Here is an 81694-nt window from a genome sequence, read left to right on the forward strand (position 1 = left end):
ACGAACAGCGGCGCTGACCAGTCGCCGGGTCACCCGCTCGATTATACCGCCCCAAACTGCCGCCCAGCATCCGCGTCTACGTATGTGCCGTTGACCGTCGGTGCGGAACCTTAGAGCGGAGTTATGGTCAGTCAAGTTCACTTCCAGGTTGTCCTTCTCGATGCCCGGAAGCTCGGCTTTCACGACGATATCGTCTTTCTCCTCATAGAGGTCGACCGCCGGCGCGCGTAGCTCCATATCCGCCCCCTCGAACCAGCGCTCCGGCCGCCACGATCTCATCCGGCGGCCGAAGAAGTCCTCCATCATTCGGTCCATATCTCTTTCCCAACGTGCCAAATCCATTGCTGGACGCCACGGTGTTACCGCCTTGTTTTCTTTTTCTTTCGCTTTGTCCGCCATTGCCGGTTCCTCCTTTGTGTGAAAATTGTTTTAACTTTCCATAGACGAGAAACCGCAAGCAACGTGCCATCCCAATCGCTATGATTTTCAACGCAACACCAAGCCCTCTTTGCAAAGTTGCAAAAGATCGGCGCGGGTTTTTTCAACATTGCGATTTCCGAAAGGCGCACGCGAAGAAATACTTCGGCACTGTAATTGCACAATTTTCAATGAGCGGAGGCGCTATGAAAGCATACGCAGCAGTCGGGGCGGCCTTGCTGGTTGTTATTGCGGTCGGCGTGTCGACCGTGCAGCGGGCATGGAGCCAAGAAATGGAAGTTATCGGAGCGGGTGAGCTGGAGTATCAACGCAACTGCGCCGTGTGCCACGGCATCGACGGCAAAGGGCAAGGATTGATGAAGCGATTCTTGACCGTGGCGCCCACCGACCTAACGACCCTGGCGAAAAAAAACTCCGGGCGCTTTCCGTTCTGGCAAACCTATCGGATTATCGACGGCCGTGAAGAAGTGCGCGGCCACGGCGCCAGAGAGATGCCGGTTTGGGGCGCGCGCTTTCGCGCCGACGCCGGCGGCGAAGACAGCCCGGCGCGGGCGCAGGCGGCGGGGCGGATTCTCAGCTTGGTTTTCTACTTACAGCACATTCAGGAGTAGGGACACTATCGGTTGGGGAAAGAATCTGAGCCCTTCGACTGAGCTCAGGGCGAACGGACCGAGGGTGCAATCGTTCAGATAAATCCGTTCATGCTGAGCCCGTCGAAGCATTCTTGATTTTTTTCCTATTTCCTGAGGGCTTTTTCGATCTCGCTGGTGATGCGCTTGTCCTCGGGCTCCACACCGCTTTCGAACGAAGCGACCGGTTGCCCTTTACGGTCAAGTAGATACTTGTAAAAGTTCCATTGCGGCGCTTTGCCGGTCTTGGCCGCAAGCTCACGAAAGAACGGACTAGCTTTAGCTCCGACCACTGAGCTCTTGGCGAAAACCGGGAAACTGATGTTGTAATTGACCTGGCAAAACTGCGCGATCTCTCGGTTGCTGCCAGGCTCCTGGCCGCCAAAATCGTTGGCGGGAAAACTCAGGACGACAAAACCCCTATCCCGATAACGTCGGTAAATTTTCTCCAGGCCGTCGTACTGCGGCGTGTAGCCGCATTCGCTGGCGGTGTTGACTATCAGCACCACTTTGCCTTGAAACTGGCACAGCGACACCGGCTCGTCCATCAGGTTGAATGCTTTGTGGTTAAGCGTCGGCGTGCACGAAGCCTCTGCCGCAAAGCTTGGCAGCGATGTTCCCAGCATGAGAACAACGGTGCTTAACCGGACAACCGCTCGCATATGCATGAATTTTGTTCCCGTAGGGTGGGCCGTGCGCACCGATCCGAATGGTGCGCTACAGATACTCCGATACCTCGACAAGATTTCGATCCGGATCGCGAAAATAAACTGAGCTCATCTGCCCCATCGCACCGCGCCGGCCGACCGGACCGATGATAGCGACCTGCTCGGCGCGCAAATGCGCGACGATCTGGTCGAGCGGCGCGCTCGCCACCATGCAAAAATCCGCCGAGCCCAAGGTCGGCACCTGCGCCTTGTTGGCGGTGTCGGTGGCCAGAGTTTGCAGATTGATCTTGCTGTTGCCAAAACGCAGCGCGTAGCGCGGCTTGCCGTCCGACCCGGGAAACTCTTCTTTTTCGAAACCAAGCACGCGCGCGTAAAATTGCACGGTGGCGTCGATGTCCGCCACCGTGAGGACGATATGATCGAAGCGGTCGGCGAGGGGTTTCATGTCATGATCCGTTCAAACCGTTCCCCCTCGTTTTAGTGCGCCCGCCGCGCCGGCGGCTCTAGTCCGACAATGAAGGACGGATTGACCGTGCACATCGAATAGATCTCGTCGTCAGTGCAGCCAAAGGCCGACATGTGGCCGCGCAGCAAACGCAGCGATTCTACTGAATTCGGGAATAGCGGCTCGCCGGCATCGGACGACAATGTGCAATGCTCCGGACCGACGGTGCGAATCGCTTTGTACATATTGCCGGGATCGATGCCGAGCAGCGGCGACAATTCATCATAGGTAAAATTCAACCACAGCCCGGCCTCACCCGCTTCTTTCATTTCGTCGATGGTCAGACTGACAAACGGGCTAAACGGGTGATCGACGACACCGCGCTTGAAGCCGATTTTTTGGCAATACTCGACCATGGCGCGAAACTCCGGTTTGGTCGGATGACCGAAAAACACCGCGACGTTGTGGTCGTGGGCAATGCGAAAGATCTCTTCGATTTCCGGCAAGAGTTTGCCTTTGTCATTGAGTAGATAGTGACCGTACTTGAGCGAGTCTTCCCATGACAGCGGGTCGGTGTGCGCTTTCGGATCGGCGTTCTTGTCCCACGCGCTCGGCTTGCCGCCGACGATGTTTAAGGTATTCGCCGACGTGTTGTTCGGCATCCACAAACCGACGCAGCCGGCTTTGATATTCTTTAGACACCAGGACGGCTCAAGCTTCGAGAGAAAACCTTGCGTCACCGAACAACCTGGCCAGACATGCACCGGTGTGTAGCCCTTCTCTCCGCACCAAGCTTCAAGCGCCTGGCGCACACCGGCCACCGTGCCGGCGGGATTGCTGCGCCCGACGATGGTCTTGTAGAGAATGCCTTTCATGTGGCTTTTCGACGCCAGCTTGGCAACGCCGAGGGCATCCTGCTGTCCTTCGTGGGCATGGCAATGGATGTCGATGGAATCGTCGACGCCGATCACATAGTCGAGCGACGGATCGACGGGCCCCTGCTTAAAACCGCGGCGCGCCGGATAGGAAGTCACAGAACGGACGGCGCTTGGCGTGGAATAGTTCGGTCTGGTGTCGGCCATGGAAAGCCTCCTGATTGGCAAATTTGATCGGACCATAGCGCGTCAGTGCGCAGCGAGCAAACGGGCAGAAGCTCACCACGAAAGCACGAAGGACGCGAAGTTTAGAGAAGGATTAGTTGGGTTAACTCCTTTTCCGAACTTCGTGCCCTTCGTGCCTTCGTGGTGAGAACTTTTCTGGTGAATCTCAAGTTGACAATTTCCACTGCCAGGTGGTATCGCGGAACTCTCACAGGAGGCTTCCATGTCCCAACTGCCAAGAATCATCGACGGCGACGGCCACATCTTCGAAGACGGCGATGCCATTGCCAAACATTTCCCTTACAGCTCGGTCGGTGGCCGGCTGCGCAGCGGCGTTTTTCCACTCAACAGCCACATCCAATATTCGTTGACGCGCACACCGCCCGGCGCCTTTGCCACCGATTCCGCAGGCCGTTTCAAAAACCCCGGCCCGGAGGGCTGGATGAAATTCCTCGACGAAGTGCAGATCGACAGCACTGTGCTATTCCCAACTGCCGGCCAACGCATCGGCCGCATTGTCGACCGCGACTATGCCATCGGCGCGGCGCGCGCCTACAACGACTGGCTGGCCGAAACTTACGTGCGGCGCGATGCGCGCTTCAAAGGCGTCGCGATCATACCGATGCACGATGCCGAAGCCGCCGTTGAAGAACTGCAGCGCGCCGATACCAAACTCGGCCTGAGTGCGGTGCTCTTCCCTGCCACCGGTGTGCATTTGAATCTCGGCGCCAAACATTACTGGCCGGTCTACGCCGAAGCGGCACGCCTGGGCTGCCCCGTCGTCGTGCATGGCGGCGGCCATTGGGACTTGGGCATGGAAACGATGAACATCTCCACCGGCGCCAACGCCATCGGCCATCCGATGTCGCTCGCCATCGCGCTGGCGGAAATGGTGCTGAACAATTTATTCGAGCGCTTCGCCGGCCTGCGCGTCGCCTATCTCGAAGGCGGGCCGCTGTGGTTCTTGATGGCGCTCGAACGCCTGTCGCGTTCCTATGAAGCCGGCACGCCGGTCAACCCGCGCGGCGAGCTGCTGCAATTGCCCAAAGGACAAAGCGTCGCCGATTACATTCGCGGTCTGATCAAAGCCGGCCGCATGGTGATCGGCATCGAGGGCGGCGAATCGGACTTGGCCTACGCCATCAAAGTCGCCGGTGAAGAAGCGTTTATGTTCTCGTCGGATTTCCCCCACGAGGTCAACGTGCAGACCGTGACCCAAGAAATCCACGAGCTAAGTGAGCGCGAAGAAATCAGCGCCACCGCCAAGCAAGCGATCCTGCGCGGCAACGCCGCGCGGTTTTATCGGTTGGCAGCGAACTGAGCCTTCTCTCGATACGAACGCCGACTTGGTAAAGCGCTCAATTCGCCGGTGGCGGCCCGCTGGAGTGAGTTGTTATTCAGTGCTGCTTTCACTCTTAACGGCACTCATCAACCTTCACCGCACTTACGGGCTGGCTGTCGTTGGCGCGTAAACTGAAGTTCCAAACGAGTTGTGGCTGCTTAATGTCCTCACGAAGTCGAACAATAATTCCAGCCACCGTGATCTTTACACGAGCGTCTTCCACTGGAAACGGTCCACGATCGTCAACGGTCACCGAGATAGTTTGCCCGCCCGCGATCCTGAGTTGCATAGTTTTCGCGGGCTGCGCAAAAGACGTGGTGGTCAAGATCCTGCGGCGCAGAAGCATACGGTTATTAACGATGAGCACGAAGCCTCCTCGTCGCGACTGACGTTAGGACGAGCGGCGGCACAAAGGCGAAGCCTTTGGGACGTCCGCTCGATGGTTAAGCGGCACTGTTGGAAGAAAAGTTCGACTTCCACGCATGCACAACCTCGCTGACTTTGAACCCGTGCTGAGTCTCAGGCACTCGCCTGCTAAATGCGGCGCAGAAGACGCGCCCATTTAACGCGGTGAGTGTCGCGTGCAGGGGATCTGGCTCTCCCATCTGCACTCCGACACGGATAAGCAGCGCTTCCTCTTGCTTTGACTTCAGCAGCTGCGAAACCGGAAGCGGTGCCATTGAGAACAGACCCACTTTGTAGAAATTCAAAGCTCGGCCATCAACCTCGCGTTGGACAAGGTTGTACTCGGCAAACTGGGCTTCCGCAACAGCGCGCAGATGCGGCGGAAGCTCTGCCACCAACAAGGCTAGCACCTGCTGTTCCCCCGCGGACAACATCACGCCACCACGCAGCAGACGAAGCAACCATGAGCCGTAGCTTCGCTTCACGCTCCGTGCCGCCTCAACGTCAGAATGAGCGACGCGTCTTTCGCGCTCGCCCCATCCTTTTGTTAGGCTTTTTGTCGACTCTGAACGGCTGTCGCTCATCGCCGGGTATCGGCGGAACATCTGGTACGACAGCCAATATGCGATCAAATGCCGCAGGGTCCGCCCGACGTGCTCGCTCCTCCAGGTATTCTTCCGTTAACAGGGCGGCCATCTTCTCCGCAACAGCCGTAGAGATGAATTGGTTGATGGATATGGACTCTTTTGCAGCCAGATCGCGCACTTTATTATGCACCGACTCTGGCAGCCGCAAACTCAACATGCTCATGGCGATTCCTCCAACTGTCGTAAGAATTGACCTGGTCGTAGGACCTTGACGCCAAAACGTTCCGCGCCCACAAAGTCGCGGACATTGTGCGTCATGACATATTGACAGCGAGCCGCTACGGCCACTTCGAGTACGAACTCATCGTTCGGATCACGCAGAAGCGGACGCCACAAAAAGTGAATAGCTTGGCGCTTACCGCATTAGCAGGTTCAAGGGCAATCGGCGCGTCGCCGCACAGAACAGTCCAAACCTCTACGCAGTACTCGACCTGCCTATCGCTGAGACCAGCGCGATTGCGTCCTGCCGTGAGCATCATCGAGAATATACCGCTTCGAACGAGTTGGAGTTTATCATAGAGGCGCCGTTTTCACAGCAGGGGATGCGAGCGTGAGAAAATCCCGCATTGAGTGAACTGATCTCGGCTACTAATTATACGAGCATGACCAAAGAGAATTTGCGCCTGAAATCAACAACCTGTCAATTCGCGCTCGCGCTCGTATACCCAATATCCGTGGCCTCGTATATTAATATACCTGCAGAGGTCCCCGTCTTTCGGGAGTCGTCAATGCGGAACGAGCGTAGCCTTCAGGCCTACTCTGATCGGGCCTGCCGGCGTAGCACTTCGTTCGCTCACACAAAGCCGTGCAGCCGCGCGGGATTGTCTACTAAGATCTTTTTCAGCAACGCGGCGTCGTTGTCGACGTAGCGATACAACAATTCGACTTCTTCGGCGTCGTTCATCATGCGCTTTTTCCATTGCGGGTGGGGCCAGTCGGTGCCCCAGATGATGCGGTCCGGGGCGGCTTCGATGAACGCTTTGCCGTAGGGAATCGCATCGTCCCAGCCGGCGTCCATTTTGGAATCGCGGTTGCCGTTGGAGATCATCACCCACCAGTTCTCGCGCTTGAGCGATTCGAGCACCCACTTGATCACCGGGCGCTCCATGCCGCCTTCGAAGCCCACGTGGCCAAAGTGGTCCATGACCATCGGCACGTCTTTGATCGAGCGCAGGAGGGCGGAATTCTCCAACAGGTCTTCGCCGTTGACGTGGAGCCGCGCGTGCCAACCCAGCTCGCGCAGGCGCGCCATGTTGCGGCGCACCTCCGCCTCGCGCTGTTCCATGGCGAAGAAACGGACAAAGTTAAAGCGCGCGCCGCGCACGCCGGCGGCATGCAGCCGCGCCGCTTCGCTCTCAGAAACTCTATCGTCGAGAATGCCAATGGCGCGGTAGTGCGCCGGATCGTTTAGCGCTTCGAGCTCGTGCAGTAACGATCGATGGTCGCTGCCATAGATTGCGCTGTGCACGATCACACCGCGCTCGAAGCCGATCGCTTTGTGCATGCGCCGCGCTTCGGCGAATGTCGCGCTCTCGATCGGCGGATAGGGCGCATTGGCGCGCGGTGAAAATTTCACCGGATCGGCATAGATGTGAAACTGGCAATCGCAGCTTTCCGCGGGCGGCGCCGGCACCGGCATGCGCGGATTGCGATGCCATTCGTAGATTTTTTCTCCTGCGGCTGTGCGGGTAGCCATCGGCATTCTCCCATTGCGGCGTGAATTGAACGCGAGCGCGTCATCGAGATTCTTCTATACACGAACGGGCGGGAAAATGCGCAGCGGCGCGGCTACCACCTCTCAAGCCCGCGCCGTGTCGAAGAACGTTGCGTTAGGCTGCTCTATGGTATTTCGACCGGGGCAAGATATTCGATGCGCACAAAGCCTGGCGCATTGCCGTTGAGCGTCACTCTTGCCCAGGAATTCTTTACGTCGAGCACCGCTACGACCGCCCCTTCGGCAAGCGTCTCCACGGTGGGCGCGGCGTATTTCGCCGCTTGCCTAACCGCGATGGGCCGCCGGGCGCGGTAAAAGTGAGTGCTGATTCGAGTGGCAGCGCCACCAATGAGTTTTTTGTTTTCGGCGACTTCCTGAGACTCCTGCCGCACGGCTAGCGGAGCCGTTTTCGCAACCGGCTCAGGGTGGCGCGGCGCTTTTGCGGCTTTTTTCAATTCTTTGACAGGCGCCTTTACTGCAGGTGGTAAAGTCTTAAGCGCAGCCGTTTCCGCAGACTCGCGGAGCGCCGAACTGCCTTGGTCCTCTGCCTTCGGCGCGTTGCCAGCCGGCGCGGCCGCGCTGACTGACGGCTGGGCCGGCAGTAGGCTCGCCGCCGGCGCGACCGGCGGTTTGGTAACAGAGGAGACAGCGACAACGTTCGCCCGTACTTGCTGATTGCTCATGTCGCCGCTTCTTAGAAGTCCAACCGTCACAGTAACCACTGCCAACAGGCTCACAGCGGAAACTGCCGTCAGCGGCAGCGGCCCGTGCCGCAAACGCTGACTCAGACCGCGTGGCTCACTGGATAAACGGATGCGCTGAGCGGTACTCGCTCGTGCTTGCTGCTTCTGGATCGTGCGAATCGCTCGCAACCGCTGCATCTGCAAAACTATGCAGTCCTTGATGCCCCCCATCCACAGCATCGCCCGGCGAGGACGCCACTGGATGGCGTTACGGTAGAGCGCATCCCAGCCAATATGTCGCGGTTGGACCAAGGCTGAGCAAAAGGAGAGAACTTTGCGTTTCGATGATCGCAGCGATGGGAGCTCAGCTAGCTGACGGCGCAGGACCACAATCCGCGCCACCAGCAAGCGGCACAAATAGGCGTCGCGATCCTGCGGATTTTTGGCAATCGCTTCATTGAGCAACTTCAGGCTCTCGTCGTAGCGCTGCTGTGTAACGAGTAGTTCGAGTTGAGTGAACTGAGCCGCATCGCGTAGCAAACCATCCATGTTGTGACCCTCCACAAAGCTGTTGAGCCGTGCCTGGCCTTATGGGCCCGACATCCCTGCCAAATCTTGGCACAAAGGGGCCGCCCTAAATCCGGGCTTAACCCAATAGCAGAGGTGGAAGCCGGAAGTCAAACAGGAATAAAACTATTTTATGGCTGTTAGATCGGAGATCGAGCCGTCATTTGGCACCCAGATTAGCGCCATTGGCTGCCTTACCGATGGCTGGGCTCCTCGGCTGCAAGCGGAAGTCTCCTGCGGCAGGGTTGACAAAGAGGGGGTCCTCATTTGAGCAGGTTTCCTGATGTGAGTGGGGGTTTAGAACCATGTTCATTGTAGATTTCCGATCCGGCCGGTTTGCTGCGGATGAGATTGTTTCTAACGACATTCGGTGTCGCCCCTGTAGATTGGTTGTAAATACCGTAGCGAAATCCATCAACAATATTGCTTTCGTGCACGGAATCGCCGGAGCTAGATTGCAAAAAGATTCCGTAACTATTGACGCCTGTTTTCGTGAAGTCGTTGCGCGGGCCAGCCACGATAGTGTTATTGCGGATAGAGTGACCTTTGCCTCGGACATTATGGATTTGATAAGCCCCATTGTTAGAAAAAACATTGTTCTCGATTGTCCAGTTATCACCCCCGCTGATGTAAATCCCTTGCACGGCGTTATCGTGAATGTACGAATTGCGCACGACGATGTTGTTACCGTCCGGGCTCAACCCCGTACCCGCATGGTTGTATGACTCAGAGTCAATGAATCGGGCGCCACCGGCGTGCAAGTACCAACCATGCCAGAAGCGCGCATGGCCATTTTTGCGCGCCAACACGCCATTCACCTTGTTGGTGTCGAAGGGCACGCCGCAGCTGTGAATCTTGGTTCTAATAAACTGAAGATCGAAGTCTCGATTGCTCTTTTTGGCCCACTGTGTGATGCAGCTGCCGATGCCGTAGCGAATTTCCAAATTTTGGAACCGAATATGATCAGCGAAATCGCTCAGCCCCACTGGGTTGGGCACAATACCCTTAGCATCGAGGTCAATACCGTCAATGATTAGAAAACGCACCGGCACCCGAATGTTGTAGAAATCTAACACATAGTGGGGGACGAACCCTTTCGGCGCCTGCCAAAATAAGCCGCCCGCCGGTTGATTGTTGCCGCTGCCTTGCCAACACGAATGAGGGAAATCCTTGACCAACCCATAGCTCGCAAACCTGGCGCACTCCTCATACGTCGATAGGTGCACGGAGTTACGGACTTCTTCTTCGCTATGAGGGTGGCCCGGCGGCAGGTAGCGGCGAAACACCGGCCTCTCACCCGGATAGGCTTTAATCGTCACCGGATTATCCCACGAGGTGCCGGATGGAATAATAGATGCGCCACCGTGCGAGAGACCGCCAGAAAGCCCCAGGCCAGTGTCGTACTCACCGGCGCGCACGATCAAGGTTTCTCCCGGCCTGAGCCGAGGAACGGCTCTTTGCAGCGTTTTGAATGGCTGTGTCAGGGTGCCGGGGTTGTTGTCACTCCCGTTGGGGGCGACATAGTAAGATCCGCCCGGCGCGGCCATGGGTTGCGAGGGCAAAGGCTGAGCACCGACTGAGCCGCCGCTTTTGCTTTGCAACGTGGCACAGGCCAACAGCGCGAACAACATCAAGACCATCATTATCGCAACTGAAACGGGAAACTTTTGCATGGGGTTTACCTACTGGCGCACCCAAACTTCGCCGGGGCGCAGCCCCATTTCGCGAATCCTGTGCGGCAGGTCGAACGGTTTCTCGATATCAAAGCCCTGGGGGAAATCGCGGCTGCGGGTGTGGTTGGCCAAAAGCTCTAGGACCAGAGATCTCGGCAGGTTAAAGCCGTTGACTTCGGCCGACTGCAGCCGAAACTGACCGCGGCCATTTTGGCCGACGACGTCACCGCGCACCAGCACCGGAACTTTGCCGGAAAGAAAATTTAGCGGTCCGCTGTTACGCTTACGGTTGCGCTTGAACTCATCGACGTCGACCAGCACCCGCGCAACCAGGCGCGACTCGCTGACGATTGTGACCTGCGGCTCACCGATGGCCTGGGGAGCGTTTTCCTTGAGGTAGCGCGCCACTAGCAGATTCACTTCATCTTCGGCAAAGGCAAGATTTTTCGGCGGCACCGGCGTGCGCCCGCCATTTTCCGCCAATTCGTCGAGCTTTTCTTGCAGCCGCGTGGCCGGGTCTTTGGGCAGTTGCACCGGCGGTGTGGTAGTCGTGCAGCCCCACAAAAGAACCGCGCACAGGAGCGCCAACACGCTGGCGCTGCCGCCGTTTCTTTTTGCCCAATGGTGAGTTGGTTGCATGGTCGGGTGAATTACGCTTTGGTTAATATAGAAATTCGTTTCATAGTGAGCAAGGAGGCGCGCTTTTAATGATTATTAGCTCGGGAGTCGACTTGATCGAAGTGGCGCGCATTCAGCAGGCACTCGACGACCAACGTATCGGCAGGCGCTTTCGCCAGCGCGTCTACACCGAGGCGGAAATCGCCTATTGCGAAAGCAAAAACCGCGGCAAATACGAAAGCTACGCCGGCCGCTTCGCCGCCAAGGAAGCGGTCATGAAAGCGCTCGGCCGCGGCTGGGGCTCGAAAGTCGCGTGGAATGAGATCGAAGTGGCGCGCGCCCGCAGCGGCAAACCATCGATCGTCCTGCATCACAAGACCGCCGAGTGGGCCGCTCACCTGGGCGTGCGCAGTTGGGTGCTGTCGATTACCCACACCAAGGATCACGGCCTAGCCTACGTCATCGCACAGGATGTGGAGTAGTCGTCGAAATAATAATTCGAGAAGGGGGCATTCTATTCTCTATCTTCAATCATCTTTGTCTGAACCTTCGCCGGCAGCAGAAAAATCGCCGCCAACGCCCAAATGCCAAACACCAAGCCCGCCAGGGTCCAGAGAACTTTCGAGCGGCCGGATTGACTGGCCACCACCAGGCAAAGAGTCGCGTCGAGCACATGCACCATCGCTCCGGTGCGCAGCAATGTGACGGCATCCATGTCGGGTTTGATGAAGAGCAAACCGGAGAGATAACCGAAGAGATGATAGAAATCCACGAGTCGCCCTTGACGCTTCCTTTGGTGAGCTAATATACTCGCTCTTCGCGAAAATAGGAACGACGTTATGGCGGTAAAAACCATCGAGTGGAAAAACGATCGGGTCATCATGATCGATCAGCGTTTACTGCCACAACGCGAGGTCTACCGGGTTTGCCGCAATTATTTAGAGGTTGCCGACGCGATCCGTTCCATGGTCATCCGCGGTGCGCCGGCCATCGGCGTGGCGGCGGCCATGGGCACCGCGCTCGGAGCCATGGCGGCCAAAGAGAAAAACTTCGATTGCGACTTCGAAAACATCGTCACCGCCCTGGCCCAGACTCGGCCCACTGCGGTCAATCTGTTTTGGGCGCTCGAGCGCATGCGCAAGGTTTATAATGAAAATCGCCGGCGCGGCGTGGCCTTTGTCAAAAAGGCCCTCAAAGCCGAAGCGCAAAAGGTGTATAAGGAAGATATTGAAGCCAACAAACGGCTTGGCCAATACGGCGCGCAGCTTTTGGGCAATGCCAAACAGCTCATGACCCATTGCAATGCTGGCGCCTTGGCCACCGCAGGATATGGCACCGCCCTCGGGGTCATGCGCGCTTTCAAAGAGCGCGGCAAAGAGTTCGAAGTTTGGGTCAACGAGACGCGGCCGTTTCTCCAAGGCGCGCGATTGACCGCGTGGGAGCTGCAGAAAGAGAAAATTCCCGCGACGTTGGTGACCGACAACATGGCCGGCTATCTGATGCAGCAAGGCAAAGTAGACGCCGTGGTCGTTGGCTGCGACCGCGTTGCCGCCAATGGCGATGTCGCCAATAAGATCGGCACGTATACCGTGGCCGTGCTCGCCAAACGCCATGGTATTCCTTTTTATGTGGCGGGGCCGACCTCATCGATCGATATCGATTGCCCGACCGGAAAAGATATCCCGATCGAGCAGCGCGACCCGAAAGAGGTCTCGCATATTTTCGGCAAGGAGTTGGCGCCCAAGGGGATGAAAATATTCAATCCCGCTTTTGACGTGACCGCGCAGGAGCTCATCTCTGCGATCATTACGGAAAAAGGCGTGATCCAACCGCCGTACCGGCAGAATATTCGCAGCCATGTCAGCCACTGAACACGTCATCGAAAAACACGACGAGCTGGAAGCCTACTTCCACAACGCCGGCAAGACCAAAGATCGCTGGCGCGTCGGCACCGAGTACGAAAAAGTCGGCATCGACCGGCACACCGGCCAGGCGATCCCCTACTTTGGCAAGCGCGGCGTCGATCGCATCCTGCGTGAGCTGATCGACCGTTTTCGCTGGGAGCCGGAAGAACAAGACGGCAACATCATTGCTCTGTCGCGCGACAGAGCGCAGATCACCCTAGAACCCGGCGGCCAGATCGAGCTGAGCGGCGAGCCCTGCGAAACCATCCACTGCACCAACGCCGAATTCACCCAGCACATCCGCGAGTTGATCGAAGTCTGCAAGCCGATGGACATCGTTTTTCTCGGCCTGGGCATGCAGCCTTTCAGCAAGCTCGACCAGATCGAATGGGTACCGAAAAAGCGCTATCGCATCATGGGCCCCTACATGCCGACGGTGGGCAAGCTCGGCCAGCGCATGATGAAGCAGACCGCCACCGTGCAAGCCAACATCGATTTTCTCGACGAGAAAGACGCGATCATGAAATTTCGCACCGGCATGGGCTTGGCGCCGGTCTTGATCGCCATGTTCGCCAACTCGCCGATTTGCGCCGGCGAGTTAAACGGCTACCGCAGCTTCCGCGAGCACATCTGGACCGACACCGACAAGAGTCGGCAGGGCTTATTGAAATTCGCCTTCGAAGCCGACGCCTCGTTTGCTCATTACGTCGAATACGCCCTCGACGTGCCGATGTATTTCATCATCCGCAACCACGACTACATTAACATGACCGGCCGGACGTTCCGCCAATACATGCAATATGGCCACAACGGCCAGCGCGCCACGCTGGAAGATTGGTCCGATCATTTGACCACACTGTTTCCAGAAACCCGCATCAAGCGCTACATCGAAATCCGCTCCGTCGACAGCCAACCGCCCGAGTTGATGCCGGCCCTGTCGGCGCTGATCAAAGGGGCGTTTTACGATTCTGATTGCCTGCAAGCGGCATGGGATCTGGTGAAGGGCTGGAGTTGGGACGAACGCAACGAAGTCTATCTCGACTCGCACGTCAACGCGCTGGCCACCAGATTTCGTCGCTACTCGCTACTGGACTTGGCCAAAGAGCTGACCGAAATCGCCTGGACCGGCCTATCGCGCCAGAACGCCGTCAACGACCTCGGCGACAACGAGACCATCTATCTCCGCCCCCTGAAAGACTTAATCGACAAAGGCAAATGCCCCGCAGACCTGTTGATCGAAAAATGGGAGGGCGAGCTAAAGCAAGACGTCCGCAAGCTGATCGCCTACAGCGCTTATAAGCTGCCGTAGATTTCATCGACAATTCGTTGGTGATCAAGCTGCGCCAGACAGAGATCCAACTCCGTGCCCCCAACTCCGGTGAATTCTTTTAGATATCTTTCCTTGAGATGCATCACGCGTGTGTAGCTCCGCTCGATCTGGGCGCGCAGTTGGGCGTCGTTCTCGGCAGCGTCCGCGAGATATTCGAAGCAGCGCACCGGTTTTTCTAGACCGTCGCAGTAGAGCAAGACATCGACGCCGGCGTTGACACACAGCGCCGCCGATTGCTCGACGCCGTAGTGATCGGCGATCGCCTTCATCTCCAGGGCGTCACTGAAGACCACGCCTTCGTAGCCCAGCTGGTGGCGCAATAGGCCGGTGATGATTTTTTCTGACAGCGTCGCGGGGAATTGTCGATCAAGGGCTTGGTAGACCACGTGGGCGGTCATCAGCGCTTCGATATGAGTCTTACAAGCGTGCGCGAATGGCGCGAGCTCGATTTGCTTCAGCTCTTCCAAAGGCCGCGCCACCACCGGCAAATCGCGGTGCGAGTCTTTGTCGGTATCGCCGTGGCCGGGAAAGTGTTTGCCAACGGGGATGATGCCGCCGCTACGCAGCCCGGCGATCCACCGTTCGCTGTAGCGAATCACGTCCGCTGGGTTATTCGCGAAGGCGCGCTCGCCGATGACCGGATTGTTGGGGTTGGAATTGACATCGAGCACCGGCGCAAAATTCATATTGATGCCGGCAAGCACGAGCTCATCGGCGGTGGCGCGCCCAGCGCTAAAGGCCAGTTCCGGTTTGCCGGTGCGGCCCAATTTTTCCGGTGCTGGAAAGTGGGTAAATGGCTCGGGCAATCGATGGGCGCTGCCGCCCTCCTGATCGGCGGCGATAAACGGCGGCGCTAAGGCGCCGCTTTCCCAGAGCGAGCGGCACAACTCGACGACGCGGGCAGCGTCTCGACAGTTGTTTTTGAAAAGCACCACACCGCCGAAGCCGTACTCTTCAATCGTCAACCGTTCGTCGGCGCTGAGATCTTCACCGCGCAGCCCGATCATGAATAACTGGCCCAGTTTTTCTTGCAGCGCAATCATCGGATGCGAGGATAGCGCGTCCATCAAGCGGCTTCAAAGATTACGCTCGGCGACCGGCTCTTCCTTTCTGTAGACCGCGATGCGCACAATCCGCGGCTTTGTCAACCTGAGCGCCAGCAAAGGATCTGCTTTTCCGTGCGGTCATACGGGCAGACCCTCCGCCTTCAGAACGCCAATTACCACATAAATTTAGTAGAACGTGGGCGGCTTGACGAATAAGTAAGTAAATGCTAACTAATAACCATGAAACGCAGCCCGAGATTACACTCAGATGAACGCCGGCAGGCGATCGTTGGCGCGGTACGCACACTGTTTGCCGAAAAGGGATTTGACGGGACCAAGACGCGCGAGCTGGCCAAAGCGGCCGGGGTTTCCGAGGCGCTGATTTACAAACATTTTCCCAGCAAAGAATCGCTCTATGCGGCGATGCTCGAAGCGTCGGCGAAGGGGCCGCTGTTTGCTGAGTTCAACCGGATTTTGGCGCTCGATCCGTCAGTGGCAACGCTGGCGGTGATGGTGCACTTTACGATCTCCTATTACGCCCACAACCATCAACCCGAAAAGGCCGCCACCAATGCACTGATGGTGCGCAGTCTTCTCGCCGACGGCGGCTACGCGCGCCTGACGTATCAAAAATATGCGGATGCTTGGACGCGCAAATTTGAAGCCTGTATCAAGCAGGCCGTCAAAGCCAATGCGCTGCAAACCAACGATCGGCGCGGCGATCTGTCCATGTGGTTCGTCCAGCACATTGGTTTTTCGCTGATGCTGCACCGCCACCCGGCGGTGCCGGCGATTCAGTACAAAGCCAGCGAGGAGACTTTAGTGGAGCAGGCGACGCTGTTCGCGTTGCGCGGACTGGGGCTCAAAGAGGAAGTCATCGAACGGCACTATAACCCCAAAGTGATGGCCTTACTCGCCGGCTGATTTGGCTTGGTAAGTAAATGGCCACTTGTAGTGGAGGAGGAATTTATGTTCGAGAGCAAAAAAACTAACAACCATCAGGAATCCAGCAGCGGCGCCGAGGAGCGGATCGGCGCGTTGTTTCAGCCCGACACTCTGGCCAACCATCAATTTACCGACACCTACCGCCGCCAGCTGCCTTTGGAGCCGGAACAACGCCTGGTGATCGCGGTTTTGGAAGACGGCATCAACACGTTTCAAGACAATTGCGGTGCACAACATCCGCGCAAGCGGCGGCTCTTTGAAGAAGCCGAAGCTTGGATTTTTGCCGATGAGCAAGATTGGATTTTTTCGTTCAGCTCGGTTTGTGCGCTGCTCGATCTCAACCCGGACTATCTGCGCCGGGGATTGCGCCAATGGCAAGCACAGGGCGGCTGCGGCACGAAAAGAAAAACCGAGAGCTCGGGCTCGGCGCCACGGCGCCGGGCGGCTTAGCAAGACTAGGGTTCAGGTTCAACGCTCATAGGTCGCGAGGTATTTTCTTTAAAGCCAAGCACCTTACTGACGGCGTTGCGCGACGTCGAAACCGCGCTGGTGAATTATGCCAACGAACAGAACCGCAACGCAGCGCTCATCGACGCAGTAGCCGCCAACCGGCGCGCCTTCACGCTGGCCAACGAACTTTATCTGCGCGGCTTGAACAGCTTCTTAAACGTCCTCGACGCGCAGCGCTCGCTTTTCACTGCGGAGAACGATCTCACCCAAAGCGATGCGGCCATGGCGAACAATTTGGTCGCGCTTTACAAAGCTTTGGGCGGCGGTTGGACTCCGTAGCGGCCCAGAGCCACGTTGCAGCCTGCTATCGTCGCTTGCCGTCGCGTCGCGCCAGGAAGAAGTGCATGATCAACGTCAAGAGGACTAGCATGACCAAATAAAAGAGTTCAGTTTCATTTGCCATAAATCACCTCCGCCGATCGGTCTATAAAGAATCAGCAGCAATGGCCATGCCACAGCCGCGGTGCCGCCGCAGCAAGAATACCTTGATCTTGTCACAGCTTTGTGCTCGGTAGGGACCGCCAAACCACAAAAACATTCGCAAAGCCGCGACTCAATTCGTAAGCTTAGGAAAAAGCGTAGCGCGCCTGAGCGCTGGCCTTCTATTTGCGGTGTTGGAAAATCGAAGACGTATACGCGGCGATTCACGCGACTTTTTTGCAACCATGCGAATTTTCCCGAGAGTATTTTCATCTATGCGAAATGTGAGAGGTCCACACCAATGCCGGGAACCATACTAGTTGTCGAAGACGAAGAGCTAGCTCGCGAGAGCCTTTGCGAATTGTTGCGCGGCGATGGCTACGAAGTCTTCGACGCCGGCAACGGCAACCAAGCCAAAGAGATCATCCAGCAGCAGGATCTCGACTTGGTGCTTACCGATTTGATGATCCCTGGACCGGACGGCCTGGCGCTGCTTGAATACACGCGGGAAATCTCGCCGCAAACCCTGGTGATGTTGATGACCGCCCATGCTTCCGTGGAGACCGCCGTACAGGCGATCCGCAAGGGCGCGCAGGACTATCTCCTCAAGCCGCTGATCTTCGAAGATGTCGCCCGCAAGATCGAAAATCTTATGTCGCACCGCAAGCTCGCCTGGGAGAATCAACTACTCAAGCGCGAAGTCGACGGCCACTTCAACCCTGAACGGCCCCTCGGCCGGAGCCCGGCAATGCAGGAAATTGTCGCCATGATCAGAAAAGTCGCGCCGACGCCGACCACCGTATTGATCAGCGGCGAAAGCGGCGTCGGCAAGGAAGTCGTCGCACGGCTGATTCACGCCCAAAGCCCTTCGAAAGATAACGTATTCTTGCCGGTCAATTGCAGCGCGATTCCGGAAAACCTTCTGGAGAGCCAACTTTTCGGCCATGTCAAAGGCTCTTTCACCGGCGCGGTCAACTCCCAGGAGGGCCTGTTCCAGCGCGCCCGAGGTGGCACCATCTTCTTGGACGAGATTGGTGAGATGCCGCTGAGCCTGCAGCCCAAACTGCTGCGCGTGTTGGAGGAAAAAACCGTCCTGCCGGTGGGCTCGACGACGCCGGTGCGGGTCAACGTGCGTATCTTGGCCGCCTCCAATCGCGACCTGAAGGCCGAGGTCGAGGCTGGCCGCTTTCGCGAAGACCTGTACTATCGTTTGAACGTTTTTGAGATCACCATACCGCCGCTGCGCAAGCGGCTCGAGGATTTGCCCAGTCTGGTCGAGCATCTGATTCGGCGCCACAACATCGAGATGAAAACCAACTACAAAGGCGTCGACAGCGCGACCATGCGCGTGCTCATGTCGCTGCCCTGGAAGGGCAATATCCGCGAACTCGACAACGTGCTCGAACGGGCGATGATCCTCGGCAACGGTGAATGGATCTCGCCTGCCGATCTGCCCGGGCAACAAGCCGACGACGACGGCCCGTACGGCATGGAGGACAATCTCACCAAAGCGGTAGAGCTCTACGAAAAGAGCCACATCGAGCGTACCCTGGGCAAGACCGCCGGCGATAAGATCCGCGCCGCCGAACTTCTCGGCCTCAGCCTATCGACGCTCTATCGCAAGATTGAAAAACTCGGGGTGCAGGAGTAGCGGAGGGGAAAAAACCACAAAACACACGAAAGGAGGAGCGGGTTTAAAACCCGCCCCTCGAAATTCTTTTTTGCGCCTTTTGCGTTTTTTGCGGCTATGCTTTTCTCTGGTTGCGGCTACGCCCCACGCTGTGGGTTTCGTGGTTTCTTCTTCTTGACTAATTAAGATCGACTACTGCCACCGCCGTGCGGCGGCGGCGCGGGTTGCGCAAGATCTGCAGCGACTTTTGCTCGATCTGGCGAATGCGCTCGCGCGTGACCGCGAACATATTGCCCAACTCCTCAAGCGTGTAATCGCGCTTTTCTTGAATGCCGAAGCGTTTGCGCAGGACGGCCTCCTGGCGCGGCGTCAACACCGCCAGCGCTTTGCGCACTTCCATGCACAGATTGGACTCGGCGGCTTGCTGCTCCGGTTGCGCGTGGATGCGGTCCTCGACAAAGTCTTCCAACTCATCGCCGTCTTCCCACACCGGCGTTTGCAACGACACCGGCTCGACCTGGGTCTGGGTCATTTTGAGCAGCTCTTCGACCGATACCCGCATCTCTTTGGCGAGTTCCTCGGGGCGCGGGTCACGGCCCAGCTGCTTCTGTAAATACTGTGCGCTGTGCAGAACCTTGTTACGGGTCTCGACCCGATGCACCGGCACACGGATGGTGCGACCGGTGTCGATCAAGCCGCGGGTGATCCCCTGGCGGATCCACCAACTCGCGTAGGTGGAGAAACGAAAGCCGAGGCGGTAGTCAAATTTCTCCACGGCACGCATCAATCCCAGGTTGCCCTCTTGAATCAGGTCCAAAAACGCCAAGCCGCGATTCATGTAGCGCTTGGCAATGCTCACCACCAGCCGCAGGTTGGCCTCGGTGAACTCTTTTTTCGCGACTCGCACCACGGCCTCGCCACGCTCGATCGCTTTGACCACCTGGTCCAGCTCCTGAACCGAAATGCCGCACGATTCTTCGATGGCAGCAGTCTCACGCGCGATCGCTTCGCGCCCCGCGCGTGTGGCCGTGCTCCTCTGCGCCTGCAAGCGCACCACCCTCTCGGCCAGCCCCTTCACGCGGCTCACCAGCCTATCGTGCTGTTCGCCGGCAAGTCGGAGCGAGCGAATCGCTTCATAAGTCGACGCCGTGGCCTTGCTTGCGCTTCGTTCCAGCAGCTGCCGACGGGGCTGCGACACCCGCGCCTTGTGCAACTCCCGGCGAATCTCCTGGCGTTGCATTTCGAACCGGCGCAGCTTCGCAATCAGTTTGAGAAAAGGCTTGGGGTCGACCAGACTGACGCCTTCCTCCTCACCCTCCTCTGACCGTTCGAGAATGGCGCGTAGTTCGAGACTGCCATCGGCCACCGCTTCTCCCAGTGCCAGGACATGGCGCACCGCCATTGGCACGGAATAAAGCGCCTGGAAGATTTCGATTTGACCGCTCTCGATCGCCATTGCCAGCTCGATCTCGCGCTCGCGACTGAGCAAAGGCACCGCGCCGATGTCCTGCAAGTATTGTTGGATCAGGCTCAGCTCGCCGCTGACAGAGGTCTTTTCGCTGGACTCTTCATCGCCCTCTTCAGCCGCCGCTTCGCCCTCGGCCACCGCTTCGGCGACGTTCTCGTCGAACTCATCGTTGGCCGGAAATTCTTCCCTGGATCTGATAGTTTCCATAGCTTTTCACCCGACCTGATTGCCATTCAGCAAAATACGCGCCGTTGCGGCTACAACGACTTCCCCAATCTTACTCTACGATATTTGCGGCCAGTTGGATTCCTTCATTCTTTAGACGTGGCAACCAACCTGCCAGTTTCCCAGAAACCTTAACTAGTCTTAGACGCTGACCCTGGCCGTTTGTTCGCGGCCGGTAGATTTTTTATGCAACTTCGGAAGGTTCGAGCCGTTGGAGAATAAAATAGTCATTAAAAATAAGCATCTCGCTGCGGCGCGTCAAGGGGGTTAGCAGAAATGAGGATTTCGTAGATTCGACGACAACGCACGACGCGTTTCGCGGCCCTGCGAACACGCAAACAGCGGAGTTTGAGCCAAATCGCTGAAATTGCCCGGTTGCGTAGGTTTCAGGCAGACGGCATAGGCTTTGCCGCATAAACAGGCAGCACAAACAACCTTTCGGCAGACCAGGTCACCAACGGCCGCTGATCTCATTTCGCCTCGCGTCGCCCTGTAGTTCGCTCGCCAAGTGGTGTAGAACTAGCAGGCTGCGGGAAACGCTTCGGGACCTTTCGACTGAGCTCAGGCCAGGCTTGTCCAAGCATTCTTACGAGTCTTTTAACAACCGCGGATGACCACTAAACATCGGAGTGTTGCAATGAATCTTTGGGCTCTCCACCGGTATACTTTATGTGCCGCCATCGGCTTTTGCCCGCTCCTCGACACCGTGGCTGCCGCCGACAAGATCAACGCCAGTTACGGCGCCATCTCCGGCTCAATGGCGCCCATCTGGGTGGCCAAAGAAGGGCGGCTGTTCGATAAATCAACGAGTTGGAAGCCGGCGGCTTTTTCGATGAGATGAACAAAATCCACGGCAAATAACACGTTAAGAAATACGGAGGAGTCTGTGAAATCTGTAAAACGCTACTTGCTCAGCGCAGTTTTTCTCTTTTGGTCTCTGAACGGGCTCGCAGGAGCCGCCGACACCGACCCCCGCGCGGAGGATCGCAAGCAACTGCTACACCTGATGCACGAAGTCGAAGCCGCGATCAACGAGCAAAACATCGACCGCATGCTGACCCAGTTTGCCGACAACGCAACCGTCACCTGGCTCAACGCCGAAGTGTCGCGCGGCAAAGGCGAGATCAAAGCCTATTACCAACGCATGGTCGGCGCCGAAGGTACCATTCTCAAAAAGTATCTGACCAAAGCCTCCCTCGGCGCGCCGGCGAGATTTTACGGCGACATCGCGGTCGCCGACGGCAGCACCGCCGACGAATTCTTTCCCTGGAAGCGCGACGTGTTTAAATTTGACTCGCGCTGGTCCGGCACCATGGCGAAGATAGATGGCCAATGGAAGCTGGTCGCGCTGCACCTATCGACCAACGTATTCACCAATCCGCTAATTGCGGAGTACGAGCAGATGCTGCGCTACGTCGGCATCGGCGCCTTCCTCGCCGGCCTGCTGTTGACCTATTTGCTCATGCGCTTTCTGCGCCGTGGAGCCCGATAAAGACTCTCACCACGAAGACGCGAAGTTCACGAAGGTAAGCCGCAAAGGGCGCGATGAATCGCGCCCCTACATCCGGATTCTTTTTTGCGTCCTTTGCGTTCTTTGCGGTTAAATTCTCCCAGTTCCGAATCCGGGCGCGCAGCGCCTTTTGTGTTTCTTTGTGCTCTTTGTACTCTTTTTGGTTCAACTCTCTTATCCGCGGTCGGTTGCGGCTTCCCGCGCTGGGTCTTCGTGGCGAATCATTTCTTACCCATCACGCAAGCTTCACCGCCTCGGCAATCGCGCTCACGTGGGCCGGCGACCAGGTGACGCCGCGGCGCAATTCGGCCAGCTGACTCAAGGCTGCGTCCGCGCTGGCAGCGCGTCTGGAACAGACCAGCCACGCCGCGACCACGGTCGCGCTGCGCGACAGGCCGAGCGCGCAATGCACGTACACCGGTCCGGTATGCGCATGTTTTTCGATGAACTCCACCGCGGCGCGCAGCGCCGACGGCTCCGGCGTGGTCAAATCGAGGATCGGCACGTTTTGATAACTTTGCGCCCGGCCTTTCCTTGTCGCAGAGAATTCGGCCGTCAGGTCCAAGACCGCCCCTGGCGAGCAGCCGCTGAGATCATCGGCGCGCGGCCAGCGACCGAAGAAAACTCCGGGGACGACGGCATGCATCGCCGGCAGCGATCGCGTGTACATGCGGTAGGAGATCCACGCACCGACTAAATAGGGCGCAAGCAGGATGCGCGCCGGCCAACTTTGCTGCCCGGCGTTTTTCTGAAAAACTGCCACGCCAAGGCCGAAATAGGCCAGGGCAACGAGCAACAGCGCGATGGCCGGCCACAGCAGCCACCAGCCCCAGCCGCCCACGAGAACCGCGCCAAACGCGCAGGCCAACGAACCGCCGAGATAACGGCAGCCCAGCCGCCGCCGCTGCGGATCGTAACTAAGTTGACATTTATCCCAGCGCCGCGGCGCCTGCGGCAGCACATAGAGGCAAACCGCCCCCACCAGCAGGCCGGTCCAGATATCGATAAAATGATGCTGCTGGACGAGCAACACCGACGCACCGATCACCACGCACCAACCGTGCAGCAACCAGCGCCAGCCGCCGACCGTATGGCGCGCGAAGCAGGCCCAAAGCACGATTAGCAGACTCATATGCAGCGACGGCGCTTGGTTGTACCACTCGCCGATGCTGAACAAGGCGCTGAAAAAAAAGCCGTAGAAGCTGTCGACCACCGGACGCTCGAAGGCATATCGCAAGGGAAAAAGAATGAAACCCGCGGCCGAGATCAAGATCGCCGCGATGATCCGCCAGGCGTGAATGTTGAGCTCGCGCCGATCGCGGCACAAAAACACCGAAACAGCGTAGAGAATATCGATGGTGAAATAGGGCACGATGGCCGCCGGCACGAACGGAATCCATTTCTCCCACTCGTAGAAATAGGCCGGCACCGAAGGCAGACTCGCCGCGTACCAGTCGCAGAAACCGTAGACGACGAAAAAGAATGGCCCCAAGAAAAGCAACCAAAGCGCCGCCGCCTTGGTTGGCCGGGGCTCAACGCTGGGCGCGGCCATCACGGGCTGCCCTTGCGCGCCACGGACACTGAAAACATGCCCCACTGATCGATGAATTGCTCGGCCTTGACGAAACCGACGGCTTCGACCAGTTGGTCCATCTCCAGTTGCGTGCGCCGGCGCATGATCCACCGCGCGCCGCCGCGATGGCTGGTGAGCGTGCGCGCGATTAATTCAAGCTGTGGATGCCACGGTTGATTGGTGTAGATAAGAAAACCGCCCGGTTCCATCGCCTCGGCGATGCCCGCCAAAGAATTCTGCACCGGCGGGTTATCAGGGAACAACTCGTACAACCCGGAAACGATGACAAGGGTCGGCCGCGGCGTGACCCGCGCTAGAGACGCGCGATCGAAGGCGTCCGCCACTTCAAAGCGCACGCGGTTGGCAAAGCCGTTGTGCGCGGCGAGCTTGCGCCCCTGCTCGACATTGGCCGGGTCAAAATCGCGCAGCAGCGCTTCGTAACTCGCGCCATTGAACGACTGCAACACGTTCAACAGATAGCGCCCTTGCCCGGCGGCGACATCCAAAAATCTGAGCGGCGCGCCGGCCTGCTCGACCTTCTGAGCGGTCTCGCGAATCGCTCGCTCCAGATGCGCTTTGCGCTGGCGAATGCCGCGCCAGCCGGCGCTGTTCAAGTAAGAGCCATCGATCAGTCTGCCGATCGGCGTGTGACCGGAAACCTGATTTTTGTAGACGTAATCGAGGGCGGCACCGGAGTCGAAGCCGCTTTTCAGACTGCCGCGAATACCGTCGGAAAGCCTGCCCAGGGTACGCATCGACAGCCGTGTCGTCGCGAAGCCCAGCGCTTTCGCCGAGAGCGGCGCCAGCGGGCGCGTCAACAGATCGTATTCTTTTTTGGTATGACCCGATCGATCGGCAGCGCAGAGATCGGGCAGCATCAACGGCTTTGCGAATTGCCGTAGGATAAATTCCCGCGCTTTGCCGATGGCGAGATGACTGTCTTTTTCATTCAGCGTGTCGTGATAGAAGCCGGCAAACTCGTGTTTTTCTTTAACCGCGCTGCCGAGCCGTTGAAAAAACTCGCGCTGCGGCTCTTGGTGCACCACCCAATCGGCGCCGGAGATCAGCATTTGCGTCGGCGTGTAGATGGCCGCGGCGTCGGCGATTAGGCGTTGAGACGTATCGAAGAGATCGAGCAAGATATTGACGGCAATCGAGCGCGAGATCAGCGGGTCATTTTCATAGGATGCGATCTGCGCCGCGTCGTGTGTCAGAAACTTCGCCTTGACGTAGGATTTCACGAACGCGGGCTTCTTGATTCTTTGCAGCAAACGCAGCCCAGGGATCGCCAGCGGCACGTAAAGTTTCACTTTTAGCGCCGGCGCCGCCAGCACCATGCAGCGTATCTTCGGCGCAAAGTCGTGCACCCAGGCAGCGATCAGCACGCTGCCGACGCTTTGGGCAATGATGGCGATATCGTCTATCGAGATGCCGTGCGTGCAGGCGACATGCCGCACGAAACAGTCGGCGTCTTTTTCCAATACGCCGAAGTTCTCCGCGTAGCCGCGCAAGCCCGGCGAGCGGCCGTGACCGCGCGCATCCCAGGCAAACATGTGAAAGTCGGGTAGATCGAGCTTGTCGACCACATGCTGTAATCGCCCCGAGTGTTCGTGGCCGCGGTGGAACAGGAGAATCCCATTGCCACCGCCGCCGCCGCGCGCGGGCCAATGACGATAGAAGATCTTCTCGCCGTCGGAAGCCTCGAAAGAATTTTCTGTTGCGATGCGCGTCATAAGAGTCATGCGTTGGTTGTAGGATAGCGAGAACTCCCCCCACGCCGCAACGCCTGCGTACATGTTTGAAAACAGCTACACACTCATTGTACGGCTGCGCCTACAATTGCGCCGGCCTCGCTCTGCGGCGCCACGGCATTCCCCGAGAAGCGCCCATCCAATTCAAAGAATATCTGGCGAGAGATGACGTTCCTTGTACATCGTTCGCGGTCGTGAATCTTACATCACTCGGTCATACACCGTTGCGCATTTCGCTAGATCTTTTTTTCTGGTCTCACAATTGCGACCGGCGCACGCAGAGAATCGCAACGCAAACTTCCTTCGCCAGAATGTTCGCACCTCGTCGACCCGGATCCGTATTGCGCCGATCTCGAATGGCTAAGGCAAGCCGACTTTCTGCGCGCGCGGCTTCCTGAAGCAGTGGCGGACAGCCGCTGCTCGGGAGAAAGCTCGCCGGAAAATTCCGCTGAAACGAAAGGAACCCGTTCCATGAAATACCGTCGTCAATTGCGTTCGCCATCGCGAAGAAGATTTCTTAGCGCCCTCGGCACGGGCGCTGCGGGGCTTTGCTTGCCGAGCGTCTTGCGCGCCGACGAGCGCGCGGCCGCGAGCGCCGACGCTGGCCGGCGTTTCGTCCTGCGCGAAGACCGCTTTGGCCGCATGTTTCCGGAGCTGCCGCCGTTCGCTGCACCGAGCGACCGCCTGGCGGCGGCCTTGTTGGAGATCGGCAAGCCGGGCGGCATTCTCGACGCCAAGGACAACTTAGCGGCGGGCCCGGCGGCGCTGATCGTCGATCCGGCCTTGAATACCAACAACCCCAACAACGACCAACACACCGCCGGCGCCACGTTTGTTGGCCAATTCATCGATCATGACCTAACCTTCGACCTCACCTCACGCCTCGGCGTACCGACCGCGCCGGAGTCGACGCCCAACGTGCGCGACCCCGCCCTCGATTTAGATTCGGTTTACGGCGACGGACCGCGCGCCAATCCAGAACTCTACGAAGCGCCCGGACGAGGCCGCCATCCGACCAAGTTTAGAATCGAAAGCGGCGGCCTATTTGAAGACCTGCCGCGCTCGGGCAACACCGCGATCATCGCCGACCCGCGCAATGACGAGAATTTGATCGTCGCCGGGTTACAGGCGGCTTTTCTACTCTTTCACAACAAGGTCGTTGATCTGCTCGCCGGCCATAGCGTCGACCCCGCGGACAATCGCGGCGATCGCAACGATCCGGCGCTGCTCTTTCGGCGCGCGCGGCAGCTGACGACTTGGCATTATCAATGGATCGTGCTGCATGAAATCTTGCCGCAGTTCATCGGTCAGAGCAGGGTGGATGACATCCTGCGCAACCGCCGGAAATTTTTTCGGCCGCGCAGAACACAGATTCCCGTCGAGTTTCAAGGCGCGGCCTACCGTTTTGGCCACTCGATGGTCCGGCCTTCCTATCGCGCCAACTTCACTAGCCTGCCCGGCAATCAGCCCTTCTTTGGCATCATTTTCGACTCAGCGCAGATCAACAGACCCGATCCCGACGACCTGCGCGGCGGGTTTCGCGCGCCGCGTCGCTTCATCGGCTGGCCGACCTTCTTCGATTTTGGCGACGGCAACGTGCGGCCCAACAAACTGATCGATATTAAGCTCTCGACGCCGCTCTTCGACTTGCCACTGGCGGCCATTGCATCGGGCGATCCGCCGACGTCCCTACCACAACGCAACTTGCTGCGCCATGTGACATGGCTCATACCTTCCGGTCAGGCCATCGCCAAAGCGATGAACGTGCCGGCGCTCAGCGGCGACGACTTGGCCGAACTGAAAGATTTTGGCAACGATCTGCATCTGTCGACGCCGCTCTGGTACTACGTTCTTAAAGAAGCGCAGCTAGTCGAGCAAGGTCTGCGCCTAGGTCCGGTCGGCGGCCGCATCGTCGGCGAGGTCTTTATCGGTCTCTTGCAGCTTGATCGCGATTCTTTCTTGGCCGACGAGCCGCGTTGGCGGCCGACGCTGCCCACCCGCAGCGGCAAAGTTACCGGCGACTTCAAGATGGTCGACTTCCTCACCTTGGCCGGCGTCGCCGCGCTGCGTTCGTTTACGATTCTCTCTCCTTCTGGGAGGGGTTCGAGCTTCGCACCCCTCCCCTTCTACGATTTCTCCAATACTTTGAATCGGGTTTACACTTTCCCGGAACAGGGGAAGCGGGCATAATGGCCGCGCTTTCGAACTCTCGCTGTAAGGTGCAATTAATGGCATTGAAACTATCCATGACCTGCGGCCCCTACGACCGCGCCCGCGCGCTGATCGACGGCAAGGAATTCGACGCCGACCCGCGAGGTCCGCGATTTGCAGAGGCTTTTTAACGAATACTAGCGACCGATGATTGTTATCTCGTTGGTTTCATACTACATGTAGAGGACTTCATCAGAGCGAGCAGCATGCATCCACCTTAGGTTGAATCTGCCTTTTTTCTTCCACGCTTCTGCGCAAGGCTGACGCATGGTTTGACAACAGGAGTCGCTGCGACGTGTACCACATCCTACAGAACTTTTGGCTCGCCTACCTTTTCGACGCCGTGATCGGCGCCATGGCTGGATGGCTATTTTACAAATTGTTTTCGGAGTACGGCAAAGCCAGCAACAGCCCCAAACGTGCTCAGTGTTCCAACGAAGAAATACCGCAAGCTCAGACCACAACAGTGGCATTGCCGCTAACTTTGGCGGCGGAGCTCGAAAAATATCGCTCCGCCTATCAACAACTGTCGGACGAGCGCATCGCCCTCGACGAAGAGTGGCAGAAGCGCTACCGTCTTTACAAAGAGTTCTGCGACGATCGCATCGCCACACTGGAGGCCGAAGTAGAGCTGCTGCGCAGCAAGCCCACCGATGAAGAGCGGGCGCAGCTCTACGAGCAGCTCAATCGAGCGTCGGCCGACAAAGAGCATTGGCACGCCTTGTATCAAGAAAGCGAGAATCAACTCGCGGCTGTCGATCAAGAAGCCGCCGCGCTGCGCTCAAGAGTCACAGTCATCGATGCCCTGGAAAAAGACCGAGCTCAGCTAAAGTTGCAAATAACCGAGTGGGCGTCGTGCTACGCCGAGCAAGGCCGCGAGTTGGCCGAGTGTCATCGGCAGATCGAGAAACTTAGCGGTAACGCGCTGCCGCCGGAGCCGCAGATCGCCGCCGACTGGTCTTACCAATCGGACGAGACGATAAGGATGAAGCTCGCGGCGGCACAGGCTGAAATCGCGCAACTGAGGTCCCATCTATCGACGGCAAGCTTCCTACAGGACCAATGGCGCCGCCGGTGGCATGAGTCAGAGCGCCAACTAAAGCAAGTACAACAACAAGTCGCTCAATGCCCGGACCAAGCGCTGCCCGACAAAGCGCTACAAACCGAGCTGCTCAACCGCAACGGTGCCTGCAATCGGACGGCGCCGCGCCAGACAGACGAGCGCCGCGCCATCGCGTAAACCAGCTTCCCCTTCTTACAGAGCACGGCGACCGCAGAGAACGTTCCTTTGCCAGCCGAGCGCGCCGCACGCCGCCTCTTCAACGGCTCGATCATTTCACGCGCGAATTGTCTTGACAGCCTCGCTCCCGTTTAGGTAGAGCAACGGTCGAGGATAAAATCGAATTATGATCACTCGCTTCGTCGTGCAAAAGCGCGAACTGTTCGCCAACGGCCACGAGTTTCCCGTCACCGGCGCCTACGAGAAACTGGTCGGCAAACTCTATGGTGAAGTCGATCCGAGAAATCGTCTGAACAAAATCATCGTCCTGCTCGACAAAGCGCCACGCAACGAACGCAGCCGGGTCGAATACTCCGCTGATTTCTGCATTCTCAAACCGCTCGACATGGCGCGCGGCAACCGCAAGATCATCTACGATGCGCCCAACCGCGGCGGCAAACGCGTCGTCGCGTTTTTGAACGACGCGCCGCAGCGCGAAGACCCAAGCACTTTGGACGACGCGGGCAACGGCTTTCTCATGCGTCAAGGCTACACCGTCGTCTGGTCCGGCTGGCAGGGCGACATCATGCCCGGGAAAAATTCGATGGCGCTCACCGTGCCGGTGGCGACGAATAAGGGCCAACCGATTGTGCGCCAGGTGCGCACCGAGATCGTCGTGGACGAGAAAGGCGTTAAGTCGCGCCCGCTGAGCGACGACGACCGAGTGCAGAGCTACGAAGCGGCTTGGTTCGACAAAAGCACCGCATCGTTGACGGTGCGCGAGAAGTCCTACGGCCAAAGAATCCCTGTGCCGGCGAGCGAGTGGGAGTTCGCCGCCTGCGCTAAAGAACCGCGCGGCGGCCAAGAAACCGTCGCACCGAGCACAAAGCACTTGTTTCTGCGCCGGGGCTTCAAGCCAGGACATATTTATGAGTTCATCTACGAGGCCAAGAATCCACTCCTCCTCGGCCTAGGCTTCGCCGTCGTGCGCGATTTGGTTTCATTTCTACGTTACGAGCAAAAGGATCGCGCCGGCAAACTAAACCCGCTAGGCGCCAACGTCCCCAAGTCTCGTATCCCGTCACCACATGTCCCCCGCCCCGAGGGCGTGACGTATTCTTTCTTCCCCCGCCTCGGGGGGAGACAAAGAGGGGGGCCACTCCGCCCCATCACCCACGCCTATGCTTGGGGCCGCTCGCAAAGCGGCCGCTTCCTGCGCGACCTGGTCTACCACGGCTTCAACGAAGACGAATCCCATCGCAAAGTCTTTGACGCCGTCGCGCCCCACGTCGCCGGCGGCGGCAGGCTATTTTTGAACTATGAATTTGCTAGGCCAGTGACATCGTCGCAGCAGCACACCAACCAACTCGACCCCGAGCTTTTCCCCCACGCTTACAACACTATCAAGGACGCCCAGAGCGGCCGGCGCGACGGCATTCTCAAGCGGCCGAAAACCGACCCGCTGGTGTTTCATACGCAGACATCGACTGAATATTGGCAAAAACGCGGCTGCCTAGCGCACACCGACGGCAAGGGCAACGATTTGAAATTGCCCGACAACGTCCGCCTCTACGTCATCGCCAGCGCCCAACACAACAGCCCCTTCGGCTCGGAGCCGGAAAAAGACGACAGCCAATTTTTCATCAACCCGCTGCCGGCGGGCGACCTGCTACGCGCGCTGATCGTCGCTCTCGATCAATGGGCGAGCCAAGGCATCGAGCCGCCGCCGAGCTGCTACCCAACGGTCAAAGACGGCACACTGGTGGCGCCGCGCCAGGACAACGGTTTCCCGAAGATTCCCGGAGTCAGTTACCAGGCGCTGCACAATCGCCAGCTTTTTCTCAACTACGGGCCAAACATCTGGCGCGGACGCATAGAGATCCATCCTCCGAAAGCGGTGCGCGGCGCTGCTTACAAAATTCTTGTTCCCAAAGTGGATCGCGATGGCAACGACAGCGCCGGCATTCGCCAGCCGGCGCTGCAGGCGCCGCTCGGCACGCATACCGGCTGGAACCTGCGGCCGCGCGGCTTAGCCGAGGGCGAGCTGTCGGGATTGTTGGGGTCATATATTCCGTTTCCCAAGACCAAGGCTGAGCGGCGCATGAGCGGTGACCCGCGCTTGTCAATCCAGGAGCGCTACCAAAGCCGTGACGACTACGTGCGCCTGGTCGGCCAGGCTGCGCGCGCCTTGGTTGCGCAACGCTACTTGCTGGCGGAAGATGCCGAGAGGATCATCGCCGAAGCGAAGAAGGCAAAATTCTAAGGATAAACCATGGCCGATTCGCCACCACCCTCTTCGTATCCATTCAGCGCGCTGCCTGACCGCAAGCCGCTGCGCTTTCCAGACGGCGCGCGTCTGGCGGTTATCCTGACCATCAATTTAGAATACTGGGAGAAGTCTCGCCCCGGCCAGAAAGAACCGCTGTTCACCGGCGGGCCAATGACGATACCACACGCGCTACCGGGCGATGTCTGGGACACCGCCAACTGGACCTGGCGCGAGTACGGTCAGCGCGTCGGTGTCTGGCGCTTGATCGATGTGTTCGACCAAGCCGGCGTCAAGCCATCGTGCACGGTCAATGGCATGATCATGACCGAGCGCCGCCCCATCGTCGATGCCGTGAACCAACGCGGCTGGGAGCTGGTGCCGCACAACTGGGCGCAAAACGATTTGCTGACCTACCATGCCGACAATCCGCAAGCTGAGCGATCCGTCATTGAACGCACGCTCGCAGAATATCAACGCGCGGTCGGACACCCGGCTAAAGCTTGGCTGTCCTCGGCGATTCGCGGCACGGTGCATACGCCGGCGTTCTTGAAGGAATTTGGCCTGATTGCCTACTGCGACTATCTCAACGATGACCAACCCTACTTGATCGATACGATCCACGGCCCGATCGTCTGTGTGCCCTACTCCAACGACATCAACGACTTTAACCTGTTCGCCCGCGGCGGCCTCTCACCTGCCGCAGGTTTGGAAACGCTCCAGGCCTGCTTCGATCAACTCTACGAAGAAAGCGCCGCCAGCGGCCGGATCATGAACTTTGGCATGCACCCGCACGTCATGGGCCAAGCGCACCGCGTTGGCGCGTTGCGCCGCTTTATCGAATACGCCCAAGGCCACACCGGCGTGTGGTTCGCCAGCCGCGAAGAAATCGCCGAGTGGCACCTAAGCCAGCAGCGCCGGTGAGTCATTTCCCGAACTCAGCCCAATGGAGAACGTCGCGAACATAAAACGCATTTGCGTTGCCTGCAATGAAGATGGGTTTGGACCATCGGTGTTTGCCTACTACATCGTTCGAGGTTTGCTTGACTCTTGGCTGCAAACGAGTGAAGGGAAATCAAGCATCACGATTTTGAATCGTGCTGCGGAAAGCTTTAACCGCAAGCTCTACGAAGGCCACGCCGTTGATATCGCGCCCGTCGCCAGCCTCATCCGCTTGGCAAAACCGAAAGGCGAAGTTCACGTTCAACAAACGCTGAATCTGTTGGAACCCTATGCCTCGCTCAGGAAGTCTTACGCCAAAGCCGTTCGGGAACTACTTGAAGGATGCGACGTCGCCATCGATATCGGCGTGCCTCTGTTTGTCCGCGCTGCGGCTCAACTCGGGGTGCCGCACAGGCTGACGGTTGTCGATCATAGCTGGGCAGCTACATTGCGTTTGATTACCTCCGAGGCTTGGCAGGATATCTACCGCGAGAATCCCAAGCCCGGTGCGCCAGAGCGGTTGCTTGCGCAGCGCATTGCCAGTCACGTCGAGGAGGACGAAGCTCTTGCCACCGAAGTATTTCTTTTCCAGACCTATATCACTCCAGATGAGTTTGTGACTCATTGGAAAACTCTCGGATTCACGCCGAAAATTCTCAATGGCGTGCTCGGCACAAGGGTGAGTCAGGCTGACGCCTATGCCAAGCTCGACACGACCCTGGCGGAGTACGGTGGGCAGACTCCTGTGCCGCGCAATCGACCTTTGATCTTACTCAGTCCCGGAGGCACGCCCGTTTGGGATGACCAGCTGCCGAGTTTGCTTGAACAGATGCTAGCCGCGCCCGAGCAGGGCTATGTCGCGGTCTTGTCCAAAGACCTTGAAACTCTGCTTGATAGACGCGCCGACTTAAAAAAGCGTATCTTCGCATCGGATCGCATTCGTTACTTTGGGCCCATTAGCGGAGCCACCCAGCAGGCGATTCTCCCAGCATTCCGGCGCGTCATCACTCGAGCTGGCGGCGGCACGGTAAATGATGCCATAGCCGCAGGTGTCCCGATGACTTTCATCGAAGAACCGCAGGCGCAGGTGAAGCTCATTGAACGTGAATGTATACGGCTGGGTCTCAGTGGTCCCGCAGCCACATTGGAAGAGTTTCGCGCCGATCCAAAACGATGTATAGACCGGCTCGTAGGGATGACGCTACCGTTGCCAAAAGTTGCGCCGGCGCCGAACGCCGAGCAAATGGTCGTTCAACGCGTGCAGTCTTTAATCCGGTGAATCAGGAGGTCCCATGTCATTCGTTCAGGTCAACACCGCTGTAATTGACGCCGACGCTCATGTGGTTGAAAACGAGCATACCTGGGACTACCTCGAAGGCAGTGACAAGAAATTTCGCCCGACGCTTGTGCCCAATCCGAAAAACCCCGAGCGTTTCTTCTGGGTGCTCGACGGCGAGAACATCGGCCCCAAGTTTCCATCGCCCAACGAAAAAGAATCGGCCGAGCATGTCCAACGCTGCGGCCGCGAAGTGGGCACGCCGGTGCAGGCGCGCGAAGTAAGCGATGTCGCCCAACGCTTAAAACATATGGACGCGTTGGGCATCGACGTCCAGGTACTCTACAACTCACTGTGGCTGCGACCGCTCACGCGCCGGGCCGAAGTCGAGATCGCTTTGTGTTGGAGCTGGAACCGCTGGCTGGCGGACGTCTGGAAGGCGGGCGCAAATCGGCTGCGCTGGAGCTGTGTCGTGCCGGTGCTGACTCCGACAGCCGCCGCCGAACAGCTGCGCTTCGCCAAGGAACATGGCGCGGTCGGCGTCTGCATGCGGCCGTTTGAGCGCGACCGCTTGATGACCGATCCGTTTTACTATCCGATCTACGATGAAGCGCAGCGCCTCGATATACCCGTCACCGTGCATATCGCCAACGGCAACCCGGAACTGTTCAACTTGTTAGACAACGAAATTGCCGGCGGCTTTACCACTTTTCGTGTGCCCACCGTTACGGCTTGCTATGCCCTCATCATGAGCGAGCTGCCGCGTGTGTTCGCCAAATTGCGCTGGGGTTTCATCGAGTCGTCGAGTCAATGGGTGCCTTGGGTTGCCCATGAGGCAGTGAGACGCTCTTTAGGTAGCCAACGGCCGGTATCCATGAACTGCTTTCGCGACTACGGCATTTATGTGTCGACTCAGACCGACGACGATTTTTCTTACATCATGTCCTACACGGGCGAGGAAAATCTTGTCATCGGCACCGACTACGGCCACAACGACACGTCGAGCGAGCTCAACGCGATTGCCCGCTTCAAAGCCATGAAGCTCAGCCCGCAGGTAAAAAGAAAAATCTTGTCTGACAATCCCCGGCGGTTTTACGGTATTTGAAGAGGCCGGCCGCTACCCGACGGGCTATTTCCCTTCGTACAGCTTCTTGATAAACCCGCTCTTGTCGAGCTCCGCGATGAAGCTCGCGTCGACAAACTCTTCGGGTTTGTGATTGCGGATGTCAGGACGAGTCTGGGCGACGTAATCGTAAGTAGGCTCGAGACCTTTGGTGATTGGGTACGGTGCGGCGATGAAGTCCTGCTTGAACAGATTGTAGGAGCCTTCGAGAAACTCCGGTTCGCTGGTCCGGACGTACTTACTGAGGACCTTGATCGAGAACTCTTTGTTCAGTTTGTGAAAGGCGATGCCTTCGACGTGGGCGCGCACCAGCCGCATCACTGTGTCGCGGTCCTCCCGGATGTTTCGCCGGGTTGTCACCACCGATGTCGTCGGAAAAACCATCTCCTTGCGCGCGTCGATTAAGACGCGGTAGCCTTTGCGCTCGGCTTGGATGTCGGCCGGATAGGTCACGTCGGCGCCGTCGATGACGCCGGTCAACAGCGCTTGCAGCCGTTCGGAGTTGGTGCCGATGGAGAGCCAGGTCACTTCTCGGTCGGGATTGAGCCCCTGCTTGCGCAGCGCGTAGCGAAAAATAAAATCTCCCAGCGAACCGATGCTCGAAGTCGCGACTTTTTTACCGCGCAAATCCGCCGGCGTTTTGATCTCCGGCCGAACCAGCAGTTTGCTCATCGCCGATGCAACCGTGTGCGCCACGTTAACGAAATCAGCGCCGTTCAGGTTAGCCAGCATCAACTGCGGCAGTGCCACCGGCGCGGCAAAAAGGCTCCCACCCAAGAGCGCCTGCGAGCTCTGGCCTGAACCACGGAGCAAAACAATCTCCACGTCTAAACCGTGCTTCTCGTAGATCTTGGCTTCCTTCGCCAGCCACGGGATCCACATCGCCGCCGACAACGACGTCGTGCCCCAATTGAGCTTCTTGAGGGGTTTGCTCTGGGCATGACTCTCCCCAGCTACGCATGATAGCAGCAAACCCACGAACGCGGTCAGAAACCAAACACGCTTCGAAATCAACATCCGGTACCCTTTCATCTTCAATTTTCCATTTTCATTTGGCTTCGTAGAGCTTCTTAATAAATCCGCTCTTCTCCAACTCAGCGATAAAACTCGTGTCGACAAACTCCTCCGGTTTCCGGCTGCGCACTTCCGGCCGAGTCTGCGCGATGAAATCATACGTCGCTTCGAGCCCTTTGGTGATCGGGTATGGAACGGAAATAAAATCTTGCTTGTAGGTCTCGTAGGAGGTTTCCAGCATCTCGCGGTCGGTGATCTTCAACGCCTTGCCCAACACGCGCATGCTGACTTCTTTGTTCTGCTTGAAATAGGCAATGCCTTCGACGTGGGCGCGGATCATGCGCGCTACGGTATCGCGGTCTTCGACGATCGTTTTGCGCCGCGTTACCACCGACATCGATGGGTAGGAGACTTCCTTGCGTAGGTCGAGCAACACGCGGTAGCCTTTTTTCTCGCCCTGTGCATCGATCGGATAGGAAGCTTCGGACGCGTCCACAGTCCCAGAGATCAGCGCCTGCAGGCGCTCCGGCGGTGTGCCGATCATCAGCCAAGTCACATCCCGGTTGGGATCGAGGCCGTACTTGCGGAAAGTATGTTTAAGCAGGAAATCACTGAGCGAGCCGAGGCTCGTGATGCCGACGCGCTTGCCTTTGAGGTCTTCAACCCGCTTGATCTCGGGCCGCACCAGCAGCTTGGTGTTCACCGCCGCCACGGTATGAGCGATGTTGACGAAATCGGCGCCGCTCAAATCCGCCATGATCATTGTAGTTAAAGTCACCGGCGAGGCAAAAATACTGCCGCCGAGCATGGCGGCAGAGGTCTGCCCCGAGCCGCGCAGCAAAATGAGCTGCACGTCGAGCCCATGTTTTTCGTAGATCTTGGCTTCTTTAGCGATCCACGGAATCCAATTACCGGCGGAGAGCGAGGTCACTCCCCAATTGATTTTCTTGAGCTGCTTGTCCTGGGCCGCAACCTCCGGCTTGCTTGCCAATACAAGTGCAAGCGTCACAACCAGGGGAAACCAGCGCTTCGACACGGAAACCTCCGAGTCTCACTCTTGCCTATTGCCTGCTGCCTATTGCCTACTTTGCACCGTAAAGCTTTTTGATAAACCCGCTCTTCTCCAGCTCGGCGATGAAGCTAGGGTCGGTGAACTCCTCGGCCTTGTGGTTGTAAATTTCCGGACGTCGCTGAGCGACGTACTCGTAGGTCGTTTGCAGCCCCTGCGTGATCGGATAGGGCACCGCAATGAAATCTTCCTTGTAAATCTCGTAGGAGCCGTCGATGATCTCCTTGTCGTTGGTTTTAAGATATTTGGCGAGAATTTTCTGGCTCGCCTCTTTTTGGGTCTTGAGAAAATGAATTCCTTCGACATGGGAGCGGATCATGCGCATCACGGTATCGCGATCGTCTTGGATGGTCTTCCTGCGCGTCACCACCGACATGGACGGATAGGGAACCTCGGTGCGCGCATCCCAGAGCGTCTTGAAGCCTTTCTTCTCGGCTCGAATGTCGAAAGGATGGGATAGGTCGGCCGCGTCGACGAGTTTGTTTTCAAGGGCCTGCAGACGATCGGGCGGAGCACCGATGGAGAGCCAGGTCACGTCGCGTTCCGGATTGATGCCGTACCTCTTGATCACGACCCGATGGAGAAAATCGCCGAGCGAACCCAAGCCTGAGCTGGCGATGCGCTTGCCCTTGATATCCTCCGGTCGTTTGAGATCGGGTCTGGAAATAATTTTGCTCTGCACTGCCTTGGTTGTGTGGGCAATGGTGGTCAGGTCGGCGCCGCTGAGATTGGCCGTCATCAAGGTCGCCGTGGTCACCGGTGCGGCAAAGATACTCCCGGCGATCATCGCCTTGGAGGTATCCCCCGAGCCACCGCGCAAATAGACAATATCGACATCGAGGCCGTTTTTCTCGTACAGCTTGGCATCCTTGGCGATCCACGGAATCCACTGTGACGAGGAAATCGAGGTCTGCCCCCAGATGATCTTCTTGAGCGGCTTATCCTGTGCCGCTGCCATCCCATAAGCGAGCACAACCGCCAACCCGATCACCGTGTTTGAAACGCGCATTCTCATGACACTCTCCAAACTCTTACTGCTGCCTGCTGCCTGTTGCCTCATGCCTATTGCCTATTTGCGAATCGCAAACGGCTTGGCAAAGCCGCTGTCTTCGATCTTTTTCAAATAACTGTGGTCGTAGAAATCTTCCGGGTTGGCGGTGGCCGCTTTCGGCTGGGTTGGGGCGAGGAACTGCAAAACTGCTTTGACGCCGGGCACTGTGGCATACGGTATGACTGGCATCTGATCGACGTAATACTCGTAGCCGTCTTCGGCACGCGCGCGGTCGTTCATTTTCATGAACTTCATGATACCGGCAAGGGTCTTTTCCTTTTGCGTGCGGAAAAAATGCAGCGATTCGATGTATCCCTTCAGAACGTTCTCCACTAACTGTGGGTGGCTCTTCATATAGCCCACCATACCGGCGATCGATGAGCCAGCGTATTCGAGATCGGTCTTGCGCATATCGATCAGCTCGCGAAAGCCCAACTGGCGCGCCATGCCGCTAAAAGGCGGCGTCAATGCCGTCGCCGCCACCGAGCCGCGCTGCAACGCGTTCATACGCCCCTGCTGGCTATCGCCCACCGAAATGAAAATCACGTCTTTGCCGGGCTCCATCCCCCAGCGGCGGATCATCAGGCGCAACGCGCTATCGGCTGCCGCACCGGGCCGCGTCCCGGTGACAATCTTTCCTTTCAAGTCCTGCGGAGTTTTGATCTCCGGTGCCGCGAAAATGCTGTACTCGAGATTACTCGACTGCACGCTGAGTATGGTGATATCAACCCCGCCGAGACGCGCACTGATGGTCGCGGTGGAACCGGCGGCAAGAAACTGCACGGAGTTCGATGTCACCGCGGCCAAGGAATTCATCCCGCCGCCCATGTAAATCGGCTCGAGGTCAACGCCATGCTTGGCGAAGAGCCCGTTTTGGGTCCCGATGGGAATCACCGATGTATTGACCGAGATCGCCCCCAACGCAACGCGAACTTTATCGCGCGTCTGGGCCAGCCCAGCCGCCGGCAACAGCGCCACCCACACGCCAAGCAACAGCCAACGTTTCTTAATTATTGTGCTACTACTGCTCAAGTGAGATACCCCCAAACCATTTTGGATTTTCGATTTTGGATTGAACCCTCTAGTCTGGACCACGACGCTGCTTAACTCACACGCCACTCAGATCTCCGGAACTATTGCCCATTGCCTCTTGCCTATTGCCTGATCTTCTCAATCTTCCTCATACTGCTCTTTCAACTTCGCCACCACAGTCGGATCGGCCAAAGTCGTAGTGTCACCCAGCGCGCGTCCGTCGGCGATGTCGCGCAGCAGGCGGCGCATGATTTTGCCGCTGCGCGTCTTGGGCAATTCGGCGGCGAAGAGAATTTCATCGGGGCGCGCGATCGGGCCGATCTTTTTGGCGACGTGCGCTTTAAGTTCGTCGATCAACGCCGCCGTGCCTTCGATGCCCATTTTGAGCGACACGAAGGCACAGATCGCCTGGCCTTTGACTTCGTGTTCTTTGCCGATCACCGCCGATTCGGCAACTTTTTGATGATCGACCAGCGCGCTTTCCACCTCCATGGTGCTGATGCGGTGGCCGGCGACGTTCATGACGTCGTCGACCCGGCCGAGCAGCCAATAGTAGCCGTCTTTGTCGCGCTTGCAGCCGTCGCCGGCGAAATATTTACCGGGGAAGCGGCTCCAGTAGGTCGACACGAAGCGATCGGGATCGCCGAAAATCGTCCGCATCATCGCCGGCCACGGCTTGGTCAAAACCAAGTAACCGCCGCCGCCCTTGGGAACCGAATTGCCGTTCTCGTCGACGACATCAGCTTCCACGCCGGGCAGCGGCATGGTCGCCGAGCCTGGTTTTAACTTCGTCAGACCCGGCAGCGGCGAGATCAATGGGTGGCCCGTTTCAGTTTGCCACCACGTGTCCATCACCGGGCATTTCCCGCCGCCGATCACTTTGTGATACCAAACCCACGCCTCAGGATTGATCGGCTCGCCCACCGAGCCGAGCAGGCGCAGCGATTTCAAGTTGTGCTTGCCGGGAAATTCCGTGCCCCAACGCATAAACGTGCGGATCGCTGTCGGCGCCGTGTGAAAAATCGTCACGCCGTACTTGGCGATGATTTTCCACAGGCGATCTTTGTCCGGCCAATCGGGCGAGCCCTCGTACATGACTTGAGTCACGCCGTTGGCCATGGGCCCGTAGACGATGTGCGTGTGGCCGGTGACCCAGCCGATGTCGGCGGCACACCAGAAGACGTCGTCTTCCTTCAGGTCGAAAACCCATTTGTTGATCAGGTGCACGCCGGTCAAGTAGCCGCCGGTGGTGTGCACGATGCCCTTCGGTTTGCCCGTGGTGCCGCTGGTATAAAGGATGAACAGCATGTCCTCGCTGTCCATCTTCTCCGGCTCGCACCAAAGCGGCGCGTCGACCATCGCTTCATCCCACCACAAATCGCGCCACGGTTTCATCTGCGCCGCCGCTTCGGCGCCGATGCGTTTCACGACCACGCAATGGGTGATCGACGGCGTGTCGGTCATCGCCTCATCGGCGTTTTTCTTGAGCGGCACAATCGCGCCGCGCCGCCAACCGCCGTCGGCGGTAACCAGCACTTTGGCTTGCGCGTCGTTAATACGATCGCGCAGCGCCTCGGCGCTAAAGCCGCCGAAGACCACAGAATGCGGCGCACCGATGCGGTTGCAGGCATGCATGGCGATCAACAATTCCGGCACCATGCCCATGTAGAGGCAAACCCGGTCGCCCTTTTTCACGCCCAATTTTTTCAAAACATTGGCGAACTTGTTGACCTCGCGCCAAACGTCGCGATAGGTCAGCACGCGCTCATCGCCCGGCTCGCCTTCCCAAACAATCGCGGCTTTATTCTTGCGCCCGCTGTTCACATGGCGGTCAAGACAATTATAAGAAGCATTGAGCTTGCCGCCGATGAACCACTTGGCCCAGCACGGCGCTTTCCATTCATGGACTTTTTTCCACGGTTTGAACCAGTGCAGCTCCTTGGCAGCTTTGGCCCAGAAGTCCTGCGGATTCTTGCGCGCACTGTTGTAGACGCTGGCGCTCTTAGCGTTGGCTTTGAGTTTGAATTCCTTTGGCGGCGGGAAATTTCTCTTCTCGTCGAGCAAAACTTCGATGGCCTTGTCTGCCATAACCCATCCCCTCCCGTGAAAAAATCGCGCGAATAAATTGGCCGAATTCTATGTGAGGCACTCTGCCTTGGCAAGAGCTGGCGCGCGCAAGCGCGCGCCCGTTTGGCGTCTGCGGTCTAGCGTCTGGCGTTTTCCGATCCGGCGCCAAACTATAGACGCTAGACCCTAACCGGATCTCGGTTGACGCTAGCGCCCACTTTCAGATAGTGAAACGAAAGAACACAGAAAGGCGAATCAACATGGCTAAAATCGCAGTGGTCACCGGCGGCGCGGGCGATATTGGAAAAGCGGTCGTCGCGCGGCTCGCAAAAGACGGCTACCAGATCGTCATTTTGGATATGAATCAAGAAACCGGCAAACAAACCGTCGCCGACTTCGCCAAGCGCAATCTTGCGCTGGATTTTCATTGCGCCAATCTTGCCGACGAAGCGGCGGTGAAGAATGTGTTCTCGGCTATTTTCAACAAGCCGGGCCGCGTCGATCTCTTGGTCAACGTCGCCGGCGGCAGCTTTTACCGCCACAAGTTCGAAGACTTTCCCCTCGACCACTGGCGCACCATCATCGATGCGAATCTGACCTCGACGTTTTTGTGCTGCCGCGCGGTGACGCCGTCCATGAAAGCGCAAAAATCCGGCGTCATCATCAACACGTCGTCGGACATCGCCTACAGCGGCGGCGAGAATCGTTCGGCCTACGCCGCGGCAAAGGCCGGCATCTTGGGTTTGACGCGAACTCTCGCCTTAGAGCTGGCGCCCAACGTCCGCGTCAACGCCGTCGCCCCGGGGCGCATCGAGACGCCGCGCGTGCGCAGCCACTACACTGAGGAAGAATGGAATAAATCCAACGAGCGGATTCCGCTCGGCCACCCGGGCGCGGTGCAAGACGTCGCCGAAACCGTCGCCTACTTAGCCAGCGACGCGGCGAAACACATGACGGGGCAAACCATTCACGTCAACGGCGGGCGGATTATGCACTAAGGAATCGGAAAAAGAAAAACCACGAAAGTTACGAAACACACGAAAGGAAAAACCGAAATCCCCTTTTCGTGACTTTCGTGTGTTTCGTGGTTCGCTTCTAATCCTATGTGTCTCAGGCGCTTTAGCGCGCCGCCCGCCGCGCCGCGATCACTTCCAGCATTTTGTCGTCGCTGGTGTACTTAAAATCCCAGGTCTTGCGCGCCTTGGCTTGTTCCTGTTCCGCGCCTTCTAGGAGCTCGACATCGGGCTTGGTGACAACGTTCACGCCTTTGCGCTTCAACGTGGTCATCAAACCCTCGATTTTCTCTTCCATCTCCCCGGCGGAAAGCCCTGGCTTGGCGGCAAGGTAGTCGTTGACGACCTTCATGCCGCGCTCGGCATCTTGTTTGGCGACGCCGACCAAACCGACGCTGGCGTTGCGCGACCAGCCGGCAACAAACACACCGTCAAGAATTTTTTTCGTCTCGGGATCGTAAGGTTGATAGTCCGATGGATTGGGATCTCCCGCTGCCTTCTCCGGATTCGTCACGAAGGCGCCGCGCGAGAACGGCAAACCGAGCGCGGCGTCCACCTGATCGCCAATGGCATAAATCACGCAATCGACTTCGATCTTGCGGGCCTTGCCAGTGCCCTTCGCAACCGTCTTGCCGTTTTCCAGCACCATGACATTTTCTTCAGCTTCTAACACGGCAACGCGGCCTTGGGCGTTGGCCACGAATTTGTTGGGTGAACACAGATAGCGGAAGGTCAATTTGCGCCCTTCGAGCGGCTCACCTTCTTTGATGAACTTCTTTTTAATCGCTTCAACATCTTGGCCGATGGCCGTGAGCGACGGGCTGATGCGCTCAATCTCTTGCTTCATGTCGGCGTTGTCGAGGTACATGTCGATGTATTCAAACTCGCTGTCATCGTAGGCCTTTTCCAGCGGGCCCCGGCGTGCGACGACGACCACTTGATCGATCTTTTTCAAATTCAACAGCCAATTGGCAATGTCGACCATGACGTTGCCCATGCCGATGATGGCGACGCGCCGACCGACTTCAAAGGTCTTCTCGGCGAAGGGCGGCAACGAGTTGAAATGGTAGACCACGTCTTTTGCGTGGTACACGCCAATCGCTTCTTCCCCCGCGATGCCCAATTTCTTGGTGCCTTGCGCTCCCGCCGTGACGACCACGGCGCCAAAGCCAACGGCCTGCAGGTCTTGGAGCGAGAGCGGCTGGTCTTTGCCAACTGTAACGTGGCCCATATAAAAGACTTTTGGATCGCTGAGAATTTTTTTGAATTGCTTGCGCAAGCCGGTCTTCATCTTTTCTTTTTCGACGAAGATGCCGTACTCGGCCAAGCCGCCAGGCTTGATATCGCGATTGATCAGCACGACGCGATGACCGCCTTCACATAGTTTGCGCGCACCGTAGATACCCGCAGGCCCGGCGCCGACAACGGCGACCAAGTGTTGTTTAGACATTCGGCTTCCCTCTATGAGATTTTACTATAACCAATCAGAAAAACCTGGAATAACAAGGATTGAAAGGGCGTGGCAGGCGCTACTGGAGCTCCCGTTTACCTTCGTACTCCAACTCCGTGCCGCGCGAATCCTTGTGGGTAAAAGAAACCATCTCCCAGCTGCCGTCTTCGAGCGGACCTTTGAGGATGTAGGAGTTCTCGTCGCTGCCCATCACACGGTAGTAGCAGGCCTGCTCGCCGTACCAGCGGTCCACCACCGATCCGATCTCGATGGTGCGCGTGCCCAGCTGGAAACGGGACGGGCACTCTTGGCCCTTGGAATCGCTTGAGGATTCAACTTTCACTTTCACCTTCGATTCCTCTTTCCCCGGTAATCGGAACGACGTAATATAGCTCAATTCAGCTCCAATTCAAAGAACCGAAAGAAATTGCCATGGCCAATCTCGATCAATTAAAATCCGACGTCATCAGCGCTTGTCGCATCCTTTCCGAACAGAAGCTGGTGGAGGGCTTCGGCCACGTCAGCGCGCGCATTCCCGACAGCGATCGCTTCATCATGACGCCAAGAATCAGCTTGGAGCTGGTGCAAGCCGACGAGCTGCTGGTCATGAATCTCGAGGGCGAAATCGTCGAGGGCAGCGCCACCCCGCCCTTCGAGGCCTGGTTGCACACGGCGATCATGAAAACCAAGCCGCGGCTGAATGCCATCACGCGCATCCACGCGCGCAAAGCCAATATATTTTCCGTCACCGACCGCAGACTCGAACCGGTGCACAACCATGGCAGCTTTTTTGCCGGCGGCGTGCCGGTGTTTCACACGCCGGATTTGATTTCCAATGAAAAGTTAGGAACCGCAGCGGCGGATGCGCTCGGCGATCGGCCGGCACTATTGTTGCGCGGCAACGGTCAGGTCACGGTCGGCAGAACCATTCCTGAAGCGGTGATGATGGCGATCTACCTCGAGGAAGCGGCCGATGTCTTGTTCGGCGCGCTGCAGATCGGCACACCGATGCCGCTCAGCATCGATGAATCGAAACAGCGCCAGGTCGAAGCCCTGCCGCCGGTGGACATGGAACGGGCCTGGAGGTTCTTCAAGAACAAAATCGCCGGGAAGTGACTCCAGATGCCAAATCACAGATGCCAAATTGACGTGTCTCCGAGTGATCAGGATCTGTAATTTGAAATCTGGAATCTGAAATTCCGAGCGCGGCGAGGACAAGCGAGGACCCATGGAAAGCCGAGTCCAACAGATCGCCAACGTTGTGATTGTCTCCATCGAAGGACGCATCGATCACGGCACCGCGCCCGCCTTCGGCAGCGCGCTGCTCCCCCATGTCGAGAGTTGCGCGGGCGAGGACAAGAAGCTCGTCGTCGATTTAGCGAAAGTGAACTACATGAGCAGCGCCGGCCTGCGGGTGCTGATGATCGCTGCCAAAGGCTGCCGCAAGCAGAACAGCAAGATCGTGCTCGCTGCCTTGCAGCCCACGGTGCACGAAGTCTTTCGCATCGGCCGCTTCGATATGGTGCTCGAAACTTTTCCCACGGTGCGCGATGCTTTGAATGCGATTTCGCCCGCCGCGGCGGCACTCTACGTCGAACGCTGATGGCCAATATTGGCAACCCGATGCGAACCGTTGCGTCAACGCTCGATGCCGTGGCTCACTGTACCGGGTTTGCCGCCGCCCAGGCGAGGGCTATGGGTTTTTCGCCGGCACGCACGCGCGAAGTAGAGCTTGCGGTCGAGGAGGTGGTTGCGAATATTTGCCGCTATGGCTTCGTCGATGCACTAGGCGAGGTCGAGCTCGGCTGCCGGCGCATCGACAACGATAAGTTAGAGTTTGAGTTTATCGATCAAGGCCAACCCTTTGACATGTTAGCGGCGCCCGATCCCATGCTCACGTCAGACCTAGAAAAGCGCGACCTTGGCGGCCTCGGCATCCGTATGCTGCGTGCGTTGGTCGATGATGCTACCTATCGCCGCGAGGATGGCCGAAACGTGTTGCGGCTGATCGTCCACGCGCCCTGCCGCTTGGGCCCAGACCATTCAAAGACTTGAGACGCAAGGGAGTAACCATGCGGGTTCGTTTCTGGGGAACGCGAGGATCGCTGCCGGTGGCCACGGAGGCTCAAACGATCCGGGACAAAATCAAGATGGCCCTGCGCCAGGCCAATGGGCGCCGGCTCGATAGCGAAGCCGCGCTCGATCAGTTCATCGATAACGAGCTTACTTTCCCCGTGCGCGGCGGCTACGGCGGCAATTCATCCTGTGTCGAAATCATTGGCGGCGCGCGCTATACGCTTTGCGACATGGGCTCCGGCCTGCGCCGCTTCGGTCAGAAAGTTCTGCGCGAGCGCGGGCCAGGTCAACCGCTGCACTACAATTTTTTCATGTCCCACGTGCATTGGGACCATATTATGGGATTTCCCTTTTTTCCCCCGGCGTACATTCCAGGCAATACGATTCGCATTTACGGCGCGCACGATCTTGCCGTCATGAAAGATGCCTTTCACCGGCAACATGCCGACCCGTGTTTTCCCGTGCGCTGGGATCAACTGCGAGCGACGATTGAATTCGTCCATCTCGACTGCGACCGCTGGTACGATATCGATGGCCTGCGCGTCAAAGCCAAACTGCAACCCCACCCGAGCGACTCATTTGGCTTCCGCTTCGAGCAGAACGGCAAATCGGTGGTCTACTCCACCGACGGTGAGCATCGTTTGGAATCCGACGCTGATACCGAAGCGATGGTCGAGTTTTATCGCGACGCCGACCTGGTGATCTTCGACGCGATGTACTCGCTCAGCGAGATGATCGCCAGCAAGCGCGACTGGGGCCACTCCAGCAACACCATCGGCGCCGACCTGTGTTTGCGCGCGCGGGTGAAACATTATTGCATGTTCCATCACGAGCCGGCCTACGAGGATGACACCATCGAAGCGGTTCTGGGCGAAACCCGGCGCTACGCCGAGATCGTCGGCGAAGGCTACCCACTCCAAGTCTCGACCGCCTACGACGGCTTAGAGCTCGAAGTTCGATTCGTGGCGGCGGCTGATTTTCCATCCACCAGCGCGGATCATCCTTGGGTGATGCGGCTGTGCGCCGGCAACGGCCGCGTGTTGGCGAGTGTCATCCTTGCCCTCACGGCAGTGAGCTATTTTGTTTACGGCGAAAGCTTCTGGCGCGCGCCGCGCGATTTCTTGTTCGATAACTACCAGCGCTGGAAGCCGCGCGCGGTAGAACGATTTCCGGTCGCCATCGTCGACATCGACGACCAGAGTCTCGCGGAATTCGGCCGCTGGCCTTGGCCGCGCCACCGCCTGGCGCAATTGGTCGAAGCGACCCACAAGCTCGGGCCGTTGGCCGTTGGGCTCGACATCGTCATGCCGGACCCAGACGGCCAATCGCCGTAAACATTGTTGGCGCAGCGGCGCGTCATCGATGCGTCGCTGCGCCACGCATTGGCGGCGGTTCCTTCCAATGACCAGCTGTTGGCCGAGGCGCTACGCCAGGGCCCCTCGGTGGTGGCACGCGCAGGCTTGGACACTGCCAATAAATCAACGGCAGCGATCCAACAAACCGCGATGATCGTTGCGGGTGAGCCGCCCAATGGCTTCCTGGAGGGCTATGCCGGTCAGCTCGTCAATATTGGCGAAATCGAAGCGGCGGCTCAGGGCTATGGCTACGTTAATGACACGCGCGACAGCGACGGCGTGATCCGCACGACACCACTGCTCTTCAACATCGCCGGCACCTTGGCGCCGGCCTTGGCCCTTGAACTGCTGCGGGTCGCCACCGGGCAGCAACAATTGTTGATTCGCGCCGACCGTAACGGCATGCGCGGCGTGCAGATTGGCTCATCGTTTGTTGCCACCGAGCACGATGGCCGTGTGCGCATCTATTATTCGCCGGCATACGCGGAGCGGCGGATCTCCGCCGCGGCGATTCTGCGCGGTGTGGTCTCGGCGGGAGCGTTGAAGAACCGGGTTGTCCTCATCGGCGCCACCGCGTTGGGCATCGGCGAGATCGTCGCTACGCCCGTCGTCGAGCGCATGGCCGGCGTCGAAGTTCACGCTCAACTCATCGAAAACATTCTCGCCGGGAACCGCCTGCGGCGGCCGGCGCAAACAAAGCTCTGGGAACTCATGTGTTTGCTCGTGGTGAGCGGACTTTTGATCGCTCTTGTACCGCGGCTTTCACCGAGTAGCGCAATTGGCCTGTTCGTCGCAACTAGCGCCTTCGTCGGCCTCGGCAGCTTCTGCTTGTTTTACCGGGGCCAATGGCTCGTCGATCCGAGCTTTAGCATCGCCGGCAGCGGCGTTGTGCTCGCGTGCTTGTTGAGCGCCGGTCACGTCATCGCAAATCGGCAACGCCGCGAATTGAGCGCTGCGCTGGGCATCGAAAGAGACCAGCGCGCGCGTCGCGATGGCGAACTCGACGCCGCCCGACACATTCAAATGGGCATGTTGCCCGATCCGAAACAGATCGACGGCTTGCCGCCGACGCTGGATTTTTTTGCGCTGGTTGAACCCGCTGAGGAAGTGGGCGGCGATTTTTATGAAGCGCTCATGCTCGACGAGCACCGGCTGTTTTTCATGATCGGCGATGTTTCCGGCAAGGGCGTGCCGGCGGCGCTATTCATGGCTTTGACCAAGACGCTGTGCAAGAGCACAGGACGGCGCGAGAACGAGCTGGGCCGGCTGCTCACTCTCGTTAACGGTGAAATGTCGCGGGAGAACCCCGCCTCATTGTTTGTCACGGCGATCGTCGGCATCGTCGACAGCCGCACGGGGTGGCTCCAGTGGTGCAATGCCGGCCACAACCCGGCGCTGTTGCTGCGCCGCGGCGAAGCACCTCGCGAGTTGGCCGGCGCCGACGGACCGCCACTGTGCGTCGATGAACACTTTACCTACCGCGGCCAGAAGTGCGAATTGTGAGCTGGCGATCTGGTGATCTTTATCACCGACGGCGTCACGGAAGCCGAGAACCAGCAGCACGAACAATACGGTGCGCGGCGCATGCGCGACTGTTTGGCCGAAAAGTCTTTGGCGGTTGCCGAACAAGCCTGCCAGACGCTGCACGCCGACGTTAAGCAGTTTGCCGCCGGCGCGGCGGCAGCCGACGACTTGTCAATTTTGGCGATCGGTTTTCGGTTGTGAGAGGCGCCACTGGGCGAAAAAAAAGGCGGCGCTCAGTTTCCCGAGCGCCGCGCTTCGTCTTAGTATGGTCTTCGTTAAGTTATTTGCCAGCTAACTCAAAGCTAGCTTTGGCGTCTTCCTTGGCCTTCACTGTAACTTTTTGGGTGCTCTTGCCCAGCTTTTCGTGCCAAACCTCGACGGTGTAGCTGCCCGCCGGCACGTTCTCCAGCTTGAAAGCACCAGAGCCATCGGTCACTGCGAAATAGGGGTTCGGCGTGGCCACGAGCCAGCCTTGCATCCAGCCGTGCACATCGCATTTCACTCCCACCGCCTCGGGCTTGTCGATTTTCACCTCCAAGCTCTTTTTGAACTTGGGCTGCGCCAGGTTAAAAGCGCTGTTCGCCTTGCTGTACGAATGCACGTTGTGGAGAATGCCGTCCGGGTTCAAAATCTCAACCGGCGACCCCGCCTGGAAGGCCAACACATGGGGCTTGTACTCGCAGCCATTCTGGTCGAGCACAACCTTTTTCAACTCTGCTTTCTTGCCGCTCTTGATGTCAGTGATGGTGACCACAGCGTTGGCGAGGTTGCCGTCTTTGACAACCAGCGATTGATCGAACTTGGGCGATTTGTCACACACCTCTTTGTCTTTGCCGACATCCAGCTTCTTTGGCGCGGGCGCGGTGCCTTTGAACTTTACGGTCCCAGAAATGGAGCCGCCGTCTTTGACGTCGCCACCCGTATACTGTGCCATTACACTCGCCGGCGCCGCCATCAAAGTCGCCGCGAGAAAAACCGAACCCAATTTAGTCATACTGCCTCCTGTAAGTTTACTGCTCGTATTTTTGACGCAACTGTTAACTAAACATTCATTGCTTTGCAGCCGCTGCCGGCGCCGGCTTCGGCCTCGCCGCGGCGACCACGGGCGCGGCGACGGCTGCTGCCGGCGCTGCCGCCGCTCCCCTGCCAAGCGACATCAGGTAGTCGCGCAACGCTTCGATCTGTAAGTCTTCCTTGCCACCGAGAATATTGTCAGGCCCACCCGGGTAGAAAGAAGGCATTTTGGTACCAGGTTGGACTTTTTGCGGATCTTTGAGCCACTTCAGAATCCAGCTTGGGCTCAGTCTTTGGCGCGACATCGCCAGGTCGGGCGCCCAGCCCTCCTTCGGACCATCGGGGTTTTTTCCACCCTGCACGTGGCAACTCCAGCAATTGAAATAGTCTTTCGAAACCAGCTGCTTGGCCGCATCGATCGTTTCGGGCCGGATTCTTCCGTCGTCAACATAATGGTACGGCTGCTCGACCTTGGACAAGCCGTTGAAGTAATTCACCAGTTGGGTCGTGTGCTGGTCGGAGAAGCCGAAGGTCGGCATGCGAATATCCAACCACGGCCGCAGCGTGATGGGCACTTTTAGAAAGTTATAGAACCACTGCGACTGCACCTTTTCGCCCTGACCGTTAAGCGGCGGCGGCGCGCTTGAGACGTTTTCGCCGTAGTACTTCTTAACGTACCCGCCTTGCTTTTCGATCTCGTGGCAGCCGATGCAATTATACTGCTGCATCAAACGCCGCCCTTCGTTAACCTGCTGCACCCGCAAGCCTTGATCCGCTTGATAACGCTGGCCGACTTTACGGTCGCGGAAACCGCCGAGCAGCACCCGCAGCGCTTTGATATCCTCGTCCGCCAAGTTGAACAGCGGCATAAGCTGCTCGACGCGGTCCGTGGCGTAGCCGCGCGGGCTCTTGATCTTGTGATAGGTCCAATCGTCCCAAGTCTTTTTGACATCGGTTCGATTGCCGAACGAGAGCTCTTCCACGGTCTTGGAGCCAAAGGTCGTCAACTCAGCGCCGATGCGCGACTCGTTTTCCATGCCTTTGATATCGTGGCAACCGGCGCAGCCCCATCTGCGAACCAAGGACTCGCCGCGCTTAATATTCTTGGCATCCGCCAGCTTTTCCTGAATGCCAGCCACCGGCTCGGGCCGGCCGCCCAGGGTCATCAAATAATTAGTGATAGCGAGAGCTTCGTCGTCGGTGAGACGCAAGCTTGGCATGGTTGTATCGTGCTGATAACCGCGCGGGTTCTTGATCCAGTGATAGATCCACTGCGGCCCGGTCACTTTGGCGGCAATATCTTTCAAGTTGGGCACCAGATCTTTTTCCTTGCCAAGCGGGGTTGAGAATTCCCCTTCGGCAAACCCATGACAACCTTTGCAGCCGATCGTCTCGACGAGTTTTTTACCCTTGGCGATGTCGTTGGGGTCGCCTTCACGGTAACCCGCCGGCATCGGGTTTTCTTGCAACCACTTTTCACTTTCCCCTTTCGCCTGGGACCAGATGTAAGCAGAGATCGCCAGCGAATCGTCGGCCTTCAAATCAAAGTGCGGCATGCGCGTGCGCGGCCTAAACTTAAACGGGTTTTCGATCCAGCGCGCCATCCAACCGGCATCGACTTTGGCGCCGATCTTCTTCAGGCTCGGGGCGATCTTAGGAATATTTTCGTAACCCTTCACAAGATGACAACCGGTGCAGCCGACTTGTTCAAACAGTCGTTGGCCTTCAGCCAGGAGCGGCACGTCCGCCGCGAACTTTTGCACGTCAAGATGGCAACTCGAGCAGCTCGACTGCACCTTGGTGCCGCGCAGTAGGGGAAATTCCCATAGATGAACTTCGCCGTGGCCTTGCTTGGCGCTGTTGACGGCCACGCCTTGACCCTCGTGGCAGCCAGTGCAGCCAAATTTTTCCGGCGGATGCGAAGCATCGCCTAAGTACAATTCGCGTTTGGGATGGGTCTTGAACGGATGCGGCTCATTCTCAAAACCGGCGCGATTGATCGCCAAGTGGCAGGTCTGACAGCGATCCACGCGCGCCACCGGTTGATCGAACTTGTTGCGGTCGAACTCGTCCATCGCAACTTGTTGGATCTTGGGAATCTTGTAGAACGCGAGCGGTCCCAGCTTGAGCGTCACGTTCTCCATCACACGCAACCACTTGTCACGCTCACCGGCAATTTTGCCGATCTCATCTTCCAGCGCCTTGACGCCGCCATGGACCTTTTTGATCTCTTCCTTGACCTGCTCCCGCTTGGCGCGCGCCGCATCGAGGCTCGGCAGCAGCTTGGTGCGCTCCTTAGCGAGCTCGTCGAGCCGCTCTTGGTAGGGCTTGATGTTGCGCTTTTGCTGCACCGCGTGGTCGAACTCGTAGCCCGCCTCTTCCTCTTCGCTCTTGATGAACTTGACTTCCTGGTCAATCTCTTGGAAGCGCACGGTGGCGCGCACCTCTTCGGCGTGCAGCGCTTTGAGTTTTTTCGCCAGCTCGCCGCCCTGCACGCTGGCGTGCTCATCGGCCAGCTTCTTCGACAATTCTTGATATTTGGCGTCGGCCTTTAGCTTTTTGTCTTCTTCATCGTAGGCCGCTTTGGCTTTGCTATAGTCGAGCCGATGGAACTGCGCCTGGATGCCCTTCCACGGACGGCGCGTGATGTTGTCATCCCAAATCGCCCACACCGACAACGCGGCCAGCAACGCGGCGCCCAAGACAAAGACACTGCCGTAGGATTTTTTCTCTTCCTTTTGGTCAATCCCTCGTTCAGCCATCCGAATTCCTCACGCGACCTTGCGTTCGAGCGCACGGCCCAAAGAAAAAACCCCGAGCCCGATCAGCGTTAATACGATCTCTTCCGCCATGGAAGAATTTTTCACGATGCCGACATAGAGCGCATAGCCAATATCGGCAAGCCCAAACGCTTGTAGGCCTTTGGCGACGTAAAACATACTAAATGTTGATCCAAGGAGTGACCAAAATGTACTTCACGTTGAATACCAAACGGAGAAACATCTTGGCGGGCAATGACAACATCAAGACAAAGAGCAAACCGGTAATCGCAAAGCGCACCATGCCCCAACGTTCAAGAAACTCTCTGCCTTTCACTTTCAGGACCCACACGTAGAAGGCGACCATGCCAAAAACAAAATAGGCCCCGACTACAACCAAACCAAAGGCAGCCGACCACCAGTAATCGCGAAAGCCCACCAGATACGGCAGGTCGACGTTGGTCAAAGCGACCACCTTGTGCGGGTCCCAATACTGCCAAGGCCAGAACAGGTTCCAGCCCGGACCGCGGAAGAACGTACCGATGATAATCGTCACGACCCAGAGAACATGGAAGCCGAGAAAGAAGGTGAAGATTTCATACTTGCGCTCTTTGAAGCAGTAGTAACCATTGCCCTTGGGATTGATGTCGATAAAAGGAATGACCACCAAACCAACGATGATCAAGGTGGGCAGCACCACCCCGGCATGCCAGGGATCGAAATAGACCAGCATCTCTTGCAAGCCAAGAAAGTACCACGGCGCCTTCGACGGGTTCGGCGTCTTGGTCGGATTGGCCGGCTCTTCCAGCGGCGCATCGATGGTGATCGACCAAATTGAGAGCCCGATCAGCACGAAGAGCGCGACTAGAAACTCCATCCGCACCAGATGCGGCCAGGTATGGATCTTGTCATCGACCGGAAGTCTTTTTTCTTGCGTGGCGTCAGCCATGTCTAGTCCTCGCAAAACAGACGGATCGGTTGCACCCTAAACTAAAGCGACGGTCCGGAGAAACCGTCACGGCGAATGCGCCAGAAGTGCACCGCCATCAAGATGCTCGCCACGAGCGGAATGAAGATGCAATGCAAGATGTAGAACCGTAGCAAAGTGTGCGGCCCGATTTCGCCGCCGCCGAAGAGAAACGCCCGGGCGTCGTAGATTGGGTTGGCGCCGACGAATTCGGCAAAGGGACCTTCGTAGCCCAGCAGCGGCGTCGCCCGCGCCATGTTCGAGCCGACGGTGACCGCCCAGATCGCCAGCTGATCCCACGGCAGCAGGTAGCCGGTGAAGCTCAGCAACAGCGTGAGAACCAACAGCAGCACGCCGACGATCCAGTTAAACTCGCGCGGTGGCTTATAAGACCCTGTGAGGAACACACGAAACATGTGCAGCCAAACAAAGACGATCATCGCGTGCGCCGCCCAGCGGTGCATGTTGCGCATGAGCATGCCGAAGGGCATGTCGAACTCAAGATATTTCATGTCGGCGTAGGCGTATTCGGCGACCGGACGGTAGTAAAACATCAGGTAGATGCCGGTCACCGCGGTGATCAGAAACATGAGAAAAGTCAGACCACCCATGCACCAGGTAAAGCGCATGCGCACCGCATGGCGGCGGACCTTTGCCGGATGCAAATGCAGAAACACGTTGGAGGTAACCATCATGACACGGTTACGCGGCGTGTCTTCGTAGCCGTGGCGAAAGATCGCCTTCCACACCTGGCTTTCGACGATATCGTTTTTGATCTTCTCTAAAACGCTCATGATTACTTTCCGTTAGACTTTCAGCACGCTATCGGTGTATTGCTCGTCGGGTTCGCCCGAGGGGCCCATCTTGAAAACCTTGCCCTTGTCGACCACCAGCTGACCGTCCTCGCCAATTGTGACTTTGAAACGATCGAGCGGCCGCGGTGCCGGTCCTTCGAAATGCATACCGGTCCGGAAAAAACCGCTGCCATGGCAGGGGCACTTAAACTTGTTTTCCGCGGTCAGCCAGCGCGGCGTGCAGCCCAGGTGTGTGCATTTGGCGAAGATTGCATAAATGCCGCGCTCCTCGCGCACGATCCAGACGCGCTGGTCTTGCTTGTATTTTTCACTGACTTCGTTGATCGCGTAGTCGGACGGCAGGCCAGCTTTGAAGGTAGAGGGCGGTTGAAAAAGCACCCGCGGGAAAGCCGAGCGCAAAAGCCCCAGCAGCCCCAGGCCGCCGAAAACGCCAAAGCCGCCCCAGCCTAGGCGGGTGAAGAAATCTCGCCGCGACCAAATGCCATGTTTTTCTTTCTTTGCTTCAGCCATGCGCGCTCTCTATTTTTTGAACCAACTGATCAGAGATCCCCAGATGACAAAGATCAGACCACCCGTCATCAACAGCAGTCCCACCGGCCCGAAAACAAACGACAACCCCGCGCCCAGAAAAAATATTAGCACTCCCGTTCCTAGGGGGTTGAAAGGGGCTGGAGTCGACCCCCTGCTCGTTGCTTGATCCTCCGGCTTGTGGAGGAACTCCTCGCGGATCAACGCGAAGGCTAACTCTTTCAGGTCTTGGCGTCGCTCAGGATCGGCGTCCTGAATCAGACGACCAAGTTGTTGAGCCAGTCGTTCGATCTCTTGTTCACGCGCTTCGGGCGCTAGAGTGGGAGGATCTGATGTCACCTAAGATTAGAGTAAGTCATTATTATAGAAATCTTTTCTTGTCAACATTCGCGGCCCAAAGCTGTCATTTTCGGCGTAGTAAAACCACCGCAAGCGCCGCCATTCCTTGGCCGCGGCCAATCCATCCCTGCTTTTCCGTGGTCGCGGCTTTAACATTGATTAGCCTTTCGGCCACCCGCATGTGCTCCGCGACGCTGTTTTTGATGCGATCGTAGTGCGGTGCCAACTTAGGTTCTTGAGCGATCAGCGAAACATCGGCGTTGACCAACGCCCAGCGCTGGCGGCGCATTATTTTCACTACCTCATCAAGAAATAGCACGCTCGATACACCCTTATAGCGCGGATCGCTATCGGGGAAATGGCTGCCGATGTCGCCCTCGCCCAGCGCGCCCAGCAGCGCGTTAACCAAGGCGTGAAGCACGACGTCGGCGTCCGAATGGCCCAGCAGCCCCTTGGAATGGGCGATTTCGACGCCGCCTAGTATCAATTTGCGTCCGCGCACCAGCCGATGCGCGTCGAAGCCTTGGCCGACGCGAAAGTCCTGCGCCATGTGTTAAAACCCCAGCTCCGCCTGCAATCTATTCCCGTCACCCAGCAAGATCACCGGCACCTTGGTGCCCTTCTTGATGAATGTCTCCTGCTCCCGTACCACGATCAGGCCCTGCGCCAACGACAGCGAGCGCAGCACCCCAGAACTTTGCGTACCGGTGCTGGCAACCAAGAGCGCGCCGTTTTGGCGGCGCAGCCGGCAACGAATAAATTCTTTGAGTCGATGTTTCTTCTCCAAGTCGTGCTCCAACGTTGCCTGCTCCACCGGCAGAAATAATTTTTTGTGTCCCATCATCCTGAGCAGCGCCGGCCGCGCGTAGAGCAGAAACGACATCACCGACGACACCGGATTGCCGGGCAGGCCAAACACCGGCTTGCGGCCAATCCAACCGAACGCCATCGGGTGGCCCGGCCGCTGCGCCACGCGCCAGAAATCCATGCGCATGCCGGCGTCGCGTAATACTTCTTTGACGAAATCGTAGTCGCCGACGGAAACCCCGCCCGAGGTCATGATCACATCGCAACGCAACGCTTTCCTGAGCGCCGCCGCCAGCCCTTTGCGGGTGTCGCGCGCGATGCCCAACAGCCGTGGCAGCGCGCCGGTTTCCTCGATCGCCGCGGCGAGCGTGTAACTATTACTATTAACGATCTTACCAGGGGCGGGAGGGTCGTCGACGTTCAACAATTCGTCCCCGGTGGAGATGATCGCCACAGTTGGCCGTCTAAACACCGCCACCCGTGCTCGGCCGACCGATGCTAGCAAACCCAAATCCGCCGGCGCCAGCGGCTTACTTTTGGCAAGTATCACTTGGCCTTTGCGGATATCTTCGCCGGCTTTGCGAATGTGACTGCCGCGCCCATCGGTTTTCTTGATGAGCACGCGATCGCCGCTGCATTCCGTATCTTCCACGCGCACAATCGCCTCTGCGCCGCGCGGCACCGGCGCACCGGTCATAATGCGCATGGCGCTGCGATCTTCGAATCGCTGCTTAGCCACATAGCCGGCCGCGATGGTCTCGATGACCCGCAGCGTAGCCGGCGTGTTGGCGACGTCGCGCCAACGCACCGCGAAGCCATCCATCGCTGAGTTGTCGAAAGGGGGAACACTCCGCCCGGCGCGAACATCGCGCGCCAGCACGCGGCCGCGCGCGGCAAGCAGCGGAACTTCTTCTGCCGGCAGCGCGCGTATTTGTTTTAGCACGAGCGCCACCGCGCGTTCGACGGAAATCACACTGGCATAATCGCTTTAAGCTCGCTAACAATCAACTCACCGGCGCCTTTACTCACCGTTTTTGATCGTTCTGGCTTTGCGCTTTTCGATTCGGTATAAATTGGCGAATGCGCATGCTTTTGTCATGTCTCGCGGTCCTGCTGATTCTTCCGCTTTATACGGTGGTGTCGGGCCAAGTGCCGCTCAACCGCGATTTCAGGACCGCGGACCGCTCCAGCGCGGGCATCGCACCGCGCGCCGAGAACACGCCCGAGGCGGTAGTCCAGGTTTATTGTGCCCGCGCGCTCAACTGGCGCGGCATCTTCGGCGTGCACTGCTGGATTGCCACGAAAAACGAAAACGCCGCCGAGTACATCGTGCACCATGTGATCGGCTGGCGCCTGTATCGCGGCTTGCCAGTGGTGGTTTCAGCGCCGGGCATTCCCGACGGCCGTTGGTTCGGCAACGAACCCACGTTAATCGGCGAATTGCGCGGCGATGCCGCCGCTCAAGCGATTCCCAAAATCGTCGCCGCAGCCGCAAGCTACCCCTATCAGAACGAGTATCGCGTCTGGCCCGGCCCCAACAGCAACACGTTTATGGCGCATATCGGCAGACAGGTTCCTGAACTAAAAATGGATCTGCCGGCGACGGCCATCGGCAAAGACTTTCCGATTAACGGGTCGATCGTCGACCGCACCCCCAGCGGCACCGGCTATCAGGTTTCTATGCTGGGATTGCTAGGCGTCACGATGGCGCGCGAAGAAGGCCTGGAATTGAACTTGCTCGGTCTCAATTTCGGCATCGACTTCGATCGGCCAGCACTCAAACTCCCTTTCGTCGGCCGCATCGGCGTCGGCGAACGCTAGTACCCGCTTGCACGCGCCCGGTAGGTTGGGTTCGCGAAGCGTAACCCAACATGGCGCTTCACCGCATTTCCTTCGACACCCGCACCGCGCTGATGACCGCCCCGACGCAACAGAGCGCCGCGGCTGTCCAATAGGCATAGTGAAAGCCGCGCATAAACGCATCGAGCCCTGCAGCGCCGTTGCCCGCCGTCATCTGCAATTTGAGATCGTTGAGAGCGATGCCGCCAAGCTGCGCGCTGACGACCGTCGCCGCCAGCGCCGCGCCAACGGAATAGCCCAGGCTGCGCACGATCGACAAAAACGACGAGCCGACACCCAAGCGTGAGCGCGGCAGCGAGCTCATCAGCAAGTTATTATTCGGCGTCTGAAACAGCCCCATGCCAAAACCCAGGAAGAACAAACAAACGACAATCGGCAGCGCCGCAGTCGTGGGCGAAACAAATCCTAAGAACACAAACGCAATCGCGGTGACCGTCATGCCGAGCGCGCAAAGATTCTCGGCGCGAAAGCGCTCCGACATCCAACCGGTCAGCGGTGCCAAGAGCGCCATGGCAAACGGCATCGGCGCGATCAGCACGCCGGCACGGAGCGGATCGAGCCCCATCGCCAGCTGCAGAAAAAACGGCATGAGCAAAATATTGACGCTCATGGCGATAAAGCTGATCAAACGCGCCGCGTTTCCCAATGTAAATGCCGGAATGCGGAACAGGCTCAAATCGAGCAGCGGCGCTTGGACGCGCTTCTCCCAAGCAATAAAGAAAGCCAGCGCCGCGCTCCCTGCCGCAAGCGGGAGCAGCACCGGCAGCGTCGACCAACCGCCCTTCTGCGCGCTCGTCAAGCCGTAGAGCAAAAGCGAAATCGCCAACGCGAAAGCGATGGCGCCGGCAACATCGAAGGCACTCTTTCTTTCACCCGATCCCTTGAAACTATCAGCCGGCAGCAGCACACGCGCGGCGCAGAAACCCACGCAGGCCAGCGCCGCCGAAATAAAAAAATTCGAGCGCCAGCCGAAACCATGGGTCAGCAAACCGCCCAGCACCGGCCCCAGCGTGTAGCCCATGGCCGATATGGTCCCGCCGGCGATGCCCATGGCGCGGCCGCGCTCCTCAGGCGGAAACAACGCGGTCACCAATGCGAAATTATTCGCCATGATCAGAGCGCTGCCGGCCGCTTGCAAAGAGCGGAAAAAAATAAGCTGTCCGGCGCCCTGTGCCAGCCCCGCCGCTAGCGAGCTCAGCGCGTAAAAAATGAAGCCGACCAGAAAGAGTTTGCCAACGCCGACGAGATCGGACATGCGGCCGCAGGGTAAATAGAGCGAAGCCGTGATCAACGCATAGACCAGCGCAATCCAACTCGCCAAGGTCAAATCGGCGTTGAACTCCGTGATAATCACCGGCAGCGCCACGCTCAACTGCCCGGTGTCCGAAGTAACGATTAAAGTGGCGATCGAGGCCACCGAAAGCGACCACCAGCGGCGGCGTTTGGCGTCGGCAGAATGCTTCGACAAGCTCAGCATGAACGGATTCCTCGAATCAAATGAACTCTTATTCCGTTCGTCCTGAGCTTGTCGAAGGACTCCGAACAAGACGGCGGTGCCGTAGCGCGATCACCGTAAAATAGGCCAGAATCGCCCTCTTTTCTCAATTAGCTTTAGCGGCACGCCGTAGATCTCTTTCAGCAAATTGGGCTTCATCACCTGCGCGGTGTCGCCCGCGTGCAAGACTTTGCCACCCTTCAGCACCAAGGCTTTCTTGAACAGCGGCAAAACTTCTTCGATATGATGCGTGACATAAATCAGCGCGGGAATATTTTTGCGCTTGGCAAAATCGCTCAAGCTCATAAGAAACTGCTCGCGCGCGCCCGGGTCCATGCCGGCGCAGGGCTCGTCGAGAATAATCAGGTAGGGCTTGGTCATGCGCGCCCGCGCGATCAGCACGCGTTGCTGCTCGCCCTGTGACAATGTGCCAAACTCGCGCTTGGCCAAGTGCGCGCAACCCAATTCTTTCAAATTGCGCTGCGCCAGTGCCAACTCGCTCTTGCTCGCCTGTCCCCAGAAACCGCCGAGATACCCGATCTGCGCGAACCGGCCAGAGACGACCGTGTGGATGACGAGCTCTTGAGATGGAATTTCGAACGCTAGTGTCGCGGTCACCCAGCCGATGCTTTTGCGCAACTCGGGCAAATAAGTTAGCGCTTCACCCCTGCGCAAGATGTCGCCGCCGGCATTGGGCCAGAGATAACCGCTGGCAAGCCTGAGCAACGTCGTCTTCCCCGAACCGTTCGGCCCGAGTATCGCCCAATGCTCGCCCGGCTGCACCGTCCAGTTGATGGAATGGAGAATCTTCTTGCGACCGTCGCCGATATAGGAAACGTTGCGCAGTTCAAAGGCTGGCGTCGTATTCATGCTCGAAGCATGAAAGTGACCGGAATCAGGGCAAGTTTCAACCGCCGGAGCAACTTGCAGATTTCTATAACGCAATCGTTTCGACGAGTTGCATCTCTTCTGCCGTCAAGGGCGCTAATTTCTCCGCTGCCAAATCCTCTTTCATGTGCTGCTCGCTGGTCGTGCCGGTGAGCGGCAGCATGCCGATCTGCATCGCGAAGCGAAAGATCACCTGCGCCGGGCCAGTGCCCAAGCGTCCGGCGATGTCGTGAATTTCCTGGGTGCGGAGGTATTGGACATTGGCCGTCAACAAAGAGAAGCCTTGATAGATAATACCCTCGGCGTTGCAAATTTGCCGCACATGATAGTCCCAACCCATCTGCGCATAGCAACGATTCTGCACCATCATCGGTTTGACCTTGACCTGTTCACACAGGAGCTTTAGCTGCGGCGCGGTGATGTTACTGACGCCGATCATCTTCGTCTTGCCCGCATGATAAAGCGCCTCCATGGCGGCCCACACTTCCCAATCGCGATCGTCCAATCCGCGCCGCGAATAAGGCGAATGCAGAACGTAAGAATCGAGATAATCGGTGTGCAGGTGTTTGAGCGAGATCGCGAACGACTGCGTTACTTGATCGGTGATCCTCGCCGAAGCATCGTAGGGCTCTTGACCGCCCTGGCCGTCGGGCGAGGTGAACTTGGTCTGGACAAACAAGCTTTCCCGTTTGACACCTTTCTTGGCAAGCGCAAGCAAGGCGTCACCCACCAAAGCTTCTTGATAATGAATCAACTGATTCGCCGTATCGATCGCGGTGAATCCCGACTCCACCGCCAGCTCGACCAAGCGCGCGGTGGCCTCTTTTTTCCAAGCCGTGCCGTACATAAAACTCGGAACGGTGATCTGGTTGTGACTGATCAATGCCATGACACCAATGCTATTAGAGTTCACCGGACAAAGATAGCGCCTTCGCGGACCTTTGCAGCGGAGCATGTGCGCGCCTCAGTGCAAGCTCTAGAATTCGATTAGGCTAGCAGGAACGCCCGCTCGACTTTGCTCGGGGGGCCAAGAATTTTGCTGGTGCAAGATTCTTGGGGAACCAGACTTCCATGAGGCTCTCGGTGCACGTGGCCGCAAAAATCTCCGCGCTCTGCGAGATGTTCCCGCAAAGGGCGAAGACCCAGATTATTAACGACCTCTTATCGACGGCATTGGAGCAGTTAGAGAAATCGCTCGAAGGTACCCATCCCTGGGAGGAGAGCGAAGAAGGCCTCGAGAATCTCCCCACGCAGAAAACGAACTACCAGGCATTGGTTAAAAAACATTTGGAGGAAGTCGAGGCGAGCGATCGCGGCGCTGCAGTTGAACCCATGCCCGCTGGGCGTAGACGAACAGGAAAATGAAAGCAACGCAGATCAGAGCGGAAGAAGGACGAAGCGCCCGAAGAGACGCGTACGAGTCGCGCCCTGTCGGCGGCATACAATGGCAGACCTCGACGATGTTCTCCGTCAGATTATCCGCGAGGAACTCCCGGCGAGGTGATGAAGAATGACCCCAATAGAGCTCGAATCCTCAATAGGCAATAACAGTGGCAGAACTAATCATCGGATCATGAGACTTCCCGAAGTAAAAGCGATCACGGGCCTATCTCGAAGCACGATCTATTTTCGAATCGCACTGGGGACGTTCCCGAAACAGGTTCCCTTAGGCGGACGTACAGTCGGCTGGTTGGAGGCTGAAATCCAAAATTGGTTACACGAGCAGGTCGAAGCAAGCCGGCAACCGGGTGAGTCAAATTCATCATGGAATTGATTGTGGGCCGGGAAGGCACTGACTTTTCGGCGCGGCATGACCACACTGCTTGCCGCATGCGGGTAAGCCTGCATGCCGAAATATTCAACCGCCGTTGAGTACGTCCCGCTTTTAGACTGACAGTGATTCGCTACCTGCCTTGAGCCCATCCAAATAATCCGCCCAAGCCTGCATCATCTTGCGTCGTTCAGGTAGATGCTCGGCGAAATTATAAGCGGCACTGACCGTGTTACGATCAGCGTGAGCCAGCTGACGTTCTATCGCTTGATGATTCCAGCCTTGCTCGTGCAATAGCGTGGACGCCATACTGCGGAAGCCATGGCCGGTCATCTCGTCTTTCGTGTATCCCATCCGCCTCAGCGCGGCGAGAACAGCGTTTTCGCTCATCGGCCGCTCGTGTGTACGCGCACTAGGGAAGATATAGCGAGGCATGTGCGGTCGCGCGACGAACTCTCGATTGGTCACGGGCTCGAGCTCTCGGAAGATCTCAACTGCCTGGCGCGAAAGAGGAACGATGTGCTGTTCGCGCATCTTCATCCGCGCCGCGGGTATACGCCACTCGGCCTTTTGTAGATTGATCTCTAGCCACTGTGCACGGCGAAGTTCCCCCGGCCGAACGAACACCAGCGGCGCGAGCCGCAGCGCGCATTTAGTCACGATATAACCCTGATAGGAGTCGATGGCTCGAAGCAGTTCGGCGATTCTCTTGGGCTCTATGATCGACGCGTGATGCTTTTCCTTCGGCGGGGGAACGGCGCCGCGAAGATCGCCCGTCGGATCGCGATCGGCGCGACCCGTCGCAACAGCGTAACGGAAAACTTGCCCGCAGTTCTGCAATGCACGATGGGTGGTTTCGAGGGCACCGCGGTTTTCAATTCGACGCAATACTGTGAGCAATTCGGGTGCCTTGATTTCCGCGATAGGTCTCTTCCCAAGCCATGGGAAGATGTCATTTTCGAGTCGACGCAAAATCCGCTCCCCATGACCGGGTGTCCAACCACCCGAAAACTTCTTGTGCCACTCTCGAGAAATCGCTTCAAAACTCTCCGCGCCTGTTTGCGCGATTTTCGCCGCCTTACGTGCCTCGCCAGGGTCGATGCCATTGGCGAGATCTGAGCGCGCGTTGTCACGTCTCTGCCTCGCCGCTTTTAAACTCACCTCGGGATAGACTCCAAAGGAAATGCCTTTCTCCATGCCACCATAGCGATATTTCCAACGCCACCACTTCCTGCCGGCGGGAGTGACGAGCAGATACAGGCCACCACTATCGAATAACTTGAAGGGCTTCGCCTGAGGTTTCGCAGAACGAATGGCTACGTCAGTCAGCGGCATGTGGGGGTAACTCACTTTCCATGTCTACCAGTTGCCCCCAAAGTTACCCCAAATATGGGGTAGCTCTGGCTGGACAGCATCGGACCATGCCGGACATTATATACTATATAGTTTTATATTTACAGAGACTTATTGGACTTATTGGGATCAGGCCGGATGTGAAATTGGTGGAGGCGGGGGGAATCGAACCCCCGTCCGAAGGTCTTCCGCCAGATATGACTACATGCTTAGCCGATGTTTTGGTTTCGCTTTACGATCCCCCAGCGGCTGGGTCTCTCAAGCTATCCGGCTTGGATCTCGGCCTCATCACCCCCGGCGGGAGAATCGGCCCATCCCACTAAATGACGTCTTATCCAATCCCGTGGGAGAAAACCGGTAAGACGCTAGCTGCGGTTAGGCAGCCAGTTTGTATTCGAAATTGTCTGCGTTTAATTTGCAGAGCTGTTTGTTTAACGGGACAACAGCACCCCGGCATGCCACTCTGACTTCCCACCCCCGTCGAAACCACATCGCCCCCATGTTTTGAAAGTGTAATCATTCGACGGCGCAAATGCCAGTCTCCGGGCGGCGGTTTCAGCAACGAGCCTTGGCGTCATCTTGCGATACGCTTGGCCAGTTCACGCGGCGAGCCCATCGCCAGCGACATCGGAACCATCAAAGCGCTGATGACGATGAGTCCCCAGATGGCGATGGAATAGCTGCCCTTCCAGTCAAAAATGAGCCCCATCACCAGCGGGCCGACGACGCCAGCACCGACAGAGGATCCTTGCAAAATACCCAAGATGCCACCGATGGTGCGCGTGCCAAACATGATGCTGCCAACGGCGCCGCGCATCGGCACGAGGCAGCCAAAGCTGACACCGAACAACAGCGCGAAGGGCACCGTAGCCCAGACCGAGCGAACCGCCACCACCTGCAGATATAAAAGACCAATCCCCATCATCGCGGCGACAGCGGCCAAGACGATGCGGTAGTCCATTCTATCCAACAGCCAACCGCCGCCCACCCGGCCGATGCCGCTGAAGACAAACATGATCGACATGACGACCGACGCCCAGGCGGCGCTCAGTCCGATGTCCTGCTGCAAGTACGGAATCATGTGGACTTGGAAGGCTGAGTTGACGATAAAAGTGCCGGCCAAGTAGGTCGTGAAGAGCCAGAACTCTTTGGTGCGCAGCACCGCGCGGAGCGTCAGGCCGGCATCGGGCTGCTGGCGCGCGGCGCTCGCGCCGCCAACAGTCGCGCCACACTTTTCCGGCGGGTCGCCATCGGGGCGCAGGCCGTAGGGCTCGGGGCGGTCGCGCACAATCATACTGAGCAGAGTGATGCTGACCAGCACCAGCACGCCATAGCCGATCAGCACCGCGCGCCAGCCGTAGGCGTCGATGATCTGCGTGTTAAGAATGACGATAGGCGAGCCGAAAATCGGACCGGTGACGGCAATGCCGGTAGCCAAGCCACGATTGCGGCGAAACCAGCGCGAGATGATCACCGGCCAGGTGACCGCGTGGCTGACGCCCGACGCGCCAAGGGAAACGATCACGAAAAAAACAAAAAAGGTCACGACGCCGGTGGTAAAGCCCAAGCCGACAAAGCCAATGCTCGAAACCACCGCGCTCCAAAAAATTAATTTGCGCGCGCTGACACGATCGAGCAAGAAACCAATCGCCGGGCTAACGATGCCCGACTCCAACTGGCGCAGCGACATAGCCGCCGACAATACCCAGCGGTCCCAGCCAAAGGTGCGCTCGATGGGGATCATCAGAACGCCGAAGCCTTGGAAGTAGGCTGCGGAGAAAATCGTGTTGGTGAGAACGCTGGCGGCCACCAAGTACCATCCGAAAAAAATTCTCGGCTTGTGGCCCAGCTTGGCAGCCGTGTCATTCATGCCGCGCTTCCGCGGCGATCGCAGTTTTCAGAGAAAATCATCGCGTTGGCTCGAAGAGGTATCTCTGCACCATCGCAAGTTTTTAAGTTTCTTGCCAGTGAAAAGTGCATTCACGCCAAAATCATCGCCCCCCCAGCTAAGAATCGGCTAGCTGCGGGCTCTTTCCGACTCCCTCCGCGCAAGCCCGTTGACCCGCCCCGGCGCTTTCGTTTCGGGCTTCGCTGACCTAACGATTGTTGCCACGACAGGACAGTCGCTGCAGTTCTAGTCGAAAAATTTCGGCATCGAATCGGCAATACGTTGCTCTTGAGGAGACATAGCTATGGGAACAACAGTTATTGCCTGGCATGAGTTCTTTGCGGCGCTGGGCCGCCAGCCGGCCGCGGCTTTAAGCGAGTGGCTGAGCGCTTGGCGCTTTGGCGAGGAGGGGGTCAGCCTGCGAGTTGAATTCGCGAAACAATTACCAGCGTACGAAGACGCCACACCGGCTGCCGCCCCGGCGTGTAGCGAGAAACTCCATTGAACCCGGCCGTGGCGTATCCGCTTTTCTTGAAAGCGCTCGGCTTCGGTTTGATCTGGCTGTCGTTTGTGCTGGTCTTAGCAGCCTTGCTGCTCTCGCAGCGCCGCGAATATTTTCTGGGTGAACCCTACAAATATGTCATCACGCTAGCGGTTGCCGTGCTTGGCCTGTGCGCGATGATCGCGCTTGGTGTTGTCTCCGCAAAGAGCCAGAGCCATCAAAGCATTCGTTCATCGTTCGATCGAGGATAAATCACCTTATGTTGCGCGCTCGTTTCATCGCGACCTTACTGTTCATCGCACTCTCGCTCTTTGCGCACAACACTGGCGCTGAAGCAAGTGCCACCTCTGGCAAAGTCGCCATCGATAGCCAATCCCTCGCCGCGGGCATCGGTTTTAGCTGGGGCAGCGGCGCCCTCGTTTTCGACGGACGGAAGTATCCTTTTTCGTTCGACGGCGTGACCTTCATGGACTTCGGCTTCAGTCGCGCCAACGCCGTGGGAGAAGTCCACAACTTGGCCGACCTCGCAAAGTTCAACGGCACCTATTTCGCCACCGAAGCCAATCTTGCGGTCGGGGGCGGAGGCGGCCTCATGACTTTGCGCAATGAACATGGAGTGGTCATGCACTTGGCATCGATCTCTCAAGGCGCGCGGCTCCAGATTGGCACCAGTGGCTTACGGGTAAACCTGTGGCAGCGTCTGCACTGAGCCGCAATCGAGTAAGAACATTCACATAGCCCGTGCCCGCTTCAATATTATGCATCATACCTCGGGCGAGTCTGCCTCGGCCTCATGACGCGTTGCCCAACGAAAACGCACTTCATGTCTCTTTCGGCACTGGCACGGTGCTCGCAATTGAGATGGTATCGGGAGGGAGCAACCATGCGCCACGGCAGACTTCTAATAGTGCCAGCGATCCTGTCTTTGATACTAACACAAACGCCTCAAGTCTTGGCCGCCGACTACTACACGTATTGCGATCCGGACGGCAGACTCGTCATCTCCAACAAGAAACCGCCCGAGGGCAGTAAGATCATCAAGAAGCAGCAGCTGCCGGATACCCCCAAAGAGGCAGCCAACGTGTCCGACGATGGCACAACGGCCAAAATCGAAAGCGGCGAGCCGGCCAAAAGCGCCGGAGCCTCGGCGCAGTGCATTGAACGCCCACAAAAACGCAGCATCCGCATGAGCATGGTTGCATGAGCATGGTTGCATGAGCTAAAAACATCAACCAAGCAATAGAGGAAACAACTATGATAAGGAAATTTGGCAAGTTGATGTTGTCGACAACGACATTTCTGATCGGCTTCTACGTTGCGACCATCATGAGGAACGTGTTCTATGCGATCTATGGCACACCGCAGCCGTTTTAGAGTTTCAAAGCAACGCTAAGGTCCTCTTCTTCACTGCAGCGCAACCCGAACTCCACCAAAGCATTCTCTTCCTTAAAGTCGCATTGACTTTCACGGCAGCGCAGTACATGTAGTAACCAGCCTTGCGCCTTAGGTTACTATGAAATATCTGCGTTTCACCGTGCACTCGTTTGCCCTCGCGATCCTTTGCACCACGGCACCCTGTGCCTGGAGCGCGGAACGCACGCCGGAAAAAGTCCGCATTGCCGTTTCGTCAAAGTCGCTGGGCTTCCTCGACACCTGGGCCGCCAAGGAGCGCGGCTTTTTTCGCAAACATGGGCTCGAGGCGGAAGTTATCGCCATGCGTCCGCCGCTCACCATCGGCGCGCTACAAGCCGGCGAGATCGACTATGCCATCGGCGCTAGCACGACTTCGCGCGGCGCCATCTCTGGCGCGCCGGTGCGGATCGTCTCTTTGGCGCTGCGCTCGTCGTTTCATACGTTAGTCACGCGGCCCCAGATCAAGACGATCGCTGACTTGCGAGGCAAGACCATCGCCGTGACTGTCGGCGCGGCCGACGATTTCGTTGCGCGCCACCTGTTGCGGCGCGGCGGCGTCGAACCACGCGAGGTTCAATTCGTCAACATGGGCGGCTCCGACACACGGTTTCCGGCGCTGGCCACCGGCACCATCGACGCGTCACCGCTTTCGTTGCCATTTTTCCTGGTGGCTAAAAGACAGGGCTACAATCTTCTCGGCACCGCAGTCGACGTATTGGAAATGGCCACCGTCGGCATCGGAACATCAACCCGCAAGATTCAGCAGGAGCGCGAGCAAGTGAAGAAAATGATCCGCGCCCAAGTGGACACGCTGCGCTGGATCAAGACCCAAAGAAACGAAGTCGTGCCATTCTTGCAGAAATTCTACGACCTCGACGAAGCCATGGCAATGGAGTCACACGCGATTTACGCGAAGCTGATCATCGACGATGCGCGCCCGCTGGGGAATGCGATCAAGACCGTGCTCGACCAGCAGGGCAAGCCGGATCTGCCTTTGGATCGCGTGGTCGATGCTTCGCTCGTCGAAGAAGTGCTGCGCGAGCGGAGATAGCGTTTTTAAAGTAACGATATCGCGATAGGTATTTTAACTGAATTTTTCACCACGAAGACGCGAAGGACACGAAGGTTTTGTAAGAACAAATTTCCGAACTTCGTGCTCTTCGTGCCTCCTTCGTGGTGAATACATTTCTACGGAACGCTTAAGAATCTGGGATGGCTGATAACAGCATTCGCATAGTCGACATCGACGGCCATGTGCGCGAGGCCGACGATCTCTTTGAAAAATATCTCGAAGCCCCCTACCGCGACCGCGCGCCCAAGATCGAAAAGGTCGCCAATGGCCAGTTGCTTTTCAAACTTGAAGGCAACATGCATCACCGGCGACCGGATGAATCGCCGTTTAGAATCAAGACCGACGGCACGCCGGTGAACGAAGGACGCCATCTCGCGACTAATCCTAAGCAACGCCTCCAAGCGATGGATCGCGACCGCATCGAGCGCGGTCTGTTATTTCCCTCGGCGGGTTTGTATCTGACCTCGGTGAAAGAAGAATCCTACGCCGCAGCGCTATGCCGCGCCTATAATAATTGGCTGTACGATTACTGTGGCGAAGACAGAAAAAGACTGATGGGCGTCGCCGCCCTCCCCGTGCAAGACGTCAACCTCGCCATCGCCGAAGCCAAGCGGTGCGTCAAAGAACTCGGCTTCAAAGGCGTCTTCATCCGCCCCAACCCCGTCAAAGGGCGCAGCATCGACGATCCGTACTACGATCCGCTTTACAAGGCCGTGGTCGAGCTCGGGGTCCCCTTATTAATTCACGAGGGCTCCGGCGCTTTTCTGCCCACGGCCGGCGCCGACCGATTCGTCGGCCAATGGTTTTTCACCCACACGATCTCCCATCCATTGGAGCAGATGCTCGCGAGCCTAAGCATGATCTGCCGTGGCGCTTTGGAGCGCCATCCGGAACTCCAGTGCGTATTTTTAGAATCCGGCGCCGGCTGGCTGCCCTACTGGCTCTGGCGCATGGACGAGCACTACGAGATCCTGCCGTTCCAAGTGCCATGGTTGAAGATGAAACCGAGCGAATATTTTCGCCGCCAATGCTTCGTCTCCTTTGAAGCCGACGAAACCCGGCTCGGCGAAGTGATCTCATCCATCGGTGCGGACCGCGTGGTTTTCGCCTCGGATTATCCGCACTGGGATGCGACGTTTCCAGGAGTGACAGATATGATTTTGAATCGCGCAGATCTCAGCGGCGATACCAAACGAAAAATTATGGGTGAGAATTCAGCGAAGCTACTAAAATTGAATTAATCGAAGAGTTTCGGGTTTCGCGTTTCGTGTTACGGGTCAACTCCGGAAACTCGAAACCCTAAACCTGCAACTCGAAACCAAAACCGGAGGTTTTATGGCCGACATACCCAAACTCGTATCCGCGATGGGCCGCGCCGAGCACGACCGCATCTTTGTGCGCGAATTCGATTTAAACAAAGACCTGCTCGGCAAGATCAGCTTCTCGCAGATGGTCTGCTTGATGCTGCAAGGCCGTCTGCCGACGGCGGACGAAGGCAAGATGATCGACTCTATGCTGATCGTGCTGGTCGACCACGGCATGACCACTGGCGCCGCCGCCGCGCGCATGACGTTTCACTCGGCGCCGGAAGCCATCCAGGGCGCAGTCGCCGCAGCGATCCTCGGCGCCGGCAGCGTCCATCTCGGCTCGTCGGAATACTGCGCGAAAATGTTGAACGACGCGCTCGCGAAAGAATCAAAGGACGCCGACCTCGACGCCGTCGCGCTGAAAACCGTCGAACGCCGTTTGGCCAACAATCAATTGATTCCCGGCATCGGCCACGGTATCCACACCGACGGCGACCCGCGCGCTGCGCGACTCTTCGAAGTGGCCCAGGAAACCAAAGTCTACGGCCGCAACTGCGAGCTGTTGAAGAAAATCGGCAAAGTCGCCGACCAGAAAGTCGGCAAGCACTTACCAGTGAACGTCACCGGCGCCATCGCCGCGATCTCCCTCGATATGGGCTTTCACTGGCAGATGACGAAAAGCTTCGCGATCTTGGGTCGCGCCCTCGGTGGCCTCGCCCACGTCGGCGAAGAGATCCGCCGGCCGATTGCGCGCGGTATTTCTAATATGATTCGCGACAATTTGCAGTACGAGCCCGAGAAATAGCGCGCGGCGCACGCGGTTGCGGGTTTTGGGTTTCGAGTTGCCGGAGGCCTGGCGCAGTCCGGTAAGGTATCAACGAATGAAGCGTTCTTGATGCTCGGCCATTTGCTGCAGAGTTTCGCCTACACCTGGATCTATCGCCAAGGCATCGTTGCCGGCAAAAGCACCCTGAGCCAAGGCATTCGTTTTGGTGTCGCCATGGCGTTCGTCACCGCCGTGCCGGTTTACCTTTACTACTACGCGGTGCAACCGACACCCGGGGCGCTGGTCGTCAAGCAGATCATTTTTGAATCCATCGCCGTCATCATCAAAGGGGCGGTTGTGGCTTTCCTCAACCCGCTCAATCGGTGATTGCGCTCACTGATTTCACCGAGGTCATGGAAATTTCCCGCGGCCAATGCTAGGAGAATGCAAACGCCGCGCAAAGGAAAGTTTTCCATGCTGACTTCACTCAAGATCGACAATCGTATCGATGCCCATCTGGGCGTTCCCGAAGGCATCGGCAAACGGCCGGTGATCATTCACATGCACGAGCGCTACGGCATCGTGCAGCACACGATGGATCTCGGCGAGAAATACACTCAAGCCGGTTACGTGACGATCGTCCCCGACTATTTTTCGCGCTTCACCGGTGACCGGCAAAAATTGGCCGATGGCAATGATCGCTGCGAGTTGGACGACGAGCAGGTTCTGCAGGATACCGACGCGGTCATGGAATATTTGCGCACGGTGCCGCAGGCCGACATGAGCAAAGTCGCCATGTCCGGCGTCTGCCAGACAGGTCGGCAACCGATCCTCGTCGGCGCCAAGCGCGACTATCTGAGCGCGGCGGTCGTCCTCTACGGCGCCGTCTACGACGCCGATTGGAAATCGCATGCGATGCGCCCCGAGTCCATCGAAAAACTGATGCAGGAGATCAAATGCCCGCTCACCGCCGTCTTCGGTGAGCTCGATAACTTGATTCACCAAGACAACATCGTGCGCATGTGCGGTGTGCTCGCCGCCGCTAAAAAGAGCTTCGGCATCCGCGTCTACCCCGACGCGCCGCACGGTTTTCTGAACGACACCATGCCCGGGCGCTATCGACAAACCCAGAGCGACGCGGCCTGGAACCAAATTACGACGTTCTTGCGCTCGGTCTTCGCCGGCGAGTGGAGAAAAGACCGGGCTTACTGGCGCTTCGAAGCCGATAGTTCGGTGGACTACGATTTCACTGCGATGAAACGCTGGGAATAGCGCTGCTTCGCAGCGCTATTCCCAGCAGATTCCAGATTACAAATTCCAGATTCCAGATAAGCTCGACGGATACGCGGGGGGTTCCACCTGGAATATCGAATCTGTAAGTTGGAGTCGCGCCGCGCGCAGAGCGCGCCCGCGCTATCTTGACAGCGGGAGGCCTGCCGAATACATTCGCCTCACCTGTTTCCGAAGGAGCCCGTTACGGCTAAACAAGAACAAGATGCCTTCGACCTGGTGTCCGTCGATGAGTCGAATCCGCTAACGACTAATCGCACGTGGCAGCGCTGCCGCGAGTTCATTTCCAATTGGCTCGGCGTTATCGGTGTGGTCGGCTTCTTTGTACTTTGGGAGCTGTCGACCCAACTCGAAATCCTCAACCCCTTCTATTTTCCACCCGTCAGCAGGATCGTTAGCAAAGGCTACGAGCTGTTCGCCAACGGCACCATCTGGGAGCACATGTGGTTCAGCCTAACTAACTTTACCATCGGCTTCGCCGTCTCGGTGGTGCTTGGCGTCGTTATCGGCGTGCCCATGGGCTGGTACCGCAGCGTGCATAAAACGTTCGACCCGCTGCTGTCCGGTATTTACGCGACACCGCTGATCGCGCTCTTGCCGCTAATCATCATGATGTTCGGCCTGGGTGCGATCTCGAAGATCATCATGACCGTGCTCGCCGCGGTCTTTCCGATCCTTATCAACACCATGGTCGGCATCGCCAACACCGACAATCGGCTCATCACCATGGCGCGGGCGTTCGGCGCGCGCGACAGCCAGATTTTCATGAAAGTATCGCTGCCGGGATCGCTGCCCTACATTGTCGCCGGCATGCGCGTCGCGCTTGGCCGCGCGCTGGTCTACATCGTCGTCGCCGAACAGTACGGTGCGGCAACAGGATTGGGCTATCTCAGCTCCGTCGCGGCGCAGCGCTTTCAGATGCCCGCCATGTTCGTGCCCATCGTCATCATCGCCGGCTTAGGCGCCGGGCTCAACGAAGCGCTCAAAATCCTTGAGCGGCGCCTCGAAAAGTGGAAACCGCCGAAAGCTTAGCAGGCGCGAACGCGCCTGCGATTCCAGATTACAAATTCCAGATTCCAGATGGGTTGGAGGAAACTGCGAAATTGCAATCTGGAATCTGTAATTTGGAATTTTATGGGAGGAACTAATGAGATTAGTTTGTAGACTCTCTTTATTGGTGCTGCTCACACTGGCCCTGGGTAATCCCGCTGAGGCCGGCGAAGCGTTGCAAAAGATGACCGTCGGCCAAGCCGGCGTCAACCCGGGCGCCGGCCTCTTCGCCATCGCCGTGAACCAAGGCCTGTACAAAAAACATGGCCTCGACGTGGAGATAATCAAGACCAACACCACCGCTGCGGTTCAAGCCATGCTGGCGAACAAAATGCAGATGGCCACCGGTGCCGGCATGGCGGCGTTCATCACGGCACAGCTCGAAGGCGCGCCGGGCTTCACACTCGTGGGCTCGTGGGTCAACACCTTCCCGTACAAGATCATGGCGCAGAAAGGCATCAAGAAGGTCGAAGATCTAAAGGGCAAGACCGGCCACGTCGGCGCGCCGTTTGGGACGATCCCTGACACCGCGCTGCGCTTTGCGTTAAATCGCTTGAAGATCGACGCCGAGAAAGACGTCAAGCTAGTGCAGCATTCCAACGCCGATCCGGCGAGCATTCTCGCCGCCATGGAGAAGGGCGAAGTCCAGTTTGGTATCTTGGCGCCGCCATTCGACCTCATTGCTGAACGCCGCGGCTATGAAATGTTGCTGGCCTTGCCGGGCCTGGGCATCCCTTGGCAGCAAAACGGTGAGATCGTGCCGACGGCGTACTTGAAATCCAACCGCGACAACGTCGTGCGCCTCATGCGCGCCACCGCCGAGGCTTCGAAATTCTACTTCGAGAACAAAGAAAAAACCGTCGATATCATGACCGAGTATCTCGGCCGCCCGCGCAACGAGACCGAGTACGCTTACAATCAGTTCAAGAATTGGACCGACAAAAACCATCGGCCACAAGTTGAGACCGTCAAGACGACACTGGAGGCGATTAAGAGGACAACTCCGAAAGCGGCGACGGCCAACGCCGCGACGTTTGTCGATACCAGCATCGCCGATCAGTTGGTTAAGGAAGGCTACTACAAATAATCCTCGTCGAGGATGGAGGATTGATGATGGAGGATCGTCGCGCTGAAAACTCTATCCTCGATCTTCCGTCCTCGATCCTCGTTTTTCGGTGCAATAGAATTGACCCACGCACACCGCGGTGTTAGCATCCGCGCAGTCCGAAAAACCAAGGAGAACGCGATTCGTGAAGCTTTATAATTTCGATCTTCTCGCCTATCCCCATGTACCCGCCGACGCGCCACGCACGCCGGTGCCGAGCAGCTTCTTCGATCCTGCTAAAGGCTCGGCAAATTACGCCGAACACCTCGAAGAGATGGCCTATTGCGAAGAGCTGGGCTTTGACGGTGTGGTGTTTAACGAACACCACTACAGCGCCTACGGCACCATGCCTTCGCCCAATCTGATTGCCGCCGCGCTCAGCCAAAAAACCAAGAAGATCAAAATCGGCGTGTTGGGCAATATCCTGCCGCTGCGCAACCATCCGGTGCGCGTCGCCGAAGAGTACGCCATGATCGACTGTTTGAGTGGCGGCCGGCTGATCGCCGGTTTCGTGCGCGGCATTCCGCCGGAATATATTTGGTACGGCGTGAACCCATCCGAATCGCGCGGCCGCTTCATGGAAGCCTACGACCTGATCATTAAAGCGTGGAAAGAGCCGGTGTGGAGCTACGAAGGAAAATTTTTTAAGCTGCACGATTGCGCCATCTGGCCGCGCCCCATGCAGCAGCCCCATCCGCCCATCTGGATCGCCGCGCGCAGCGCCGAATCGATCGAATGGTGCGTCGATCGCCACCTCCCCTGCGCACAGGTCTATCAGACCACCGGCCAGATCGAGGACACTTTCACTTACTATCGCGGCAAAGCCAAGGAAGCCGGCTGGGAAGCGACGCCGGATAAATTTATTCTCTGCCGCCACACTTACATCGACGAAACCGACGCCAAAGCGCGCGCCAACGTCGAGGCGGCCATGCATTACTTCTTCACCGTGTTTAACCGCGGCTTTAACGAAGCGTTGAATAAAGACGCTGTCAGCAAAGATCTGCAAGCCGCGATGATGAGCGACCGCTCGTTTAGCTACTTCCGCGAAGGCAACCGCGAACGCTTCGACTTTTCCAAGATGGATACAGATGGTTTGATCAAGTCGGGCTATCTGATTTGCGGGAGCCCCGACAGCGTTGCCAAGCAGATCAAAAGTCAGATGAGCCAAGTTGGCGCCGACCACTTCATGGGCATGTTCCACATCGGCAACTTGCACCATGACAAAGTCATTAACTCGCTCAACTTGTTCAAGAAGGAAATCATGCCGCAACTGCATTGAAGGATCTCTTTAGCGCAAGAGAAACGCCGCACGCGGGAGCGCGCTGCGGCGTTTCTTTTTATTGTAAGGTGTGGTGCGTCCGCGAACCGCAACGCAACGATGCGCACTAACCGATGCGGTTCCCAGTTGGCCGCCGCATCCTAGCCCGAATTATTCATGCGACGGGGAAAACCCATGACACTGTGTCGATCGAAGTGGAACTCTGGAGAAGCGAAGGCATCAGCGCAGATCGTTCGGTTTGATTTGCCGATGCTGGGCATCTCTTCGACCTTTCCACTGCGATTCGCAGAGCAGGGCGACCGCCGGTCGCCCCTACAAGGCGGCGTCGAAGCGGATATCTATTGCCTTCGCTCCGGAAGAGTTTCACTTCGATCGCGCCGCAGCGATGAATAATCCGGGCTAGACATTGATACCCTTATGGCGACGGCGAGATTCCATGGTTTGACAGGAAGCGCAGGCTCTCCTATTGCTGCACCCACCTGAAGAGGAGATTTTATGACTCTACTGCTGAGCAACGAAGAGATCGATGCCATGCTCGATGTCTCGCTGGTGCTCGACGCCGTCGAGCAGTCGCAGCGGGCGATGGCAAAGGGCGAAGCGTTGAGTAGCCCGCGCGTCGACACGCTGGCACCGACAGTCACCGGTGAAGCATCGGCAACCTACGGCTTGAAAAGCATGAGCGGCCTTTGGCCCGAAGCGGGCGTCGCCGCGCTGCGCATCAATAGCGATGTGCTGGTTTGGCCGACGGTCGCCGGCAACATGCGCCGCGATCGACTGCCGACCAGCACTGGGCGCTGGACCGGCATGATCATTCTCTACAGCATGACCACGGGTGAGCCGTTGATGATTTCTCCCGACGGCTACATCTCCCGCCTGCGCGTCGGCTCGACCAACGCGCTGGCGGCGCGCTACCTGGCGCGCGAAAACTCCCACGTCATGGCTCTCCTCGGCACCGGTTGGCAGGCTGGCGGCCAACTGATGGCGCACTGCGCGGTGCGGCCTATCGAGACCGTTAAAGTCTACAGCCCCAACCCGGCCAATCGGGGAAAATTCTGTGGAGAGCTGCAAGCGCAAGTCAAAGCCAAGCTCGTCAACGTCGACTCCGCCGAAGCCGCGGTCAAAGACGCCGACATCATCGTCACCGGAACCAACTCGATGGAGCCGGTGCACCAAAAAGAATGGCTGCGCCCCGGCGTGCACTACAGCGCAGTGAAAGTGCAGGAGTTCGCTCAACCGTTTCTCGAAGCGGTCGACCGCGTTTTCATGTTCTCGAAAAATCCTGTAACCACTCGACCGCAGCTTGTGAAGCTCGACAACGTGAAATCGCCCGAGGCCGCCACCGGCTGGTGGCAAAATCGTCAGGGCGCGTTCTGGGACCGCTTGGAAGAGTTGCCGGACTTGTTTACCGGCAAAATCAAGGGCCGTGAGAACGACCAGCAAACGACGGCCTTCGTCAACAACGTCGGTCAAGGGCTGCAATTCTGCGCGGTGGCCAAACGCGTCTACGACGAAGCCCGCGCGCGGAAAATCGGCCGTGAGTTGCCCACCGAGTGGTTCACTCAAGATGTGCATCCGTAGTTCGGATTATCTCGCGCACAGGCGCAAAGGACGCTAAGTTCGGAGAGAATGATTCACCACGAAGACACGAAGGACACGAAGTTGTAGGGGCTATTCATGAATCGCCCTGACCTTTTCTGTTTCACCTTCGTGCGCTTCGTGTCTTCGTGGTGAAAAAATCCTAGGAGAGAACTGTTCGTGATTCACAAATTATTCTTCATTGTCTCATTGCATTTGCTGATTGGCACCATCGCCCACGCCCAGACACTACGCATTGCCATCGGCGCGGTCAGCGTCGCCCATGTGCCGGGCATCATGGCGCAGGAAGGCGGCTACTTCGCCAAGCAAGGTTTGAATCCCGAGTTGATCATGATTCGCGGCGGACCGCAGACGGTCGCCGCATTGCTGGGCGGCGATGTTGCCTTCGCACAGGTTTTCTCGGTGCCTTTGCTGAGCGCCAGGCTTGGCGGTGCCGACCCCGTGCTCGTCGCCGGTTTGGTCAATGAGCCGCTGTTTTCTTTGATGACCGTGCCGTCGATTGAAAAGCCGGCGGACCTGCGCGGTAAGAAGTTTGGCATCACAACTTTCGGTTCGGCGTCCGATATCGCGCTGCGTTTGGCATTGCCGAAATGGGGACTCAAAGCCGAGACCGACGCCACCATACTTCAGGTGCGCGGCATCCCGGAAATCCTCACGGCGATGCAGACCGGCGCTGTGCACGCTGGGATGGTTTCGCCGCCGACCAACGTCAACGCCATGAAAGCGGGCTTTCGCGAGCTGGCGTTTTTGCCGAAGCTGGGTATTTCGTTTCAGCACACGACGCTGTCAACCACGCGCCGCCACTTGGCGAAAAACCGCGAGCAGACGGTCAAAGTGTTGCGCGCCTACGGCGCCGCCATGCGCCGCATCAAAACCGACAAGCCGTTTACTCTAAAAGTGCTAAGCAAGTATTTTCGCACCAGCGATCAGGAAATCTTGGAAGCCACCTACAACAGCGCCATCGCCGTGTTTCGTGAAATCCCCTATCCCACGCTGCAGGGCATTCAATCGTCGCTCGATTTTATCGCCCAGACCGATCCCAAAGCGAAGACGGCGAAGCCAGCGGAGTTTGTCGATGTGACCATGCTGGAAGAAATCGAGAAGAGCGGACTATAAGTATCTTCAAGAATACAACTTGGACTTTGGCCTCAATATTCGCCGTATCTCTCTTACCGCTACATGTCGGCATGCGCGCCTGCTCGGCGCGAGCGATGTACGATTGGAGTGTTGGAGTCATGGTTTTCCGAACCCCAACGCTCCACCACTCCATCCCTCCCATTTATTTCAGCCCCAGCTCCTTCAGCGCCTCGCGCGCGAACGAAAAATCCCTAACTTCGTCCAACGGCCTTTTCTTCTCGCCGACGCGTTCGATGATCGCATTGATCTCGGCATCGGTCATGGTGCCGTCGCGATTGAGACCGTTCTTTAGCTCGGCGTCGTAGGAGTGTTCGGCAATGTCGAGCGGCTGCGGCAGCCATTTCAGCAATGTGGCGATGGAATCCTGGCGGTTCTCTAGAATATGTTGATGCGAGCGCAAAAGGGCCCTGAGCGTGCGGCGAATGAGTTGTGGGTTCTCCTTGACTAGCTTGTCGGAAGTCAACATGCCGGCGGAAGGCAGACCCACTTCGGGCGGGCCGAGCAGCGCGTTGTAACCCATCTTGCGCAGCATCAAATCATGCGGCGGCGCCAGGCAGACGGCCTCCACCGCACCGCTCACCAATGCCTGCATGCGCACGGGCCCATCGCCGATCGCGACGGCTTGAATCTGGCCGATGTTAAACCCCTTTGCCTGCAGCATCTCCTCGGCGACTAGTTGGTCGGTGCCTTTGATCGTCGCCACACCGAGTTTTTTGCCACGGAGCTGCTGCACGTCCTTGATCTCCGGCCGCACGATCAAAAAATAGGGGCCTTTCTTGATATGAACGAAGACCAGTTTGATCGGCAGCCCCTGGAGCGCGCCGCGAAACGTGCTGGTGAACGGCGTGGCAAAGGCGACCTCGCCGCTGACGACGGCGGGCGCACCCAAACGCGGATTCATCTGAATGATTTCAACGTCGAGCCCCTGTTCTTTGAAAAAACCTTTCTGCAGCGCCACGTACTGCGGCAGCGCCGAGCTGCTGCGGCTCGCATAAGCGATGCGAATCTTCTGCGTCGCTTCGGCGGCAAAACCGGCAGATGGAAGCAAAAGCCCAGCCAACAAAACCACGATCGTCGCGATCCTTAAAAAACTTAAAACCATCGATTTCTCTTCCTTACATTCCCAACTCTTTTTGCACTTCACGGAGTAAATTGTAGTCGACCAGCCGCTCCGGCGGAAAATCCACGTTCTTCCCCACCGCCGTGCCCAGCGTCTCGACCATGACCCTCAACCCCTTTTCTGTCGCTAAGCCGTTTTCGCTCATGGCCGGCAACAGCGAAGTGTAAACTCTCTCCGCCACGGCATCTTGCAATTTATAGTCTTTGGCGATGAAGCGCACGGTGTCGACGCGATTCTTCAAAGTGAATTGCAAACCGCGCAGCGTGCCGCGCAGCAAGCGCTTGATCAAATCGCGCTTGTTCTTGAGCGTCGCGTCGGAAACCGTAAAGCCGCTCTGGGGAAATTCGAGATAGTCGCCGGTATACGCCAGCACGCGCAGCCCCATCTGCTCGGCGTAAACATTGAACGGCGGCGACAGCGTCGTCGCGTCCATGGAGCCGGCCTTCAAACCTTGCAACCGCGTCGCCGTGGAACCCGCGACTACCCGCTTGATGTCTTTCTCCGGATCGAGCTTGCCGCTAAGGGCGAAAACTTTCATAGCCAAATCCGTATCGCTGCCAAAGGAGCTGATGCCGATGATCTTCCCTTTCAAGTCCGCCGCCGACTTAATCTCCGGCTTCGCCACGACGTAAAAAGTCGGTTTTTTAAAAAGCCAAATCACCGTGCGCACCGGCACGTTCTGGCTTGCGATCGCCCGCGACGCCGTGCCAACGCAGCCGGTCGCCTGCAAGTCCCCCGTCAGCAGCGCCGTCACCGCAACGTCGCACTTGGTCGTCAACAACTTAACGTCGAGCCCCAACTCTTTGAAAAACCCTCGCTCGATCGCCAGATCGAAATGGAAAAAGTTGAGGCTCTTGCCGGGATTGCCGATGAAAACCTCTTGGCCCAAGCCCCGCCCGGCTGAGGCGACGAGCAGCGCAAAAGCGATGATTATTTTCCCAATCGAGTCTTTAGATTTCGCCATGACTCTCCAGCCCCGCCGGGAGTGATACAGTGTTGGAGTACTGGGCTTTTCCGGGCCCATCACTCCACTACGCCAATTTTTCTTTACAGCGCGTAAAACCTTCGTGGATTGTCGTACAAGATCTTCTGCCGGAGCTGCGGCGTCAAATCCTCTCGAACGTTGAGGGCGTTGACGAACTGGTCTTCGCGCGACGGATCGTTGTGCGGATAGTCCGAGCCAATGAGCAAATAATCTTCACCCATCGACTTCGCAAGATACGGAATATCCTCGTCAGCTTCGCAGGCAATGTACAAGCGGTACTCCCTGAATAACTCTTTGCTGTCGGCAAATTTGAATCTCTCTTTCAGCACACGCCGGACGATGTGAATCAAAAACGGCGCCCAGCCGGCCGCGGCCTCGATAAAGCCGAAGCGCAGGCTCGGAAATTTCTCCGGGATTTTGTTACCGACGAGGTCACGGAAGGCAAGCAGTGGCATCACCCGCGTATGGCCGAAGGTGTGATTGCGCGCCAGGTCAAACATTTCCAAAACTTCCTTGACGCCGCAGCCGGTGTGCACGCAGATCGACAGATTCAACTTCTGCGCTTCCTCGTAGACCGGATGGAGATAAGGATGATCGAGTGTATACTCCCCCTCGATACCGCGGAAGAATACACCCACAGCGCCATTCTGTTTAGCAAAACGCATTTCTTCGATGGCGGCGTTCATCGAGTGAAACGGCAACACCACGACCCATTTCATGCGTCCACCCGATTGCGCGCACGCTTGCGCAACAAAGCGGTTGTAGGCTTTGCAGAGCGCGACCTCCAACTCTTTGTCTTTGGTGTTGAAGACCAGAAACAATGTCGGATACACAATCTGTGCTTCGGTGTTGAGCTTGGTCATGTCTGAGAGCCGGCCTGGGATATCGGTCATCTCCCGCGTTGCCGGCGTCGAGTCTTTGCGCCCGACCTGGACCTTTTGTTCCGACGGCGTCACCAGCGCGAAGCTCCCCTTCCCCGCTGGCTTGGGATAAATTTCACCATCGATTAGCCAAAAAGCATTGCGGCTGCCGTACCAAGTATCTTCTGGCACCTGCATCATGATTGGCCGGCGCGGCAGCATCGCCGCGTCCATCATCGCCCACATGGCAGCGCCTTCGGAGATGTGTGTATCGGCATCGATTATTCCGTTCATGGGTTCCTCCCGCAACGCTTTGATCGAACTTGCTACGGCAAATACCGTAAGTCAACGAGTTGCTGCATCGTCACGGTTTTAGCCTTGGGGTTTTCCTTCGCGACGATGTCGAACACCACTTCCATGCCTTTGAGCGTCGGCCGGCCATCGTCGGGCGTGCCGCGCAATGAGCTGTCGTAGCGCAACGACAAAGGCATAGGGTAAAACGTTGGTGACCCCACCAACGATCTTGACCTTGCCGCCCTGCAGATGTGTATTCAGCACCGGTGGCCCGCCGCCCAGCAGCACTTCCAAACTTTTTCCGCGCCACGCCTGTACTGATATTGAACCTCCCGGAATAAAAATCATTTCCATGCTAAGCCCCTGCTTCTTGAAAATACCCACGTCTCGGCCAAGAAAAATTGACGCGGTGCCGCCGAAGCCATTAAACGCGACCGGCAAATTCGTCGTTTGTGCAGAAGCGCGAAGGGGTAAGAGAAAAGTGCTAAGCGCCAACACCAAGCACAGAAGGAGCTTCTTCATAATCCGCCTCCTGACGGGACACGATCAAAACCTCCGAAACGATTTAAACGGCCCATATTTTCCGTTTGCCCGGAGTAGCACCCAGTGAGTATCGCGGGGTTAGTTCCAAATCGACACGCCCATTCTCAGTTTACCGTGCTCCAAATCGTCCAGCGCTTCGTTGATCTGCTCGTACTTGTAACTCTTGGTCAGCAAGCTCTTCAATTGAATGCGTCCCTGCTTGGCCATCTGAAAGACTTCATCGACGTCGTTGGCTTGCCGGCTCGAAACCCCGGTAATGGTAATTTCTTTCGTGACAAAGTTGCCGCTGCTAATCGTGAACGGCCCGCTGCCTAAACCGCCGATGATCGTCGCCGTGCCGCCGGGGCGCGTCGCCTGAATGATCTGATCGGAGGTCTTGCCGTTGCCGATCGCTTCGAAAGCCTTGTCGACTCCGCCGTCGGTAAGTTTGATAACCGCTTTGACGGGATCTTCGGCACTGGCGTTGATCACGTGAGTAGCCCCGAAATTTTTCGCCGCTTGCAACTTCTCCTCTGCAATATCCACGGCGATGATCGGATAGGCGCCGAAACATTTTAGAAATTGAATCGTGTTCAAACCGATGCCACCGCAGCCAATCACCAGCGCTGATTCGTTTGGCTCTAGCTTGCCACGATGTTTGACCGCGTTGTAAGCGGTTGTTACCCGGCAGCCGACCACACTCGCCTCCTCCATTGAGATGCCGTCGGGAATTTTAAAGGCCATGTACGCCGGCACCGAGACGTATTGAGCGAAGCCGCCGACGTTCCAACGCGTTACCACCGTGCCGTCTTTCTTCTTCAATGTCGGCGGCGCTGGCCGGCGCTCGCAGAGATTTTCATGGGCGCTCAAACAATAGCGGCAGCGGCCACATTTATAGCGCATGCCGATGATGACCTTGTCACCGACTTTGAAGTCTTTGCACTGCGCGCCGGTGGCCTCGACAATGCCAGCGACCTCATGAC

General features: G+C 57.7%; 82 protein-coding genes and 1 other RNA gene. 41 read left to right on the top strand and 42 right to left on the bottom strand.

What is annotated here, in order from left to right; all coding sequences use genetic code 11:
* On the bottom strand, positions 1 to 399 hold a 399-nt coding region (locus tag FJ145_16065), incomplete at its 3' end, for an Hsp20/alpha crystallin family protein (protein ID MBM4262932.1).
* 80 nt (positions 400 to 479) lie between these two features.
* Here FJ145_16065 and FJ145_16070 point away from each other — a divergent pair.
* Complete coding sequence (locus FJ145_16070) at positions 480 to 1049, top strand: cytochrome c (GenBank protein ID MBM4262933.1); 570 nt, start codon at positions 480 to 482, stop codon at positions 1047 to 1049.
* Positions 1050 to 1174: 125 nt separating this feature from the next.
* Here the strand turns inward: FJ145_16070 and FJ145_16075 are convergent, their stop codons facing one another.
* The 3 genes from FJ145_16075 to FJ145_16085 are packed head-to-tail and all read right to left on the bottom strand — an operon-like array spanning position 1175 to position 3262.
* Positions 1175 to 1735 (bottom strand): glutathione peroxidase, encoded by a 561-nt coding sequence (locus FJ145_16075; protein ID MBM4262934.1) that lies wholly within the window; start codon positions 1733 to 1735, stop codon positions 1175 to 1177.
* Between the two features lie 49 nt (positions 1736 to 1784).
* Positions 1785 to 2180 (bottom strand): VOC family protein, encoded by a 396-nt coding sequence (locus FJ145_16080; GenBank protein MBM4262935.1) that lies wholly within the window; start codon positions 2178 to 2180, stop codon positions 1785 to 1787.
* A gap of 32 nt (positions 2181 to 2212) precedes the next feature.
* Positions 2213 to 3262 (bottom strand): hypothetical protein, encoded by a 1050-nt coding sequence (locus FJ145_16085; GenBank protein ID MBM4262936.1) that lies wholly within the window; start codon positions 3260 to 3262, stop codon positions 2213 to 2215.
* Between the two features lie 241 nt (positions 3263 to 3503).
* Here FJ145_16085 and FJ145_16090 point away from each other — a divergent pair, with 241 nt between their 5' ends.
* Positions 3504 to 4601 carry an amidohydrolase gene (locus tag FJ145_16090; protein MBM4262937.1) on the top strand — a complete coding sequence of 366 codons (1098 nt, stop codon included), beginning with the start codon at positions 3504 to 3506 and terminating at the stop codon, positions 4599 to 4601.
* A 94-nt stretch (positions 4602 to 4695) separates the two neighbouring features.
* On the opposite strand, the gene FJ145_16095 is transcribed toward FJ145_16090, so the two are convergent.
* The 8 genes from FJ145_16095 to FJ145_16130 all read right to left on the bottom strand — a co-directional run bounded on the left by FJ145_16095 (position 4696) and on the right by FJ145_16130 (position 10950).
* Positions 4696 to 4989: a hypothetical protein gene (locus FJ145_16095; protein MBM4262938.1), complete on the bottom strand. Its 294-nt coding sequence runs from the start codon at positions 4987 to 4989 to the stop codon at positions 4696 to 4698.
* Positions 4990 to 5065: 76 nt separating this feature from the next.
* Positions 5066 to 5512, bottom strand: coding sequence for a hypothetical protein (locus FJ145_16100; GenBank protein MBM4262939.1), 447 nt, complete (start codon positions 5510 to 5512; stop codon positions 5066 to 5068).
* A 19-nt stretch (positions 5513 to 5531) separates the two neighbouring features.
* Positions 5532 to 5837, bottom strand: a complete 306-nt coding sequence (locus FJ145_16105; protein ID MBM4262940.1) for a toxin-antitoxin system HicB family antitoxin — start codon at positions 5835 to 5837, stop codon at positions 5532 to 5534.
* Positions 5834 to 6019: a PIN domain-containing protein gene (locus tag FJ145_16110; protein MBM4262941.1), complete on the bottom strand. Its 186-nt coding sequence runs from the start codon at positions 6017 to 6019 to the stop codon at positions 5834 to 5836. Before FJ145_16110 ends, FJ145_16105 begins: the two co-directional genes overlap by 4 nt.
* 448 nt (positions 6020 to 6467) lie before the next feature.
* Positions 6468 to 7376: a 2-pyrone-4,6-dicarboxylate hydrolase gene (locus FJ145_16115; protein MBM4262942.1), complete on the bottom strand. Its 909-nt coding sequence runs from the start codon at positions 7374 to 7376 to the stop codon at positions 6468 to 6470.
* Between the two features lie 137 nt (positions 7377 to 7513).
* Positions 7514 to 8620 (bottom strand): hypothetical protein, encoded by a 1107-nt coding sequence (locus FJ145_16120; protein MBM4262943.1) that lies wholly within the window; start codon positions 8618 to 8620, stop codon positions 7514 to 7516.
* A gap of 281 nt (positions 8621 to 8901) precedes the next feature.
* Positions 8902 to 10311, bottom strand: a complete 1410-nt coding sequence (locus FJ145_16125) for a DUF1565 domain-containing protein (protein MBM4262944.1) — start codon at positions 10309 to 10311, stop codon at positions 8902 to 8904.
* Between the two features lie 9 nt (positions 10312 to 10320).
* Positions 10321 to 10950 (bottom strand): hypothetical protein, encoded by a 630-nt coding sequence (locus tag FJ145_16130; protein ID MBM4262945.1) that lies wholly within the window; start codon positions 10948 to 10950, stop codon positions 10321 to 10323.
* Positions 10951 to 11018: 68 nt separating this feature from the next.
* On the opposite strand from FJ145_16130, the gene acpS reads away from it, so the two are divergent.
* On the top strand, positions 11019 to 11411 hold the full coding sequence (acpS, locus tag FJ145_16135) for a holo-[acyl-carrier-protein] synthase (protein MBM4262946.1): 393 nt from the start codon (positions 11019 to 11021) through the stop codon (positions 11409 to 11411).
* Positions 11412 to 11443: 32 nt separating this feature from the next.
* Here the strand turns inward: acpS and FJ145_16140 are convergent, their stop codons facing one another.
* Positions 11444 to 11701 carry a hypothetical protein gene (locus FJ145_16140; GenBank protein MBM4262947.1) on the bottom strand — a complete coding sequence of 86 codons (258 nt, stop codon included), beginning with the start codon at positions 11699 to 11701 and terminating at the stop codon, positions 11444 to 11446.
* 67 nt (positions 11702 to 11768) lie between these two features.
* Between FJ145_16140 and mtnA the strand changes: the two genes are divergently transcribed.
* On the top strand, positions 11769 to 12800 hold the full coding sequence (gene mtnA, locus FJ145_16145; GenBank protein ID MBM4262948.1) for an S-methyl-5-thioribose-1-phosphate isomerase: 1032 nt from the start codon (positions 11769 to 11771) through the stop codon (positions 12798 to 12800).
* Positions 12787 to 14142 carry a glutamate--cysteine ligase gene (locus FJ145_16150; GenBank protein MBM4262949.1) on the top strand — a complete coding sequence of 452 codons (1356 nt, stop codon included), beginning with the start codon at positions 12787 to 12789 and terminating at the stop codon, positions 14140 to 14142. Before mtnA ends, FJ145_16150 begins: the two co-directional genes overlap by 14 nt.
* Here the strand turns inward: FJ145_16150 and nagZ are convergent.
* Positions 14127 to 15230 carry a beta-N-acetylhexosaminidase gene (gene nagZ / locus FJ145_16155; protein ID MBM4262950.1) on the bottom strand — a complete coding sequence of 368 codons (1104 nt, stop codon included), beginning with the start codon at positions 15228 to 15230 and terminating at the stop codon, positions 14127 to 14129. The two genes, FJ145_16150 and nagZ, sit on opposite strands and share 16 nt — an antisense overlap.
* 219 nt (positions 15231 to 15449) lie before the next feature.
* Between nagZ and FJ145_16160 the strand changes: the two genes are divergently transcribed.
* The 4 genes from FJ145_16160 (at position 15450) to FJ145_16175 (ending at position 18735) form a co-directional block, all read left to right on the top strand.
* Complete coding sequence (locus tag FJ145_16160; protein MBM4262951.1) at positions 15450 to 16133, top strand: TetR/AcrR family transcriptional regulator; 684 nt, start codon at positions 15450 to 15452, stop codon at positions 16131 to 16133.
* A 45-nt stretch (positions 16134 to 16178) separates the two neighbouring features.
* The gene (locus tag FJ145_16165) at positions 16179 to 16604 is read left to right on the top strand and encodes a hypothetical protein (GenBank protein ID MBM4262952.1); all 426 of its coding nucleotides are present in this window, start codon (positions 16179 to 16181) and stop codon (positions 16602 to 16604) included.
* A gap of 27 nt (positions 16605 to 16631) precedes the next feature.
* Positions 16632 to 16943 carry a TolC family protein gene (locus tag FJ145_16170; protein MBM4262953.1) on the top strand — a complete coding sequence of 104 codons (312 nt, stop codon included), beginning with the start codon at positions 16632 to 16634 and terminating at the stop codon, positions 16941 to 16943.
* Positions 16944 to 17385: 442 nt separating this feature from the next.
* On the top strand, positions 17386 to 18735 hold the full coding sequence (locus tag FJ145_16175) for a sigma-54-dependent Fis family transcriptional regulator (protein ID MBM4262954.1): 1350 nt from the start codon (positions 17386 to 17388) through the stop codon (positions 18733 to 18735).
* A 157-nt stretch (positions 18736 to 18892) separates the two neighbouring features.
* On the opposite strand, the gene FJ145_16180 is transcribed toward FJ145_16175, so the two are convergent.
* The gene (locus tag FJ145_16180; protein MBM4262955.1) at positions 18893 to 20170 is read right to left on the bottom strand and encodes a sigma-70 family RNA polymerase sigma factor; all 1278 of its coding nucleotides are present in this window, start codon (positions 20168 to 20170) and stop codon (positions 18893 to 18895) included.
* An 874-nt stretch (positions 20171 to 21044) separates the two neighbouring features.
* Here FJ145_16180 and FJ145_16185 point away from each other — a divergent pair.
* Together FJ145_16185 and FJ145_16190 are read left to right on the top strand one after the other, a co-directional pair.
* Complete coding sequence (locus tag FJ145_16185) at positions 21045 to 21248, top strand: hypothetical protein (protein ID MBM4262956.1); 204 nt, start codon at positions 21045 to 21047, stop codon at positions 21246 to 21248.
* A gap of 45 nt (positions 21249 to 21293) precedes the next feature.
* Positions 21294 to 21899: a nuclear transport factor 2 family protein gene (locus FJ145_16190; GenBank protein MBM4262957.1), complete on the top strand. Its 606-nt coding sequence runs from the start codon at positions 21294 to 21296 to the stop codon at positions 21897 to 21899.
* Between the two features lie 253 nt (positions 21900 to 22152).
* Here the strand turns inward: FJ145_16190 and FJ145_16195 are convergent, their stop codons facing one another.
* Both FJ145_16195 and FJ145_16200 read right to left on the bottom strand, forming a co-directional pair.
* A complete protein-coding gene (locus FJ145_16195) occupies positions 22153 to 23469 on the bottom strand; it encodes a serine/threonine protein phosphatase (protein ID MBM4262958.1) in 1317 nt (438 codons plus the stop codon).
* Complete coding sequence (locus tag FJ145_16200) at positions 23469 to 25232, bottom strand: alpha/beta fold hydrolase (protein ID MBM4262959.1); 1764 nt, start codon at positions 25230 to 25232, stop codon at positions 23469 to 23471. Before FJ145_16200 ends, FJ145_16195 begins: the two co-directional genes overlap by 1 nt.
* A gap of 480 nt (positions 25233 to 25712) precedes the next feature.
* On the opposite strand from FJ145_16200, the gene FJ145_16205 reads away from it, so the two are divergent.
* The 6 genes from FJ145_16205 to FJ145_16230 all read left to right on the top strand — a co-directional run bounded on the left by FJ145_16205 (position 25713) and on the right by FJ145_16230 (position 34260).
* The gene (locus FJ145_16205; GenBank protein MBM4262960.1) at positions 25713 to 27431 is read left to right on the top strand and encodes a peroxidase; all 1719 of its coding nucleotides are present in this window, start codon (positions 25713 to 25715) and stop codon (positions 27429 to 27431) included.
* A 316-nt stretch (positions 27432 to 27747) separates the two neighbouring features.
* Entirely contained in the window at positions 27748 to 28692 is a 945-nt protein-coding gene (locus tag FJ145_16210) for a hypothetical protein (GenBank protein ID MBM4262961.1), read from the top strand.
* A 166-nt stretch (positions 28693 to 28858) separates the two neighbouring features.
* The gene (locus FJ145_16215) at positions 28859 to 30934 is read left to right on the top strand and encodes a hypothetical protein (GenBank protein MBM4262962.1); all 2076 of its coding nucleotides are present in this window, start codon (positions 28859 to 28861) and stop codon (positions 30932 to 30934) included.
* 9 nt (positions 30935 to 30943) lie between these two features.
* A complete protein-coding gene (locus FJ145_16220) occupies positions 30944 to 31861 on the top strand; it encodes a polysaccharide deacetylase (protein MBM4262963.1) in 918 nt (305 codons plus the stop codon).
* A 22-nt stretch (positions 31862 to 31883) separates the two neighbouring features.
* Complete coding sequence (locus FJ145_16225; protein ID MBM4262964.1) at positions 31884 to 33158, top strand: hypothetical protein; 1275 nt, start codon at positions 31884 to 31886, stop codon at positions 33156 to 33158.
* Between the two features lie 13 nt (positions 33159 to 33171).
* Entirely contained in the window at positions 33172 to 34260 is a 1089-nt protein-coding gene (locus FJ145_16230; GenBank protein ID MBM4262965.1) for a hypothetical protein, read from the top strand.
* 24 nt (positions 34261 to 34284) lie between these two features.
* Here the strand turns inward: FJ145_16230 and FJ145_16235 are convergent, their stop codons facing one another.
* From FJ145_16235 to acs, 5 genes are read right to left on the bottom strand one after another with little or no spacing between them, the layout of a single operon-like run.
* Entirely contained in the window at positions 34285 to 35451 is a 1167-nt protein-coding gene (locus tag FJ145_16235) for a hypothetical protein (GenBank protein ID MBM4262966.1), read from the bottom strand.
* Positions 35327 to 36328 carry an ABC transporter substrate-binding protein gene (locus tag FJ145_16240; protein ID MBM4262967.1) on the bottom strand — a complete coding sequence of 334 codons (1002 nt, stop codon included), beginning with the start codon at positions 36326 to 36328 and terminating at the stop codon, positions 35327 to 35329. Before FJ145_16240 ends, FJ145_16235 begins: the two co-directional genes overlap by 125 nt.
* A 46-nt stretch (positions 36329 to 36374) precedes the next feature.
* Complete coding sequence (locus FJ145_16245; GenBank protein MBM4262968.1) at positions 36375 to 37421, bottom strand: hypothetical protein; 1047 nt, start codon at positions 37419 to 37421, stop codon at positions 36375 to 36377.
* A gap of 9 nt (positions 37422 to 37430) precedes the next feature.
* Positions 37431 to 38531 carry an ABC transporter substrate-binding protein gene (locus FJ145_16250; GenBank protein ID MBM4262969.1) on the bottom strand — a complete coding sequence of 367 codons (1101 nt, stop codon included), beginning with the start codon at positions 38529 to 38531 and terminating at the stop codon, positions 37431 to 37433.
* Positions 38532 to 38582: 51 nt separating this feature from the next.
* Positions 38583 to 40532 carry an acetate--CoA ligase gene (acs, locus tag FJ145_16255; protein ID MBM4262970.1) on the bottom strand — a complete coding sequence of 650 codons (1950 nt, stop codon included), beginning with the start codon at positions 40530 to 40532 and terminating at the stop codon, positions 38583 to 38585.
* 239 nt (positions 40533 to 40771) lie between these two features.
* Here acs and FJ145_16260 point away from each other — a divergent pair, with 239 nt between their 5' ends.
* Positions 40772 to 41509: an SDR family oxidoreductase gene (locus tag FJ145_16260; protein MBM4262971.1), complete on the top strand. Its 738-nt coding sequence runs from the start codon at positions 40772 to 40774 to the stop codon at positions 41507 to 41509.
* A gap of 121 nt (positions 41510 to 41630) precedes the next feature.
* Here FJ145_16260 and FJ145_16265 read toward each other — a convergent pair whose 3' ends face one another.
* On the bottom strand, positions 41631 to 42974 hold the full coding sequence (locus tag FJ145_16265) for a hypothetical protein (protein MBM4262972.1): 1344 nt from the start codon (positions 42972 to 42974) through the stop codon (positions 41631 to 41633).
* 79 nt (positions 42975 to 43053) lie between these two features.
* Positions 43054 to 43323 (bottom strand): hypothetical protein, encoded by a 270-nt coding sequence (locus FJ145_16270; GenBank protein MBM4262973.1) that lies wholly within the window; start codon positions 43321 to 43323, stop codon positions 43054 to 43056.
* Positions 43324 to 43406: 83 nt separating this feature from the next.
* Here FJ145_16270 and FJ145_16275 point away from each other — a divergent pair, with 83 nt between their 5' ends.
* The 6 genes from FJ145_16275 to FJ145_16300 all read left to right on the top strand — a co-directional run bounded on the left by FJ145_16275 (position 43407) and on the right by FJ145_16300 (position 48130).
* A complete protein-coding gene (locus FJ145_16275) occupies positions 43407 to 44090 on the top strand; it encodes a class II aldolase/adducin family protein (protein MBM4262974.1) in 684 nt (227 codons plus the stop codon).
* Positions 44091 to 44202: 112 nt separating this feature from the next.
* Complete coding sequence (locus FJ145_16280; GenBank protein ID MBM4262975.1) at positions 44203 to 44577, top strand: STAS domain-containing protein; 375 nt, start codon at positions 44203 to 44205, stop codon at positions 44575 to 44577.
* Positions 44577 to 45029: an ATP-binding protein gene (locus FJ145_16285; GenBank protein ID MBM4262976.1), complete on the top strand. Its 453-nt coding sequence runs from the start codon at positions 44577 to 44579 to the stop codon at positions 45027 to 45029. Before FJ145_16280 ends, FJ145_16285 begins: the two co-directional genes overlap by 1 nt.
* A 17-nt stretch (positions 45030 to 45046) precedes the next feature.
* A complete protein-coding gene (locus tag FJ145_16290; protein MBM4262977.1) occupies positions 45047 to 46384 on the top strand; it encodes a CHASE2 domain-containing protein in 1338 nt (445 codons plus the stop codon).
* 3 nt (positions 46385 to 46387) lie between these two features.
* Positions 46388 to 47908, top strand: a complete 1521-nt coding sequence (locus tag FJ145_16295; protein MBM4262978.1) for a CHASE2 domain-containing protein — start codon at positions 46388 to 46390, stop codon at positions 47906 to 47908.
* Positions 47909 to 47917: 9 nt separating this feature from the next.
* A complete protein-coding gene (locus FJ145_16300) occupies positions 47918 to 48130 on the top strand; it encodes a hypothetical protein (GenBank protein MBM4262979.1) in 213 nt (70 codons plus the stop codon).
* Positions 48131 to 48209: 79 nt separating this feature from the next.
* On the opposite strand, the gene FJ145_16305 is transcribed toward FJ145_16300, so the two are convergent.
* The 7 genes from FJ145_16305 to FJ145_16335 form a co-directional block, all read right to left on the bottom strand.
* Entirely contained in the window at positions 48210 to 48923 is a 714-nt protein-coding gene (locus tag FJ145_16305) for a TonB-dependent receptor (GenBank protein ID MBM4262980.1), read from the bottom strand.
* Positions 48924 to 48978: 55 nt separating this feature from the next.
* Positions 48979 to 51705, bottom strand: coding sequence for a c-type cytochrome (locus FJ145_16310; GenBank protein ID MBM4262981.1), 2727 nt, complete (start codon positions 51703 to 51705; stop codon positions 48979 to 48981).
* A gap of 178 nt (positions 51706 to 51883) precedes the next feature.
* On the bottom strand, positions 51884 to 52651 hold the full coding sequence (locus tag FJ145_16315; protein ID MBM4262982.1) for a cytochrome C: 768 nt from the start codon (positions 52649 to 52651) through the stop codon (positions 51884 to 51886).
* Positions 52652 to 52692: 41 nt separating this feature from the next.
* On the bottom strand, positions 52693 to 53463 hold the full coding sequence (locus FJ145_16320) for a DUF4405 domain-containing protein (protein ID MBM4262983.1): 771 nt from the start codon (positions 53461 to 53463) through the stop codon (positions 52693 to 52695).
* 12 nt (positions 53464 to 53475) lie between these two features.
* On the bottom strand, positions 53476 to 53994 hold the full coding sequence (locus FJ145_16325; protein ID MBM4262984.1) for a Rieske 2Fe-2S domain-containing protein: 519 nt from the start codon (positions 53992 to 53994) through the stop codon (positions 53476 to 53478).
* 421 nt (positions 53995 to 54415) lie between these two features.
* Positions 54416 to 54901: a 2-C-methyl-D-erythritol 2,4-cyclodiphosphate synthase gene (locus FJ145_16330; protein ID MBM4262985.1), complete on the bottom strand. Its 486-nt coding sequence runs from the start codon at positions 54899 to 54901 to the stop codon at positions 54416 to 54418.
* Between the two features lie 3 nt (positions 54902 to 54904).
* On the bottom strand, positions 54905 to 56131 hold the full coding sequence (locus tag FJ145_16335; GenBank protein ID MBM4262986.1) for a molybdopterin molybdotransferase MoeA: 1227 nt from the start codon (positions 56129 to 56131) through the stop codon (positions 54905 to 54907).
* Between the two features lie 107 nt (positions 56132 to 56238).
* On the opposite strand from FJ145_16335, the gene FJ145_16340 reads away from it, so the two are divergent.
* Entirely contained in the window at positions 56239 to 56979 is a 741-nt protein-coding gene (locus tag FJ145_16340; GenBank protein ID MBM4262987.1) for a DUF3750 domain-containing protein, read from the top strand.
* A 58-nt stretch (positions 56980 to 57037) separates the two neighbouring features.
* On the opposite strand, the gene FJ145_16345 is transcribed toward FJ145_16340, so the two are convergent.
* The 3 genes from FJ145_16345 to FJ145_16355 all read right to left on the bottom strand — a co-directional run bounded on the left by FJ145_16345 (position 57038) and on the right by FJ145_16355 (position 60290).
* The gene (locus FJ145_16345; protein MBM4262988.1) at positions 57038 to 58495 is read right to left on the bottom strand and encodes a DHA2 family efflux MFS transporter permease subunit; all 1458 of its coding nucleotides are present in this window, start codon (positions 58493 to 58495) and stop codon (positions 57038 to 57040) included.
* Positions 58496 to 58585: 90 nt separating this feature from the next.
* A complete protein-coding gene (locus FJ145_16350) occupies positions 58586 to 59383 on the bottom strand; it encodes an ABC transporter ATP-binding protein (protein MBM4262989.1) in 798 nt (265 codons plus the stop codon).
* A gap of 64 nt (positions 59384 to 59447) precedes the next feature.
* Positions 59448 to 60290, bottom strand: coding sequence for an aldo/keto reductase (locus tag FJ145_16355; protein ID MBM4262990.1), 843 nt, complete (start codon positions 60288 to 60290; stop codon positions 59448 to 59450).
* Positions 60291 to 60490: 200 nt separating this feature from the next.
* Between FJ145_16355 and FJ145_16360 the strand changes: the two genes are divergently transcribed.
* Positions 60491 to 60766, top strand: a complete 276-nt coding sequence (locus FJ145_16360; protein ID MBM4262991.1) for a hypothetical protein — start codon at positions 60491 to 60493, stop codon at positions 60764 to 60766.
* 145 nt (positions 60767 to 60911) lie between these two features.
* Positions 60912 to 61175, top strand: a complete 264-nt coding sequence (locus FJ145_16365; GenBank protein MBM4262992.1) for an AlpA family phage regulatory protein — start codon at positions 60912 to 60914, stop codon at positions 61173 to 61175.
* 111 nt (positions 61176 to 61286) lie between these two features.
* Here the strand turns inward: FJ145_16365 and FJ145_16370 are convergent, their stop codons facing one another.
* From FJ145_16370 to FJ145_16380, 3 genes are all read right to left on the bottom strand, one after another.
* Positions 61287 to 62507, bottom strand: coding sequence for a DUF4102 domain-containing protein (locus FJ145_16370; GenBank protein MBM4262993.1), 1221 nt, complete (start codon positions 62505 to 62507; stop codon positions 61287 to 61289).
* A gap of 165 nt (positions 62508 to 62672) precedes the next feature.
* Positions 62673 to 63024: a transfer-messenger RNA gene (gene ssrA, locus FJ145_16375) on the bottom strand.
* Positions 63025 to 63099: 75 nt separating this feature from the next.
* Positions 63100 to 64395, bottom strand: a complete 1296-nt coding sequence (locus FJ145_16380) for an MFS transporter (protein MBM4262994.1) — start codon at positions 64393 to 64395, stop codon at positions 63100 to 63102.
* Between the two features lie 322 nt (positions 64396 to 64717).
* On the opposite strand from FJ145_16380, the gene FJ145_16385 reads away from it, so the two are divergent.
* The 14 genes from FJ145_16385 to FJ145_16450 all read left to right on the top strand — a co-directional run bounded on the left by FJ145_16385 (position 64718) and on the right by FJ145_16450 (position 76909).
* A complete protein-coding gene (locus tag FJ145_16385; GenBank protein ID MBM4262995.1) occupies positions 64718 to 64918 on the top strand; it encodes a hypothetical protein in 201 nt (66 codons plus the stop codon).
* The gene (locus tag FJ145_16390) at positions 64915 to 65166 is read left to right on the top strand and encodes a hypothetical protein (protein ID MBM4262996.1); all 252 of its coding nucleotides are present in this window, start codon (positions 64915 to 64917) and stop codon (positions 65164 to 65166) included. Before FJ145_16385 ends, FJ145_16390 begins: the two co-directional genes overlap by 4 nt.
* Positions 65167 to 65174: 8 nt before the next feature.
* Positions 65175 to 65624, top strand: coding sequence for a hypothetical protein (locus FJ145_16395; protein ID MBM4262997.1), 450 nt, complete (start codon positions 65175 to 65177; stop codon positions 65622 to 65624).
* Positions 65625 to 65708: 84 nt separating this feature from the next.
* Positions 65709 to 66119: a DUF4124 domain-containing protein gene (locus FJ145_16400; GenBank protein MBM4262998.1), complete on the top strand. Its 411-nt coding sequence runs from the start codon at positions 65709 to 65711 to the stop codon at positions 66117 to 66119.
* 309 nt (positions 66120 to 66428) lie between these two features.
* Positions 66429 to 67379 (top strand): ABC transporter substrate-binding protein, encoded by a 951-nt coding sequence (locus FJ145_16405; protein MBM4262999.1) that lies wholly within the window; start codon positions 66429 to 66431, stop codon positions 67377 to 67379.
* A 161-nt stretch (positions 67380 to 67540) separates the two neighbouring features.
* Positions 67541 to 68641, top strand: a complete 1101-nt coding sequence (locus FJ145_16410; protein ID MBM4263000.1) for an amidohydrolase — start codon at positions 67541 to 67543, stop codon at positions 68639 to 68641.
* Positions 68642 to 68735: 94 nt separating this feature from the next.
* On the top strand, positions 68736 to 69512 hold the full coding sequence (locus FJ145_16415) for a citryl-CoA lyase (protein MBM4263001.1): 777 nt from the start codon (positions 68736 to 68738) through the stop codon (positions 69510 to 69512).
* 90 nt (positions 69513 to 69602) lie between these two features.
* Positions 69603 to 69860: a hypothetical protein gene (locus FJ145_16420; protein ID MBM4263002.1), complete on the top strand. Its 258-nt coding sequence runs from the start codon at positions 69603 to 69605 to the stop codon at positions 69858 to 69860.
* A 57-nt stretch (positions 69861 to 69917) separates the two neighbouring features.
* Positions 69918 to 70745 carry a dienelactone hydrolase family protein gene (locus FJ145_16425; protein ID MBM4263003.1) on the top strand — a complete coding sequence of 276 codons (828 nt, stop codon included), beginning with the start codon at positions 69918 to 69920 and terminating at the stop codon, positions 70743 to 70745.
* A gap of 237 nt (positions 70746 to 70982) precedes the next feature.
* Positions 70983 to 71795, top strand: a complete 813-nt coding sequence (locus FJ145_16430) for an ABC transporter permease (protein MBM4263004.1) — start codon at positions 70983 to 70985, stop codon at positions 71793 to 71795.
* Positions 71796 to 71910: 115 nt separating this feature from the next.
* Positions 71911 to 72900, top strand: coding sequence for an ABC transporter substrate-binding protein (locus FJ145_16435; GenBank protein ID MBM4263005.1), 990 nt, complete (start codon positions 71911 to 71913; stop codon positions 72898 to 72900).
* Positions 72901 to 73063: 163 nt separating this feature from the next.
* The gene (locus tag FJ145_16440; protein MBM4263006.1) at positions 73064 to 74197 is read left to right on the top strand and encodes an LLM class flavin-dependent oxidoreductase; all 1134 of its coding nucleotides are present in this window, start codon (positions 73064 to 73066) and stop codon (positions 74195 to 74197) included.
* Positions 74198 to 74692: 495 nt separating this feature from the next.
* Positions 74693 to 75775, top strand: coding sequence for an ornithine cyclodeaminase family protein (locus FJ145_16445; GenBank protein ID MBM4263007.1), 1083 nt, complete (start codon positions 74693 to 74695; stop codon positions 75773 to 75775).
* Between the two features lie 177 nt (positions 75776 to 75952).
* The gene (locus FJ145_16450) at positions 75953 to 76909 is read left to right on the top strand and encodes a hypothetical protein (protein ID MBM4263008.1); all 957 of its coding nucleotides are present in this window, start codon (positions 75953 to 75955) and stop codon (positions 76907 to 76909) included.
* A 163-nt stretch (positions 76910 to 77072) separates the two neighbouring features.
* Here FJ145_16450 and FJ145_16455 read toward each other — a convergent pair whose 3' ends face one another.
* The 5 genes from FJ145_16455 to FJ145_16475 all read right to left on the bottom strand — a co-directional run.
* Positions 77073 to 78032 carry an ABC transporter substrate-binding protein gene (locus tag FJ145_16455; protein ID MBM4263009.1) on the bottom strand — a complete coding sequence of 320 codons (960 nt, stop codon included), beginning with the start codon at positions 78030 to 78032 and terminating at the stop codon, positions 77073 to 77075.
* 13 nt (positions 78033 to 78045) lie between these two features.
* Entirely contained in the window at positions 78046 to 79074 is a 1029-nt protein-coding gene (locus FJ145_16460; GenBank protein MBM4263010.1) for an ABC transporter substrate-binding protein, read from the bottom strand.
* A gap of 23 nt (positions 79075 to 79097) precedes the next feature.
* Positions 79098 to 80189: an amidohydrolase gene (locus FJ145_16465; protein ID MBM4263011.1), complete on the bottom strand. Its 1092-nt coding sequence runs from the start codon at positions 80187 to 80189 to the stop codon at positions 79098 to 79100.
* Between the two features lie 78 nt (positions 80190 to 80267).
* Entirely contained in the window at positions 80268 to 80711 is a 444-nt protein-coding gene (locus tag FJ145_16470; GenBank protein MBM4263012.1) for a hypothetical protein, read from the bottom strand.
* Between the two features lie 99 nt (positions 80712 to 80810).
* Positions 80811 to 81694, bottom strand: an 884-nt coding sequence (locus FJ145_16475) for a zinc-binding dehydrogenase (GenBank protein MBM4263013.1), incomplete at its 5' end; no start/stop codon positions are given.

This window comes from Deltaproteobacteria bacterium, from assembly GCA_016874755.1.
In the GTDB taxonomy this organism is placed as follows: domain Bacteria; phylum Desulfobacterota; class Binatia; order UBA9968; family UBA9968; genus DP-20.

Coding starts and splice junctions, on each gene's coding strand:
- acpS (MBM4262946.1), top strand. CDS start 11,019: ATGATTATTAGCTCGGGAGTCGACTTGATCGAAGTGGCGCGCATTCAG.
- FJ145_16290 (MBM4262977.1), top strand. CDS start 45,047: ATGCGGGTTCGTTTCTGGGGAACGCGAGGATCGCTGCCGGTGGCCACG.
- FJ145_16125 (MBM4262944.1), bottom strand. CDS start 10,311: ATGCAAAAGTTTCCCGTTTCAGTTGCGATAATGATGGTCTTGATGTTG.
- FJ145_16350 (MBM4262989.1), bottom strand. CDS start 59,383: ATGAATACGACGCCAGCCTTTGAACTGCGCAACGTTTCCTATATCGGC.
- FJ145_16345 (MBM4262988.1), bottom strand. CDS start 58,495: ATGCTGAGCTTGTCGAAGCATTCTGCCGACGCCAAACGCCGCCGCTGG.
- FJ145_16455 (MBM4263009.1), bottom strand. CDS start 78,032: ATGGTTTTAAGTTTTTTAAGGATCGCGACGATCGTGGTTTTGTTGGCT.
- FJ145_16075 (MBM4262934.1), bottom strand. CDS start 1,735: ATGCATATGCGAGCGGTTGTCCGGTTAAGCACCGTTGTTCTCATGCTG.
- FJ145_16080 (MBM4262935.1), bottom strand. CDS start 2,180: ATGAAACCCCTCGCCGACCGCTTCGATCATATCGTCCTCACGGTGGCG.
- FJ145_16130 (MBM4262945.1), bottom strand. CDS start 10,950: ATGCAACCAACTCACCATTGGGCAAAAAGAAACGGCGGCAGCGCCAGC.
- FJ145_16230 (MBM4262965.1), top strand. CDS start 33,172: ATGTCATTCGTTCAGGTCAACACCGCTGTAATTGACGCCGACGCTCAT.
- FJ145_16320 (MBM4262983.1), bottom strand. CDS start 53,463: ATGAGCGTTTTAGAGAAGATCAAAAACGATATCGTCGAAAGCCAGGTG.
- FJ145_16160 (MBM4262951.1), top strand. CDS start 15,450: ATGAAACGCAGCCCGAGATTACACTCAGATGAACGCCGGCAGGCGATC.
- FJ145_16245 (MBM4262968.1), bottom strand. CDS start 37,421: ATGAGGCAACAGGCAGCAGGCAGCAGTAAGAGTTTGGAGAGTGTCATG.
- FJ145_16385 (MBM4262995.1), top strand. CDS start 64,718: ATGGGAACAACAGTTATTGCCTGGCATGAGTTCTTTGCGGCGCTGGGC.
- FJ145_16200 (MBM4262959.1), bottom strand. CDS start 25,232: ATGACTCTTATGACGCGCATCGCAACAGAAAATTCTTTCGAGGCTTCC.
- FJ145_16280 (MBM4262975.1), top strand. CDS start 44,203: ATGGAAAGCCGAGTCCAACAGATCGCCAACGTTGTGATTGTCTCCATC.
- FJ145_16275 (MBM4262974.1), top strand. CDS start 43,407: ATGGCCAATCTCGATCAATTAAAATCCGACGTCATCAGCGCTTGTCGC.
- acs (MBM4262970.1), bottom strand. CDS start 40,532: ATGGCAGACAAGGCCATCGAAGTTTTGCTCGACGAGAAGAGAAATTTC.
- FJ145_16165 (MBM4262952.1), top strand. CDS start 16,179: ATGTTCGAGAGCAAAAAAACTAACAACCATCAGGAATCCAGCAGCGGC.
- FJ145_16340 (MBM4262987.1), top strand. CDS start 56,239: ATGCGCATGCTTTTGTCATGTCTCGCGGTCCTGCTGATTCTTCCGCTT.
- FJ145_16185 (MBM4262956.1), top strand. CDS start 21,045: ATGAATCTTTGGGCTCTCCACCGGTATACTTTATGTGCCGCCATCGGC.
- FJ145_16205 (MBM4262960.1), top strand. CDS start 25,713: ATGAAATACCGTCGTCAATTGCGTTCGCCATCGCGAAGAAGATTTCTT.
- FJ145_16405 (MBM4262999.1), top strand. CDS start 66,429: ATGAAATATCTGCGTTTCACCGTGCACTCGTTTGCCCTCGCGATCCTT.
- FJ145_16265 (MBM4262972.1), bottom strand. CDS start 42,974: ATGTCTAAACAACACTTGGTCGCCGTTGTCGGCGCCGGGCCTGCGGGT.
- FJ145_16195 (MBM4262958.1), bottom strand. CDS start 23,469: ATGGCCGCGCCCAGCGTTGAGCCCCGGCCAACCAAGGCGGCGGCGCTT.
- FJ145_16415 (MBM4263001.1), top strand. CDS start 68,736: ATGGCCGACATACCCAAACTCGTATCCGCGATGGGCCGCGCCGAGCAC.
- FJ145_16310 (MBM4262981.1), bottom strand. CDS start 51,705: ATGGCTGAACGAGGGATTGACCAAAAGGAAGAGAAAAAATCCTACGGC.
- FJ145_16445 (MBM4263007.1), top strand. CDS start 74,693: ATGACTCTACTGCTGAGCAACGAAGAGATCGATGCCATGCTCGATGTC.
- FJ145_16410 (MBM4263000.1), top strand. CDS start 67,541: ATGGCTGATAACAGCATTCGCATAGTCGACATCGACGGCCATGTGCGC.
- FJ145_16370 (MBM4262993.1), bottom strand. CDS start 62,507: ATGCCGCTGACTGACGTAGCCATTCGTTCTGCGAAACCTCAGGCGAAG.
- FJ145_16105 (MBM4262940.1), bottom strand. CDS start 5,837: ATGAGCATGTTGAGTTTGCGGCTGCCAGAGTCGGTGCATAATAAAGTG.
- FJ145_16285 (MBM4262976.1), top strand. CDS start 44,577: ATGGCCAATATTGGCAACCCGATGCGAACCGTTGCGTCAACGCTCGAT.
- mtnA (MBM4262948.1), top strand. CDS start 11,769: ATGGCGGTAAAAACCATCGAGTGGAAAAACGATCGGGTCATCATGATC.
- FJ145_16235 (MBM4262966.1), bottom strand. CDS start 35,451: ATGATTTCATCGCGCAGACTCGGCCGGAAGTGCGCAGCCGGAAACCGG.
- FJ145_16120 (MBM4262943.1), bottom strand. CDS start 8,620: ATGGATGGTTTGCTACGCGATGCGGCTCAGTTCACTCAACTCGAACTA.
- FJ145_16380 (MBM4262994.1), bottom strand. CDS start 64,395: ATGAATGACACGGCTGCCAAGCTGGGCCACAAGCCGAGAATTTTTTTC.
- FJ145_16435 (MBM4263005.1), top strand. CDS start 71,911: ATGAGATTAGTTTGTAGACTCTCTTTATTGGTGCTGCTCACACTGGCC.
- nagZ (MBM4262950.1), bottom strand. CDS start 15,230: ATGGACGCGCTATCCTCGCATCCGATGATTGCGCTGCAAGAAAAACTG.
- FJ145_16225 (MBM4262964.1), top strand. CDS start 31,884: ATGGAGAACGTCGCGAACATAAAACGCATTTGCGTTGCCTGCAATGAA.
- FJ145_16175 (MBM4262954.1), top strand. CDS start 17,386: ATGCCGGGAACCATACTAGTTGTCGAAGACGAAGAGCTAGCTCGCGAG.
- FJ145_16260 (MBM4262971.1), top strand. CDS start 40,772: ATGGCTAAAATCGCAGTGGTCACCGGCGGCGCGGGCGATATTGGAAAA.
- FJ145_16215 (MBM4262962.1), top strand. CDS start 28,859: ATGATCACTCGCTTCGTCGTGCAAAAGCGCGAACTGTTCGCCAACGGC.
- FJ145_16460 (MBM4263010.1), bottom strand. CDS start 79,074: ATGGGCCCGGAAAAGCCCAGTACTCCAACACTGTATCACTCCCGGCGG.
- FJ145_16220 (MBM4262963.1), top strand. CDS start 30,944: ATGGCCGATTCGCCACCACCCTCTTCGTATCCATTCAGCGCGCTGCCT.
- FJ145_16115 (MBM4262942.1), bottom strand. CDS start 7,376: ATGCCGATGGCTACCCGCACAGCCGCAGGAGAAAAAATCTACGAATGG.
- FJ145_16150 (MBM4262949.1), top strand. CDS start 12,787: ATGTCAGCCACTGAACACGTCATCGAAAAACACGACGAGCTGGAAGCC.
- FJ145_16305 (MBM4262980.1), bottom strand. CDS start 48,923: ATGACTAAATTGGGTTCGGTTTTTCTCGCGGCGACTTTGATGGCGGCG.
- FJ145_16400 (MBM4262998.1), top strand. CDS start 65,709: ATGACGCGTTGCCCAACGAAAACGCACTTCATGTCTCTTTCGGCACTG.
- FJ145_16470 (MBM4263012.1), bottom strand. CDS start 80,711: ATGAAGAAGCTCCTTCTGTGCTTGGTGTTGGCGCTTAGCACTTTTCTC.
- FJ145_16425 (MBM4263003.1), top strand. CDS start 69,918: ATGCAAACGCCGCGCAAAGGAAAGTTTTCCATGCTGACTTCACTCAAG.
- FJ145_16070 (MBM4262933.1), top strand. CDS start 480: ATGATTTTCAACGCAACACCAAGCCCTCTTTGCAAAGTTGCAAAAGAT.
- FJ145_16355 (MBM4262990.1), bottom strand. CDS start 60,290: ATGGCATTGATCAGTCACAACCAGATCACCGTTCCGAGTTTTATGTAC.
- FJ145_16090 (MBM4262937.1), top strand. CDS start 3,504: ATGTCCCAACTGCCAAGAATCATCGACGGCGACGGCCACATCTTCGAA.
- FJ145_16395 (MBM4262997.1), top strand. CDS start 65,175: ATGTTGCGCGCTCGTTTCATCGCGACCTTACTGTTCATCGCACTCTCG.
- FJ145_16420 (MBM4263002.1), top strand. CDS start 69,603: ATGCTCGGCCATTTGCTGCAGAGTTTCGCCTACACCTGGATCTATCGC.
- FJ145_16325 (MBM4262984.1), bottom strand. CDS start 53,994: ATGGCTGAAGCAAAGAAAGAAAAACATGGCATTTGGTCGCGGCGAGAT.
- FJ145_16465 (MBM4263011.1), bottom strand. CDS start 80,189: ATGAACGGAATAATCGATGCCGATACACACATCTCCGAAGGCGCTGCC.
- FJ145_16315 (MBM4262982.1), bottom strand. CDS start 52,651: ATGGCTGACGCCACGCAAGAAAAAAGACTTCCGGTCGATGACAAGATC.
- FJ145_16085 (MBM4262936.1), bottom strand. CDS start 3,262: ATGGCCGACACCAGACCGAACTATTCCACGCCAAGCGCCGTCCGTTCT.
- FJ145_16330 (MBM4262985.1), bottom strand. CDS start 54,901: ATGGCGCAGGACTTTCGCGTCGGCCAAGGCTTCGACGCGCATCGGCTG.
- FJ145_16365 (MBM4262992.1), top strand. CDS start 60,912: ATGACCCCAATAGAGCTCGAATCCTCAATAGGCAATAACAGTGGCAGA.
- FJ145_16180 (MBM4262955.1), bottom strand. CDS start 20,170: ATGGCGATCGAGAGCGGTCAAATCGAAATCTTCCAGGCGCTTTATTCC.